Genomic DNA, 115,343 nt, shown 5'->3' with positions numbered 1-115,343 from the left:
AAACTGTCTTGAAGATTACAATTTTGTCATTTTCATCATTAAGTAGTGCGCCAGCGTATTGAAAAATAAGATAGTTTGAAGCTGACAAGCTTGTAATATGGATGACATGCTGATGACAGATTGGGGCATTAGTATTTGATGTGTATCTTCTAATCACATCAAGGTGAACAATATGAAAAAATTAATTCTAATGACCGCATTAACCCTTAGCTTGCAATCTTTCGCGGCCTCTGCCACACAAATATCGGCTAACACCGAAATATACACAGGTGTCACTGAAAGCCGAACCGAGGCTTACGAGACTGGGGTTAATATATTGCAACAACTGAAGTTGCTAACGGGGAATCAGGCTTATAAAAAGCTTAATATAGTGAATACGAGTACAGTCAGAAGTTCAATTCGAATTAATGATGGGCGTGTTTATGTAGATGAATTTGCGGATGCAAACGGCTCGTTAAAGTATCAAGCTAAGGTGAAGCTAAATTACAGTTATAAAGAGGCTGGTAGTAATCGCTAATTATTTACAGCTCCAGATCTGATCTGGAGCTAGTCTTTAATTCAATTATTGTTTATCTTGGGAGTTGTTAATTACATCACCATTATTGTCCCTTTCATGCCCGCTTCTCTGTGGCCTGGTAGTAAACAGGCAAAGTCAACATAGCCTGCTTGCGTGAACTGCCATATCAACCCGCCGCGCTGACCAGAACCTAAACTCAACATATTGCTTTCTGCATGTTGCATCTCTGGCATGTCTCGCATCATTTGGGCATGTTTCCCCAATGCCTCAGTCGAACCAATGACCAGTTCGTGAGATATTTTTCCTGCATTCTTAACAAAAAAACGGATGGTTTCTCCGGCATTAACGTGGATCTGACTCGGGGTAAATCGCATGTTGTCATTCATGGTGATATCGATAGTCCGAGTAATATCTGCCGCTTTACCGGGTTGGCCGGATGCTGAATTTGTCATGTCCATCATACCTGTCATGTTATGGCCTGCACCGTGACCAGTACTATTATCTGCACCGTGGCCTCCGCCAGCGAATACCAAGCTAGGGAGCAGGCTTAATAGTAAAATTGGTAGTGTTTTAGTTGCTTTCATGTCGTTACTCTCTGTTGTTCATTGTTAGTAAGATCGATACCCAAGCTATATCCGCAAGTTTCTGAACTAGCATCTTGCAGTGGCTTAGGTATATATTTGATGTACTTGTTATTATTAAATTTAGCTGGCGTTAAAACCAAAAACGGAGCCCTGCAAGCCAGCGGGTTTCTTTTGTTGCTGCTGCATTGTCTTCGCGGATAAAGTCGGCGGTATTACCAAATGACTTTGCCCAGTCAACACCGACGTAAGGTGCAAATTGCCGGGTTATTTCGTAACGTAATCGCATCCCGATGGCGAGATCAGACAGACCTTTACCATTGTTACGCTCGGCGTCATTTTTACCATAGAGGGTCATTTCCAAACGTGGTTGTAATACTAAACGCTGGGTGAGCAATAATTCGTATTCAGCTTCTAGCGATAAGGCTGTTTGTCCCTCGTCACTGACATAAGCTGTGGCATCAATTTCAAACCAGTAAGGGGTTAATCCTTGGATGCCGAAGGCTAACCAGCTCTGATCTGGACCTTCGCCAGTATCATATCTAGCCCCTAATTGAGTATTCCAAAACGTGGAGATGGCATGGTTCCATAATAATTCGGTACTAGATTCCTCGACTTTACTATCGGTAATATCACCTTCTAATTTGACAACTACACGATCATAATCCTGGCCATACCAAACTTGACCGTCATAGACCCATGAATCCTCATTATTGGTAAATACCCGCTCCAGACGATCGATTAACAGTCCGCCACGGCTATGCTCGTCTGCAAACCTTAATTGACGTGGACCAGGGAGTACATAAGGTCCTGATTCTAAAGTGATGCCATCTGCATAGGCATGGGGATCCCGCGCATCAGAGGGGGCTGAGCCACCTTGCATTGGCATGCTGTGCTCACTCATGTCGGGCATGCTATGCGACGGTTCAGCCTGGGAACTAAAGGAGAGTAGATTCAGTGTTGTTATGGCCATCAACGTGGTGACGGAATTAAGCGTGCGAGGAATTGTATTCATGAAACCACCACTTCACGGAACATACCCGCATCCATATGGAACATAAGATGACAATGCCAAGCCCAGCGCCCGCGTGCGTCAGCAGTAACCAGAAAACTGATACGTTGTGCCGGTTGCACCGGAATGGTGTGGCGACGTACCTGGAAACTGCCATCTGGATTTTCGACTTCGCTCCACATGCCGTGCAGATGCATAGGGTGCGTCATCATGGTATCGTTGTGTAAAATAATTCGCACTCGCTCCCCGTAGTTGAAATGAATAGGGGTCGAACTACCGAATTCGAGTCCGTCCAGAGACCAGGTATAGCGTTCCATATTGCCGGTCAGGTGCAGTTCTATTTCACGCTCGGCAGTGCGAGGATCCATTGGTCCGCCTAAGGTTTTAAGGTCGGCTAGGGTTAATACCCGTCGTCCGTTATTACGTAAACCGACCCCAGGATCGTCAAGGTTAGTGCGTGGCATATCGACCCGCATATCGACGCTGGGACCGTACTCTGTGTTAGCATGCCGCACCTGCTTACTGGCTGTCGCTAACTTAGATTTCATACTAGACATGGCCGAGTGGTCCATCTTACTCATCATACTAGGCATCGAACTATGATCCATACCGATCATCTTCCCCATATCGGCCATGCCAGAATGCTGCATTCCAGACATAGAACCATGATCCATGCCGTTCATTTTATCCATGTTACCCATTGCCCCCATACTGCCCATCATGTCGGTCATGGTCAGTGATTCGGGTTTATCTAATGCTGGTACATCAGTGCTGAGGCCTGCTTGAGTCGTTAAGGTACCGCGAGCATAACCGGTTCTATCCATCGATTGAGCAAACAGGGTATAGGTATCAGCGCTGGGCTCAACGATTATATCGTAGGTTTCGCCTGGCCCAAAGCGAAATTCATCTACGGTGACGGGTTCTACATTGATGCCATCTGCCTGCACTACCGTTAATGCTAGCCCTGGGATCCGCACGTCATAAAAGCTGTTACTGGCACCATTGATGAATCGCAATCTGACCCGCTCACCGGGTTTAAATAATCCCGTCCAGTTACCTGCAGGGGTAGTGCCATTCATCAGGTAGGTAAGCGTTTGTGCGGAGAGGTCGGCGAGATCGGAGGGACTCATGCGCATTCGATTCCACATCTGGCGTGACTGCACCGCTGCCTGCAGTCCATTTTTGGAAGCGTCTTGGAAAAAGTCGAATACTGTGGGTTGATTGAAGTTGTAATAATCACCCTGCGTTTTTAGCTTAGCGAAAACCTGTGCGGGGTTTTCATCAGTCCAGTCTGAAAGTAGGATCACGTGTTCACGATCTGCTTGGATACTCTCTTCTGCTGCGGGTTCGATCACGATAGCACCATACATGCCGGTCATTTCTTGCATGCCAGAATGGGAGTGATACCAATAGGTACCGCTTTGTTCTACTTTGAACTGATAAGTGAAGGTTTCACCCGGGGCTATGCCAGCAAAGCTGATCCCGGGTACACCATCCATTTGGTAAGGCAGGATAATGCCATGCCAGTGAATGGATGTATGCTCTTTCAAATGGTTGGTGACTCGTATTGTCACGGTATCGCCTTCACGCATGTGCAGAGTCGGAGCCGGAATAGAACCATTGATGGTGGTTGCCATGCGTATTTTTCCGGTGAAATTAACCTGTGATTCAGCGACGACCAGATCAAACTCAGTACCGCTCAGCACTGGCGCCTTGCTCGGTGGGGTATTCAGACTACTGGCCCTGGCAGGTTGTAGCAGGGGATACAACCCCACAATCACCCCTCCGGCGGCGAGGCCTTTAACGAATTTACGTCGTGGTAAATTGGCTGAATGTAAAGAATGCTTCATATTTGCTGTGCTCCTTGATTCAAATAATCCTTGTTATTAATGGTCTATTCTACAAATAGGCGGCTTTCCAGAAGGTGACACGAAAATGACAAATTTGTCATATTGGAGATAAATAGAGATAAGATTGGTTTATGTACTGGCTAGCGTTTAACTAACACCTTGAAGAATAGTAGTATAGTTAGGAGATGTTTGAGGGCAAAAACAGGTATGCGATGTTATAAAAATATTGTTAAGTTTAAAGGGCTCTTTAGCGTAAGACGATTTCGTCTAGTCGGGTGGTTAGCCAGACTCTAATTTATTGAACGTATTTGGTTGCGAAATATTCGCAGCATAAACTCGTTCCTCCTTTAGGCCGCGAACATATCGCTGTCTCTAGTAAAGAGTTAAAGGCCAAGAGCATTGCTTTTGGCCTTTTTTATGGAATTTTATGAGTGTTATTGAACTGTTAGCTAAAAAATTAAATAAAAGTGAATCGGAAGTGATGAGCTTTCTTTCTGATGCACCTAAAAAGTATAGAGTTTACAAAATTACGAAGCGCTCACACGGCTATCGCGTTATTGCACAGCCGACGAAGGAGCTCAAAGATTATCAACGTGCCTTTCTAACGCTTTATACATTTCCATTACACGAATCTGCGATAGCTTATCGAGAAGGTCTGAGTATTAAAGATAATGCACTTGTGCATGTTGAAAACCAATACTTGTTAAAGACCGATTTAGAAAATTTCTTTAACTCAATTCCACCTTCAGTGTTTTGGGATAGTTTAGGATCCTGTTCGGGTGTGACGCCCCACTTTTCAGTTCAAGACCAGCAATGGGTTGAAAAGTTACTGTTTTGGAGCCCGAGTAAAAAAAGTAACGGTAAATTAGTGTTAAGTGTTGGTGCGCCAAGTTCCCCTATGATTTCAAATTTTTGTCTTTTTGAGTTTGATCTATCTCTTTCTTCACTTTGTAAAAAACAAGCGATAAGCTACACAAGATATGCTGACGACTTAACGTTTTCTACAGATGAAAAAGATGTTCTTTATACAATGATCCCATCGGTTAAAAATGTATTATTTAATAATTTTAAAGATCACCTTAAAGTAAATAATAGTAAAACTGTGTTTTCATCTCGCGCACATAACCGTCATATCACAGGCGTTACTCTGAATAATGAAGGGCAACTTTCAATTGGACGTGAACGAAAACGATATATAAAACATTTAGTCCATCAATTTAAATACAATGAATTAGATAGCTCAGATATTAGCTATCTGCAAGGGTTACTGTCATTTGCAAAACACATTGAACCTGTATTTATCGAAAGGTTGAAAATTAAATATTCTAACGCATTAATTCAATGTATTTATGAGGCTAATCATGAATAAAAATATCAGAGAATTGAAAAACAAAGCAATAAAAAACGAATTATTACCTACTTATCAACTATTTGAAAATTATGAAAATGGTAATGATGATGTAGAAATTGATAAAGATATTGCGAGAAAATATCTTGAACAATGTGTTAGATATTTAGAAGATGGGACAGCTTGTGATACCGGTGACTTTAAGCTTAATAACAAATTTACTTTAGATTCGTTAACATTGTTTGACTTTCGTCGTTTTCAGCACTTACAAGTTAACTTTGAAGCAGACTTAACAGTGTTAATCGGTGGTAATGGGCAGGGAAAAACGACAATAGCTAACGGCATAACCAAAACATTGAGTTGGCTTACTGCGAATATTCTCAAAGAAGATGGACAGGGGCAAAAAATAAGTAAATTGACAGATATAAGGAATGATTCTGATCAATATTTTGCTGATGTGCTCACTGATTTTTCATTAGGTAAAGGGCTTAAAAATATTCCAGCTCGTTTATCTAGAGTTAAGCTAGGATCTGAAAATAAAAGAGATAGCTATGTAAAAGAGCTTAAAGATATTGCGAATGTTTGGCGAGTCATCAATGCTAAGAATATAATAAATCTACCGCTATTTGCATTTTATTCCGTTGAACGTTCTCATCCCATCAAGAAGACAGCAAAGAACACAAATAAAGAGTCTGTGTCACAACGAGAAAATAGATTTGACGCTTATAACGACGCGCTAGAAGGTGCGGGTAAGTTCGAACACTTTGTTGAATGGTTTATTGGTTTACATAAAAAAACAGTGAATGATCAATCTGATAATATAGAACAACTGCAACAACAAATTAATGGTCTTAGACTATCTGTCGAGAATGGCGTAGAGTCTCTGGCACCATTATTAGAGCAAACTATAGTTCAGCTTAATAATGCCAAATCAAAGCTGGCACTTGCTAAAGAACAGCAGACTATCACAGATGTACAACGTAAGCGCATTGTTGTTGACGCCATATGTAGCGTTATTCCAAGTATCAGTGATATCTGGGTTGAGACTGCTTCTGGTACCGATATTATCATGGTTAAAAATGATGGTATAGCGGTAAAACTAGGTCAGATTTCAGATGGCCAGCGTGTTTTTCTTGCATTAATATCTGACTTAGCTCGTCGATTAGTATTATTAAATCCTAAGTTAGAAAACCCGCTTAATGGTCAAGGTATTGTTTTAATTGATGAGATTGAACTTCATCTTCATCCAAAATGGCAGCAAAATATTTTATTAGACCTTCTGAAAACATTTCCTAATATTCAGTTTATTGTAACGACTCATAGCCCGCAGGTGCTTTCAACTGTTCATAAGCGCTGTATCAGACAGTTTATGGGTACTCGTCCTGAAGGACAAACGATGATTAACGCTCCTGAATTTCAAACTAAGGGTGTTGTTAGTTCTGATATTTTAGAGCAATTAATGGATGTGTTTGCAACACCTCAACGAATAGTTGAATCTCATTGGGTTGATGAGTTTGAAAGTCTTATTTTACAAGAACAATATGAAAATAATGTTAAAGCTCAAAAAATGTATAAAAAAATAAAAAATCATTTTGGTCAAGATAGTGTTGAATTGAAACGATGTGACAGTCAAATTCGATTACAAAAAATGAAAACTAAGGCACAAGAAAGAATGTTGCAACGAGCACAAAAAAAATGAAGAGGCTAATCAGAACTGACTCTCCGACATGTTTAAATTCATTTAAGCATGGCCGCGATAAATGGGACGAGCTTTTACAAGATGGTTTGGATAGTTGCATCGCTAAAGAGTTTCAAACGGCCTTAGAGCATATTTGGCACTATAATCAACAACACTAATTTAATTATAAAAGAAGTAATCGTAACCAGAGCCATAAAAAATCCATTTATTCACGCTTATTGATGAAGCATGGAATAAATGGACTTATGTCTAACGCTATAACTCACACGCAATCGATGTGTTTGAAAAGTCTGTTGTTACTCTACAGTTACAGCCTTCGCGAGGTTACGTGGTTGATCCACATCAGTGCCTTTAATCAGGGCCACATGGTATGACAGTAACTGCATTGGTAGCGTGTAGAAGATCGGCGCTGTAATTTCACTTACATGCGGCATAGTGATGATCTTCATACCTTCTGATTCAACAAAACCAGCTTCTGCATCTGCGAATACATAAAGCAGGCCGCCACGTGCACGTACTTCTTCAATATTCGATTTAAGCTTTTCGAGTAATTCATTGGTTGGCGCGATAACCACAACCGGCATATCGGCATCAACTAGCGCTAACGGACCGTGTTTCAATTCACCCGCAGCATATGCTTCTGCGTGAATGTACGAGATCTCTTTTAACTTAAGCGCTGCTTCCATGGCGATAGGGTAGAATTCACCACGACCGAGGAATAAGGTATGGTGTTTGTCAGCAAAATCTTGGGCTAGTGCTTCAATGTCTTTATCAAATGACAATGCATTTTCGATTTGTGCTGGCAGTGCATGTAATGCCGTTACGATCTCAGCTTCTTTGGTGGCATCGATAACGTGTTTTTGTTTACCTAATGCCGTTACCAGCATTAATAATGCGGCTAATTGTGTCGTGAATGCTTTAGTCGAAGCAACACCAATCTCGGTACCCGCACGGGTCATGAATGCAAAGTCAGATTCACGTACTAATGAAGAACCGGCTACGTTACAAATGGTCATTACAGCCATGTAACCTTTTTCTTTCGCCAGACGCATTGCTGCTAACGTATCTGCAGTTTCACCTGACTGTGACAAAGTGATAAGTAGGCTATTAGGGCGCGTTACAAACTTACGGTAACGGAATTCAGACGCGATTTCGACATCACAACTGACACCTGCTAACGATTCAAACCAATAACGGGCTGTCATACCTGCGTTGTACGACGTACCACAAGCGATGATCTGAATGTGTTCAACTTTCGCTAAGATCTCTGCCGCATTAACGCCGATACTTTCTGTAATAACGCTGTTAGCTGTAAGGCGACCTTCCATTGTATTGGTTAATGCTACAGGTTGTTCGAAGATCTCTTTCTGCATAAAGTGACGGAATTTGCCTTTATCTGCTGCATCATGCTCTGCATTTGACTCCGTTACTTCACGTGTTACTGGCTTACCATTAATATCAAATACGGATACATCACGACGGGTAATTTCAGCCACATCACCTTCTTCAAGGTACATGAAACGACGAGTAACATTAAGCAGTGCAAGTTGATCGGATGCAAGGAAGTTTTCGCCGACACCTAAACCAATCACAATTGGGCTACCTGAACGTGCCACAATTAATTTACCTGGTTCGAGACGATTTAGTACCACAGTACCGTATGCGCCTTCTAGCTGTGCAACGGTTTTTTGTACGGCATCCAGTAAGCTATCGGCAGAGCGTAGTTCCCATTCAACAAGGTGGGCAATGACTTCAGTGTCTGTTTGCGATTGGAAAATATAACCACGTTGTTGTAATAGTTCACGTAACATTTCATGGTTTTCAATAATACCGTTATGAACAACGGCAATATCACCTGATACGTGTGGATGGGCATTGGCTTGTGAAGGCTCACCGTGTGTTGCCCAGCGAGTATGGGCAATACCAGTACCACCAACCGGTTGTTCAGTCTCAACGGCATTCGCTAATTCTTTTACTTTACCCAAGCTACGAATACGCTGCAGGTGATTGTCTTGATCAACAATGGCCACACCGGCAGAATCATAACCGCGGTATTCTAAACGACGTAAACCTTCAACTAAAATTTCAGCGATATCTCTTTGCGCTACTGCACCAACAATGCCACACATGGTCTTCTCCTAGCTTTATAAATGGTATAAATTTTTTAAACAAGTAATAACCACGTGATAATACTGCCTATCGGCCCGTAACGACGTTCGTCCTGATATAACTTGTTTTAATGATTTTGAGCTCGAAACTGTCATCATTAAACGATTATTTTGTATTTAAAAGTTTGAAACGTAACTTAAATGAAATGCATGGGTTACATTTTATTAAATATAGCGTGTGATTGAAATTTATCTACTTTCACTCGTTATATCGATGCCTTGATTCTGTAAATATCACAGATTAAGTTTCGAAGTTGCTGTATATTAGTTTCGTTTGTTTCGTTTGTCTATTTAAACTTGCACTTTATGTGTGGTTACAGCGTAATTAATGAAACTTGTATTAATTAATGTTGCGGAACTCAATGATGCAGGCCTTAACTAAAACATGGTTTTTATTACATTCAGGCTTCATTTAAAAAATGAAGTCAATATCTTTGAGATAAAATTAATAATGCCTGCTGCGGTGTTATTTTCACTACCGACCTTTGCTATATCTTCAATTGCGGTTGATATATTTAATTTAACCGGCTTTGCGATAACCGTATTAGTAACCGCAAGTTCTTTTCTCACATATTTCACGCTGGCTTATGTGTACAAAACAGCGCTAAAAGATATGGAGAAGACGGAAGAAAAGGAAGGGGCCGTAAGTCCAAATAATTTAGCATCAAAAAAAAGGCTTCCCTAGGGAAGCCTTAAACACGTTTATCAGAAATTCGGACTAAGAGCTTAACTGCTTAGCTTGAATCGCTGTAAGTGCGATTGTGTAAACGATATCGTCTACCAATGCGCCACGTGATAAATCATTTACTGGTTTACGCATGCCTTGCAGCATTGGACCAATCGAGATTAGATTTGCAGAACGCTGTACCGCTTTGTAAGTTGTGTTACCAGTATTAAGATCTGGGAATACAAATACAGTCGCTTTACCAGCAACAGGGCTGTTTGGCGCTTTGCTTTTCGCAACATTTTCCATGATAGCAGCATCGTACTGTAATGGACCGTCGATGATTAAATCAGGGCGACGTTCTTGTGCGATCTTAGTTGCTTCACGTACTTTATCTACATCACTACCTTGGCCAGATGAACCAGTTGAGTAAGAGATCATTGCAACGCGAGGCTCAATACCGAATGCTTTCGCTGAATCAGCAGATTGAATCGCGATGTCAGCAAGTTGAGATGCATTTGGATCTGGGTTAATTGCACAATCACCGTACACTAACACTTGATCAGGTAGCAACATGAAGAAGATTGAAGACACTAGGTTTGAACCCGGTGCTGTTTTGATCAACTGCAGTGCTGGACGGATTGTGTTTGCTGTCGTGTGCACGGCACCAGATACAAGCCCATCAACTTCAGACTGTTCTAACATCATAGTCGCAAGCACAACGTTATCTTCTAGTTGTTCACGTGCTACTACTTCAGTCAGGCCTTTGGCTTTACGCAGTTCAACCATAGGGGCAACATATTTTTCACGACATGTTATTGGATCTATGATTTCAACGCCGGCAGACAAGGTGATACCTTGGCTTTCTGCTACACGTTTAATCTCTGTTGGGTTACCAAGCAGTACTGGTGTCGCGATACCACGTTCAGCACAGATGTTAGCCGCTTCAATTGTACGTGGTTCTTCACCTTCAGGTAGTACAACACGTTTTTTCGCTTTACGTGCTAATTCAGTTAACTGGTAACGGAATGCAGGCGGAGATAGACGACGAGTACGTTTAGTACCAATAGTTAGCGTTTCAATCCATTGCTTGTCGATGTGACTTGCGATGTATTCTTGAACTGCTTCGATGCGCGGTTTGTCATCTGCAGGGATATCAAGATTGAAGTTCTGAAGCGTTAACGCTGTTTGCCAAGTGTTAGTTGTAATCAACATGATTGGTAAACCAGTTGCCATTGCTTGACTACAAAGTTTTAATACATTTACGTCAGGACGAACGTCACCAGTTAGTAGCAATGCGCCAATTTTAACGCCGTTCATTGCTGCAAGACATGCCGCTACGATAACGTCAGCACGATCGCCAGAAGTAACTAATAAGGCACCCGGACGGAAATGCTCAAGCATGTTTGGAATAGAACGTGCACAGAAAGTGATACCGTGTAAACGACGCTCATGTAACTCGCCTTCGTTTAGGATTTCAGCATTTAAGTGCTTAGCCAGATCTTTTGCACGAGGTGCAATCAGTTCTGCATTCCAAGGAATACAACCAAGGATCGGCATTGGGCTTTTGCCAAATACTTGTAGCACTTCTAGGTTATGGCTAGCATTAGCTGCGTTTGCTTCAAACATTTCAGCCAGATCTGGACGGTTACGACCAGCTTCATCAAGTGGTGCGCCAACTTTGTTGATCACACAGCCAATGATACGTTTGTTTTTGCGGCCACCGAAGTTTGAGCAAGCGATCTCTAAACGATCTTTTAGCTGTTCGGATGAATCTGTGCCTGGGTTAGTCACAAAGATCATTTCAGCATCAAGTGCTTTAGCGATGTTGTAGTTTAGGCTGTTAGCAAAAGGTTGTTTTGCTGTTGGTACCAGACCTTCAACAACAACAATTTCAGCATCAACCATGTGCGATTCAAAACGCTCAACGATATCTTCAAGCAGTACGTCAGTTTTACCAGCACCGATTAATTTTTCAGCGTGTGATAAAGTGAACGGTGTTGCAGGTGATGCATTCGTTCCTTGACGGATAATTTCAGTTGATAACTCAGGACCTTTTTCGCCTTGGCGAGGTTGAGCAACAGGTTTGAAAAAGTTAACGTTTAAGCCGTTGCGTTCAAACGCACGAACCATACCTAGACTAACAGAAGTTACGCCTACGCCGGCGCCAACTGGGATGAGCATTATAGTGCGAGCCACTAGCGTCCCCTTATATTGGGATTGAGAAGAGAGAAAGGTGCGATAACACCTTCCTTGATTTAAAAATTAAACTGATTTAGCTACCAGCTGAATTAGATTAGGCTTACTGCGTCTTGTGCAATAACAAGTTCTTCATTGGTAGAAATAACCATTGCTTTAATTTTACTGTTTGCTGTAGTGATGGTACCTTCAGAACCAAAACGTGCTGCCGTATTCGCTGCTTCGTCAACTTCGATACCGAAGATAGAAAGTTGGTTTAATACGATTGAACGGATAACATCAGAGTTTTCACCGATACCACCAGTAAATACGATAGCGTCGATACGGCCTAAAGCGGCTGCGTATGAAGCGATGTATTTAGCTAGACGGTAGCAAGAAAGTTCCATTGCGCGAACTGCGCCAGCTTTACCTTCTGCATAACCATCTTCAATAGCACGGCAATCGCTAGAAATCTCAGAAATACCTAATAAACCACTTTCGTTGTTAAGCATGCTGTTAACTTCTGCAAGCGTGTAGTTACACTGTGTAACTAGGTGGTTGATGATGCTTGGATCAATATCACCACTACGCGTACCCATTACTAGACCTTCAAGCGGAGTCATACCCATGCTTGTGTCTACTGATTTACCGTTTTTAATTGCACAAACCGATGCGCCGTTACCTAGGTGACAGTTGATGATGTTAGTGTCTTCAACTTTTTTACCTAGAAGCGAAGCTGCTTCACGAGTAATGAATAGGTGACTAGTACCGTGCATGCCGTAACGACGGATGCCATTTTCACGGTATAGTTTGTACGGAAGTGCGTATAAGTATGCTTTTTCAGGCATAGTTTGGTGGAACGCAGTATCGAATACAGCTATTTGAGGAAGCGCTGGAAATGCAACTTGTGCAGCACGGATACCGATAAGGTGAGCTGGATTATGAAGCGGTGCTAATGTCGCACAGTCTTCAATACCTTTGATCACGTCATCTGTGATGATTACTGACGACGTGAACTTTTCACCGCCGTGTACAACACGATGACCGATCGCAACAATAGCGTCGCTCATTGCTTGCTGTTCTTTTAGAATGTTATTTACGATGTATGCTACAGCTTCTTTGTGAGAAGCGAATGCGCCTAGATCGGCTGTGCCTTTATTGCCGTCAAGTTTCCACTTGATGCGTGCGTTTTCTAAATTAAAGCATTCTGCAAGACCGGATAATTTTTCATCACCAGATACTGAGTCAAGAACTGCGAATTTAAGAGAAGAACTACCACAGTTTAGAACTAGAACGAGTTTATTCATGCGTAAAAACCTATTATGAAATAATCAATAAAATAACTGATAACAATCCTAGCGATATTGGCTTAGGTATCGTATCTTTATTAAAGCAGAGATATTGTCTGTGCTTAGTAAATTGGCTGACACTGTCATTTTCACGTACGATGTCGTAGTTGCTACGACGAATGTTCGTTACTAAGTATCCATCTTAAAGAAATGACAACTTTCTAAAACTGTGAGTCATGTCACTCACATTTTACCTAAAAGTGTTAACTGGTGCATAGTTTACTTGCTATGGGGCGATATCTCAAAGTATATTTGTAATAAAGTTGATCTAAACCATCAACGTAACATGGATATACTATTTTACCTGCACCATGACATAGTGTATGGTTTGAACTATAGTAAATTTGTCTTTTGACAGGAGGATGCTGATGAGTGTATTTAAAAATACCTTATATAAAGGTCAACATTATATGCAGCGCTGGCCGATGAAAAAAGAACTGGCTGCGCGTTTTCCTGAAAATAGAGTTATTGCGGCTACGAAGCTTGGCTTTAAGACGATGCCGCCATTAGCCATTTTAACCGTGATGATGCAGTATTTATATGGTGACATGCAGCAATTACCCGCCAGTATTGCCATTGCATTATTATTTATTACACTACCAATACAAGGTTTGTTCTGGTTAGGTAAACGTTCTGGCGAGTTATTACCTGTGTCATTAGCAAGTTGGTATCATGAGCTTTATCAAGGGTTAGTTACGCAAGGTTGTGAACTTGAACCAGCCAAAAAAAATCCGCATTACAGTGAATTGGCTGATATTTTAGGAAGTGCATTTAAGCGTATGGATAAGGCATTCACGGTTAAGTAATCGACGCTTTATGACTGAGACGTTGGCTTACATAGGCACAAAAAATACCGATATTATGGTTAATATCGGTATTTTTTTGTCTTTTAAATGAGGCTGTTATGTGGCGGACTGTGTATGCGTTGCGTTGCGAAAGCGTTATGCGGTACGCTTATAAAGGGTGATGTTAAAGTCCAGCGTTAACGTTAAATCGGTGGCGTATAATTGCGCTTTTTGCTCGTCACTCATCTTCCACGCCAGTGGCGTCATTTCCAGTAGGTTTTTACTGTCTTTGGCTTGTGTCAGTGTGATCTCTTGTGTCAAACGTTGTTGTTCAACTACCTCAAACCCTGCAATTGGTTCGATGCTCATGTCATGCTTTTCAGGGGTTTGATAAATTTTCTGTTTCAATTCAAACAAATGCTCGGCAGCAGGCGTCACGGTAAGCAAGTAACCGCCGACTTTAATAATACGAGCTAATTCAGCATCTTGTGATGGCGCATAAATACGGATCACTAAATCTTGGCTGGCATCGGCGAATGGGGCGTTGTAAGCACTGGCCACACAAAAACTGATCGTTTTATAACGCTTTGCTGCGAAACGAATTGCCGACTTAGAAATATCTAAACCCGCTATGTTGGGTGCTGTATTAGCATCCGACATAGCCGCCATGACTTGCGCTAAACGATGCGTATAGTAACCTTCGCCACAGCCTAGGTCGAGAATGTTAGGAGCGTTGACCGTGATTAACGCTTGCTGAGCAATGCTATTAACCTTGTCGGATAGTGATTGATAAAAGCCTTGGTCCAGAAATTCACGCCGCGCTTGCATCATCTCTTTGTTGTCACCCGGATTCTTTGATTTTTTGTTTTGCACTGGCAGCAGGTTTACGTAACCTTCTTTTGCTAAATCAAATTGGTGGCGTTGCTCGCAAACTAGACTTTGGTCTTGTGCAGATAAAGGGCGAGCGCAGATAGGGCAGAGGTAGTTCATGTGATCTCATTATTCTGATGGCGATTAGCTAAAAGGCTAAAACAAAAAACCGATCATAGCATAGCGCTAGGATCGGTTTGCAATAGAATGCGCTTTGGACGATTAATAAATTACATTATCTTTGTATTCTAATAAGATGTTTTGAATGCGGTCCATGGTGTCTTTACTCGGTGGTGGCACACCATCAAGCGGGTAATCATAGCCCATGGTTTTCCATTTATGCAGACCAAGTTCGTGGTAAGGCAGCAATTCCACTTTCTCAATATTACTCATGTGTTGAATAAATTTACCCAACTGATGTGCAGATGCATCATCATCGGTATAACCGGGTACCACCACATAACGTATCCAGGTTTTTTGATTACGTTTTTCTAAATACTCGGCAAATTCTAACGTACGCTTGTTACTCACCCCCGTTAATTGTTGGTGAATGTTGTCGTTCATTTGCTTTAAATCCAACATCACTAAGTCAGTAACATCGAGTACTTCGTCAATCACGTCGCTGTATTTACGAATATAGCCGTTAGTATCCAAGCAAGTGTTAACCCCTTCGGCTTGCGCTGCAGTGAAAAAATCACGGACAAATTCAGGCTGTAGCATTGCTTCGCCGCCTGATGCTGTTACACCCCCACCTGTTGCTAGCATAAATGCCTTGTATGAAATAAGTTCACGCATTAATTCATCAACGGTTGTTTCTTTACCTGAATGCAAATCCCATGAATCACGGTTGTGACAATACAGGCAACGCATTAAGCAGCCTTGCATGAAAACGATGTAACGAATACCTGGTCCATCTACGGAGCCAAAAGATTCAGTAGAATGAATGCGTCCGATTGTGCTACATAACTCGGTAGAATCAATAGACTTAATAAGCGACATAATATTTCCAAAAGATAGGGCTATACAGTTATTATAAATAAAAAAGCCTTACAGGTGTAAGGCTTTTTTCTTGTCGCTATAAAAACAACCGATGGTTATATTCTATAGCGTAATTCTTGCCAGTCTTAGAATGACTGTTGGAATGTTCGTGTGACCACGTCTTGTTGCTGTTCAGGTGTTAGCGAGTTGAAACGCACCGCGTAACCAGACACCCGAATGGTTAGTTGTGGGTATTTTTCAGGGTGCTTAATCGCATCAAGTAACATTTCACGATCCATCACATTGACGTTTAAATGCTGACCACCTTCAATCGCACTGCTGTGCTTGAAATAACCGTCCATCAAACCAGCAAGGTTAGTACGACGGGTATCGTCAGTTTTACCGAGTGCGTTTGGTACGATAGAGAAAGTATAAGAGATACCATCTTTGGCGTATTCAAACGGTAGTTTTGCAACGGATGTTAGGGCTGCGATGGCGCCTTTTTCATCACGACCATGCATTGGGTTTGCACCCGGTGCGAATGGTGCGCCGGCACGACGGCCATCGGGTGTTGAACCCGTTTTCTTACCGTATACTACGTTTGATGTAATTGTTAGTACTGACTGTGTTGGTTTCGCATCACGGTACATTTTGTGACTAGACACTTTCTTCATGAAGGTCTCAACAAGGTCACAAGCGATATCATCTACACGTGAATCGTTGTTACCAAATTTAGGGTAATCACCTTCGATTTCAAAGTCGATAGCAATACCGTTTTCATCACGAATCGGTTTTACTTTCGCATATTTAATTGCAGAAAGTGAATCAGCAGTAACAGATAGACCAGCGATACCACATGCCATCGTACGTTCTACGTCACGATCATGTAATGCCATGAGTGATGCTTCATACGAGTATTTGTCGTGTGAATAGTGAATTGAATTTAGCGCAGTAACATAAGTTGTTGCTAACCAATCCATCATCTTGTCTAAACGTGCGGTGACATCTTCGTAGTTAAGTACTTCATCAGTGATCTTGTCGACCACAGGACCAACTTGGATTTTAAGTTTTTCATCTACGCCACCATTGATTGTATATAACAATGCTTTCGCAAGGTTAGTACGTGCGCCGAAGAACTGCATTTGTTTACCCACGATCATTGGTGATACACAACAAGCAATTGCATAGTCATCATTGTCGAAGTCGGTACGCATTAAATCATCATTTTCGTACTGGATTGACGAGGTATCAATGGATACTTTCGCACAGTAGCGTTTGAAGTGTAATGGTAAGTGTTCAGCCCAAAGGATAGTGATGTTTGGCTCTGGTGAAGGACCCATTGTATATTGCGTATGTAGGAAACGGAATGATGATTTTGTTACCAGTGAACGGCCATCAGTACCCATACCAGCGATAGTTTCTGTTGCCCAGATTGGGTCACCAGAGAATAGCTCATCGTATTCTGGCGTACGTAAGAAACGTACCATACGTAGTTTCATTACTAGGTGATCGATCATTTCCTGTGCATCAGATTCCGTGATGATACCCGCGGCTAGATCACGTTCGATATAGATATCTAAGAAGGTAGATACTCGGCCGAAGCTCATGGCTGCGCCATTTTGAGATTTAACTGCTGCTAGGTAGCCGAAGTAAGTCCACTGCACTGCTTCTTTGGCTGATGTTGCAGGGCCTGCAATATCGAAACCGTAAGTTGCTGCCATTTCTTTGATTTGGCCAAGTGCACGGTATTGTTCAGAGATCTCTTCGCGTAAACGCATTGTTGCTTCTAGGTCTTCACCGGAGTAGAACTTCGCTTCTAATGATTTTTGCTGAGCAAATTTATCTTTCATTAGGAAGTCGATGCCGTATACAGCCACCCGACGGTAATCACCAATGATACGACCACGACCGTATGCATCTGGTAAACCAGTGAGAATACCTGACTTACGACATTTCATGATGTCGCTTGTGTAAACGTCAAATACACCTTGGTTGTGTGTTTTACGGTATTCAGAGAAGATTTTCTTGGTTACTGGATCGAGTTCTTTGCCATATGCTTTACAAGAACCTTCAACCATACGAATACCGCCGTTAGCGATAATGGCACGTTTTAGCGGTTTTTCAGTTTGTAGGCCAACAATGGTTTCTAGACCTTGGTCAATGTAACCCGCGGCATGTGAGGTAATTGTTGATGGAATAGAAGTATCAAAATCAAGTGGCGCATGGGTGCTGTTTTCGATTTTAATGCCTTCCATGACATTATTCCAAAGCGTATCTGTTGCTGGAGTCGCATCCGCTAGGAAAGACTCATCACCGGTAAATTCTGTGTAGTTTTTCTGGATGAAATCACGTAAGTTAACTTCGTTTGTCCATTTGCCAGTGGTGAAACCTTTCCATGCTTGAGAAAAAATTGTTTGTTCGGTCATGTATAAACCTACCTTTTAGTAGCAAAATTCACTGTTAACTCGTCATCGAATTAGTTATATCATTTTGGAGTAAACAGTACTGTATTATGAAAATAATTATATAAATAAGTATTTTAGTTATTTATATTAAACCAATATTTATATAGATATTTAGTCTTTGTGAGGATGGGCCAGATGCCCATCCTTACTTACCTTAAGGTATTATAGTAGTGCTGGGATGCCGTATTTACCTTCAAGCATACCTACAGCAAGCATAGCTACAAAGCACACAATTAATACACCCAATGGGATAACAATACGGTCAGCGAATGACAGTTTGGCCGCACGCTCTTTATCACCAATCAGGCCGTTATTATCGAGTAACATAGTCATCGCCCAAGCTAAAACTGGGTTAACTACGGCAGCAGCAAAGATACAAATACCCGCAGATTGTGATGCTTTTGCATCTTTAATCATTTGCATACCGGCTTCAAGTAGCGGTAAGAAAACACCTACAAGTAGTGCAACACGCATTACTGGAGGCCATACCGCAACGTCCATTGGGAAACCAAGTATCGCGATAATGATACAGAGTGAACCAAGTAGGATGGAACCTGCTGGAATTGGGCGCTTTGCAATGGCTGCTGGGATCATGTAAGTACCCCAAGATGAAGTGATGTTACCACCACCAACAGCGGTACCGACTATTTGACGAATAGAACATGTTGTCATTGTATCATCAATATCCATTAGTACGCGTTCTGAACCTTTTGGATAGTTCAGTTCTTGGAAGATACGGTGACCTAGGAAATCTGGAGACCACATCGCCACAGCTAGAATTGCAAACGGTAGTGATGCAATAAAGTGTTGCAGGTTTGGTAAACCAAGCATCCAACCTTCAGTCGTAGAGCCCCACCAGTAAACAGGGTTTAGATTTGGTAAACCCATTTTAGTTTCAAATGTTAAATCGAAGCCTGCGCCTAGTACAAGTGCCACTATTAACCCAGTAACTGCACAAGCAGGGATTGCTAACCAACGTTTGTTGATTCGTGCAAGTAGTGCATAAAGTACAACTGTGATTGCTAGAACTACAAGGCCAACATAACCCATACTGCCTTTTGCAACGTCTGCTGACTCAATACTTGTTGCCCAAGATTGGATACTGTCAATTTGGCTCATAGCACCGGTAAAACCGAGGAAAACAAGTAAACCGCCTGCTACACCTTCACTGGTTAGGTTGACGAGTTTAGAGCCACCTTTAAAGTAACTGAGTAATAGACCGAATACGCCAAGTAAGATAGCTAATGCAAGAGGGTGAGCACCAGCAAGGGCAATGGCACCAATTAAGGGGATCATTGGACCGTGGTTACCAGCAAGGTTAGCGCGAGGATTAATAAAACCTGATGCGATAATACAGAAAAGAAATGCTGGGATAAGCATTTCAACACGTGCTACTTCAATCGCAAATTCTTTACCTAAGTTAACATGATCCCATGCTTCAGTTAGACCTTCAGCCCAAGACATCATTACCGCGGAGTACATTGCAATAATGCCGATAGTGCCAGCAATTGCAGGAACTAAATCTTCCCATTCAAAGCGGAAATCACGGCCTGGAAGGTTTAACTTCCAACGGCGTGGATTCATGATCTTTAGTTCATTATCAAGATATTCTGAACGACTTGAAAAATCAGAAGCTGGGCGGTGTAACTGTTTATAGCTTTGTTGATCTTGATCTTGATCTTTATTTTGATCTTTGTCTTTAGACATAGATGCCTCATTTTTGCTTAAAGTTGAAATTTTATGTTGCCGCCGTGATTAATCGTATCCTTGACGCTATCGACGCAATATCTATGTGTGCATTATTACCTATATAGGAGCATATAGTAATTGATTTAAATCAATTATCGCCACGGTTGCGTTTTTTTATTACAGAATGTGGTGCTTTTTAGGGATTGAGGTAGGTATATTGTGTAATTTAGTTACGTTATAAGTTAAATTATCAACTTTATTGTTAAACTATCAACTTGATTGTTAATAAATACACGAATGTTTAATCAGAAAGCTGGATAATTTAAATCATATTTTTAAGCATATAGCATATAGGTATTTATTTCTGTCCTTTGACTTTGGTCGATATTTAACTCTTTGCATGAATGTTAAATTAGTTGTTACATCTTAATTTATCCATCCTCGTGTCATATATTCTTTGAGTTTGTTATGTTGAATGTTGTATTTATATTACAAATTAAATAATTGGTTTGATTTATCATTCAGAGCATTAATTTTTTGTGGTCAATTATATTCTAGGATGAGTTAAATGAGCGGTAGCCCCACATTAGAAATTAGAAACCTGCATAAATCGTTTGGTGACAATGAAGTCTTGAAAGGTATTGACCTGACAGCGAATAAAGGTGATGTGATCTCGATTATCGGTTCATCAGGTTCTGGTAAAAGTACCTTTTTACGTTGTATTAATTTATTAGAAATGCCAACCGCAGGTGATATCTCGGTGAATGGTGAATTAATCGAAATGATTGATGGACGCGACGGTAATAGAACTATCGCGAATAAAAAACAAGTTCAACGTATTCGTTCACGTTTAGCCATGGTATTTCAAGGCTTTAATTTATGGTCGCACATGACGGTCATTGAAAATGTGATTGAAGCACCAATTCAGGTTTTGGGTCTCTCGCGCAGCGACGCATTGATAAGTGCTGAACAATATTTGAAGAAAGTTGATTTATGGGAAAAAAAAGATGTTTACCCAAGTCAGCTCTCTGGTGGTCAAAAACAACGTGTGGCGATTGCCCGTGCACTGGCAGTTGAACCAGAAGTGTTGTTATTTGATGAGCCCACTTCCGCATTGGATCCTGAATTAGTTGGTGAAGTATTACGGGTAATGCGAAGCCTAGCTGAAGAAGGTAGAACGATGCTAGTCGTGACCCATGAAATGGCATTTGCACGTGATGTATCCACTCAGGTTATCTTTTTACACCAAGGTAAAATTGAAGAGCAGGGCGATCCGAAAGAATTATTTGATAACCCAAAATCAGAACGTGTTAAACAATTTCTGGCTCCAAAATATTAAGAGCTGGCACCAAAATACTAAGCGTTAGCACCAAAACATTCAGCGCTAACACCAAAATATTAGCCAAATATAACTATAATAAAACGACTACAAACACAGGATCATTGATTGATCTTATTATAATAATAGGGAAATACTTATGAAAAAATTAGCCTGCGTCATTGCAACAAGCTTATTGCTTTCTTCAGCTGTAATAGCAAAAGAATGGACGGATGTTCGTTTAGGGGTTGATTCACCTTACAAGCCATTTGAATATAAAACGCCAGATGGCGAGCTGACCGGTTTTGAAATCGACTTAGGTAATGAAGTTTGTAAACGCGCTAATTGGAATTGTACTTGGGTTGTACAATCTTGGGACGGTATTATTCCTGGTTTATTATCACGTAAATACGATGCTATTTTCTCTTCTATGTCGATCACTGACGCGCGTAAGAAGAAGGTACTTTTCTCTGAACCTTATTACAATACACCAAGCGCTTGGTTTGCAGCAGCAGACTTTAAACTTGATGTAGCAGATAAAGCCGCATTCAAAAAATTACGTATTGGTGTACAGCGCGGTACAGTACAAGATACACATGTCACTGAGAATTATGCTAGCAATAACAAAATTAAGCGTTATAACACCAGTGGTGACTTATTGCTTGATCTTGAAGGCGGTCGTTTAGACATGGTATTACTGGATTTTCCAGTCGGTGATACCACGTTACTTATCCCTGAGAAAAAAGGCGCTTATGCAGCCGTTGGCGATACATTCCAACTGGGTGAAGGCATGGGTGTAGCAATGCGTAAACGTGATAAATCACTTGCCGCGACATTCAATAAAGTATTAGCAGAAATTAAAACAGATGGTACATACGAAACTATCCAAGCTAAATACTTTAGCTACAGTATTAAAATGTAGTTTCTTTATCGTTGCGCAGCGTGCATGACGATAATAACAATGGGCGTTTAGTGAAAACGATTAGTTAAGGCTATTAGTGACCGCCAAGCGTCCACTGCTTTGTCTGGGAATATTATGTTAGATCTTCAAGGTTATGGGCCAGGTATTTTTTATGGCGCTATATTGACCGTTAAACTCGCCATCTTTTCATTAGTCATTGCTGTGTTGCTCGGACTGATTACCGCCGTGGCACGTTATTCCGGTGGTAAAATTGCTTCTGTGTTAGCTGTGTCTTATACCAGTTTAGTCCGTGGTGTGCCGGATCTGGTGTTAATGATGCTGATTTATTTTGGCTTGCAAGTCGGACTCAATAATTTTTCGGAATGGCTATACGAATTACATGAAACCTATGCCATCAATGCGTTTTATATCGAACAAGGCTGGTTAACATTATCGGCGTTTTATGAAGATGGTATGTATTTTAATATCGATGAATTTAGTGCCGGTGTGCTGACGATTGGTTTCATTTTTGGTGCCTATATGGGCGAGACGTTCCGTGGTGCTTTATTGTCTGTAGATAAAGGCCAATTAGAAGCCGCAACCGCTTATGGTATGTCTGACTGGCAGGTATTCCGTCGTGTGATGTTTCCACAGATGATGCGTTTTGCCCTGCCGGGTATTGGTAACAACTGGTTAGTGTTGGTTAAAACCACCGCGCTGGTATCGATTATCGGCTTATCTGATATGGTTAAGTTGGCGAAAGAAGCGGCGATGACAACCTTTGAACCGTTTCTGTTTTTCATTCCCGTTGCGTTTGTGTATCTAGCGATTACCACGGTGAGTGAAATTGTACTGAAATATTTAGAACGTCACTTTAGCAAAGGTGTAGAAGGTCATTAATATGTTAGATCAACTGATTGCTTTGCTTGAGCAAAATGAAATGTTTACCCCAAGTACCTTAAATGAGTATTGGGATGGTACGGTATTGACGGTACAACTGGCCTTTTTATCGGTTGTCATTGGTTTCTTTCTGGCAGTGCCGTTAGCGATCATGCGTGCCAGTCAGTATGTGTGGTTATCACGTAGTATTTGGCTATTTACTTATGTGTTCCGTGGTACGCCGTTATTGATCCAGCTGTATCTGATTTATTATGGTGTGACCATGATTGATGGTATTCAAGACAGCGCAATATGGTTTTTACTCGAAGATGCATTTTACCCGTGTTTGTTAGCGTTTGTATTAAATACTGCCGCATACAGTACCGAGATCATTCGTGGTTCATTGCTGACAACCGATAAAGGTGAAATTGAAGCGGCACAAGCCTATGGCATGAGCGATTGGCAGGTCCTGCGTCGTATTATTTTACCGTCGGCCTACCGTCGAGCGTTGCCTGCTTACAGTAATGAAGTGATATTTATGCTGCATGCAACGTCAATCGCCAGTGTGGTGACCTTGGTTGACATCACTGGTGCTGGTTATAATGTGTATTCACGTTTTTATGCCCCGTTTGAAGCATTTCTCTTTGCGGGTGCTATCTATCTGTGTTTATGTTTTGCTATCTTTGCAGTATTCAAAAGGTTAGAAAAGCACGCGTTTAGACATCTTGCTTAACTATTAAAATTTAATCTACAGCGAGCGCTATGCGGCAAATTGTATGCAAATAGATTGACAATACTCCTTTATGATTTTACTGTGTAAAAGTAAATTGCGCACAAGTTAATTGCGCACTTCTTACTGTATCAGCTAACAGTAAGCTATCTTTTGTATTGGATAAGGAAGTATGGATATGAATTTAAAAAATCAGATGATTAGGGGAATAGGCATTCTGTTGGTTGTGTGGACTGGTATCGTCGCAGCAGAACAGGATGGCGTGGATGGTTTGGGTAAGGGCGAAATTGCAATATCTGATAGCACCTTTAGCTGTATTCGGGATATGACTAAGGTTCGCGGTTTTTATGTTGACAATTTGAATGGGAATATCGATGCTACTTTGGCGGTAGCAAATTCTGCCACCGGCGGAAAATATCCCGAAGGGTCTGTCGTACAACTGGTACCGGGAGAGGTAATGGTTAAGCATGGCCGTGGATTTAGTCCGGCGACAATGGATTGGGAATTTTTTGAATTGGATGTGTCTGATACGGGTAGTAAAATCATAAAACGTGGCTTTGTGAACGTGATTAACCGTTTTGGCAATAACTGTTTTGGTTGCCATATACAGGCAAAACCTGAATGGGATTTGGTTTGTGAGACAGGCCATGGCTGTGAAACAATTCCTATAACAGCGGAAGTGATTGATTTAATTCAAAGAACAGACCCTCGCTGTGATGATAATGAGGACTTGAGCACCAGCGAGTCTTTTGAATTATTAAAATTAAAAATTAAGGTAAGCATTGGCACGTCTATCGGCACTGTCAAAAGCTGGTTATAGTTGTTCATTTGATTGTTCGTAGGGCATTGTTAGCAACTCGCTGTTGGGCTATCTGGGTGTTATTGATCTTGTAACGTGACGCGAGTAAATAGGTGATATAAAATTTATAAATATTGTTCACATAATCGACTGTTTCTCTGCCGATGACTTTAGCGGCAATCTTCTCGACATGATTAAACCAAATATTCGGGTTTAAGCCTTCCTTCAACGCCCGTTTTCTTAAGCGAATCAACTTAGCTGGGCCTGCGTTATAAGCGGCAAAACTGAGTAATAGCGAGTCGAGTTTAGTGATCTTGTCGTGACTAAAATAACGCTGCTGCATAAAGTGTAAATATTTCACGCCCGCATGGATATTCGCATCCACCTGGTTGATGTTTTTAATATTGATATAAGGTTCGTTGGCAGTTGAGGGCATTACTTGCATCACCCCGACAGCGCCACGATGGCTAATGGCTTTTTGGTTGAGCCGAGACTCTTGATAGGCTTGCGCAAGAATAAACTGCCAGTCGAACTTGTACTGCTTGGCGTACTTTTTAATGATTTGTTCGGTTTCTAAATAACGGTTTTCAAACTGTTGGTAAATGACTTTTTTTAACCACGGGTGTCTCACCAGATAGCGGCGGTGCAGGATGTTGCCGATCTTGGTGCCTTTTTTATGTTTGGCAATAAATTGATTTAAGCTGCGGGTTAATTGTGGCGTGTGGTTTCGTACCGCCCAGGTACTGGGGATACGACTGCCAACCGCTAATTTGGGGTGGGTTTTTATATTTTTATATAACCTTTTCCACAAGCGTAAGCTGTGATTAGAGGTCATGGTCATGAATATTTGCTTGTTGTCGACCATGTCTAAAATTTCGAAGTCTTCAAGTTCGTCGCTGACAATATTGATGTAAATGGGTGGTTTGTTGAGATGGAATAACTGCTTGTTGATGTGTTGTAACTGCTGGTGGTAAATACTATTGCGGCGTATCCATATTTCCTTGCCTGAGAGCTGTTGTATATCCTGGTATTCTTTTGTCGATTTATGGCTGACGAGTAATAATTGATGGTCGGTATAGATGGGCTCGGTATGGGTAACTTGGTTCTGTTGGCGTTGGGGCGTCATTAAAGGACCAATGGCGATATCACCATAACCCTGCGCGAGTAAGCTGATTATCTGACTACTCGGCACCGGAATAAACAGGATGTTAAGTTTTAACTTGGTGTCTTTGAAGTGCTTCTGATTAAGGTGTTTTTCGTATTCCCGCATCATGTCATATGCCAGTCCACGCGGACGACTTTGGTAAATAAAATAATACGCGGGATGATTAACGACCAGTACTTTGATGGTGCGTTTTTTTAATAGCTGGGGGAGGTCTTCAAAGCTCGGTTGGCTATGAAAACTAAGCTGCTGCTGGGCAACCGAACGCTGTGTCATTGAAGGCTGAACACGAGGCGTTGTTGACGTTGCGTTGTTATCGGTAGATTTTAAAACAATTCCCTTTGGATTTAAAACCATTGCCTTTGGCGTCATAACATGTGGCACGAGGGTATTGCTGATTGTATCGTCTGCGCTCTGTGTTAGCAGTGAGATCCGGGAGGATCTAATCGCAGCGGTTATCACTGAATCGTGGTTCGCGGAATACTGCCCATGACTTGGAGATATGCTGACAATAACACAGAGAAGTAAGCTGTTTGTTGTGGTAGTGCATATCTTGCTCCATTGTATGACCATCATCGCATCTGATATATGAGTGTTTAGGTAACATTAATGTTAGACACATATTTCTGAAATGCGTTTTTGAGATATGAAATAGCTCAGGCATATAAGCCTAAGCTATTGTACTGTTTATAAGTTTAGCGATCTAAAAGTTTGTAAGTTTAGTTAACTAAAATTATAAGGGTTGTTAACCAAATGTTGTCCAGATTGGCGCGTGATCCGATGGTTTTTCGATGGCTCGTAGTTCGTAATCGACATCGCTTTCCACCACTTTAGCATTCAATGTCGCCGTCGCTAAGATCACGTCAATACGCAGTCCACGGTTGTCTGGGAAGCCTTTTGAGCGGTAATCAAACCAGCTATAGCGATCGCTTACTTCAGGTTTGATAGTACGGAATGTATCGTGTAGACCAAAACCTTGTAGTTTGGCTAACCATTCGCGTTCTTCTGGTTGGAAGCTACATTTACCGGTTTTTAACCAACGCTTGGCATTGGGTTCACCGATACCGATATCTTTATCTGCGGGTGAAATGTTGATATCACCCATTACGATCAGGTCATCTTCTGCGGTGTGATTGTCGTTAAGGTAGATGTTTAGATCTTGATAGAATTTACGCTTGTACGGGTATTTGGTTTCGTGGCTGATGTTCTCGCCTTGTGGGAAATAACCGTTTAGCACTGTGATTGGTTTGCCAGATATTTGCTCAAACGTCACCATGATCATACGTTTTTGTGCTTCTTCGTCATCGGTAGGGAAACCGTATTGCACTTTAATCGCTGCTACGTCTGCAACGGTGCTCTTCTTCACCATCATAGCAACACCGTAATGGGCTTTCTGACCATGGAAGAATACGTGGTAACCCATGTCCTCAACGGCTGCTATTGGGAACATGTCGTTGTGTACTTTGATTTCTTGTAGGCCAATTACGTCAGGCGAATGTTTGTCGATGATCGCTTGTAATTGATGTAATCGAGCGCGAAGGCCATTAATATTAAATGAGATAATTTTCATTGCTGAAATAGTCCTTGTTGGATCATTGATTCTAATACAGCTCAACTTAGCGTTAATATTAGGGGAATCTTTATAAAGAGGTTAGATATTCGCTCTTTTCTTCTCATGCATACGCTGAATATTGAACTCTTTTTTAAGTTCTGCTTTACGTTCCGATTGTTGTTCTGATAACGGGAAGTCTTTTAGCTCGATAAAAGTATCGGCGATCTTCTTGGTGATTTCTGGCAACGGGCGTTCGACTTTGACGAGTAGGGCGATACACACTTGTACCTTATTCAGCGCTGCACCAGTATTGAGCGGCGCGATAGACAGTGCGGTTTCAAAGTGTTGCAGTGCGATTTCAAGATCACCGTCAGTAAATGCTTCAATACCCAGTTTGTTGTGGTGCTGAAATTGAACTTCTTTACTGTCCTCTTCACCACGGATGCTGGCAAGTAATTTTTCACTGTGGACACTAGAATGCTGGATGAAAGGTGTTAATTTTTCTGCAAACCCAAACTCTTCTAAATCGATGAGTAAATTAACCAGTTGCGGCCCTAACCATTCCGGCGTGGCTTCGGGCTCAGTCAGATAAGCTTCATTACTTTTCAATAAGGTACTTCTGGCTTTAACCTGATTACCTTTTACGTTATGAATCGATGCCAAACTGTAACCTTCAAGCGCTAACAATGCGTCTTCTTCCACATAAGGGTGTTGCTGAGAAGGTCGGTGAAATAAGCCACTAATCTCTTGTAGTAACCGACCTTGCTTAAATTTATCCTCTTCGTTTTTAGCCACGAGAATGATGACTTGTACGTAATTAATTAAATGCTGAGGATCTTGATGAATGGTATTTTTGGTCTGCATTAAAATAGCGAAAAAAGCTTCTTTCGCTATTGCGTTCATATTGGTATCAAGCGCTAACTCGGCTAAAAGTTTTTGACGGTTTAATGACAAATGCGAATGTTTGATTGCACGTTGCACGATACTCAGTGCTTTTTCGCTGTCGCCACCATCTTTGAAACATTGTGCCAACCAATCGTAACCATCTAATATCATAGGGTTAAATTTTATTATATTGGATAGTAACGGAATGGCTTGTTGGTATTTTTTCTCTAAGCAGTACACCCGCCCTAACAGCAATTGCGCATGGGTATGCGGGTGCTCGTCTATAAATTCTTCTAAGATAATACGTGCTTCTGCGTACTTTTGTTTTTCAATTAACAGTTCGGCTTTAAACAAACGACAGAAATTACGATAGCGAGCAGAGTAGATAATGGCGTTGTCACACTCTTCCATGACTTGAGCGAAATTATTATCTTTAATCGCTTGATAGATAGGTAGCAAGGCTTCTTTCTTATTGAAGGCTCTTTGGATACGTAAATTTAGCTCGTTTTGTGAAAATGGCTTCATCAAATAATCATCAGGTGTCATTTGAATTGCACTTAAGACAATGGCTTTAGAGTTATCACCGGTGACTAAGAAAAATACGGTGTGGATAGGCAGTAGATTATGGACTTTGAGTGTTTCAAATAGCTGTCGACCATTAATGCCTGAGCCAAGGTTATAGTCAACGAGCAATAAGTCAAAGGTATTATGACGACATTGTCTTAATGCATCTTCGGCACTGCCCACATGGATTACATCCTTAGCACCAAAATTAATTAACATGGTTTTGAGCATGATCTGAAAAGCACGTTGGTCATCAACAATGAGCACGCGTTTATTTCGATAGTCAAAATTATTATTCATGTATATTTGATGCTCAAGAGTAATAGATTAATTCAGACGCTAATGATTAGCATTAACCACAATAGCAGGTATGGATAATAGTGTCTTGAGAGGAACACTGTTTTTGTTAATTAGAACTTATAGTTGGGTGTTTTTTGTGCGTAGGTGTAAGCAGAAATTACTGGAAGTGTATAGAGAGAGTGGTGGAGGGAGAAGGATTCGAACCTTCGAAGGCTGAGCCGTCAGATTTACAGTCTGATCCCTTTGGCCACTCGGGAACCCCTCCACATTTTCTCTATGTTGTTATCTATTGCTAGATGGTATTTTACGATGATGACTGCGATTACATTGGCCTATTTTATGGCTGAAAATGTAAGTCAACAAAGTAGAATGATGGTGGAGAGAGAAGGATTCGAACCTTCGAAGGCTGAGCCGTCAGATTTACAGTCTGATCCCTTTGGCCACTCGGGAACCTCTCCACAAGTAATACTTTTTTTCATCTACCAATGGCAGATGTTGTCTTCATCTCTGTCGATTACTTTAAAGCCTATTTTAGGTATAGTACATTGGCCACAATGTATTTCTTATTTCAAGACCCTTTATTACTTCAAGTCATCGGCAAAACTAAATGATGGTGGAGGGAGAAGGATTCGAACCTTCGAAGGCTGAGCCGTCAGATTTACAGTCTGATCCCTTTGGCCACTCGGGAACCCCTCCACAAGTACGGAACGGATAGTATCAGAAAATGTCTTTATGTGAATAAAAATATTGAATAAACAGCTAAATATTTTGAAAATCAGGCCGATAACTTACTAGTTGATTATTTCGCGGCAAAATCTGGTTATTCTGCGCGCAATCTTGTTAAGAGGTACCTTATTTACGTTCAATCGATACGACAACATGCCTTAATTGATGAGCTACAACTTGGCCAACAATTAAATAAATGTGCTTTAAATGGTGATAGAGCTAAATTTTCTTTGCTATTAAGTATGTTGTCATCTGACATTTCTGATCAGAAACAAATCGAAATTAAACAATCTGCCGTCGATACGTCAGCGTATGATGCTGCCCGTATGTTACGACTGAATGAATATGCCGCTAAAAACAATATGGCGGCAATGCGCTTGGAGATCTGTTTTTCTCCGGAAATTGGTGTGACTGTCGGGGATATTAACTATATACCCGAATCTGTTGTACAAAATAGTTCTCATTTATTACAGCAAAAATTAGCCCTCGGTGCGCTAATTAAACCCACTGCCAGTGAGCTGGCTCAAGCTGCATTATCCTCTGAATCCTCAGCAGCGCCCACATTACCTGTCGATACTCAGTCGAGTACGCCAAGCCTATTAGATGTACTAAACAGTTATGATGCAGACAAACCGTTGAAGATCAGGGAATATGCCTAAAGATTGTTACACAGTGTTAATATATTATTAATTTATATTAATAGATGTCAGGCTCAAAGCGATGCAGCAGCATAATGAAGGGGTTTTTTAAATGAGTACAATTCGAACAGCATACCGATCAGCAATATTACACAGCCTTGGTGATCCCGATAAAGTCGGGATGGACAATTCGTACGAATATTTTGCTGACGGTGCCATGATTATTGAAAATGGTATTGTTCAAGCGCTAGGTAATGCCCAAGATATTCTTGCTAATGAAAGCAGCGATATCGATGTTAAAGTATTTGAAAATAAGATCATCACATCGGGTTTTATTGATACCCATGTGCATTACCCTCAGACGGGTATGATCGCGTCGTATGGTGAGCAATTACTTGATTGGTTAAATAACTATACTTTTCCAGCGGAAGGTAAGTTTGATGATCCAGAGTACGCAACGAAAGTGGCTGAGATCTTCTTGCAAGAGTTGATGAGTAACGGTACCACGACTGCGTTAGTATTTGGTACTGTGCATAAGCAATCGGTTGATAGCTTCTTTACCCAAGCACAATTACGTAATATGCGTATCATCTGCGGTAAAGTGATGATGGATCGTAATGCGCCTGATTTCTTAACCGATACCCTTGAAAGTTGCTATGAAGACAGTAAAGAGCTGATCGAACGCTGGCACCACAAAGGCCGTTTACACTATGCTGTTACGCCTCGTTTTGCCCCGACCAGCACCCCTGAACAGCTTGATGTTGCGGCGCGTTTGTTAAGTGAATACCCTGATCTGTATCTGCACACGCATTTATCAGAAAACTTAAAAGAGATTGAGTGGGTTAAAGAGTTATTCCCAGAACGTGCTAATTATTTAGACGTTTACGACCATCATGGTCTGTTAACCGAACGCTCGGTATTTGCTCACAGTATTCACCTGTGTGATAGCGAATGCCAGCGTTTGGCTGATACCGGTTCCGCTGTCGCTTTCTGCCCTACGTCAAACTTGTTCTTAGGTTCGGGTCTATTAGATCTGCCACGTCTTGAAAAGTTTGGTATTAATGTGGGTATGGGTACGGATGTAGGTGCGGGTACGTGTTTCTCATTATTATCAACAATGAATGAAGCGTATAAAGTATTGCAACTGCAGGGCAAGGCGTTAAGCCCGTTCAAATCATTATTTTTAGCGACATTAGGCGGTGCGAAAGCATTACGCTTAGAAGACAAAATTGGTAACTTGGCCGTCGGTAAAGAAGCTGATTTCGTGGTACTAGATTTGGCGGCTACACCGTTACTTAAGTTCCGTATGGAAAACTCAACGTCGTTAGAAGAAACCTTGTTTGCATTGATGCTCATGGGTGACGATCGTGTTGTATGCGAAACGTATGTGTTTGGTGAAAACCGTTATAGCAGTCTGTAACTGTTCTGTTCGCGGCTTAACTGGCGCAATTCTCAATCCAATGAGATAGACTTTTTGCCTGATGCAAAGCATCAAAGTTATTTTCTATATTTAAGCGTGCTAAACGTCGCATTTCTTGCCGTTTTTGGTACGGGTAATGGATAAATTCAGTGATGGCGTGGCTCAGCGATTGGCTATCTTTTTGTTTTACAATCAATCCCGTACCTGGCGCGACAATCTCTTTGCAACCCATTAGGTCTGTGGTTATCACGGGAACACCGGAAGCCATGGCTTCTTTTAGCACGAGCGGGCCGGTGTCAACGCAGCCTGATTGTGACACACAAAATGGTGCGACGAGGCAATCAAAGTTGACGAGATTATGGCTAACCCAACGAGATGATTTAGCCCCAAGGAAGCGCACGATTTTTGATAAACCCAATGTATGCACTTGCTGCTGCAAGCTTGAACGCAGTGCCCCATCACCAATAATATCGAGCGTAACCGAGTGCTGCGGCGCTAGCTCATGCAGACTTTGAAGCAGGTAATTTAGTCCTTTTTGTTCGACTAAGCGCCCTAAAAAGACCAGTCTAATCGGGGTTGAGCCCTGGCGCTGGGCGGATGATAGCTGGGAGGGAGGAAATTCATTAATGTTAACACCACAATGCAATAGCTTTATTTTATCGTGATTAATTTTCTTTAAATTGTGTTCCATATCTTTGCACACCGCAACCACAAAATCGCTGTTATTCACCTTCAAGTGAACATCGTAAGGTGTTTCATAAAGATCATGGCCATGGGCGACAAAGGAACTCGTTATCCCCATCATTTTAGCAGCGGTGATAGCATGTGCGCAGGTATGCTGTGCAAAATGTGCATGGACATGGTTAACGCCCTCTTTACGCATTTGTAGCGCCAGATTAAGGCTATATCGAAATAAAGATAATTTAGGCATCGAGTGCTGTTTGGCAATAAAAGACAGTGCTCTTACCATGCCCACGGGACTAAGGGTTGTTAGCAAAGACAGGTGAAGGTTGGCACTGATCTCATGAGTATCATAGCTAAATTCGCTACAGTTATGATATTTGATAAATGTCATGACACAGACTTGGTGACCGCAGGATTTTATTGAGTCCACTTCTGTGCGAATAAATGTCTCGCTCAGTACCGGGTATGAGGGAGCTAAAAATGCCACTTTTTTCATCTCAGATCCTTCTTTCTGTATTCGATTGTCCATAATTTTATTAATCTGACATCCAAGAATAAATTTCTTAACTAGGCTTATCAACATGAATTGATAAAAATTAAATCTTTGATAAATAAATACGCCTTTGATAAATAATAGTATATAAATGTAATTTTTGTTCTGGGCACTCAACGTCGGTGTCGGCAGATACATAAGGGTGGTGTTATGGGGTATACAGTGTCTGTGATTATTCCGAGTTATAACTGTGTGACATATTTGCCAAAAGCGATAAATAGTATTTTTGACCAAGACCGAAGCGATGTCGAAATCATTATTGTCAATGATAATAGCAGTGATGAGACCGCTCAATACCTGGAATCTTTAACTCAGCAGGAAGCTTGCGTTAAGGTTATTACCACTTCGGGGCTGGGTGCGTCGGGTGCGCGTAATACCGCGATAGAGCAAGCCGAGGGTGCGTATATTGCATTTTTAGATGCTGATGATTATTGGTATCCCGGCAAACTCTCGGCGCAGTTAGCATTGCATGAGGCGAATCCGACTGTGGCGATGTCATTTACTAATTATGACCATATGAACGAACAGTACCAGTACATTGTCGATTGTTTCGGTTATTGGAATCAATTTACCGATGTGACGTCGCCTAGCCATTATATCAAACAACCCTTAGCTCAGGTGTTGGCTCATAATGTGGTAGGTACATCAACCGTGATGGTCAAAGCATCTGTGTTTGAGACTGTGGGCTTGTTTGATGTGAATATGAGTTATTGCGAAGATTGGCAGTTGTGGCTGAAAATTTGTGAGCACTTTGAAGTGGCAGTCTTAACCAAAAGTTATACTGGTTATCTTATGCGTAACGGTTCTATTACCCAGACTAATAGTAAGCGTTTACAACACTTGGAGTGTATTGAACAGATAATTAGCGATTATAAGCAGCGTGAGATTGGATTAAGCAAGCATACGTTTACGTTGGCTGAAGCCAAATTAAAAGAAGGGTATGCCGACTATTATCGTACGCAGAAGAAATTTATGCGTGCGCTGCGTTATGAGGGTTATGCTTTTTTACTTAACCCTCAAATTCGTCGTATTAAAAATGGCTTAGGCGATATAAAAAAAATAATTTTAAGCCCGAGTGCCTAACCGGAAGTCGATACCGCGGTATCATCACCAGTGCGTACATTACAGCCTTTTAGAACCAGTTGGCTGATGAGACGCGCCGCATCATCATAATCACTGGCTGCCAGTGATGATTTCCCCATCACGGCATTAATCTGCCAGCTAAAGTCGGCATAAGTTTGGGTCGAAGACCAGATCATGAATAACAAATGGTGTGGTGATACGTCATCCATCTGACCCGCGTCAATCCACTGCGTAAACTTATCCAGTAAAAAGGTACTTTGATTCATTAAACGCTGACGTATTTCAGGTGATAATAATGGCGAACCACGCATGATCTCATTGGCAAATACTTTCGATGCATAAGGATAATCTCGAGAAATGATTAACTTGGTTTTGATGTATTCGGTTAAGGCGATAGCGGGGTTATCGATGGTTTCAATCGGATGGGTTGCGCTGAGTAATGGTTCAATGATCGTTTCCAATACAGCGGAGTATAGCGTCTCTTTATTACCAAAATAATAATAGACATTGGCCTTAGGTACACCGGCAAGTTTCGCGATATCAATGGTTTTTGTTGCTGCGTAACCTTCACTGGCAAACACTTGACTGGCAGCCTTTAAAATCTTTGCTTCGTTTTTCTTCCGTATGGTAGACATACTTATATTCATCCCTTCGCAGTTACTTCTATAAAGTTATAGACATTAATGAAAGCCACATGAAAACTTGACCCTAGAGTTAGTTATTTGTTTAATGGTCTTAGCACGGAAACTCAAGCTTCGCACGAGTTTGAGTTTTATGTGTACTTATTTGGCAAGGGTACTTTTATTCCTTTCAACCGTTTGCCTAGCAACCGCTATTTGAATATTTGATATCAAAGAAGTAAGTATACTTTATCCTGAAATTCCCAGCTAGGTTGGTGATGTGTTCAGGCGTAATAATGTCATTAATGATTACGACTGGAATCGCGTTTACTACTCCTTTTTGTACCTAAAATTTAGGATTAAAAGTATAGTTGTTAATGATATGATCGTATTTTACATGTAAATCTTGAAGTTGTAGTAGTAAATTATGATTTTTTAAGCTGAGTTGCTGTTGTTCGTGATTGAGCTTGGCCACGGCTGATTGACAATAATAGCTTGTGAGGGCATTTATGGCATCGCGTGTACAGGCGCATCATGGGCATTCGCTTGGCTAACGACTATCCCTATTCCTAATTTAAGCCATAGCCCGAACCGAAACTGGGTAGATAACATGCGTCCATTCAACATTTAATTGCCTTAAATCATCAGCCTATATGGTATTAATACTAGCGTATTTTTTGCTGGTCGCTGGTGGTAATCACTGATTTTATAATGCGTTATGTGGTGATTAAGGCTGTCGCATCCCACTGTTGGCTAAAGTTGATAAACGCGGATATTAATTCACTTTTGTATTTCTGTTTATGCATAATTATTTTGTATTGTCGTTCTAATTTGTTATCTAGTTGCAATATTCGCACACGATCATTGGCCAAGGCATGTGTTGCACTGAATTTAGAGACGCAGGCCAGACCTAATCCAGCGGCGACAAAGTTAAGTTGTGCTTCGATCGAGTTTAGCTCGTAGGCCAGCTGCCATTGTGAAACCGAGGGGGCAATGTGGCTTTCAAAGAAAGCCCGACTTCCTGAACCTGGCTCGCGTAATACCCAAGTATTGTCGCTTAAGTCAGGCAGCGTTAAGCTGGTATTTTTCAGCAATGGGTGATGTGAGGCGACAATAATGCACATTTCATCTTTTAGCCAAGGGATTGTTTCAATGTCACTGTGCTTCGCATCACCTTCGATAAGCCCGATATCCAGTCGGTAACTTAATATCATATCAGCAATATTTGCGCTGTTGCTGATATGCAGTGTTTGTTGGGTATGTGCTGTCATTTGAATGAATTGAGCAAGCAGCCAAGGACATAACTGGTTACCTATGGTTTCACTGGCACCAATGGCAAGCTCACCAATGAGTTGACCTGATTGTTGGAATAAGGTGTCAATGCTGGCTGCGCGTTGCAGTAATTCATCAGCGATAGGTAATAAACGTTGACCGTAAGGGTTTAGATGTAAGCGGTTATTGGTACGATCAAATAATTGTTGCCCCAACTGATTCTCAAGTTCGCCTAGCGCCATGCTTATCGCGGCTTTGGTTAGAAATAATGTTTTTGCTGCGTGGGTAATACTTTGTTGCTGGCTGACGGCAACAAAAACACGTAATTGCTTTAAAGATAGATTCATACTTGTTCAACTTTTCTTAACTTAATGTTGAAAATATACAGATTATTTAACTAAAAGCTAGGCATATAATAGCGGCATCAACAAGCTATGTACCTTGAGCATAAAATGCAGATTGTAGTATTAGCATAAAGAACGGGTCGGTTATTGGGTTTATTTGCAGGTTATATAGTGATAAAATACTATTATTGAAACGGTCACCTTTCTTGAGTTCGTTATAATGCTTATAGAGCAAGATATTACTGATATTGTTGTTGGTACTTACATTGAAAAAATAACTGTTCAAACCGGCAGTTTCAGGCTTACACACGCAGAATCGGTGAAAAATGAGATTGTACTTAATAAACTGATTGAATTAGGCATTAAACGGGTATTAGTTGATACCGAAAAATTTGATGCGAAAATGGCGGCGGATGCTTTACGTGTTGATACACTTGAACGTAAACGTAATTTCAGTGTGAAGATGACGCAAGCTAAAGCGCTTATCTCAACGTCTAAAGAAATCCAGAAGAGAATGTTTCAGCACATTGAAGCAGGAATGGAAATAGACCTTCTGTCAGTTAAAACGCTCACTAGTGAATTAATTGAGACCATATTTACCAATTCTGACGCGTTAATGTGCGCGGTTAATATCCGTAATAAAGATGAGTATTTGTTAGAGCATTCATTTGCGGTATCTATGTTAATGGCGTTATTTTGTCGTTATTTAAGGATTAACAAAGCGGATACCGAAGAGCTCGCTATTGGTGCTTTTTTGCATGATATCGGCAAGATACGCACACCGGACCATATCCTGCATAAGCCGGGTAAATTGACCGCTGATGAGTTTGATATTATGAAACTACATGTCAATCACTCTATCGATATTATTAAATCAATTCCGGGTATTTCGAAAGCCAGCTTAGATGTTGCCGCTTTTCATCATGAAAAATTAAATGGTGAAGGTTATCCGTTCGGTTTAACAGGGCAGAAAATATCTCGCTATGGCAGAATGCTGTCTATCTGTGATATCTATGATGCACTAACGGCCAACCGCTGTTATAAGGAAGGTTTGACCCAGTTAAAATCCTTCTCTATTCTGCTAAGTCTTGCTCACGACGGACAATTAGATTTGGACTTAGTCCATGCCTTTATTAAATGCATGGGCGTGTATCCGGTTGGTTCACTGGTTAAATTAAATTCTAATCGTTTAGCGATTGTTGAAAGTTATAATAAAACTGATCCTACTCGTCCTAAAGTGCACTCGTTTTATAGTTTAGACAAGCTAGATTTTGAAAATTTGAATCAGATTGATCTGTCGATGGTAGATGATGGTATTGCTGAGTCGGTCAGAGCGGATGATTTTAACTTAGACATGGCAGAGATCATGCGTTTCTTAGTCAGTGAAGCGTAACGATTAGTAAAGCGTAATAACCAGCAATACTCAAGCATTGCTGGTTACCCTCTCATTTTATCATCTAATTTATAACATCCGTATTGTTAAGACTTCCCCTGTAGCAATAATCATGTTGTAGCATGCCCGCAGTTTATAACGCGCGGCATGTACTACCATTGCTGCAAAACCACTGACAACCGCTGCGGCGGCTATGTCGAATGGAAAGTGCACGCCTATATATACCCGAGATAAGCCCCCGATAACGGCTAATATCGTCAATCCTAATGCGACTGTTCTTGTTGCTTGATGGCACAGTAAACTAAAGGCGATACAAAACATAAATGTAGTGTGATCAGAGGGAAAAGATGTACTTGGTGTATGAGTGACAAGCGTCGTGCCTAAATCGTTCATAAATGGGCGCGGGTGAAAATAAACTTGTGCAATCAGCGAATTGATTGTGATACCAACAAGGGATGTTAATGTCGCGCCAATCAGGTAACGTTTTGTTTGTTGCTTACTGCGAAACCATGCGGCGATAACCAATACGATAAAGAGGTAAGGCATTGCTTCAGCAAAAAACATGAACATGTAGTCGAAGTATTGATTTTGTCCAGCAAACTGATTGATGGTCGAAAAGAGGTGATTGTTTAATTGTTCCATTAACGCAACTTATTATGATTTTATCTAGCGTTAGGACAAGTTTGGAGGGTTTTTGTTCCATTGATCTTGTTAAAACGCTACCCCGCAATGTTGTGGGTAGCGTTTATCGTTTTATACGGACCGTTAAGCGTTTAAATTTTCGCGCCTTGGTTGATCTAATTGACGACGGTTGTTCGTTCATCATCGGTCATTTTGGTGATATCACGTTATCACTATTTTGCGTTATAAATCGTGATATCTAATTCGTTTTCTGATTTCGCAATGATCACAGATGCGGCGATGTCACCAGAGATATTCACTGTGGTACGTGCCATATCAAGAATACGGTCGATACCGGCAATCAGTGCTACACCTTCAACAGGCAGACCAACCGTAGTAAGCACTAACGTTAGCATAATCAACCCCGCCCCTGGAACGCCTGCAGTACCAATTGACGCCAATGTCGCTGTCAAGATGATTGTGATGTATTCAGGCATGCCTAAATCAATCCCAAATGCTTGCGCGACGAATAATGTCGTTACACCCTGGTAAAGCGCGGTGCCGTCCATATTAATGGTTGTGCCTAGTGGCAATACAAAGCTTGATACACCTTTCGATACACCAAGGTTCTCACGTGCACATTTCATTGATACTGGTAACGTACCTGCACTTGATGTGGTGGTGAAAGCAACAACTTGTGCATCAACAATGCCGCGGAAATATTGTATTGGACTTAGTTTTGCAATAAATAGAATTAATGCGCTATAAACACCTAACACATGCAAGATGCTACCAAGGTAAACCGCACCTATTACTTTAACGAGTGGTAATAGCAGTGCTAAACCAAATTTACCTGCCACCCATGCCATTAACGCAAATACACCGTACGGTGCGAGTTTCATCACGAGATCGGTTAGCTTGTACATTGCTTCTGCCAGGCTTTCGAACAGTGCTATAGCTGGTTTTCCTTTTTCACCAATCAGTGTGAGTGAGACGCCAAGGGCAACAGCAAAGACAATAATTTGGAGGATATGACCCTGAGCAAGCGCACTTACTGGGTTAGTGGGTACTAACGCAACGATTGTATCTACGAGTGATGATGTTTCTTTTACTACTTCAACTTGTTGAGCAACAAGTCCTAAACCCGCGCCAGGCTGTAGCACATGACCTAATACTAAGCCGATGGTGATCGCCACCGCGGTTGAAATAAGATAAAACATAACGGCTTTAAAACCAATGCGGCCCATTTTATTGGTGTCTTGCATTGACGTAATACCAACAATAATGGAACAGAAAACCAGCGGTACAATTAACATTTTAATGGTGTTAACAAAGAATGAACCGATTGGTTTTAGGACAACAGCATCTTCACCAAAAATGAGACCAACGGTAATACCAAGGATCATACCGATAACAATTTTTTGCCAAAGCGGTAAATTAAACCATAATTTTTGGCCTAAAGTGGGTGTATCTACTGATTCAGTATTACTCAAAATTGACGTCCTCTGCTTTCTGTGTCGTATTGTGTAGCATAACAGGGTGCTAATTTAGCATCCGTTAGCCTCGCTAAAAGAGGTCAGTCTATCGGTCAAACATGAAATGTAAAGCCATACATACTTTATATTGATAAATCCTTAGTTATATTGACTATGATATGTTTTTTAATCGGTTATTCTGTCGATTAAATGAACTTTGTGTAACTAAAGAGAGATACTGTTGATGATTCTGTTATTACTGTGCAATTATGTCATTACTTTTTTAACGTCATCGATAAGTGCTTTATAACCATCAGCAATTAACATTATTATCGTATCTTTTGAATTTGGTTTCAGTGCTTTTTGTTTAATGTAAACAACTAAGGTAACGCCAACAAAGAAAGAAATAAGCATAATAGAGAGAGCCTTATAGAGAGTGTGGATTAAAGATATCGATAATAACATAATCTGACAGCCGTAAAATACTCGAGTTGTCCTGTAAACATTATAAAGGAATATATAAATTCTTAATCACCAAGACAGCCAAAAAGTGTACTTTGTGCTGCTTACTCTCTTTATACTAGCTATGTTCATCGTATATTTACAGTTAAGTGCAGTGGTAAGCTCAAATCGGGCAACTCATACTGTGCCTTCAGGCCAGACTATTGTGTTAGGTCATTCCCGTTGGAATGACCTTGTTAATCAAACAATAACAGTAGACATTACTAAATAGGTATTTTATGCTGATTTTATCTATTTTTCGCATGTCTAAATGTTATGACTACATTATCTTCTTGGTTTCTTGTTACACGTCCGAAAACACTGTTGGTGGCATTAGCAGTTATTTTTCTTGGACAAACACTGGCTTGGGTCGACTCGCCAGTTAAGTTCAGTTTTTATATCGCCGTATTGTGCATGGTTTGTTGTATGGCTCTACAAATTGCGGTGAATCTTTCTAATGATTATTTTGATGGTAAAAGTGGTGTCGATGGTGAAGATCGATTAGGCCCCGATCGTGCATTACAGAAAGGGCTGATATCTGCAGCGCATTTACGCTTTGGCATTATAGCAATGTGTTTACTTGCTATTGTCAGTGGCAGTTATCTTATCTACGTCGGTGGTTGGCCTTACGTCGTGTTAGGCATATTATCGCTGGTTGGCGTGTATATTTATAGTGGTGGTCCACGGCCATTAGCGTCACATGGGCTTGGCGAAGTGGCTGTTTTTCTTTATTTCGGTTGGTTGGCTGTGGTCGGCAGTTATTATTTACAAACCCAAGTGCTGACGTTTGATGTCTTTATTCCGGCTAGTCAGGTCGGTTTTGTCGTTGTGGCGATCATGTTGGTGAATAACATTCGTGATGTAGTGTCTGATTGTCGAGCTCAAAAATTTACGTTAGCGACGCGCTTGGGCGTGAAAGCAAGTAAGCACCTTTATTGTTTCACTGTGTTATTGCCATCGGTGTTGCTTGTTATTGATCGCTATCAAGGGTTGCTAATGCTGTTGTTATTGCCCGTTCAGTTGGCTTTGTGTATTGCGATATACCAACGTGATGGTAAACAATTAAACGCACAGCTAGCACAAACTTCGATGCTGGTATTACTGTGGAGCGCATTATATTCAGTAGCTTTAATAGTGCGTTGATCTTGAATTGAAGAGCTTGGCAGTACGGTTCATTACTGCACTGCAGCGTGAATTTAGTGAAAAATACCGAGTAGTTTTCATTTCAACTTATCGTATATCTGATGGTGCTTAATAACGGGTTTTTTGTACGCGAGTCGGCATTGCTGAGGTATTTTCATATAACTCAAAAACACGTTTAAAATCGAGTTCTAACTCAGTTGCGTAGACATCGTCATTAACTGGGTAGGTTTGTACTACACGTGCACCACGGATAGTACCGGATACCGATGCCTCCATTGTTTCGCCTTGCAGTGTTCGCGATCTGTAACTGGTATCACTGTAAATTTTTTGGCCACTTACTTGCTCTGCTAATTCTCGATAAGCATCTAATTTAGATGCGCGCATGGCATTAAGCATACGTTCACTGTCACTATTGCCTGGCTGAGAACTTAAAGCCGCATAGCCAATCGCTTTAAGTACCGGGAATGTTTTTGGTTGTTTAATATCATAAACCGTGTTTTTTTCTAATAATTCACAGCCCGTTAAGTTAACCAAGGTTGCAAGCATAAGTAAACGCAGATATTTCATTGATAAACCTTAATTAGTAATACGAACTGAAGGTGCTGAACCCGTTCGGTAGATATAACGACCACGGCCTTCGAGTGGCCCCATACTATTTGCACCACCAATAACGAGATGGTTAGGAATAATGCCTTGCGCGGTTGACTCAACAAAACCTGATTCCATATTAATCACCCGTATATTTACTATTACGCCTTCACTGTTACGTGACATGGTGCCAGTAAGGATACGTGATATCGGTAATTGACCGCGTAATTTTTTCCAATCACGGGTGAATACAAAGTCCCCTTGGCCAGTAACACTGATCGTGCCTGTGGTTTTATAATCAATAACCGGAATACGACGAATGGTTAATTCGTGAATAAAAGATTCAGATAAGGTCTGACCGAGCCAATTGGTTGTCGATAGATCGTCAAGATTGACGAAAGACGTGATGGCAATCGGTTCATTATTAGGAATAATAGACAAATCATTGACGATCAGTTGATCCGCTAAACCACGCACGATAAAACTTAATTCTTGAGTATAGTTTATCGGTTGGTTTGGTAATAAACTTCTAGGGTATTTTGGTTCATAAGAATTACCATCCCAAGATGAATGAGGCGGTGTTTCCTTCTCCACATTCGTCGAGCTTGGTGGTTGCTTTAATGCGCAACCTGTGAGTAAGGTAATTAAGCTGATAGCTATGACTGCCTTTTTCATATTACTTCCTTGAGTGCTTTAATTATTGTCGTTAAACCGTTATTTACTGTTGGTTGAAATGTCACGGCGGTAAGGGTAGGTGTAAGGACTTCTAAATATATTATTATACTGTTCTTTAGTAAGCATACTTTGTGCCATACCTGTATTACGGCCATTTGGCTGATAGATAGGTTGAACAATAATTTGTTTAATAACGATAGGTTGCACGGTGGTATTTGCACCAGTCAATAAAACGTGATTAGGCTCTTTAATCACAGTACAGGCTGAAGTCAACACAACCGCTAATAACGGTAGTAAAAAACGCTTCATATTTGTTCCTAAATTTGCGCTATGCGTGATGATAGAGATACATAATTAAATGCGTGATTAATAGATAAACATAAGCAAGTTGCTTGCCAGAATATCATTGTTGCATAAGTTTTATGATGATAACGCTTTTATACATTAAATTAATCTAGATACGGTTTTATATTCATAAAAATTTGATCTGGTACAAATGTTGCTTTTAAAATAGACATATTCAAAATTCATATGCGATTAAAAATGAAAAATCTGCTACTACTATTGCTAATTTGTTGTTCGTTCACCCTACATGCTGAATGGTATGAGGTTGAGGGTGAGGCGATTATTATTGACGGTGACGTTGATATTGCTCGAGAGTTAGCGGTACGCAATGCATTGAAACAAGCACTATTATATGCAGGCGCATCGGTTTCTAGCTTACAATCTTTTAACGGCGGTAGGATATTGTCTGATAGTTTTCAGATTCGTATGGATGGTGAGGTGAGGGATATCCGATTAAAAAGTGAATCGATTAAATTAGATAAAATCAGGGTGCAAATTGTAACGGATATCGTTGCAGACCGTAATAAATGCTTAAGTGCGGGTTATCAAAAATCAGTGTCGTTATTACGTTTTGGTATCAGGCACCGTGAACAAGCCAGTTATGGGGGTATCTACAATATTAACGAATCTTTTAGTCGTTTGCTGTACCAAAGTCTGCGTAAAAATAGTCAAACTTTTGATGCTCGTGAATTTATTAATCAAAACATCGGTTTTAGCGGCAGTTCTTTGCCGCTGCGAGGCAGTTTAACTGGACAAGAAGTTAAGCAAATCAGCAAGTCAGCAGATAGTCAGTATATTATTTTGGGCACAATTACAGACTTATCGACATTTAAACCTGTTATTCATGGTGTCGCGAAAATATTCTCGGATGATTTGCCTGAGCGTAATTTCCGCTTGAATATACAAGTTTTTGATGGTTTTAATGGTGGGTTATTATTTGATCGTAACTACAGCAAAGTCAGTAAGTGGGAATTTGCGAAGCACCGCATTGTGGATACGGATACGTTAAAATTTTGGCGCTCTGAGTTTGGTCAATCTCTGCAGTTAATTATTGACGATGTATTATTTGATTTAGATGCCAGTTTGCAATGTAAATTGGTCGAAGCGCGTGTTATTGCTGTGGATGGTAATGAAGTGGACATTAATATAGGCCGTAATAATGGTCTAAAACTAGGTGATAAATTTATGATCAAGCATACAGGCAGTTATGTTGATCAGTTTGGTATTAGCCGTAAAAAAGAGACTTATAGTAGTAGCGAAGTTGAAGTAACGAAACTTTACGATCAGCAAGCGAGTTTGAAGACCACGGATAGGCAACCAACGGCCAATGTGCAAATAGATGATTTAGTCATTTTAAACTAACAAATGTCGCGATCCAGTGGTTTCCCTGAACTAGCTTGCGTATTGTTGATGTTTTGGTTGATGGTCGATGTTGTGAGCTAGCTTCATATTGAAATGAATGTTTTGCGGTCAAGCTAGTGTTTTCAGGATGTTTTCGACGCTACTGGATTGTTTTTTTGAATAATACTATTATCGTTTTAGATTCGGTTAATTGCTTGGTATAGGTTGTTGTTTAAACACAGGGAGTTGTGAATATGTGGCTGTTGATTACTGCTATTGTCGTTTTAGTTATTTTGTTGTTGATACGAAATCTATATGGTGAAGATCTTCGCCAATATGATAGTGCTGATTTAAGTGCTACCTTTTACCGTCCGACCCCTTCGTATAAATACCCTCAAGCACTGGAACTTATTGAAAGTATAAAGGAACCAATTAGTTTTATTAAACCGAGTAAGTATCTCTATGCATTGCGTAAAAATATTGATCGTTTAGGTGATGTTGAATTAGATTGCGAGATCATCCCAGTCGCAACAAGCTTTTTGGATCATCGCATTATGGGCGAGTGGGTGATAAGTAAAAATAGTGATGTAAATAAGCGTTTACTTTATATTCATGGTGGTGGTTTTGCGGTTGGCAGTCCCAAGAGCCACCGCGTAGTGACAGAGCGTCTGGCCCGTGAACTCGGTGTCGCTGTCTTTGCGGTGAGTTATGACATGATCCCAGATGGTAAACGAGTGAAGGGCATTCAAGATTGCCGCTATGCGTATCAATGGTTACTGGCTAATAACCTATATAACCAGCAAGTAAGTCATCGAATTTATGTTGCCGGTGATTCTGCTGGTGGCAACTTAACCCTTGCGCTGATTGGTTGGCTCAAGCTGCAAGATATTCGTCAAGTCGACGCTGCAATTGCGATATGCCCTTGTATTGATAGTACCTTTAGTTATGGCAGTTTGAGTTATAACGCTAAAACTGATTTCTTGTTGCATCCGTTTCTGGGTAAATTTCACCATTTCCCTCAGTTTGTTATACTTATTTGGATCGCTATACTTTTCCGTATGAATCCCCGTGACCCACAAGTATCACCGATTTTCGCCAATTTATCTGGTTTACCTCCCATTTTGATCCAGGCCAGTGATACCGAAATGATGGTTGATGATTCTCGTCGTTATACCAATAAAGCTCGCTCGCAAGGTTCTAATGTACGCTTGCAAATATGGTCGAACATGTTGCATGTTTGGCATTTATTTGATTTAGAAGAGGCTGATGAGGCATACATTGAAATTGGTAAGTTTGTAGCGCAATGTGAATATGAACGAGAAAAAGTGGCTAGTTAGCAGCCTATCTGTGCCTGTGATGTTATGGTTTTATAACGACTGGTATGTTATTTTATGCATACTTTCACTGAGTTATAAGGGAGTGGCGTAATGTCAACTCAAGGCTTCGTTAGCCCTATTCAATCGTTTTCTGTTTTTGTGCCATGGCTTATGCAAATTACACTCTTGTGCTGTCTATTGCTTGGTATACAAACCCATGCCAACGAAATGGCTAACATCGACGCTCACATTGCTTCGAATACGGTCTCAGATGAGGCTACCGTATCAGAGATCAAAGTATTCCCCGTTATTGCTGATACTATTTATTTTGGCGGTGATATTCTGACAATGGCAGGTGTGGAGCCTAGTTATACTGAATCGGTCGCGACCAAAGATAAAAAAATCATCTTTATTGGCGCTAAAATAGATGCGATGAAGCTCAGTGGTGATCATACTAAACTCATTAATATCAGTGGTAAAACTATGTTACCGGGTTTTATCGACCCGCATGTACATCCTTCTATTGCGGCTATTATGCTGCCAAATGAAATTATTGCACCATATGATTGGGTGTTACCTAATGAAGTTAAAAAAGGTGTTTCTGGTCATTTCGCTTATCTTGAACGTTTAAAGCAATCGATTGATGCTAATGCTGACAAAGATAAGGTATTTTTTGTTTGGGGTTATCACCAACTTTGGCATGGTGAGTTAACCCGTGAAATATTAAATGAACTGGCGCCAGATAAACCAGTAGCGATCATCCATCGTTCTTTCCATGAAATATTCTTGAACGATGCCGCGATTAACAAGTTTGGTATTAAGCAAGCCGATTTTGCTGACAACCCACAAGTTGATTGGGAAAAAGGTCACTTTTATGAAGGTGGTTGGCTAGCATTATTACCTAAAATTGCATCCGATTTAATTAACCCTGAAAGTTATAAGTTAGGGTTAAACATTATGTCTAAATTAGTGCTTAAAAATGGCATCACCACCATCGCGGAACCGGGTTTCCCTAGCACTAACTTTGATTTGGAATACCAGTTATTAAAATCAGAAATGGATCAACAACCACCTTATGATGTCTTTCTTATTCCGAATGGTACGTATTTATATAATGCCAATGGCCAGAGTAATCAGAAAGCATTAGCGTTCATGGAAACGCTAGAAGCTGAATACAATACCGACAACATCAAGTTCTTACCTAAGCAAGTGAAGCTATTCTCTGATGGGGCGATCTATTCTCAGTTAATGCAGATGCAAGACGGTTATCTTGATGGTCATAAAGGTGAGTGGATGACACCGTTGGATATATTCCAGCAGCAACTCAGTTTTTATTGGCAAAATGGCTATCAGATCCATGTGCATGCTAATGGTGACTTAGGGATCCAACAAGTGCTGGATTTTAACCAAGCGGATCAAGCTAAATTAGCGCGTGAAGATCATCGATTTACTTTACATCACATGGGCTACTTTACTAAAGAGCAAGTGACTCAGTTGGTAACATTAGACATCGAAGCATCGGTTAACCCGTATTATTTATGGGCATTAGCGGATAAATATTCGGAGGTTGGATTAGGCCGCGAGCGTGCCGAAAATTTAGTGCGGGTTAATAGTTTAATGCAGAGCAATGTGCCGGTTTCATTTCATTCCGATTTTTCAATGGCTCCAATGGAGCCGTTAACGTTAGCGTGGACGGCGGTTAACCGTGTCACATCGGGTCTCAATAAGGTTTCACAGCAAGAGCGTATTACTGCGTATCAAGCGATGCAAGCAATTACCATTAACGCGGCGCATACGTTAAGGCTGGAAGATAAAATTGGCTCTATTGTTGTAGGTAAAACAGCTAATTTTACCTTACTTGAACAAAATCCATTAAAAGTCACGCCGATGCAGATTAAAGATATACCGGTATGGGGCGTGGTGTTTGAAGATCAGGTGAATACGGTTGCCGTTGCGCCTAAAAAACAACATTTAGAAGTTCGGGTTATTTATTTAGAACGCACGGCTTTACCCGCATCGTCTACGATCACCGTGACCCTTGAAGATATTTCTAAAACCGATATTAGCAGTTCAATGTTGGGACAGATAACAGTCGCGGCTACCACACCACCACCTTATAATATTTCGTTACAGTACGATCCGGCATTGTTCGATAACAATGGTGAGTATGTTGTGCGGGCTAGAATCGAAAATAATGGTAAACCGTTATACTCAGCGACGTTAAATTTACCCGAATTGAATAAGCTGTCAGGGCAGTTATTTGAGTTAATTGTTAAGGCTATCCCACAGCCGCCTACAACAGTCGAGAATAGTCCAGGACAAGTCCCCGAACTGGAGTTATCTCAGCCACAGTAAACCCCTCTCTAAGTGTTTTATCATTTGCTAATTAATGCGGTTAGCTCTAGTCTCGAGACTGTGATGCTGGATTTAAGCAATAAGTGCAAAATATTCTTTAAAGGTAGTTATTTACATGCAAAAAAATAGACGTCTACTAAATCGTAAAATGGCATTATCTGCTGCAATTATTACTGGGTTATTAATCAGTTTAGGTGGCTGTGCAAGCACAGACCAACAAGCTACTAAGGTCGAGCAAGCGGCTACTATCCAACAACAGACTATCACTGCGAATGTGTTCTATTTACAGCGCATTGCCCTGCCACCGGGTGCGGAAGTGAGTTTGATATTAGAAGATGTTTCAATAATGGATATGCCAGCAGAAGTGATTGCCGAGCAAACCTTTACAGCTGTCGGGGCGCCACCATATCAAGTGAATTTAAGTTATAACAAGGCACAAATTAAGCCGCAGCATCGTTATGCTTTGCGCGCGCAGATCACCCTTGATGGCCAGTTATTATTTACCAATACACAGCAGATAGATGCATTTGCTAATCAAGGGCTAAAACCAAGTGAAATTTTAGTGTCACAAGTTCGCGCTGAAGTTCAAAATGACGGGCAAGCGAGTTTGGTTGATACGCAGTGGCAGCTGTCGATGTTAGGGTCGCAAGCGATCACTGCAGAAGTGACTCAGCAGCAGCCTTACCTTACGTTTACCCAAGATGATAATAAGGTTGTTGGTTTTGCTGGCTGCAATCGTTTTAGCGGCCGTTATGATGTACTCGCGAGTAACGTAAATCTGACACAATTGTTAGCAACAAAGAAACTGTGTTTTCAACAAATGAACTTGGAAACCCAATTCTTAACCGCATTATCAGCAACTGATCATTATAAAGTGATTGATAATACATTAACTTTATACAGTAATGTCGGTATTGCTTTAGGGAAATTTACGGCACAGGCAAATAAATAACCGATAACCTAATTTATCAACTACGTTTTTATTTTGATTATATAAGCCCCGTCATGGTTCTCATGATGGGGCTTTTTACTAGCTAGAGTTTCAATTATAAATATAAGTTGCGCGCAATGTAGTTGTAATTGTGTTTCATCAGGACTATAGTGAACGCCATTGAATTGTGCACAATCTAACTCAAGCTTATTTTATAGGAATTTATGATGACAACACTTTATACAACAACTGCAACCGCATCTGCGGGTCGTAACGGTCAAGTCGCAACAGATGACGGTATGTTATCGTTAGCACTTAGCTATCCAAAAGAAATGGGTGGCACGGGCACAGCGACAAATCCAGAACAGTTATTCGCTGCGGGTTACGCAGCTTGTTTTTCGAATGCTATCCTGCATGTAGCAGGTGAAATGAAAATTAAAATTACTGCTGCGCCGGTATCTGCAGAAGTGGGTATTGGTCCTAATGCGACAGGTGGTTTTGCGTTAACAGTCAGCCTTGCTATTGAGTTAGCATTACCCCAAGCAGATGCTGAAAAATTAGTGGCAACAGCACATCAGGTTTGCCCTTATTCAAACGCAGTTCGCGGTAATATTGATGTGCAACTTAGTGTAAAGGGTCAAGCATAAGATGAATAAGGTGTTATTAACCGTTGGCCGCATCATGTTGGCGTTGTACTTCTTAATTCCAGGCATTATGAAGTTTGTATCTTGGGACATGCATATCGGTTTAATGGAAAAGCATAACATGCCGTTTGTACCTGTGCTGCTCGCGGCGGCAGGTGTATTCCAGATTGTTGCAGCTATCTTGCTTATTGCCAATCGTTATACTGCCATTGTCGCATTGTTGTTAGCTGGGCTCGTTATTGTTATTAATATTAATCTACATGACTTCTGGAATTTAACGGGTATAGAAGGTGGGCATGAAATGCAAAACTTTATCAAAAATCTAGGTATTTTTGCTGGCCTGTTAGTTTTATCTGGACACCATTGGTCGTCGCTTAATTGGGGACAAAATAGCATAATAAATAATAAATAATATTTAATGTATTTAAAGAACTAAAATCTCAATTTTGGTTCTTTTTATAATTGCCCTTTCCCCCTCAATTGTTATCATGCGAAGCCACGTTACTCCGTATTAAGTCTCATTATCCATATTGTATCGCGTTATTTTCAATTAAAAATTAATATATTATCAACAATTGATCGACCTCACTGTTTGTACTCCTTACTCGAACGACAATACCTATATCGAGGTAATTAAGGGCGGAGATATGAAATTTAAGAATATAAATTGGAGTGGTAGACTGGATGTAATGCAAAGTGGGACAGGCGTTTTACTTACTCTGTTTCTATGGACACACGTGATCTTAGTATCCTCTATTTTACTCGGCGGTAAAGCCATGAGTTGGGTTGCTGGGGTGATGGAATTAAAATTTATGACCGATGACGGTCATGGTTACCCCTGGGTCGTAACGTTAATTGCTATTGTCATTGGGGTCTTGGCTCTAATGCATATGCTGGCTGTTATGCATAAGATGCCGCTGAATTTAAAACAACAATTAGCTCTGCGCAATCAGCTTAATGTTATCAATCATGCTGATACGCGGTTATGGGTATGGCAAGCTATTACTGGGGTGATTATTATGGTCGCTTTACCAGTACATTTATGGCTAATCGGCTCAGCGCCAGAAACGATAGGACCGGTTGGTTCGGCAATACGGATCTGGCGGGACCATGCTTGGTTATTATATTTCCCTCTCTTGTTTGCTGCTGAAATGCACGCTGCGATCGGTATTTATCGAGTGGCTCTTAAATGGGGTGCAGTGCGTGATTTAAATACTCGTGTTCGTATTAAAAAAATTAAAAATATCATCAGTGTGGTGTTTGTGGCTATCGGCACAGCTTCAATTTTAGCTTTCTTACCGCACGTCAGCGCATAAAGGGGTCAATGTGAAAATAATTTATACAGATTGTTTAGTAGTAGGTGCTGGATTAGCTGGTTTGCGCGTAGCGATTGCTGCAAAGGAGCAGGGCTTAGATACCGTCGTATTATCCCTTATTCCGGCCAAACGTTCGCATTCAGCTGCGGCGCAGGGCGGCATGCAGGCGAGTTTGGCTAATACCGTAAAGGGTTTGGGCGATGATGAAGACATTCATTTTTCAGATACCGTAAAAGGCTCTGACTGGGGTTGTGATCAAGTAGTCGCAAGGATGTTTACCCATTGTGCACCGAAAGCAGTGCGTGAGATGAATAACTGGGGAGTACCTTGGAGTCGAATTACTAAAGGTCCCAGACAGGTGATCATGAATGCGGAAAAAGTAACGATTGAAGAAGCGGAAGAAGCCCATGGTTTGATCAACGCCCGTGACTTTGGTGGTACTAAAAAATGGCGTACCTGTTATACCGCGGACGGTACTGGTCATTCATTATTGTATGCGATGGACAACAAAGCCATCGAAATGAATATTCCGGTGCATGAACGTATTGAAGCACTGGCCTTGATCCATGATGGCAAGCGTTGTCATGGTGTAGTGGCTCGTTGTTTAGTGACGGGTGAATTGCGCGCTTATATCGGGAAAGCGACAACAGTAGCAACCGGTGGTTACGGGCGCATATATGCGGTTTCGACTAATGCTATTATTTGTGAAGGTATCGGTCAGGCATTAGCACTCGATACCGGTGTGGCCACCTTAGGTAATATGGAAGCGGTGCAGTTCCATCCCACTGCTATTGTGCCGGTTGGTATTCTGACCACGGAAGGTTGCCGCGGTGACGGTGGATTATTACGGGATAAAGACGGTCATCGTTTTATGCCGGATTATGAGCCGGAGAAAAAAGAACTTGCTTCCCGGGATGTAGTATCTCGTCGGATGACCGAGCATATGCGCAAAGGCAAAGGCGTTGACAGTCAGTATGGCCCGCATCTGTGGTTAGATATTACCTTACTCGGTCGTAAACATATTGAAACTAACTTACGGGAAGTCAAAGAGATCTGTGAAAACTTCCTGGGGATTGATCCGGTAACAGATTGGATCCCGGTACGGCCGACCCAGCACTATTCTATGGGCGGGATCCGTACGAATGAACGAGGCGAAAGTCCGCAATTAAAAGGCTTATTTAGTGTTGGTGAAGCAGCTTGCTGGGATATGCATGGTTTTAACCGATTAGGCGGTAATTCCATCGCAGAAACTGTTGTTGCCGGCATGATAGTCGGTAAATACGTTGCCGATTTCTGCCATCAAAATAGCTTGTATCTGGATACGGCATTGATCGAGAAAAGCGTGAACGCATTGCAAACTGAAATTGATGGTTTGTTATATGGTGAAAAAGAAAATGCAGAAAATGTTTTCAAACTCACTAGTGAAATGCAGCGGATCATGATGAGCTATGTGGGTATCTTCCGTAATGGAAAGGAACTTGATAAAGCGGTAAATGAACTGAAGGCTTTGTTAGTACGTAGTAAAAATATTGTGGTTAAATGTAAAAAACGTCATTCTAACCCTGAATTAGTGGCAGCATTAAGAGTAACCCGTATGCTAAGAGTTGCCTTGACGGTGGCGTGTGGTGCTGCTGCCCGTACCGAAAGCCGAGGAGCCCATGCCCGTGAAGATTTCCCGCAACGTAATGATAAAGATTGGCTAAACAGAACCTTAGCCACTTGGCCTGATGCCGATTCATTAGAGCCTGAATTGCATTATGAAGATTTAGATGTGATGACGATGGAACTTCCACCGGGTTATCGAGGTTATGGTAATGATAATGCGATTTCTCATCCTGATACTGAAAAACGTGAGCAACAGATCGCCAGTATTCTAGCTGACTTAGACGATGATGCCGATCGTTTTAGCAGGCAAGAGGCGTTAATGCCATTTACTTTACCGGAAGCGTTAATGCCAAGGAATGAACGTCTAAATGAAACTTTTGTGCCGACGTCTAAACGTGGAAATACGACCGATGATACCATTCATTCATTAAAGAAATCGACTAATCTGGTTGGAGAAAAACAGCTATGAGCCTAGGACGTAACCTTACTTTTAATATTTTTCGTCATGATCCACAAGTACCTGGAGACAAACCGAAAATGGAGCGTTATCAGTTACAAGAAGCGCCAGGTATGACGGTTTTTATTGCGTTAAATATGATCAGAGAGCAGCAAGATAGCTCGTTGCAGTTTGACTTTGTCTGCCGTGCCGGGATCTGTGGTAGTTGTGCAATGGTAGTGAATGGATTGCCCACTTTAGCCTGCCGTACTTTAACGAGTACTTATCCGAAAGGTGAGATCACTTTAATGCCGTTACCGGGTTTTAAATTGATCGGCGATTTGTCGGTTGATACCGGTAAATTTATGCGTGAATTGGCCGAGCGTTTAAAACTCTGGTTACATCCGTTACCAACAGATAAAGACATGCATCATATCGAAGCACCAATGGAGCCAGAACAAGCGGCTAAATTGTACGAGTTAGACCGTTGTGTGGAATGTGGTGTTTGTGTATCTGCTTGTGCGACCAAACAGATGCGCGATACTTTTGTGGGCGCAGTGGGATTAATGAAGTTAGCGCGTTTTGAATTAGATCCGCGCGATGATCGTCAAGATATTGATTTCTATCACGTTATTGGCAGTCAGGACGGGGTCTTTGGTTGTATGACGTTATTGGGTTGTGAGGACAATTGTCCGAAAAATCTACCTCATATGCAACAGATCGCATATTTACGTCGTAAGATGGCGTTAGTGACAGATGTTAGCTAAATTTCGCTTATTTTAGTTACTTTGATATCGGGCATTAACGGAGTGCTCGGTGTTTAAATTACACTGTTAGTTTCTATATTAACCAGTTGGGCTGTATTTTAACCCGTTGTTTTTCAGTTCTGCTTTATTTGGCTATATTTTATTTACAAATACGGATGCTTACTCTATTATGCACATCTTGCTGCGGAGGGGTGGCAGAGTGGCCGAATGCACTGGTCTTGAAAACCAGCAGGGGTTAATAGCTCCTCGAGAGTTCAAATCTCTCCTCCTCCGCCATCTATTTAGAAAAGCCGGAACTTATTCATTTAAGTTCCGGCTTTTTGCTTTTTACGACTTTTATTCTTTTATTCTTTTCTAATTTTAATTTCATAAAAATAATCAACGCCTAGTATTTGATCATGATGATTGCACTATTTAGTTCATATGCAGTCCGTGAAATTCAATGCTGTGTTGTGTTTTTATACAATTGGTTGGTTATTTAACTGACTGAAATGAAATTATAATTTATTCTGTGACGTGTGTTTACAAACAACTGAGTTTGACCTATTATTCAAACCTGCTGCGGAGGGGTGGCAGAGTGGCCGAATGCACTGGTCTTGAAAACCAGCAGGGGTTAATAGCTCCTCGAGAGTTCAAATCTCTCCTCCTCCGCCATCTAATTAGAGAAGCCGGAACTTATTCATTTAAGTTCCGGCTTTTTGCTATCTAGCGTTCTATTCCTGTTCCTGTCTTGAAAGTAACTGCACTAGAAGAAGGTTGATACAGGTAGGCAGAATTGTAATTCGAACTGCTCATCCTCGTCTAAAAAATGATTCTTCTGGTAATGCACATAGGCTGGCGTTGACTGCATTTTAAAACCTGATGACGGCAACCATTGCTCAATGATCTTACTTAAATACGGCAGTAACTCTCCATATTTCCCGGTTAGCTTAAACACAGCGTGTAAACCGCCAGGGATCACCATGCTGTTTACTGTGCCGCGGCGTAATAATGGTTTATCTATGGCTAAACAAGCGACATAACGGCACTGCTCTAAAGCGACGAATGCCGGGTTAGAGTGATGTAAGCCAAATTGTTGCTGATAACTTCGACCTTCCACGTTTGCCCACGCCAGCAGAGTTTGCCAAGCAAGGCGAATTGAACGTCCATAACCTTGATGGCGAACATAAGCCACATGCCTTTCTGGTAATTGAATAAGCTGTACACGAGGTAATATATGATTTTGAATGCGTGAATAAGCTGCCGCAATTTCTGGATCGCGTAAATAGGGTGGCGTGCTGGTGGCTAAGTCTTTACGGCGCCATTCACCTGGTGACATGGCAAAGGTGGCTTTAAATGCACGGCTAAAAGAAGATACCGAAGCAAAGCCTGATTTAGTCGCAACCGTGACCACCGAACTGCGGGTATCAAACATTAACTGGTTAGCAGCAAACTCCAAACGGCTACGGCGAATGTATTGATGGACGGATTCGCCGACAACACTTTTGAACACACGGTGAAAGTGTTGTTCAGAATAAGCTGCTACTTTTGCTAGTTGTCGCGCAGGTAATTCAGCACTGATATCACGATGAATAAAATTGAGTACATCGTTGATGCGTGATGTCTGCTGATTTGAAGACGGGCTCAAAAGCGGTGTTATAGGCATAGTGATCTTATAAAAGCATAAATGGACATCTATAAGCGCATAAATGGACATGCCATGTCAAATTTATCTCCGTAGTATGAATGTGAATTACGTCGTTATTTATCATCAGAGAGATACACTATGCAGTTAGCGAAATCATTACAAGCCATTAAACCGTCTTACATTCGAGAAATTTTGAGTGTCGCTAACTCAGCAGATGTCATCTCATTAGCGGGGGGGTTACCTGATGGTGAGCATTTCCCATTAGCGCTTATGGAACAGAGTATTCAACAATTGACTACGCGTTCAGAACTGTTCCAATACGGTAGTACCGCAGGATATGGACCTTTATTAGCTTATTTCCGTGAATGTTACCAATTATCTGACCAGCAAGATGCGTTGGTATGTACTGGTTCGCAACAAGGTTTAGATTTGATTGCCCGTGCATTTTTAGACGCGGGTGACAAAGTGGTGATGGAAGCACCTAGCTACTTAGGCGCTTTACAGGTATTTGGATTAGCACAAGCTAGCATTGAAAGTATTCAGCAGCGCGAAGACGGCCCTGATTTACAAGAATTAGAGCAATGCTTCGCCAATAATACGATCAAAATGTTTTATGCAGTACCTGATTTCCATAATCCAACCGGGGTATGTTGGTCGCTTGAAGTACGTAAAAAAGTCGCGCTATTGTGTCAGCAATATAACGTGGCACTGATTGAAGATGCCCCTTACCGTGAATTACGTTTTGCGGGTACTGAGCTACCTTTGGTATCTAGCTTCTGCCCAGAACAGGCGATTGTACTGCGTTCATATTCTAAGATAGCTACGCCAGGGATCCGTTTAGGTTTAGTGAGCGGTCCTAAGAATTGGATCTCTGCACTCGAACGTGTAAAACAAGGTGCTGATTTACATTCAAGTCAACCAATGCAAGCTGTGCTGCTGGATCTATTACAACATGAAGACTTTCCAAAACATTTAGATGGACTTCGACAGTTATATCGTCAACGTTATCAATATCTAGCGGATTTATTAACCGCGAAATTGCCAGACAATTGTCAGTTTGAACCAGTAGAAGGCGGTATGTTTATTTGGCTACGTCTGCCGGAATGTAATGTAGACAATCTTGCTAAAGACATGCTTGCAGTGGGTGTTGCTGTCGTCCCTAGCTCGGTATTCTATCAATCAGAAGTCGGGAAGGGTGCTGCATTTAGGTTGAATTTTACCAATGCCTGTCATGCAGATCTATTGTTGGCAGTTAATCGATTAGCACAAGTACTAAAAAGTATTAAAGGGTGATCCTAGTACTATAGTATTAATTATTTTATGATCTTTTCATCATAATTTGAACTAAAGCATTAATGCTGGTGTCACAGCATTCATTATCAGACTACAATCGAGTTACTTAAAATTATAAGGACTACGGTTGATACTATGTCAAAAAATGGAATTTCACTTGGCCTCGCACTGGCATTCACCTCTTTAGCTTCAACAGCCGCAAGTTATGCACCCGATGGTCGCTCAAATGCAATGGGTAATATCGGTGTTGCAACCGCAGATTATCTAGTCGCGCCTCTTTATAATCCGGCATTACTTGCCGTATTTCATAAGTCGGATGATATCGGTATTTTATTGCCAGCCATCGGGGTTAATGCAAAAGACGCGGATAGCTCGTTAGAAACCATCACTGATTTACAAGATACAATCGAAGAGTTTGAGAATTCAGGCTATAACAATCCAGGCTTTGAAGCTGATATCAATAATTACCTCAATGAACTTGATGGTAATGCCCCTGTAAATATAACCGCGGGTGTTGCGTTCGCAATTGCTATTCCAAGTAATAATGTTTCAGTTAGTATATATGGTCGTGGTTATGTTGAGGTCATTTCTAGAATTCATGTAGATAACGCTTCGGGTACTGCACAAGGGCGTTATGAAGCTTCAACCGTAGAGGTAACTGGTTTTGGTTATTCTGAATTGGGTGTTGCTTTAGCAAAAAAATATACCATCTACGGGGAGTCATTTTCATTCGGTGTCACACCTAAATATCAAATATTACAAACCTATTCAGATATTACAACTGTTAGCGACTTTGACGTTGAGTTAGATGAATCAGATGCAGAAGTGACAGCATTCAACTTCGATTTAGGTGCGGTGTGGATGAAAAACAATTACCGTGTTGCGTTAGCGATAAAAGATGTATTAGCCCAAGAAATACAGTCAACAACGAATAAAACTTATGAAATGACCCCACAAGCGACGTTAGGTTTAGCGTATGCTGCAGAATATTTCACTTTTGGTGTTGACGTGGATTTAACTGAGCAAACTCGTTATGTGGATGTAGACGATAATACCCAGTTCGCACGTGTGGGTGTGGAAGTTAATGCATGGCACTGGGCGCAATTACGCGCAGGCTTTGAGCATGATATGCAAGATACGATGGAAGACTCGTTAACTGCCGGTATTGGTATTAGCCCATTCGGCACGTTAAACCTGGATGTTGCGGGTTCTTACGGTAGTGATAATCAAGTTGGCGCATCAGCGAGCTTAAGCTTCACTTTCTAAGCTAGGTTTATAAACCAGTTTCGTTTAATGCGCATAAAAAAAGGACTGTATCACACAGCCCTTTTTTATTGTCTATCGAAAACTTATCTAACATTTGGTTTCATGTCGCTATTAAGTCTTTATTAAGCACCATTGATTAAGAAAAAAGCTTCTCTGCCCAACGGGTTAAACCTTTAGTGACACTACCAAAGTGATCACCAATAATGATTTCACAGTGAGGATAGTGTTGTTGAATATATTGGAAGATAATTGGCGACTTCGCCGTACCACCAGTCACAAAGATAACATCTGGCGTTGTTTGAGCTTGTGTGATCGCTTCATCCATTAATGCTTTTATTTTGGTTAGTTGTGGCGCCGTGGCTGTTTCCAGTGCTTGACGGGATAACGGCAAGGTTAAGCCATTTTCGACAAAACTTAAATCTGCGATGGTGCTAGTATCTTGTGACAATTGCTTTTTCATCTGCTCTGCAAGGTTGACCACCTGATAAGTTTGCTTTTGTTGCTGCATATTGAGTAATCTAGAAATTAACTGTTTTTGTTCCGCGTTTTGATATAAATCTTTTAAACCAATAAGACTGCGCTGGCTATAAAAATCAGTCTGACAACCGATGTCATTAATCGCGACCGCATCCCAGAATGGCTTTACTGGCATAGGCAGGCCACTGGTTAAATTTGAGCCTAGGCCGAAGAGCGGCATTAATGATTTTTGTGCAAAATGAATATCAAAATCATTACCGCCAATACGTTCACCTGAGTAACCTAACACATGTTGGAAGCGATCACTCAGACCGTAATTTTCAGGTCCCATCTTGAGTAATGAACAATCTGTTGTACCACCACCGATATCGACCACAAGCACGGTTTTCTCTGTGGTGAGGCTTTGTTCATATTCAAAACCGGCCGCCAGTGGTTCATACAGAAATTCAATATCTTTAAAGCCAGCACGTTGTGCTGCGGTGGTTAATAGTGATAACGCTTGTTGGTTACTTTCTTCGCCTTTCAGGCCTTGGAAGTTCACCGGTTTACCCATCACAACTTGGGTTATTTGTTTATCTAATTGTGCTTCTGCTTTATGTTTGATATTGCAGATCATTGCCGTCACTACATCTTCCATCAGCGCTAGTTGCATTGGGCTTAAGCTGGTGGCCCCTAAGAATGATTTTGGTGACTTGATGTAGTAACCTTCTTTGGGATCTTCTAGATACGTATCAAGGGCTTCTTGGCCAAAGAATAATTGGTCTTCATAACCATCATTAATTAAGTTACGGCCAGCTTGAATTGGACCACGGCGTAATTGCAGATAATTGGGTTTTGCTACTGAATCAGGTAAGTGACGCGCGACCCAGTGAGGGATCATATTACGGTGCGAAGCATATAATGTTGATGCGAGGTAAGAACTGTTCTGGCCAAGAGAAACAAGTTCCGGGTTAGCATTGTTAACATACCCAACGGCACAGTTAGAAGTACCGTAGTCAAAACCGACAAACATAATTTATTCCAATAAAATCGCACAAGCCGGGCATTGTACACTGCCGTGATAAGCGAAACCAGATTGAAATTACGACCGATTTATGCTTTACATTAATCTAATCCAATAATATGACCTGCCTCGTCAATATCGATATCAATATTACGATAATTAGGCTTAATGTTAAGTCCCGGCATGGTCATTACTTTACCCACAAGCGCGGTAATAAAACTGGCGCCCGCATTTAATCTTAACTCGGCAATTGGCAGTTCAAAGTTAGTTGGTACACCTTTAATGCTTGGATCATGACTAATAGACATGGGGGTTTTAGCAATACACAGTGGTAAATGAGAGAAACCCAGCGTGTCGAATTTATGCATCTGCTCAGTTGCTAGTGTTGTTAGCTTGATACTATTTGCTCTGATTGACGAGTAAACTCTGCTTCACCTAATCGAATTTCATGATATAGACGTGCATCTAAAGCAGCTGCAGCGAGGTGATGTGCACTGCTAACAGCATGCATATCACCTGTTAAGTGTAAGTTCATCTCTTGCATTGGGATGACTTGAGCATAACAGCCTTGTTATTACAACGACAAGCGAACGTAAACAAAACCTAGATTGCGCATTCAAGTATTTAGCGTTACAACAGAGTCATGATTTTAACTCGTTGCTAACGCTAAATACAAAAGGTGCTGTATGTTTAACACCCGCAGAAAATCAAAAAGCCTAGAAATAAAACGCTCTCACTCCGATCGTGCCAATGATATCCGTGGTGTTAATCAGCTTGCGGTAGATGCAGTGACTGGTTTAACAGATATTGTTGAAGCACTGCATTATACCATTTTGAGCTTAGGTCAAAATGATAAAGACCAACCGACAACAACACGTGGTGTGACTGGTTTTGTATACCGTAATATTCGCAATGTTACCGCATTTGTTGGTGATAAAATTGATCTTTCTTTATTGCAATTTGGCTCAGTATTTGGCCAGCATGAATTATCTTTCCAACGTGAAGTTGCCATTTCGATGCTTAATGGTGTATTAGGTGACTATTTACTGGAACGTGAAAACCCACTTGCTGTGATCATGCAATTACGCCGTGACGGTAAAGCTTTATCGGATGTCGCATTGCGTAAATTGATCGAAACATCCGATGGCAAGATATTGCTAATGGTGCACGGGTTATGTATGAATGATTTACAGTGGCAAGTTGACGAACATAATCACGGTATAGAATTAGCACGTGATCTTGGTTATGAACCGATTTACTTACACTATAATACCGGTCGACATATTTCAGAAAATGGCCGTGACTTAGCCGCACTATTACAGTATTTAGTGACGATATCACCGCAACCTTTGTCATTGTCTATTCTGGCTCACAGTATGGGGGGACTCGTCTCTCGTAGTGCGTTTCATTATGGTAAAGAAGCACAGCATACTTGGTTAGAACAAGTCAATAAGATGGTGTTTTTAGGTACGCCGCATCATGGCTCGGCACTTGAAAAAGGCGGTAACTTGATTGATCTCTTACTTGGTTCCAATCCATATAGTTTACCTTTTGCTAAGTTAGGTCAAATTCGTAGCGCAGGTATTACTGACTTACGTTATGGTTCGATTATCGATGAAGACTGGCAGGGTAAAGATCGTTTTACTTATGCGGTGGACGATCGTAGATCATTAGCATTACCTAATGGTGTACATTGTTATACGGTTGCTGCAGTGAAAGGTAAGCAATCAACAGTAGTCGGCGATGGTTTAATTGGTGATGGTTTTGTAAATGTAGATAGTGCCTTAGGTCGTCATAATGATGATTTACGGCACCTTACCTTTCCTGAACACCATCAGTGGATTGGTCGAGATATGAATCATATGGACTTACTTTATCATCCTGATGTATATAATAAAATAAGACATTGGTTGCAGGATGATTGCCCTCATAGCTCGAATTAATTTTTCTAAATGAAGAGACGTGAGTCTAGGTGGGTGATCTTATTTGCTTAGGGTGTTTAGATCGTAAGTATTGCCTGTTATCAACTCTGGGTTATCTGCTATACTGTGCGCCATAACTTAAATTGTGAGTCATAACGACATCACGCTAGCCTTATTAGGACTAATTAATGACCAATAATGATATTTTACGCCGTATTCGCTACACTTTTAATTTCAGTGACGACCAAATGATAGCCTTGTTTAAACAAGCTGAAGCTGATGTTACACGTGGCGAAATCAGCAATTGGTTAAAAAAAGATGATGATCCAGCCTATGTGAGTTGTAGTGATACGCAGATGGCAACTTTTTTGAATGGTCTAATTAATGCGAAACGCGGTAAAAAAGACGGTCCACAACCTGCGCCTGAAAACGCGATCAATAACAACATTATTTTACGTAAGTTAAAAATTGCTTTAGATCTTAAGAATGAAGACGTTCTTGAATTATTAGCACTTGCTGAATTCCGTTTAGGTAAACACGAACTAAGTGCATTTTTCCGTAAACCTGATCACAAACATTACCGTGAATGTAAAGATCAAATATTACGTAACTTCCTTGCAGGCATGCAAGTAAAATACCGACCTGAAGACAAGTAGTAAGATTAAATAATGAATAGAAAGAAAAAAGTTGTTTCGACATTAAAGAAAAGAGCTAAAAAAGCCAATGCTAAATTAGCCCCACATTCTAATAAGCCACGTTACATTGCTAAAGCAGAACGTGAAAAAATGGCGTTAGAAACTGAAGCGCCTCAGCAAGAAGAGATTATTCAGCAGCCAGAAAGTGTTCAGGAAGAACCAACTGCTGAAAACAGTTAGCTTAAATGAAAAATGATAAATATAAAAAAGGTATAGCATCTGCTATACCTTTTTCGTTTATATAGATTAGCTTAAGCTGTACTTAACGACGCGGCTTAAATATCGAGTATTGGTTACGGCCATTTTCTTTGCTCTTATATAATGCACAATCGGCATTTTTAGTCCAAGTATCGACTGTATCGGTATTCGCAGTGAATTCGGCCATGCCAATTGATATTGTTACTTTTATGTTGTTATCATCATCTGTGATTACAGTATTCTCAATTACTTGACGAAGACGGTCTGCTAAGATTATCGCGTTATTTGCTGTGGTATTAGTTAAACAAATGGCAAATTCGTCACCACCGTATCGTGCCGAAAAATCAGTTTCGCGCATATTCTCACGGATCATTCTCGATACTTCAGCTATGACCTTGTCGCCAGCGACGTGGCCATACGTATCATTCACATTTTTGAAGTGATCGATATCTAGCATCATGAATGTTGATATCTGCTCATAGCGTTTAACTCGTTTAAATTCACTATCAATGAGGTTATTCCAGCGATGGCGATTATTTAGCTGTGTAAGCGTATCTGTTTGACTTAAATGAGCGAGTTTGGCATTGGCTTTATCAAGTTGCATACGGTTAATCGCAATATCGGTTACATCATAAATAATCAAACTAACGTGCGTTACTTCGCCTGTGAGCGAGGCTAGCGGTATGATCGTCATATTTTGATACATAAATTCAGAAATGCCGGTGACTGGGCGGTAGTTATTAAAACGGAAAATATACGGACGTTGTTCCCAACTGGTAAAGGCGTTGTTTTTTAGTAAAAACACCGATTCAATTTTACTGCGCAGCCATGTTTCTGGCAACTCTGGAAAGTGTGAAAACAACGGTGCGCTTTGGACCGTCCTTGGGCTCAATCCACTGTGGTTACTCATAAAGCCATTCCAAAGCTGGACATTGAAATCTTTATCTAAAACCACAAGACCAGCATCAATGGTTTGCACCATATCCATGATCCAATGAAACTCATTCAATGAATGTTGATTATCCATGTTAACAATTCCTTGTAACTGTATTGTTATTTGATTGGTCTGTAGTTAAATAAGTCAACCAGTTAATCGATGAGGTAAGAAAGACTATTCAGTAAACCTGGCAGCGACTTCTCAGTAAAGAGTAATAACAGATCGCATTGCACATTATGGTGTTCAATTTGATAGTTAATTTCAATGGCAATGGTTTTTTGTTTACGGAAGTTATTCGCGTTAATCATTTCTTGCACGGTACTGTGCTGGCCAAGAACAGAAGGGTGCCCTTGACTAAAGCTCACATTCAGTTGTTGGCTAAAGCCTTGTAGAAATGCACCAATGAGGATATTGGCTGTATCCATGAGAATTTCTTTCTCTTGGAAGTTGGAGTCTTGTTCTGAAATTCCCATTAGCTTTGCCATATCATCAAAACTTGAATCGTGGAATAACAATAGGGCTTCACCAGCAATACCCGAGCAAATAAAGCCTTGGCATACGGTTGAAATAGTTGCTTGTTCTGATGCAGCCGACAATGCCATTGTTAATTCACTGGCTTCAAAGACATTTACATTTGGTACCGGTAATAGTACAAACACGTCTAACAGGCGGCCTAATAAATCGGCGGCTTGACCCATAGCGACATTGGCAACTTCTTGCAATGCATCACGAAATTCAGGCGATAATGTAAGCTCGTTGCCTAACGTAGGTAATGTTTCTGGAATGGATTGAATTAAATCTGTCTTCCTTTTTTCTGCTGCTTGTAGGGACATTAATCGCGTTTCTGCTTGCGCTAATTCGTCTTTTTCGATAATACCGTAATTAATTAGGATGGTTTCGATTTGCTGACTTGTGACCGGTTTTTTGATAAATGCAAGTGCGCCTAATGCGGTTACTCGTTGGAGTGCTTCTGCTTGGATATCACCAGAAACCACAATCACAAGTGCATTCAATTGCTCTTTTTGAATTATGTCTAAAACTTGATAACCATCCATCACTGGCATATTTAGATCGAGAAATACGATGCTACCTTTACCTGCTCTGATAACATCAATACCTTCAACGCCGTTTGCTGCAAAACTAACATCCACATCCCAGTAAGGGGGAAGTGTTTTAGCCATTTGTTTACGAGCTAGGTTTGAATCATCACAGATTAATACAGAAACTGACATGAATATCCTTTTTCATTTTCAGTGAAATAGCAAAGAATTGACGGGCAATAATAACTAAAAAAGGCAGGAAGTAAAAGGAATAGAATGAATTAAATGAAAAATAATGACAGTTTAATACAGTACGTTTAAAATAATGAGCAGTTTATAACACTGCTCATTAGCAGATTTATTGTGGTTTGACAACCATTACACTAATAGATGCTGAACTAACAACTCTTGCTGCTACTGAACCAATAAATGCAAGTTCCAACTTAGCGCGTTTATGACTCGGCATTACAATTAAATCCGCCTTGTATTTATCTGCAGCTTTGATAATTTCTTTTGACGGCTTGCCTTCCATTAGATGTAATTGCACGGGAATGTCATCTGTAATGTGTTTTTTGGCAAATTGTTGCAGGGCTGTTTGAGTTGAAGTTCGAATTTCTTGTAAGACCGACGTTGGGAAGTGCGCTGATACCATAGGCATTTGCGTGGTCGGCAGCACATTAAGCAAATGAATTGTTGCGCCAGACATTTTTGCGAGTGCGCAAGCGTGTTCGGCTGCCACGTGGCTAAAACCTTCTTCGTTAAGGTCGACGGGTAGTAAGATTGTTTTATACATAATGAGTTACTTATTTAAAGTGGTTTGGGTATATGCAGTGTGGATAAGCACACTGCATATACGATTGTTACCGAGGATGATTACTTATTACGAGCTATACGACGGCGTTGACCAGCGGCGATACCAGCAAGTAACAGTAACGCGGGAATAAACAGGAACTCTTTAGCTGGACGGTCTAGTGGCCGTTCTACCATTAGGATATTCCAATCAAAATCAATGCCTGATTTTTCGGCTGGAGAACCAAAACCAATCATATCAACAATAGTTTTGCCATCCTCAAAGCGTAATTCTAAACCAGTACTCGATAATCGATCGGCACCTGTGATCGCATCGTCAGAAAAAGGTAGCTGTACAATCTTGGTCTGGAATGCACCGTCTAGCGTTTCACCTTCAACACGTAAACGTACTTGGCTTCCGTTCGGTAATTCAGCAAGTACTTGCTCGATATGTTGTGGACTTACCTCTTCAATTGGCGGATAAACCATATCCCACCAGAAACCGGGACGGAATAGTGTGAAAGTGATCAGTAATAACCCGATCGTTTCATACCATTTTGATTTAGTGAACCAGTATCCTTGCGTTGCCGCTGCGAAGACTAACATCGCTGTTGTCGCAGAGAAGATAGTGAGTAATAAGTGCCACCAAGAATCAACACCAATTAATAATAGCTGAGTATTAAAGATAAACATGAACGGTAAGATCGCCGTACGAATATCGTAAGCAAAACCTTGGATACCCGTCTTAATTGGATCTGCTTTAGCAATTGCAGCAGCAGCAAAGGCGGCAAGACCTACGGGAGGGGTATCATCGGCGAGAATACCAAAGTAGAACACAAATAAATGCACTGCAATTAAGGGTACGATCAAGCCATTTTGAGCACCGATTTCAACAATAACAGGCGCCATTAAGGTTGATACCACGATGTAGTTAGCCGTTGTCGGTAATCCCATGCCCAAGATCAAGCTGATCAACGCAGTGAATACTAACATTAGCATGATGTTACCGCCGGAGATAAACTCAACAAACTCGGTCATCACTAAACCGATACCCGTTAAGGTTACAGTACCTACAACAATACCTGCAGCAGCTGTCGCCACGCCGATACCGATCATATTGCGTGAACCCGTGATCATACCGTCAAACAGTTCGATAAAACCTGTTTTAACCGCGCCGGATACTGATTTATTTTGTTTGAAGTATGCTTGTAATGGACGTTGTGTTACCACAATGAAAATCATAAACATGGTTGCCCAAAACGCGGAAAGACCAGGTGAGAAACGTTCAACGGTTAAGCACCATACGAGTACCACGATCGGTAAGAGGAAGTATAAACCTGCTTTCGCTGTTGGACCCGGTTCCGGTAATACTAGCAATGGACTATCTGGATCATCAATTTCCAGTTCAGGGAAATTAGTGGAGTATTTTACTAAGCCAATATAAATAGCAATGGTAATAATTCCAAGCACCCAAGTTGCATTACTGCCAAATACATCTTTCGTCCAGCCGATACCGTAGTAAACAACAAGACTTAAGACGAGGATTATCATCGCAACAGTCATAAACGAGAATAAGCTTTCTGCCATCGTCGGATTATGACGGCGTGGTAAACCTTCCATACCGGCTTTACATGCTTCTAAATGCACGATGTAGAGCAGGGCAATATAAGAAATAAGCGCAGGTAAAATAGCGGCTTTAATTACGTCGATGTATGGGATACCAACGTATTCAACCATCAAGAATGCAGCTGCACCCATAATTGGTGGTGTTAACTGACCATTCGTTGATGCTGCTACTTCGATTGCGCCCGCTTTCGTTGCGGAGAAGCCAACCCGTTTCATTAGTGGGATCGTGAATGTACCTGTTGTCACCACGTTCGCAATGGATGAACCAGACACTAAGCCACTTAAACCTGATGCAACCACCGCTGCTTTTGCAGGACCGCCACGCATGTGACCAAGTAGCGAGAATGCAACTTTAATGAAGTAGTTACCAGCACCTGCTTTATCTAATAGTGAACCGAATAGTACAAATAAGAATACAAATGATGTTGATACACCAACCGCAACACCAAATACACCTTCGGTTGTTAACCACTGGTGAGACATTGTTTTCGTTAAACTTGCCCCTTTGTGGGCAATAATGTCTGGCATGTGAGGACCTGCAAAGGTATAAGTCAAAAATACCAGTGCCACGATCATCAGTGGTGCACCTAATGAACGACGTGTTGCTTCAAGTAGCATCAACATACCCGTTACTGCAACCGCAGTATCAAAGGTAGTTGGTGCGCCTGAACGACCAGCCAATTCATTATAAAATAGGAATAGATAACCAGCACTGAATGCACCTGCGAATGCAAAAATCCAATCGGTCAACGGTACATGGTCACGCGGTGACGATTTCATTGCAGGGTAAGCAGTAAATGCTAAAAATATAGCAAATGCTAAATGAATAGAACGAGCTTCAGTATCGTTAATAATACCAAAATTTAAAACGAACGGCAGAGGAGAGGCATACCATAATTGAAATAGCGCCCAAATAAATGGCACAATTAACAATATCTTTTTAGTAACACCTTGGGGATCGCGCGCACCAGTATCTGATTGTGCAAGCATTTCCTGCAGTTCAGCATCCATGCTAGTGGTTTTATTTTCTGTTTTAGACATTTGTCCTCCATCATTCTGCGACATTTGTATCACCAGAAGTGGCTCGGTTATTCGTTAGTAGAGAAATTAATAATTACTGAACGCTTAATTTCAGAAAAAGTACTGCTTATTGTTCCACTAATCCGTAGTGTAAGAATTGTCAGTAACTTGAGTAAGAGTAGTAAAAATTAAATAATGATAGGTAATGTAATTTTATTGAAAAATTAAGGGGACAATGTCCCCTTAATTTTTTTAATGAAAAGTCGACTTATCTTAGGCCAACTTCTTTGTAGTATTTTAGTGCGCCAGGGTGAACAGGTGCACTAAGTGCTGCATTCGCCATATCTTCTTTTGTTAGCGATGCAAATGATGGATGTAGACGCTTAAATGTATGGAAGTTTTCGAATACAGCTTTCGTTACTTCATACACGATTTTATTAGATAATGATTTTGGTGTAACGATTGTTGCACGTGCACCAAATGTTACTGTGTCTTTTGGTGTACCAGTGTAAGTGCCTCCAGGGATCACAACTTGGCTGTAGTAAGGGTTATCAGCAACCAGTTTTTGTATTGTTGCGTCGTTCACCGTTACAATAACCGCGTCACACGTTGTTGTTGCTTCTTTGATCGAACCGTTAGGGAAACCAGAGAAGAATACAAATGCGTCGATTTTGTTATCACAAAGTGCTTGAGATTGTTCGTTCGCTTTTAATTCTGATGTAAGTGAGAACGCACTGTTATCCCAGTTGTAAGCTTTCATTACAACGTCCATTGTGCTGCGTTGACCTGAACCTGGGTTACCCACGTTTACACGCATACCTTTAAGATCTTTAAAGACTTTAATGCCTGAATCTTTACGAGCCACAATTGTTAGTGCTTCTGCGTGTAGTGAGAACACTGCGCGCAGGTCAGTGTAAGGACCTTGATTTTTGTATTGGTTTAAACCGTTGTAAGCATAATACTGTTGATCAGATTGTGCTACACCGAAATCAAGTTCACCAGAACGCATTGTGTTGATGTTATAAGCTGAACCACCAGTACTTTCTACTGTACAACGAATGTTGTGCTCTTTACGGTTGCGGTTTACAAATTTACAAATTGCACCACCGGCAGGGTAGTAAACACCGGTAACACCACCAGTACCGATTGTAATAAAGTCACTTGTTTTCGCTGTTGCGATACTTGGCGCCGCAGCTGCTAGTGTTAAACTTGCTACAGCAAGTGATTTCGCAATTGTTTTTGTAATAGACATGTTGTGTTCCTTTTAATAAGTCATTAGTCGCTTGTTTACTTCAGGGCATTCTATGGCCATGAAATTGAATCCGTAAATTCAGGTGGGTTTATTAAATCAGCAAAAATAAATAATGCAATACTTACGATACAGCAAAATAACCCATCATTATCTCTTTGGTCCATACTTTATGACAATAAGTTAACAATAAGTAAACATGATCTAGTTTTATGAGAAATTAAGCTAAATTCTAGTACACACTGGGGTCTTAGATGGATTTTTTTTTATAAACATGCGTATTTGTAAATTTGAAATACGTATTTTTTGTGAGATATTATATTTTGTTAAATGTCATAACATAACGCAATTATTTATATTTAAAGTTAAATGCGTGATCTACGTCACTGAATTGGTCGGCTGCTTTGTGTTCGTTTTTCAGAATATTAGAGTGATCAGATAGTAATTACTCTTATTAAAAATCGAAAAAACGCTTAAAAGCATGCATTTTGTAATATGACATAAGCGGGTTATTGAGTCTAAACGTAATATTTGCACCTTGTTGGCGTTGTGATAATTTACCGCAATCTAACGCTGAAATAACCCCTGCTTTCGGATAGCCGCCGATGGTTTGCCGGTCTTGAAGTAAGATAATGGGCAGTCCATTTGTTGGTAACTGCACACTGCCTAATGCAATACCTTCTGAGGCAAGTTTTGTTGGTAAGTCGGTAATCACCTTACCTGTTAATTGATAGCCCATGCGGTCGGCTTGTGCACTAACTTGATATTTAGTCGTTAACAGTTGTTGCTGCTGCTGCAAGGTTAATTGTTGCCATTGGTAGCAAGGCAACAAGCCTAATATTAATGGTGTTGAATAATTTGGAATATAATGTCGGGGAACACGAACACATGTGGGAGATCCTGCTGTTAGCGGTTTTAAACGTTGGCGGATTATCGGTAATATTTGCCTCGGGTATAATGGTGACCTTGTTGATTCGCTGAGTTCATCACGTATTACGGTACTGCGGCTCTGGTAGATCTGCTCGGTCTGTAAACCACCTAAAATAGCGAGATATCCACATTTTCCTGTTTTAGCGCCGTGATACTGAATAATGTCACCCGCCCTAACGTTATGCGTTTGCCAATTAAAAGCGGGCTCACCATTAATCGTAACACTAAATTCAGCACCACAAATTGCAATGCTAGTCTCTGCTAAGACTTTCAAACTCATTAAGCCATAATTAATTTCAATACTTGCCATATTACTGCTATTGCTGAGTATTTTATTTGCCCAGAGATAGGCGTGAAGATCTGCAGGGCCTCCTGGTGTGATCCCTAAATGTTGATAACCAAAGCGACCAAGATCTTGAATTAAGCTATGAATACCTGGCTTGACAATTTCTAATGCTGGAATTGTTGTCATTATGCGTCAGCCTGTTGGTGGTAGTGATTAAACTCATCAAGTGAAATCTGGCTAAATTTAACTTGGCAGCCAACGGCAAAGCGAGCAAGTGAAGCTGGGCTTTGACCTATTATTTGCCAGCCTCCAGGACTCGCCTTAGGATAAATAGCTGTTTGGTTATCAGCAATCCCGACGCTACCAGCTGCAACTTGTGTTTGTGGTTTTGCGTGTCTCGGAATTTGAATGCGGTCATCAACATCACCTAAGTAGGCAAAATTAGGCATAAAGCCAATGGCATAACAACTATATATAGTAGAAGAATGAATGTTGATGATCTTATCAATAGGTAATGATGCATGTAATGACAAGGACTCGAGATCAGGTGCGAGGCTGTTGTGGTAACAAACGGGCAGTGTGAGCAACTTAGCACTCACCGGTAACGTATAACGAGACGCTTGGGATTGGGGCATTAAAATTTGCTTAATGTGAGCGTGAATTTTTGTGACTAATTGATAGGGTTCAATGGTGAGTATGTTGAAGCTGACGAGTAACGTTTGGTATGAGGGAATGACATCAATAATAACAGCGTCTAAATCAGCGGAATTTGTTAGCTGCCGATTTAAAGTGTAGATCACAGGTAATAGTTGGGCGTTATCGGCATCGGTAAAGCGAATCAGAATGGCATCATAACCGATCATATCGAGATGGTACTGCATATCTCATTCCTTGTTTGTTGGCAGTGCTAACTTTATCTGTGCGATGGCTTCGATGGATTGGGCGTTATCACCATGGACACAAAGCGTATCAGCTTTTAACTTAATCAGATTGCCGTTATTACTGGTCACATTACCGTGTTGTGCGAGCTGTATTGCTTGGTTAATTATTTGGCTGTGTTCGGTAAATACTGCCCCGGGTAGATTTCTAGGCTGTAATAATCCGTCATCGGTATAACGACGGTCTGCAAATACTTCGAATAGTAGTGGCACACTAAATTGTGCTGCAAGGGTTTCACTGCGACTGTTGTCTGCTTGTGCCATTAGCATTAGGGGTAAACTGGGGCTAAAAGCAGCCACGCCTTTTAAAATAGCAATGAGAACGGCTTCATCTTGCACCATGTCGTTATAAAGTGCACCGTGAGGTTTAACATAACTTAAGGGAATATGTTGCTGCTTGCAGAACGCGGCGAGGGCACCCACTTGATACAGGATAAATGCTTGGATTTCATCCGCTGTACAGCGGATATGGCGACGACCAAAGCCAGCCAGGTCGGGATAACCAGGATGCGCGCCGACGGCTACATTATAGTGTTTAGCCAGTGCCACTGTTTGCTGCATGATGAGGGGATCGGAAGCATGGAAACCGCAAGCGATGTTCGCCATATCAATATGTGGCATGACCGCTTCATCTGAACCAAGCTGCCAAATACCAAAGCTTTCACCCATATCACAATTCAATTTCACTGGTTAATATCCTTATTAACAAAGTCTTTCTATATATAGAGAAGTATATACCCAAGCATCTTGAAGTAACTTGGGTATAGGCATTAGTTAGTGCAGTAATTATTTATGATAGCAAATTTTTTATAGGGTAGGACGCGAATCAAAGATATAAATAAGGGAGTAGGTCGAGCCTAGTAGAGTATAAAAAGCAGGACAGAATTGAAAATATAGGATAACAATTCCTAAATAATGTAAACATCATCATTTAGGAATTTGGGCAGTTATTAGATTATCTGTTTGGCTGAGCTTTAAATGTTTTACCTGTTTCAGCAACGCTGTCATTACCCATCAAATAAAGGTAAAGCGGCATGATATCTTCTGCTGTCACTAGGGTGTTAGCATTTTCGCCTGGGAAGGCTTTTGCACGCATACCAGTACGCGTTGCACCAGGGTTAATACAGTTAGCGCGGATACTGGTATTTTCAAATTCGTCTGCAAGGGTTTGCATCATGCCTTCGGTGGCAAATTTTGAAATGGCATATTCAGCCCAGTAAGCACGACCTTTAACACCCACACTTGATGAGGTGAAAATGATAGATGCTTTGTCTGCTTTTTTCAGTACCGGTAATAACGCACTGGTCATGAATAATTGCGCTTTAACATTTACCTGCATCACTTCGTCATAGCTCTTTTCATCGATTTGATGGAATGGACCTAACACGCCTAATTGACCCGCATTGTTCAATAAACCGTCTAGTTTACCAAATTGGGTATCGATGGTGTCTGCCATGTCTTTATAGTTTGCAACCGTAGCACCTTTCATATCAAGCGGAATAATAGCAGGCGTTGGTGCGCCAAGTGCTTCAATTTCGTCATAAACAGCTTCAAGTTTAGCCACTGTTTTTCCGAGTAATATCACTGTCGCGCCATGTGCCGCATAGGTTAAAGCCGCTTGACGACCAATACCGTCACCTGCACCGGTTACTAAAATTGTTTTATGTTCTAATAAAGTTTTTTCTGCTTGATAATCCATTTTTAGGTTCCATATCGACATATCTCGCAATATTGTAACCTGCAAAGCTTGTAGATGCGATGTTGTAAATGATATAAAGAGCAAAATCGATATAACCGACCGAGGATTAGGATTTGGAACTTTTAAGTGAATACGGTATTTTTTTGGCAAAAACGATAACATTCGTTTTAGCATTATTATTTGTAGTGGTCACTATTATTAACCTTACGTCTAAGCAAAAGAAGAGCAATGGACGTTTAGAGATCACCAATTTATCGGCGCAATTTAAAGACGTTGAAGATGAACTGCAGTTACATCTTGTGTCTGAAGATGAAGCTAAAATATTAGAAAAAGAACAGCAAAAAGCAGAAAAGAAAAAACACAAAGCAGAATTAAAAGCTTTTAAAAAGGCGCATAAAGACAAAGCTAATGATAACGATGCTTCTACAGAAGAAGACATTGAGCCACGTCTGTTTGTGATCGATTTCACCGCTGGTATTGATGCTAAAGAAGTGGCGTCACTGCGTGAAGAAATCACCGCTATTTTATTCGTTGCAACCGAGCATGATGAAGTACTGGTACGCCTAGAAAGTGGCGGAGGTGTGGTACATGGTTATGGACTTGCAAGCTCACAGTTGGAACGGTTAAAACAAGCTAATATTAAGCTAACTATCGCGGTCGATAAAGTGGCGGCAAGTGGTGGTTATATGATGGCCTGTATTGCCGACCATATTATTGCGGCCCCATTTGCTATCGTTGGTTCTATCGGTGTTGTTGCGCAAATTCCTAACTTTAATCGACTGTTGAAAAAGAACAGCATCGATGTCGAACACCTGACCGCTGGTAAGTTCAAACGCACATTAACCATGTTTGGTGAAAATGACGACGCTGGACGTGCAAAGTTCCAACAAGAGCTTGAAGAAACGCACGTGTTATTTAAAGATTTTGTGAGTTCTCATCGACCTGCTCTGGATATTGAAAAAATCGCCACCGGTGAGCACTGGTTTGGTACTCATGCCTACGAACGTGGGTTAGTGGATACCTTGCAAACCAGTGATGATTACTTATTAAAAGCGAATAAATCGAAAACAATTTACATCGTTAAATATGTGGTACGTAAAAAATTGGCTGAAAAATTAGCCCAGGCTGCGTCGATGGCTATTTCGATAAGCCTAAATAAGTTTCTACAACAGTCTAAGTACCCACATTTATAGAATTGTAGGTTCATAACTGTAAAATATGCATTGAAACATAAACTACATATTTCAAATGTATGTAGTTTATTGGTATGATTTTTATGTTTTTTGTGGATTATTGTTTTATACAATGATTGCTATGCTTATGTAATATTTTTGTATGAAATGTAGCCATTAAAAAATAATTAAAAAATTATTGACTACTATAAGTATATTCAATGTATATATATAAATAGAATACAAACTATAAGATGATGCTTTTTGACTATCGCTTAAGCGATAAATTATCAATTGTATTCATCAATTTCATATCATTCATAAATTAAAAGAATCCGTCTGTATGGGAAGATCTCTGGTAATTGTGGAATCGCCAGCAAAAGCGAAGACCATTAATAAATATCTCGGTAAAGACTACATTGTTAAATCAAGTGTGGGTCACGTACGTGATTTACCGACAAGTGGTGGCGCCGCCAAAAAACGAGCTGGTGCCCCGACGCTTGCGCAACAAACTAAAGGCATGACGCCAGAAGCGAAAGCTGCATTTAAAGAAAAACGTGATAAAAAATCGCTATATTCGCGTATGGGAATAGACCCAGAAAATGACTGGGCAGCAACGTATCAGATTTTACCTGGTAAAGAAAAAGTTGTTGCCGAACTACAACAACTTGCTGAAAAAGCAGATGTTATCTATCTCGCAACCGATTTGGACCGCGAGGGGGAAGCTATTGCATGGCACCTGCGGGAAATTATTGGTGGTGATGATTCACGTTTCCAGCGTGTAACGTTTAACGAAATTACCAAAACAGCGATCCAAGAAGCATTTGAAAAACCGTCAGAATTGAACATTGATTGTGTTAACGCACAACAAGCGCGTCGTTTCTTAGATCGTGTTGTTGGTTATATGGTGTCGCCGTTGCTTTGGCAAAAGATCGCCCGTGGTTTATCTGCTGGACGTGTTCAGTCAGTAGCCGTGCGTTTGATCGTAGACAAAGAAAAAGATATCAAAGCCTTCATTCCAGAAGAGTTTTGGGATGTACATACCGACTTAGTGACTTCACTGGGTGAGCCATTACGTGTTGAAGCAGTTAAATATGCTGGTGTAACATTTAAACCCGTGAATGAAGCGCAAGCGACTAAAGCGGTTACTGACTTACAAAATGCCAGTTATTCGTTATTAAAGCGTGATGACAGAGCGACAAGCAGTAAACCAAAAGCCCCATTTATTACCTCGACATTACAGCAGGCGGCAAGTACACGTCATAGCTATGGCGTTAAGCGTACTATGGGCTTAGCACAACGTTTATATGAAGGCGGTTACATTACCTATATGCGTACTGACTCAACTAACTTGAGTAAAGACGCGGTAGAAAGTGCACGCGGTTTGATTGAAACAAAATACGGTAAAGACTATTTACCTGCAGAACCGAATCTATACGGTTCTAAAAAAGGCGCGCAAGAAGCCCATGAAGCGATCCGACCTTCTGATGTAAATGTTATGTCAGGCGATTTGAAAGGCATGGATGATGATGCGAAGAAATTATATGAATTAATTTGGCGTCAGTTTGTTGCTTGCCAAATGATGCCTGCACAATACGATTCAACCAAGTTGACGATTGCTGCTGGCGAGTATCAGCTTACCGCGAAGGGACGTACTATGCGTTTTCCTGGTTGGACTAAAGCGCTGCCGCCAATGGGCAAGAAGTCTGAAGATGAAAGTAATTTACCTGTGCTTGAAGTGGGTGAGGCGCTTGATCTGATCACTGTTGATCCACTACAACACTTCACTAAGCCGCCTGCGCGTTTTAATGAAGCGTCATTGGTTAAAGAATTAGAGAAACGTGGAATTGGTCGTCCATCGACGTATGCTTCGATTATCTCGACAATTCAAGATCGTGGTTATGTAAAAGTAGAAAACCGTCGTTTCTTTGCTGAAAAAATGGGTGAGATTGTTACTGAGCGTCTGACCGAAAGTTTTGAAGAATTGATGAATTTTGATTTTACGGCAAGCATGGAGTCTCAACTTGATGGCATTGCTGAAGGCAAGCTGAATTGGATTGATGTACTTAATGATTTCTTCGGAGACTTCAAGAAACAGCTAATTACGGCTGGGGCTGATGTTGCTGACGGCGGTATGCGTGCGAATGAAATGGTATTGACGGATATCGAATGTCCGACATGCCAACGTGAGATGGGTATCCGTACAGCAACGACCGGTGTTTTCCTCGGTTGTGCTGGTTATAACTTGCCACCAAAAGAACGCTGTAAGAAAACCATCAATCTAGTATCAGGTGAAGAAGCGATTGATTTGCTCAATGAAGACGCTGAAACTGAAGCGCTGATGGCAAAACGTCGTTGTCCTAAATGCAGTACTGCAATGGACAGCTACTTGATAGATGAAACACGTAAACTGCACGTTTGTGGTAATAACCCTGAATGTACTGGCTACGAAGTAGAAAAAGGTGAATTCAAGCTAAAAGGCTATGATGGCCCAGTAGTTGAGTGTGACCGTTGTATGTCTGATATGCAGCTTAAAAATGGCCGTTTCGGTAAATACATGGGCTGTACTAACGAAGAATGTAAAAACACCCGTAAGATCCTGAAAAGTGGTGAAGTTGCGCCGCCAAAAGAAGATCCTGTTTTTCTGCCTGAACTGGAATGTGAAAAGTCGGATGCTTACTTTGTGCTACGCGACGGTGCTGCGGGTATCTTCTTGGCGGCGAATACTTTCCCTAAATCTCGTGAGACGCGTGCTCCCTTGATTGAAGAGTTAGTACGCTTCAGAGATCGTATCTCATCGAAATTCTATTACTTAGCAGATGCGCCAGCGCAAGACCCTGCTGGTAATAAAGCCATTGTACGCTTTAGTCGTAAGACCAAAGAGCAATATGTAATGACCGAGGTGGAGAAGAAAGCCACGGGTTGGACTGCGCATTATATCGATGGAAAATGGGTTGAAGAAGAAAAGAAAAAAACTGTGAAGAAGAAAAAGCCTGTCACTGAAAAATAGTTAATGGGTTTCTTTCGCGTTCATGTAACGTTTTAATAAGTTACAATGTGTTTATAAAATACCTCAGCATTGCTGGGGTATTTTTTATCTTGGGTTTTTAAGAACCCTAGATACTGTCTATTTTGGTGAACAACAAATTGTTATGATTATATTTTCGATCTTCTGCGTTTTGTTATTATTGAGCTACAATCTAAAATTATTGAACTGTTAATTGAACTTTTTATTCGTTTTAAGTTCTGATGCTATGTAAATGAAAACTTAGAGTTAAGCTTCTATAATATAGGTTACGTACTAGATTGTTTTTTAATCGTTTAGCATGTAACACCGCCTCTAAATGTTGAATAATTATCATTTATGTCAAGGTGTTTTATTTTGGCATGTCTTTTTTTGTGTCCGTGATCTTGTTTTTGACCTCTTATTGATTTTCTCTATAGTTTTAACAAAATGATTGTGACTATAATCTATACCAAGTTTTAAGCGTAGTTGTTAAATCTTATCTCAAATGGTTTATCCAGATGAATTATTGGTTTAACACGCTATTTGTTAGAATACATTAACTCTTGGTTTAACTAATCATTACCAAATGGGATCATCTCAGCGAGAGATTCAAGTAATGAGTGAGTTAACTTACAAATCATAAAGGATTTTTAAAATGAAAAAGACTATTCTTGCTACTGCAATTCTATTAGTAGCTGGCGCTGCAAACGCTGCTGAAATTTATAACAACGAAGGTACTACCGTTTCTCTAGGTGGTTCTTTCCGTGGTAACGTGGTTATTGCTGACTCTGATAACGTTAAATTCCAAGATTCTGGTACACGTTTTAATATTAAAGCTGCGAAAGAACTAGATAATGGTCTTAAAGCTTTCGGTCGTGCTGAAATTAAAAATTCAGACCATAAAGATTCTAAAGACAAAACCAACGGTTTATACTTAAACCAATCATATGTAGGTCTAGCACATGACGTGTACGGTACTGTTATTTTAGGTAAACAGTATGGTCTGAATGATGACTTAGTGATGAATGATTTCTCTTATGAAAATGGTGTTTATAACGAAGATAACGATGCGTTCGGTTCTGATTCTGAAGACCAACTTAAATATTCTAAAGCTTTCGGTGGCGCTACAGTTGTTGTTTCTTTAATGGACCAAGATACATACGCTATCGGTGGTACATATGACGTTGCTGGTCTAGAGCTTGGTGTTTCTTATAATATCGCAAACGACCGTAAAGATGCGGGCGTTATAACAGATAATTCTACATACATCATGGGCGCTCGTTATACTCTTGATGCATTAGTATTAGCAGTTCAATATCAAGCTTCTGAAGTTGGCAGCTATGATACATCAGCATACGGTATTGGTGCTCACTACACACTAGGTCAAGTAGGCGTATATGCTATGTATGACATTCTAGACGGTGATTCAAAATCAAATGAAGGTTCTGAGCTAGTTATAGGCGCTGATTATGAACTTGCTAAAGGCGTAATTGCATACGCTGAATACAATCTAAGTGACCGTGATGCTGCTACTACAGACCGTGCAGAAGGTACAGATAGCACTCTATGGTTAGGTGGTCGTGTATACTTCTAATCAACTCGGTTGATTCGTTGCTATAAACAACACTGACTAACAAAACCGTTCACTGTTAAAGTGAGCGGTTTTTTTATAAGGAGTCGATTACTTAATGCTTAAAGCCCATCATTTTTCATGTTTAGTTCGAAACCCAGCTTACTTCCTTTTACTTTTATAGTATCTCATTTTTATCTGTCTATTCACCCAACTTGTATTTTAACTCATTAATAATATGTGCTATTTACCATATCATTCGTTTATAAAGTTTTGATACTATAGTTATTCTTATCAATCAATAATTGGTTATTACTATGCCCCCGCGTATTATCTCAAACGTCTTTAGTCGCACTGTTGCCGCGACAATATTTATGTATATGCTGTTGATGCTAAGTAGTGCAAACGTTGCGCAAGCGCATGGTAGCGATATTTTCAAGCAGCCAAACCCTGTCACACAAATTGAAGCTAATACTAGTCAAACCGGTGTTTTAGATGATGCTGATAATGAATACATGTATAAAAACTCGGATATGGCTCGATTTATTTTTTTGAAAGATGCACAAAGTCGAAAAAGTGAGTTATTAAACAGTCTAGAACGTTGGCCTGAACACCAAGAAAAATTGATAAATGAGTTAACCAATGGGCAAGGTATAGGGCGTTTCTCTTCGCTGTTTAGTATTTTTGTATTGATGCTTGTTTGTGGGCTTATCGTCGAGCACGTAACTAGCATTAAAATGAATGCTTTTTCCGAGCGGGTTGCCGCGGAAAAAGGCAGTACTTTCAGAGATAACCTCGACTATTTATTAATGCGTGGCTTTTTTAAGTATGTTGGGATTGGTATTTTTGCCGTTACTGCAGCGCTTATTTCTATTTATAATTACAGTGAAACCGATCCCTTTCGTTTACTGAGTCTACACGGTCTAGGTTTAGTTGTAAAAATACGTGCATTAAAGATTTTACTTAGACTTATTTTTGCGCCTTACGCCAAAGGTCATCGATTGTTTAAAATAAACTGTGAATCTGCCAATCGTCTGTATTGGTCGATTCTTAGTTTTATGGCGATTTACCTTATCATAACAACGTTTTGGCGTATTCTGGTGCTGTTCTCGCTAGACACTATATTATTTGCATTAATTATTCCTGCGACAGGCATGATCTTGAATATTTTATCTATTGCCTTTATTTGGTTTAACCGTAAAACCATTGAAGCCATGTTTACCGATGTCAAAGAAACGAGCTCGGCGTTTACGCGCTTTCTACGTCAAACCTGGACAACAATTTTCACCATTTGGTTATTTATCGCTTGGGTCTTTTGGGCTATGTACGAGTTTTTAGGCTACTATGAGCAAGCGCGAAATTTTACGCCTATCTGGTGGTTAACCTTTACTTTTCCTATCGCAGATCGGCTTATTTTTGTTTTACTGACTCAGTTAAAACGTATCACTTGGCTACAAAGTCATTCTTATAATAAACGTTGTGATAAATTTATTAACCGGGTGATTATCGCACTTAGAGTCATATTTGTTGCTTTTATTCTTCATCATCTCGATGCCAGCTTTAATTATAACGCTTGGGAAACAATCACCAATAGCCTTGGCGGGTTTATTGAAATGTTGGTTGATATTATTGTCGTTATCATTGCCGCTTATGCAGTTTGGGAAATTATCCAGTCTGCTATTGAACGTCATTTACCTTATGATATGGTTTGTGAAAATAACAATGGTACGTCAACATTAGAAGGTGAGGGGGGCGGGACCGGATCTTCTCGTTCTGAAACTTTGTTGCCTTTAGTGCGTTCATTTTTATTAGTGTTTTTGTCTTCGTGTGTACTGTTAATGATTTTAAGTATTATCGGCGTCGAAATCGCCCCGTTACTTGCGGGGGCGGGTATTGTGGGTATTGCTGTTGGTTTTGGCGCGCAGAAATTAGTCCAAGATGTTATTTCTGGAATATTCTTTTTACTCGATGATGCCTTTCGTCGAGGTGAGTATATTGAAGCGGCAAGTTTACGCGGTACTGTAGAGCGTATATCTATTCGCTCTATCACATTACGTCATCACTTGGGCGCTGTGCAAACTATTCCCTTCAGTGAAATTGCGACTGTGCGGAATTTATCACGTGACTGGATCACTAAGAAATTGGAATTCAGATTGGATTACCGAACTGACGTTGAAAAGGTGCGTAAACTAATTAAAAAAGTGGGACAGAAAATGTTATTACATCCTGAATACGGACAACATTTTCTATTACCACTGAAGTCTCAAGGGGTGATCCGAATTGAAGAGTCAGCACTTATCTTCCGCATGAAGTTTACTTGTATACCAGGTGAACAATGGGTTATTCGACGTGAAGCATTTAGACTTGTTCAAGAATCATTAAAGGACAATGGGATTGAGTTTGCGCATCGTTCAGTTCATGTATTAACGCAACGTGATGAAAAAAATAGAGAAAAAAGTAAAGGTAAGATTGAAAAACATGAAGTTCGAGCAGAAGAATTGGGCGCTGCTGCGGCATTGGTCGTGTCTGCAGAGATCAAAAAGAATGATAGAATAGACTCTGATTATAACTAAAAAAGTGCTTGTATCTTTAATGAAAATGAATAGGTTATTAAATAAGATACGCGCTATCTTAGCGTGATCTTTTTTGGTAATCTTATCCGTTATTGTCATATTTAGTAAAAGAGAATTCGAGTGCGCAGTAAATTAAATAATAGCCGTTTGCTTATTTATAGTCACGACTCTTTCGGTCTTGGGCATTTGCGTCGTTGTCGAACCATCGCGCATGCGCTCGTTGACCGATACAAGGGATTGTCAGTTTTAATTATTACCGGATCGCCTATTATTGGCCGTTTTGATTTTAAAGCGCGGGTTGATTTTATTCGAATACCGGGTGTGATTAAACTTCATAACGGTGAATACACGTCATTGGGTTTGCATATCGATTTGGCTGATACATTAGCATTACGTGAATCCATTATTCTCAATACTTCCAAAGTCTTCAAACCAGATATTTTTCTTGTTGATAAAGAACCGGGCGGATTGAAAGATGAAGTGATTAGTACGTTAGCCTATTTCAAAGATACTGATACCAAATGCATTCTCGGTTTACGCGATGTGATGGACTCTCCTGAGTTATTAAAAAAGGAATGGCAGAAGAAAAATGTGATGCCATTACTTGAAAATCTTTATGATGAACTTTGGGTTTATGGCCCCGCAGAGGTATCTAATCCATTACAAGGATTGGATGTTAAGCAAATTGTGACAGATAAAACGTTGTTTATGGGGTACCTACCAAGACAGTTACCGAAAAAAGTGGATATTGAATCCATTAACATCCCCGACAGACCTTATATTTTGGTTACCCCCGGTGGTGGCGGTGATGGCGTTGAGATGATTGATTGGGTTCTCCGTGCTTATGAGAGTAGCCCAACACTGATGCCTGCATTATTTGTGCTTGGTCCATTTATGCCCGCAGTTGAGCGCAATGAGTTTCTGAATCGAGCGGAATTGCTACCTCATGTTGATGCGATCACATTCAGTAACCACCTTGAGCATTTAATGTTTGAGGCTGAGGCTGTGATTGCTATGGGTGGCTACAATACTTTTTGTGAAATACTGTCGTTTGATAAACCAGCGTTGATCCTACCACGTACTCAACCACGTCAAGAGCAGCTTATTCGAGCTCGTAATGCCGCAGAAGTAGGCTTGCTATCTATGCTCGATTTAGATTCAGAACGTTTAGCAGAGACCATGGTTGACGGTATTATAAAACTACTACAGCAAGATAAGCCGAGTAAACATAAACTTGATAAACTATTGAACGGATTAGATTTTCTTACGCGTCGATTTGGTGAATTGGTAGCAAAATAACTGCATTCAGTTTTATTTTTTAATTTGGTTTTATCGCAAGGATCATATATGTCAGCACCGCGTATTATGTATTATGTGCAATATTTATTAGGTATTGGTCACGTTCGTCGCTCTTCTCTTATTGTTCAAGAATTATGTGAACAAGGTGCGCATGTTGATGTTATTTTTGGTGGAATGCCAGTTCCGAGCATGTCTTTTGGCGATGCGACTATGCACCAGTTGACGGCGGTTAAAAGTGTAGATGCGGGCTTTAGTAGTTTGGTTAAAGCGGATAATAGTCCGTTTAGTGACGAAGATAAACAGCAAAGAAAACAAGCGTTATTAGCGCTTTGTGATAGCTTGCAACCAGACTTAATTGTGACTGAAACTTACCCGTTTGGTCGCAGACAAATGCGCTTTGAACTGTTACCTCTGCTTGACTGGGTCAAATCACAGCGTAACCCTCCTATTCTTATAGCTTCTATTCGTGACATTTTACAGCGACGTGCTGTTAAGCGTGAACAAGAATGTGTAGAGCTTGTGCAAGCAAATTACCAGCACGTATTAGTGCACGGCGATGAAGACTTTTATCCATTAGAAAAAAGTTTTCCATTGACAGATGTGATTGCGGATAAAATCAATTATTCGGGTTATGTTTGCCCACAACTTGCCGCAGATATTGATGAGAACACGCGAGATACCATTGTGGTGTCTATCGGTGGTGGCAGCGTTGGTAAAGAAATTTTGAGTACTGCGATTGCGTTATTCAATACTGGTTTTGCCGCTGATAAACAGTGGTTGTTGGTCACTGGACCGAATATGAAAAGTGCAGATAAAGCATATTTTAAAGCACTACAACAAGAAAAATTGCAAGTTGTGGAGCTGGCTGATGACTTTTTGAAGGCATTAAAAAATGCGTATGTCTCAATCTCGATGGCGGGTTATAACACGGTTATGGACCTGTTATTAACCAAAGTACCGGCTGTGGTTGTACCGTTTGAAGGTGAAGGTGAAACTGAACAGTTAGCACGCAGTGAAGTGCTAACACAGGGCAAGGTATTACAATTAGTTAAGTATCATGATTTGAGTGTTGAAACTTTAAAATATGCCATTGAAAATGCGCTATCACGTGCTGCCGAAACGATTAATATCAATAACCAAGGCGCGACACAAAGCGCTAAATTACTGATTGAATGGGCAACACAAAGAAATGATAAAATAGAACAAGGAATTGCGGATGTCTAATTGGCAAATACTTGCAGACGAAATACAGCAATGGTCGTCCCCTGTGCAGTTTTGGTGGCGTGATGATGATGCAGTGGCTAATTCAGGCGCACTGCAGCGACTTTTAATGCTGGCAGACCAGTTTTCCATTCCTGTGCATCTTGCGGTTATCCCTGATTCGCTGCAAACAAGCTTAAGTGTGATTAATAAAGCGCAACATCGCGCGAACTGTTATGTGTTACAACATGGTTATGACCATCAAAATTATGCTCTTGAAGGGCAGCGTAAAATTGAATTAGGTGGCTCGCAACCCCTACCTGAGTTGCTACATAAGTTAGCGCAAGGGCAGAAAATACTAAAATCTCAATTTGGTGAGCAATATTTGAATATCTTAGTGCCACCTTGGAATCGTATTGCAGATGAGGTTGCTCGTGAGTTACCAGATATGGGCTATACCCAACTGTCAGTATTAGGGACAAAAGAGCAAGTTGAAACTGATTTTAATGTGAATGTGCATATCGACATTATTGATTGGAAACGGCGCTGTTTCGCGGGTGAAGAGCTTATTCTCACCAATATGATTTCTCATTTACGCAATAAACGATTGGCAAGTTTGAGTGGTAATATAAAGCCCTGTGGTTTGATGACACATCATCTCAAGCATGATTTAAATTGTTGGTTGTTTATCAGTAAGTTTTTTCAATTTTGCCAGCGGCATGAAAATATTGAATGGCTAGGCGGTCAGCAACTTCATCAATTTGTAAATGCGTCTTAACGTAAACGTATTAAATTTAAAATACTAAAAAGTTTAAGGTCTGTAGTGAAGAAAATAGCATTAGTACTTAAAGGCTATCCACGCCTCTCTGAAACATTTATCGCCCAAGAAATACGTGCATTAGAGTTACGTGGGTTTGATATTACATTAGTCTCCTTACGTCATCCGACAGATACCAGCACGCATCCAATACATCAGCAGATTGAAGCGGATGTATTATATTTACCTGAATACTTACACGTTGAGCCTTTAAGAGTATTAAAAGCGTGTTTTCATGTCGTTAAACGTTACTCATTAACTAAAGTGGTCAAACAGTTTATTCAAGACTTGAAGCGTGATACTAGCCGTGGACGGGTGCGTCGTTTTGGCCAAAGTCTGGTGTTAGCAGCAGAAATGCCTGAGGGTATCGAGCAAATGTATGCCCATTTTTTACATACGCCAGCGTCGGTGACTCGCTATGCGGCTTTAATTAATGATTTACCTTGGTCGTGTTCCGCGCATGCTAAAGATATTTGGACATCAGAAAAGTGGGACCTTGCTGAGAAACTGACTGAGTTACAATGGCTATCCACTTGTACTGCTGCGAACCATGAGTATTTGCAATCCCTTGCTGAAGATCCAAGCAAGGTACACTTGGTTTATCACGGTTTAGACTTTACCCGCTTTCAACATGTAAACCGAGTCTCGCGGGTGGATGTTAATGGCCGTTCTGCAGATAACCCAGTTAAAATTATCAGTGTTGGTCGAGCAGTGCCTAAAAAAGGCTACGACGACTTACTTAATGCGTTGGCTCAATTACCAAAAGATTTACATTGGCACCTTACTCACATTGGCGGTGGTGAAATCTTGAAACGCTTGCAGAAACAGGCCGCAGATTTAGGCATTGATAAATACATTGACTGGCAAGGTGCGCAACCACAATTAACTGTACTTGAAGCTTACCGTGAAAGTGACCTATTTGTACTGGCAAGTAAGATTGTTGCCGATGGTGACAGAGATGGGTTACCGAATGTATTGATGGAAGCACAAAGCCAGTCTGTATGTTGTCTGGCAACGGATATTTCGGGTATTCCAGAGCTGATTGATAGCGGGAAAAATGGCATACTCGTTGAGTCGAATAATGTTGAGCAATTAGCATCGGCATTAGCGGATTTATTACGCGATGGTGAGAAGCGCGAACGTCTCGGCGTTGAAGGCCAAAAGCAGCTTCACCGACGTTTCGATGTGAAAATTGGTATCGACCAATTAGAAAAACTGTTTAATAATATTGACTAATACTCGTATAAAAACAGGCATCGCATTTTATGCGCCGCTTAAATCGCCTTTACATCCAACGCCATCGGGCGATCGTAAAATCGCGCGTTTATTTATACAAGCGTTGGAGCAGGGCGGTTATCATGTGGAACTGGCTAGTCAGTTGCGTTCTTTTGACAAAAATGGTGATAGTCAGCGCCAGCAGCGTTTCATCGCTCTTGCCAAAAAAGAAGCCACAAGGATCATGCGACGTTGGCAAAAACAAGATTTTAGTCCGCAAGTTTGGTTTAGTTATCATTTGTATTACAAAGCACCCGATTTAATTGGTCCCATCATTTGTCGGACGCTTAATATTCCTTACATCATAGCGGAAGCATCATGGGCCGAGAAACGTGCCCAGGGTAGTTGGGCGCTGTATCACCAGCAAGTGGCTATTGGATTAAAACTGGCGAGTAACGTTATTTGTATTAACCCAAAGGATAAAATTGCGCTGACCGATTTTTATTCTCAGTGGCGGCAAGGATCCCATTCGCCACTCGTCTCTCTCAATCTCTTTATTGATGATCGCTGTGTAAATGATAATAACTTTCCAGTTATCAATGAATACTCCCAGGTTACAGATAGCCTAAATAGAAATAGAAATAGACAGAGTCTCGCGGACCAATATGGCTTAGATAGCAATTTACCTTGGCTTATCACCATTGCGATGATGCGCAGTGGCGATAAATATCACTCCTATCAGCAGTTAAGCGCTGTGGTTGAGTCATTACAACGGCCTTATCAGTTACTGATTATTGGTGATGGGGTTATGCAAGCAGAAGTCCGTTCGATTTTTGCTTCGCACCAGCAAGTAAAGTTTGCCGGTGCGCTTGAAAACAGCCAAATACGCCAGTTGTTACCGCATTTCGAATTACTTGTTTGGCCAGCGATAAATGAAGCCCTGGGCATGATTTTCTTAGAAGCACAGCAAGCAGGCGTGGCGATCGTAGCCGGTGATCAGGGCGGTGTCAGCTCAATTGTGAAACATAACGTCACGGGTGTATTAGTTGATGCGCATAATGCTCAGTTAATGTCAGTAACGATTGATGAATTACTAAGTGATCCTGCACGGTTAACCGTCATGCAGCAAGCAGCAAAGCATTACGTTACTCAGCATCATTCAATTGCGGCGAGTGCAGAGCAGCTTAATCTGGTGATTCAAGATGCCATAGCAAATAAACTGGAGTCGTTATGATCCATGTATATTTTATTCGCCATGGGCAAACGCAGTGGAACTGTGAGAAGCGTTTACAAGGTCGAACTGATATTCCATTGAATGACGTTGGCAAGACGCAAATTAGCGCTTATCAATTACCGTTAAGTTTAATATCTCTGCAGTGGTTTCACAGTCCATTGTTAAGAACACAGCAAACGGCTGAGTTACTTGGCGTCAATTCACAGGTTGAAACTGCGTTGATTGAAATGAACTGGGGGGACTGGGAAGGTAACACGTTACAACAATTAAGTTCCCAAGATCCTATTTATTTTGCTAAACAAGAAGCGCTAGGGTTAGATTTACAGCCAGCAGGTGGTGAGTCGCCACGCTTGGTTGCTGAGCGGGTCAGTGATTGGGTTGAAGCCTTGGATATTACCAAGGTAGAACAGCGAATTGGTTGTGTTAGTCATAAAGGTGTTATCCGTGCAATTTATGCCTGTGCGACGAATTGGAACATGTTAGGCAAAGCACAGCATAAACTGGATTATCACTGTGCTCAGCACTTTTGCTTTGAAGGTGGACGTTGGTCTATTGTTGAGCTTAATATACCGTTATAGGCGGATATCAGTATCCTCTAGTGCAAAGACATATTTAACGTCGTACACAATATGGTTGCTTTTACCAAGCGCGCGCACTTTTTTAATACCCATATTTTTAAATTCACTGTGATCAACAGCAACGATGATACCGTCGTAATGTGCTTGTTTTAATTCATCCACGAGTTTTACCGAATATTCATTTTCGACTTCTTGTGGGTTTGCCCACGGGTCATAAATATCCACATCAATATTAAAGCTGTTTAATTCACTGACAATGTCGATAATCTTAGTATTACGCACATCCGGGCAATCCGCTTTAAACGTAAAGCCCATGACGAGTATCTTTGCATTATCAATATGGATTTTGTGGCTAGCAAGTTTTTTCACCATTTCCGTCGCGACATAAGATCCCATCCCATCGTTAATACGGCGGCCAGCAAGAATAACTTCAGGAAAGTAACCGACTTCTTTGGCTTTATGGGTTAAGTAGTAAGGGTCGATACTAATACAGTGCCCGCCAACAAGCCCGGGTTTAAATTGCATAAAATTCCACTTAGTTCCTGCGGCATTCAGTACTTCTTCAGTATCAATATCGAGTTTATTAAATATTTTTGCGAATTCATTAATGATCGCAATGTTTAAGTCTCGTTGCGTATTCTCAATGACTTTGGCTGCTTCAGCCACTTTAATTGAAGATGCTTTATGCGTGCCTGCGTCGATAATTGTGTTGTAAACAGAGTCGATATAATCGGCGATCTCAGGAGTTGAACCAGATGTTATCTTAATAATTGTGGTGAGTTTATTTATTTTATCACCGGGATTAATACGTTCTGGACTATAACCCGCAAAAAAATCTATGTTGAATTTAAGCCCCGACATTCTTTCAATAATCGGAATGCACACTTCTTCTGTTGCACCGGGGTAAACCGTCGACTCGAAGACAACGATATCACCTTTTGAGATGACCTTACTGAGTGCTGCAGAGGCTGTCTTGAGGGGAGTTAGATCTGGCACATTATCAAAATTAACGGGTGTCGGTACGGTGACCACATAAAAATTACAATCTTGTATATCTTCAAGCTGACTTGTGTAAGTTAGCTTACAGGCTTGCGATAGTTCTTCTGGCGTACACTCTAAGGTAGAGTCTTGACCTTTTTGTAATTCTGAAACTCTTGATGTGTTAATATCGAAGCCTAGTGTTGGGTATTTTTTCCCAAACTCAACGGCAAGCGGCAAACCAACGTAACCAAGACCAATGACGCTAATATTTAAATTTTTCAAATTGAGATCCATTTATTATGTGCTAATTCATTGTGTCATATATGATCGTATTTACCAATTGACGAATGGGTTTTGTGATTAAAGTTTACATTAATTGAAGTATGTTGGTGTGATGTTGTCCATCTACAGTATTTATTGGGAATAAGACTATGGGCTAACGCCATGCAGTGAAAGCCCATTATTGATAGTTTTAGATAGATAACGTTATATAAATCGTTTTATATTTCTAGCCTTAGAAAACTAAGTTAACCTGCGCTGAACCAACAACAGCTTCCGCTTTATTAGTAAACTCGTAAGTTAAGCCGTTAGTAACACTATTCAAATATGAATGAGCGTTTGAAGTTGGTATTCACTCTGGCTAAGAGGCTTTATTTTAAATGGTTTTTAAGTACCAATGTAATCTAGTGTGTTTTAGTGATAATAGTATTAACCGTATGTAAGGCATAATTAATCAGAGTTAATACTCTATGTTATGTTTGGTTAATCAATCAATCAATCAATTGATAATTTAGCTGTAATCCAAGCATGGTGCTATTGCCTTCTGTGCTTACATCGAAGTCATCAAGGCCGATAGTATCTTTAATTCGCGTTGTGTCGTATCTCGCATAAGTAAGGCCTATATCGAAACTTAATGTGCGACTCGCATAATAAGTTAATCCAAAACTGAAGTTTGTTTTCTTATCAAATGGTATTGCGAAGGTTGCGCTTTCAGTGGCTTTTTCTGTTGACGCACCACTGCGCAGCAAGATCACATCGCTTAATTTGTAGCTGACTGCAAATGCAATTTTCCAGCTATCTTCTGCAGTAACAGATTCAATTAAACATTGCCCTTGCGATAAATTAAAGTCGAGATTAGCAGGGCAGTCTGGATGTGATACTGAAATGTAATCTAGATTATCCCAACCATACCAAGCGAGAGAATACTGTATTGCTAATCGCGGATCCAGTTGATGGAAGCCTGATAGCGTTAGCTCACTTGGTACTGCCATCGACAGTGTTGTGGTATCTTGGAATTCGAGATCATTATTCTTCGCCAGTGTGGTGAAGTCGCCTTCTGTTTCAATCTCCGTTGCTGTGCGATAAGATAAACCGAATTGATGGTGTTTATTTATTTTATATAGCCCGCCAATACCATATCGAAAGCCCAGTCCTGAACCGTTAAAGTCTTGATATATTTGACTTGGATTGTTTGGGTTTTGAGCACCATAATTAGTCGCCAGTTGATAGTTACCATAAATAGCACTGACTCCTATGCCAAAATAAAGCTTGTCTGTTAATTTAACCGCGATGTTGGGGTTTATTTCATAAGTGAACAAGGAACGTTGTCCAGTGAGTATCCCGGCAGGGTATTCGCTAGCATAATTGTTACGTACGTTATAATTAGAAAATGTAGCAAGCCCAAAAGACCATTTATGATTAATGGGAAATGCGAAATAACCTGAGGGGACAACGTAGTTAACTCCGATACCAGAATTATCTAAAGTATCTGGATCACCACCAGAATAATATTCACCGTGAATGTCTTTTTCTGATTTTACGAAAATACCTGCAATGGCTATAGCGGGATATGAAAATGCCGCTGTTATCGCTGGGTTTACGGCTATATTGGCTAGGTTAGTTGTATCAGCTGCGTTGCCTGCGCCAGCAGTACCGAGTTCGATGGCTGAGGTTGTAGATGATTGGTAGGATGCTGCGTAAGTTGACGGACTGGAATAGGCGATTAGGCTAAGAAGAGCACTTAGGTAGACGATAGGCGAATCACGACTACAGGTTGTTCTCATATTTATTCCCTTAAAACGATGCCTTATTTTAAGGTTAGTCGAAAATAAAAATAGCGCCGTAAGGCGCTATTTGATTACTGTATTTAACTACTATGTTTAGATAGTTCGTTTAGCTAAATAAGCTTAGAAACGGTAGTTTACTTGAGCTGAAGCAATGATTGCATCACCTTGACCTGCGAATTCGTAAGTAAATGGACCTGTGCTCTCTTCGAATTTAATTTCTTTTGTAAAGACATAAGCGAGTGCGAAGTCAAAACTTAAGGTTTGATCTAGTTCGTAAGTTGCACCCATAGTGTACCAGTAACGATCTGTATCTGGGATACTCAGCGTCGTTTCACCTGCTTGTTCATCAAAGGCGAAACCTGCACGTAATGTCGTGTTACCAACATAGAACTCAGCACCGACAGAGTAACGTATGTTGTCATCGTAATGTTCTTCTTTTTTGAAACATTCTGTTGGGGTTGTTGTGAAAGTACATTGGTCACTGTAAGCTTCTAATTCAGTGAATTTACTCCATTGCGTCCAAAGTGCGCTATAAGTTAGTGCAATTTTCGGTGTGACCTTATGATAACCTGAGATCTCAGCGGTAGCGGGAAGTGGAATGGCTAAAGTAGTTGAGATTTTTTTACCTCTGCTAGTTACACCAGTGAAGTCACCTTCAAACTCGACGTCCACTTGTGAACGGTACGCTAAACCAATGCGGTTATTGTCGCTAAATTCATACAATGCACCAACGTTCCAGCCGTAATCCCAAGCGTCACCTTCCAATAAGAACAATTGATCGCTAGCTGAACGACCATATACTGAAGTTAAATCACCTAAGTTTCTTTCCAGTGTTGCTTTTGCATAGACAGCGCTAACCCCTAAACCTAAGCTCAACTCATCTGTAGCCTTAAAAGAGACACTTGGGTTGATATTGAACGTGAGAAGATCGGTTGTACCAGCACCAGCGCCGACCGCGTAATCACCTTCATGCTCGGAAACCATGCCGTAACCTGAAAACATAGCCAGACCTACAGCCCATGTTTCATTGATTGGCTGAATATAGTACATTGCTGGAACAAAAGCATCGTTAATGATGTCGTTTGAATCTAGGCGTGAAGGAGTGCTTTTAATAGGGTCATTTACCCCTGTGATATCCGCGTTTGCTGCGATGTAAGAGCCCACGAATGATAATTCAGCTTGTTTAAAGCGTGACATTGCAGCTGGGTTACGTGCAATTACAGAGGCGTTATCAGCAACGGCTGCTTCACCAGCAAAAGCTCGTCCAAGACCAGATGCTGAATGTTCGCTTACTTGGAAACCAGCAGCAGAAGATTGTGCAGTTACCAGCAGTAGGGCGGTAGCAAGCGTTGTTTTTTTTAATTTAGACATAGTTAATGGCTCATTTGTATAAGTTTTATTTGGTTAACTCGCTACTGGTGTCGATCTCTGAATAGAAAAACAAGGTTCCTTTTGTTTATCGTACAAGAGCTAAGGTCAGACCAGTTGTCGATACTATGAGTAAATAATAACTGCTTGTTCGTGCTTTGTAATTAACAATAATCACAAGGTGTAATGTTTGATTATTAAGGCTTGACGTTTAATGGGAAAAATAGTTGATGGGTTTATTTATATTAATATATTGATAAATAACGTTTTATTTCAGCGTACACGTGTTGTTATTAAATTGTTATCGCTCCCATTTTTATTAGAGTACTTATTCTGATAGTTAACAAGTCAAAGTTAATGTTTATTTTTGTGATCAACGTCAAATAATGGTGTCAATCTTTTTTGATACAAATTTTAATAAAGTGTCACGTCTGTCACGGTTAACTATATAATTGTTTATAATACATACAAATCCTTATAACAAAAAAGCCACGAAACCTTTCCGAAGAGAAGATGACGTGGCTTAAAAACAAGGTGTGAAAGAGGCTTAAATTACGCTTCTTCTTTCTCTTTTCTCTTTACTCTTTATATTCTTTCATAAACTGGTGTACTGTATCCATCATATCCACAGAACCTGTGAAGAAAGGAACACGCTGATGCAATGCTGTTGGTTTTAGATCTAAGATTGGCGTGTAACCATCAGTCGCTAATGCACCTGCTTGTTCTGCCAGGAAAGCCATTGGGTTGCATTCGTATAATAAGCGCAGTTTACCCTTTGGTGCTTGTGCTGTTTGTGGGTAAATGTAGATACCACCTTTAAGCAGGTTACGGTGGAAGTCAGAGACTAAAGAACCGATATAACGTGATGTATAAGGGCGGTTAGTTGCGTCATCTTCTTCTTGGCAATACTTAATGTATTTTTTCACACCAAGTGGGAACTTGCTGTAGTTACCTTCATTGATCGAATATATTTTACCAGATTTAGGGAAAGTCATTGCTTCATGTGATAAGCAGAATACGCCAATTGATGGATCGTAAGTGAAACCATGAACACCGTTACCTGTCGTATATACCAACATGGTTGATGAGCCATAGACTACATAACCAGCTGCAACTTGTTTACGACCAACTTGTAAGAAGTCTTCCATTGATACAGGACCGCCAACAGGTGATATACGACGGTAGATAGAGAAAATTGTACCAACAGACACATTAACATCGATGTTTGATGAACCATCTAGCGGATCCATTAACACTACATAGTTAGCATTACGGCTATTTTGATTGTCAAAAAATACATAATGATCTTCTTCTTCAGAAGCAATACCACAAACTTCACCGCGTGCAATCAACGCATTTTTAAATACTTCGTTCGCATACTTATCGAGTTTTTGCTGTTCTTCGCCTTGGATGTTTTCAATGCCACTTGCACCTCTAATATCAACTAAGCCAGCTTTATTGATTTCACGGTTGACAATTTTAGCAGCAAGTTTGATTGAACTTAATAATGCGGTTAAATCACCTTTTGCATGTGGAAAATCAGATTGATTTTCAACGATGAACTCACCAAGTGTTTTATGTATTAACATTCAAATTCCCTAATAAAGCAATAATTAAATCCGATAACTGACCCTATTTTGCGCTTTTTCAAGGTGGATATCTAGTGCGGGTAATAGATAAATGTATGTAATTTGTAGATTAAGTTGTTAACTTTCAGTTAACGCAAATGGACTTTCAGTTGAAAGGTGTAAATGCTCATCTGAATCTTTCATGTTCATATACTAGCGATGTTGTTTAATGTTAGAGCACTGATTTTTGGCTTTGTAGCGCTCGAACTCGAGCTTTATTATGCTCTGGTATTTTCTAAAACGAAACTTACATCATGTGAATTACGTCAATTTCGCATTTAATCGGTGTAATATTATGGATTAAGTTGAGTTTTAATACTTAGTTGTTGCGATGTTGTTATTATTGGCTTTGAGTTTCTCAATGTGATTAATTGCGCTAATAATGCCTGCCCTTGCCAATTCGTAACGTCGGTATTTTTACCGTAAGTACAGCTCAATAGTTGTTGGCAAGTTTGCAGACATTCTTGACTCATCGGTAATGAGGCTAGGTGCGGATCTTTGATTTCCGGCCATTGCAGTTTTAACCAAACGTGTAATAGTCGACTACTTTGCTTAGCATCATTATTTTTAAGTGCAGTTTCTAACTGTGGCCAGATATTGTCAGGTGTAGCCGTATTAGCTACTTTCTGGTTATAGATTTGTTGATTGCCTCTGCGTAAGACAAACCAAGTTACACAGGTTAATAACCACAACCCAGCAAAAATAAAAGTTAACCAACGCCATATTGAAGATTCAGTTGTTGCTATCGATGACGTTGAGTTTGTTTCACTATTCGGTTTGTTAATATTATTTTCAACTGGAACACTGTTTTCACTTGCTACGATAGTCACTGTTTTAGCCGGTAGTGTTGCCCATTCTTGTTGTTGGGTTTTGTTATTAAACCAAGGAATGGATAACGCTGGTAATGTTAATTTCCCGATTTTATTGGGAATGATGGCAAAACTTAATACTTGTTGCGAGAAGTGCGTTCCTTGTTGTGAAAAGTTGGTGAATTGTGGTTTATCTGGATATATTTTGGCTGTTTTAGGCCAGCTGATGGCTAAATCGGGTAGCGCTGATTTATCTACGTTCGCAACGGTTAGTGTGATAGTGCGTGTTATTGACTCACCTTGTTGATAGCTGTTTTGTAATGGTTGGAACTCTTCAACGAGTTGCACAAAGTCACTGACTAACCATTCGCCTTGGTAATCTGTGGGTTGTGTTTGAATGTTTAGGTGTAAAGTGTCAGCTTGGATGATCACTGGCGTAACAGACCCAAAACGATAACCGCGTTTTGCGGTACTTACCTGGCCTTCAAACCGAGTCGGTGAAATGGTGGTTTCTCCTGCTGTATTAATGGTGATGGCATATTGACGTGTGATTGTTTCAAAGCGTCTACCGTTAATTATTTGACTGGCGTTTTCATCTTTACCAATTTGTTTTACTACTCCGTCTGTCACTGTCGGTTCGGTAAGATTGCCAGATTGCATCTTAGTGTTTTGGGCAATATACAAGGTGGTTGTATAGATAAACTGCTGACCAACATAGATAGTTTCAGTCGATACATTTACTTTCAATTCAATGTTACGGTCATTTAGACCGCGGCTATTGGCTGTTGTCGATGAGATGACATTTACTTTAATCGGTTGTGTTGTCGCACCGTCAATCGTAAAGGCGGGAATGGTATAAGCACCTATATTTCGAGCCATTAATACGGTTGTCAGGGTTGTTATATGTGTTGTCTTGCCATTGAAATAACGGCTTTGACTATTGCTCGATGTTCTGCCTACGACAAAATTAGCCAGCAGTGCTGAGCTATCCCAGTCACTGGCGCTAATACCCTCATTGGCGCGAATTTCAAGGATAAAACTGCTCCCTTGCACTACGGGGTTTTGATTCACGGATGCTGTTATCTTTAGCGCTGCATTTGCCTGAGAACTGAGCGTACATAGTAAGCCTGCAAGGATGAAAATATTCGCCATTAGTGAGAATTTATAACCACGGCGATGTGTCTGTACTGCCTTTACCATATTTGCTCCGAACTATTTTGCTGATTTGATTCAGCATTACGTTGCTGACTTTCTATATACATTTTATTTCTTAATAATAAAGAGGGATCATCAGGGATATTCCGCAGCCATTTTTGTAAGCGCTTTTGTTGTTCTTTTTCTAATGGCGTTTGTTGCGCTGCTGATACTTCTTGATCACTGCCATCTTCAGGTTTTTCATCGGCTTGATCTTGTTGTCCAGCGACACCCGCGTTATCTTGACTGTCTTGCTGGCTTTGACTGTCTTGCTGGCTTTGACTGTCTTGCTGGCTTTGACTGTCTTGCTGGCTTTGACTGTCTTGTTGGCTCTGACTGTCTTGCTGGCTTTGACTGTCTTGTTGGCTTTGACTGTCTTGCTGGCTTTGACTGTCTTGTTGGCTTTGACTGTCTTGCTGGTTCTGACTGTCTTGCTGGTTCTGACTGTCTTGTTGGCTTTGACTGTCTTGCTGGTTTTGACTGTCTTGTTGGTTTTGACTGTCTTGTTGGTTTTGACTGTCTTCGCCTTTGTCACCTTGCTGTTGTTTCTGTTGCTGCTTCATTTTCTTAGCCAGTTTAAGGTTACCTTTCGCATCGTTATTTTCAGGATCCAATTTTAATGCTTGTTCGTAGGCTTTTGTCGCTTCATCAATATAACCAAGCTGCATTAAAGCATTCCCTTGGTTATACGAGGAGTTACTACTTGGTTCATTGGCCCACAGATCGATAGCCTGTTGGTATTCACCTGCTTTATACAACGAACTCGCTTGCCAACTGGCGTTAGAGAAGGTATCCGCTGCTTGTTGATATTCTGCCTGTTGAAACAGCAATGATCCGTTTTCGTTACTGTTATTCCAAATCGAAGTATCCGCCGCATAGCTTGATTCTGGTTGCAGTAAAAACACCAATAAAAAGCTGAAAAACAGTTGTTTGCGAAAACTAAATGCCGCTAATAACGCAATCAAAGGCAGTAGCCAAATACCGTCATCATTACGTTGCTGTGTGGTTAACTCCGTCTTTTGGTTATTCTGGAAGCTTAACGGATGATTAAACAAGTCTGTTAGCTGTTGGCTACCGTGGCTTATCACTTGAACTTTTCCTGAATTCGCTTGTGCCGTGTCTTTCAATAAACGGGCATCCAGCTGAGGCACGACGATTGTGCCTTGGTTGTCTTTAAGTAATTGACCATTAAGCATTTTAATCGGCGCACCTTGTGCGGTGCCGAATCCCAAAATCGATAAGCTGTATTCTGTGCCAGCTAATAACGTGTTGATGTTGTCTGCTTGAGCTGGGTTAATGCCATCGGTCACCAGCAGTATTTGTCCTTGCTGATAACCTGCGTTGGTTAATAGTACGATGGCTTGACGAATACCTGCCGTTGGATTTGATCCTTTCACTGGCATGATTTCTGGCGACAGGTTTGGTAACAAGTTTAATAAAGTGCTTGTATCTGTGGTTAATGGCGAGATAATAAATGCATCACCTGCATAAGCGACCAAGCCTATTTCACCTTCCTTAATTGCGCTGAGAATATCTATGCTTTTAAAGCGTAAATGTGTTAAACGGTTGGGTTTAAGATCGGTTGCCCGCATCGATAGCGACATATCTAATACCATAACTTTTGCTTGCGAAATACTGGCAACTGGACGCTCTGTATAACTAAAACTAGGGCCTGATAATGCCATTGTGGTGAGTACCCAAATACCGGCTAAAGGCATAAAGAAATGCTTATATTTTGTGGTTGGTTGATGCTGGGCTAATAAGAATTGAGCGATTTCAGGTGAAAGCACCATATGCCAGCCTTTGGCTTGAGCATCTTTACGAAAATACCAGGCAAGGGCGATGAGTGGTAATAATGCCAGTAACCATAATGGTCGTAATAATATAAAATCAGTCATGGCGTTTCCCTGACGTAAATAATTGACCTAAAGAAAGCCCTTGACGTAGATAACAGGCGAAAATAGACAATAATAATGCGATTGCCAGTGGCCAATGGAATAGATCCGTTTGTGGTCTAAATTGTTGTTGATCTTGCTCGACAGGCTCAAGTTTATCGAGTTCGGCATAGATAGCTGCCAAGCTACTGGCGTCACGCGCCCGGAAGTATTGGCCACCAGTTTGGGCTGCGATTGTCTTTAAGGTCGCTTCATCCAGATCTCGTGATGGGTCCACTTTCTGATTACCGAATAACGTGCGTTTATAATAAGCATCTGCACCGACGCCGATAGTATAAATTTTAACGCCTTGTTGTTTAGCAAACTTTGCGGCGTCAAGGGGTGTTACTTCGCCCGCATTATTTTGACCATCGGTGAGTAATATCAATACTTTTTGTGGGTTGTCAGCGGCATCAAAACGTTTTAACGCTAAGCCGATACCTTCGCCAATCGCGGTTTGTTCGCCAACGAGTCCAAGTACAGCTTGCTCCATGTAGCCACTGACGGTTTTCAAATCGAAGGTGAGCGGCGCTTGTAAATAAGCGTTATCAGCGAAAAAGATAAGCCCGACACGATCGCCTTTACGTTGTTGAATAAAATCAGCAACAACCGTTTTCACCAGCGAAAGTCGATCGACCATACGGTTATTTATTTGCATATCTTCAATCTGCATCGAGCCAGATAGATCCACCGCGAGCATCATTTCACGACCTTGTTGGGGAATGGATTGTGGTTCACCGATCCACATCGGGCGTGCAGCCGCTATGACTAGGCATAACCACATGAGTGTTAATGGCCAGATTGCGCGGGATGTTATACTTGCGGTGCCTGTTGCTGTTTCAATATAAGGTAAGTTAGGAAGCACTAATGGTGTTTGTGCTTGGCCCGCACTGCTAAAAAAGCGAATAAGCAGCGGTAAAGGTAATAAGGCTAACAGCCATGGCCAATTAAATTCAAACATTACTGTTCTCCACACTTTTTTCAACTTTGTTCTTCAGTCTGTTCTTTACATTGCAATCTACAGGCATAAGCGGAGTTTTCTTGATCCAGTCTTGGCAAGTCTTAAAGTGCGCGGAATCGGCGAGCATGTTTGGTTTAGCACTGTATAAGTCCAACGTCCATGCTGCGGTATTATTTGAGAACGCATTGAAGACTCGTTTTTTAGCACTGGCTTGTTGATCGAGGAATTTTAACCATGTTTCACCATGTAAAGATGCCGCTGTTTGACGTGGAAAACTGGCTAAAACGATACGTTTAAGCAGGTGGTGTAAATCGTTTACCTCACAGCCTTGTTGCTGTAACTGTGTTAATTCAGCTAAGGCTAGGCGGGTTAATTGGGTTTTTTTTAGGTAATGCAATATACCATAAATAGCCAATCCGACGATCAATACGATGATGATGATAACCAGCCACCAGTACAGTGATAGTGGCCAGGCCGAAACGGGTGCTGGTAAATGAATATCTTTTAATTGTGCTAACGGATCCATGCGTTTTATTTACCTTTACCTTTAATTTGACTTAATAATGATTCGCCACTGCTGATCCTATGATGACGAATACCGAATCGGTTCATTATTTGTCTTAATGCTTGCTGTTTAACATTGGCATGTTGTTGATATTTTTGACGACTGTCAGCGTTACTCGGACTAATAAACCCTTGTTGTTGACCATTTGATACCGCGAGGCGTACATTGCCTGATATGTTCGGTAGCGAGAGTTCTAAAGGATCGTAAATCTGCCAAGCTTCAATTTCATTATGGCGTTTTAATAACGCGAGTTGCTTTTGCGCTTTATCATCAAGATTAAGAAAGTCACTGATGATCATAATGTGGCTGCCAGTTTTACACAGTATACGCAAACGGGTGAGGGCGCTGGCAAGGGACTCTTTTGGAACTGTATTTTCTGTATTTACATGCGTTGCATCAGCCGCATTAATACGCTCGGCTTGAGACATGGTCAGTTGCGCATTATGTAAGGTGACGGTTTCACTGAGTAATTGCATAATACCGCGTTGTTGGCGCTGGGGTTTTAATTCTTTATGCCCGAATGCACCAATGATAATGCCGCCGACACGATCACTTTTATGTTTTGTTGCCCACGCCAGTAAGGCCGTTAAGTGACAGGCTTGTACTGACTTTAGCCGATATTGACTGCCAAAATACATGCTTGATGACAGATCCAGTAATACATACACTGGCCGTTCTTTTTCTTCACTAAATAACTTGCTGTAAGTTTTACCCGTACGTGCAGTAATGCGCCAATCAATACTCCGGATGTCATCACCAGGTTGATATTGACGACATTCGCTAAATTCCATCCCTCGGCCTTTGATTGGCGAAAGGTGACCACCGGCCAGCCGTGCTCTTGCTAACGTTTTGCTCGCTAAAACACGTTTGGTTTGGTAGCTGTATTGCTGTAACTCTTTTATAGTCACTTCGATTGCAGACATAGACTAACTCAGTTTACTAAAATGCAATTAATGACAAAATGCGGTCAATAATTTGGTTTGCGGTGATACCGTCAGCTTCTGCTTCAAAGCTCAGTAATAAGCGGTGACGTAGAATAGGGTAAAGGCAGGTTTGAATATCTTCGGGTAGTACATGGTCACGACCGTGTAACCAAGCGCGAGCGCGTACACAACGGGCAAGCGAAATAGTCGCACGTGGACTTGCGCCAAAAGTGATCCAACTAGCGAGTTGCGGATCTAAGGTCGCAGGGTTTCGTGTAGCCATAATTAAATCGACAAGATAATGCTCGAGAGCAGGGGCAAGGTGGATGTTAAGTACTTGTTCGCGCGCTTGCATGATCGTTTGCTGACTGATTTTAGCAATCGGTGCGCTTGCGCTTTGTTGTGCTTCTTGTGTTGTTAACCGTAAAATTTGTAATTCAGTGTCTTTATCTGGGTAATCAATTTCCAGGTGTAACATGAAGCGATCTAGCTGCGCTTCCGGTAATGGATACGTACCTTCTTGCTCAATTGGGTTCTGTGTCGCCATTACCATAAACAGCTTTGGTAATAACATGGTTTTGTTGCCAACGGTTATCTGCTGTTCGGCCATAGCTTCTAATAGCGCAGACTGTACCTTAGCAGGTGCACGATTAATCTCGTCTGCAAGTACAATATTGTGGAACAGAGGACCGGGTTGAAATTCAAAGGTGCCGGTTTCGGCGCGATAGATATCAGTACCGGTTAAATCGGCGGGCAGTAAATCGGGTGTGAATTGAATACGATGGAAGTTGGCTTCTAAGCTATTGGCCAACGCTTTGACTGCTCGTGTTTTGGCCAATCCGGGTGGACCTTCTACTAAGATATGACCATCTGCGAGTAGCGCGATTAATAAATTGTCGACAAGTTTTTCTTGCCCAAGAATTTGGCTGTTAAGATAGCCTCTTAATTGATTGAAATTTGATTTTGGCATAATTATCTATCGTATAAAGTTAATATAAACACTAGTTTACCGACAATAAGTTCATTGTAAAAGTTCAAACTTATTTTATAGAGAGTTTTTAAAGCGATTTACAATACTTTACTGGAAATGACTACCTAATAGAGTGAGTGGTCAGTAATATCCTAACTATAAAAATTGTCTAGGTAGATATGACTACTATTTAATATTATTTTTCACCCAATATTTCTTTTGGATCATATATCTATGATGAAAGACTCAATTTTCAAACTAATGTTTGAATATTGAGACCAAAAGGTTAATATTGACTTAATTTTATGAGGTCTGACCTCTTTTACTTAACGGAATGAGGATAAGTGATGGCTAAAGCACAAAGCCTAACCACCCGCAACGGCGATCGTATCGCGGTGGTCACTGGATTACGTACCCCGTTTGCTAAACAAGCAACAGCGTTTCATGGGGTTCCAGCATTAGATTTAGGCAAAATGGTTGTTAATGAGATGCTTGCTCGTAACGACATTGATCCTAAGATTATTCAGCAAGTTGTATTTGGACAAGTTGTTCAAATGCCTGAAGCGCCAAACATTGCGCGTGAAATCGTATTAGGCACTGGCATGGACATCGGCACCGATGCATACAGTGTATCGCGTGCATGTGCGACAAGCTTCCAAGCTATTTCAAATGTTACCGAGTCTATTATGGCCGGAACGATTGATTGTGGTATTGCTGGTGGTGCGGATTCATCTTCAGTTGTGCCAATTGGTGTATCTAAAAAACTTGCTCATCAGTTAGTTAACTTAAGCAAAGCAAAAACGACTAGCGATAAATTAAAAATTGCCCGTCAGCTAAGCTTAAAAGATTTACTGCCTGTCGCACCCGCTGTTTCAGAATACAGTACTGGTATAACGATGGGACAGACGGCAGAACAAATGGCTAAGTCTTATAACATCTCGCGTCAAGCGCAGGATGAACTTGCTCATCGTTCTCACACTCTTGCCGCTAAAGCATGGGCAGAAGGTAAGTTAAAAGATGAAGTAATGACGGCTTATCCAGAGCCAATGAAGTTATTTATTGCTGAAGATAACAACATTCGTAAAAATTCAACCCTTGAAGATTACGCGAAACTGCGTCCTGCATTTGACCGTAAACACGGTACTGTAACTGCTGCAACAAGTACGCCACTCACTGATGGTGCTGGTGCAGTATTATTGATGAGCGAAAGTCGTGCAAAAGAACTTGGCTTAGAAATTCTGGGTTATATCCGTAGTCATGCATACTCAGCGGTTCCTGCTGATGTTGACGGCCTTATTGGTCCTTCATACGCAGTGCCTATCGCGTTAGACCGTGCTGGTATTACCTTCAATGATTTAACATTATTTGATATGCATGAAGCATTTGCTGCACAAACATTAGCAAACCTACAATGTATTGAATCAGATATCTTTGCCCAGCAGAAACTGGGTCGTGGCGAACGTATCGGTAATATTGATGACAGTAAATTCAATGTACTTGGTGGTTCACTTGCATATGGTCACCCATTTGCAGCAACTGGCGCACGTATGATTACGCAAACATTACGTGAATTGAAACGTCGTGGTGGTGGTCTAGCATTATCAACAGCGTGTGCTGCTGGTGGTCTAGGTGTAGCAATGATTGTGGAGAGTGCGTAATGAGTCAACAAGAAAAAACATTTTCACTTGAGATCCGTGAAGATAACATTGGCGTTCTAACAATGGACGTCCCCGGCGAAACGATGAACACTTTACGTGCAGAGTTCGCGGATGAAATCTCAGCATTAATAAAAGATATTAAAGCCAATGCCGATTTGCAAGGCTTGGTTATTATCAGTGGCAAGAAAGACAGCTTTGTGGCTGGTGCTGACATCACTATGATTGATGCGTGTGAAACGGCTGCTGATGCAGAGAAGTTATCACTTGAAGGTCACCGTGTTATGGGTGAACTGGAAGCATTAAATATCCCTGTTGTTGCTGCTATTCACGGTCCTTGTTTGGGCGGTGGTTTAGAACTTGCGCTTGCTTGCCATATCCGAGTCTGTACAGAAAGCACTAAAACAGTATTAGGTGTACCAGAAGTGATGCTAGGTTTGTTACCTGGTAGTGGTGGTACACAACGTTTACCTCGTCTTATTGGTGTGGCTAAATCACTTGATTTGATGCTAACAGGTAAACAAATACGTGGTAAACAAGCACTTAAAATGGGCCTTGTTGATGATGTTGTGCCTGAAACGGTATTACTTGAAGTGGCTGTTAAGCTAGCGAAAAAAGGTAAGATCCAGCGTAAACTGAAATTAGATCTGGTTGGTAAGCTATTAGAAACAAATAAACTTGGTCGTAACATCATGTTTGACCAAGCTAAAAAGCAAACGCTTTCTAAAACTCGCGGTAACTACCCAGCACCTGAGGCAATTCTAGAAGTGGTTAAACTTGGCCAAGAAAAAGGGTTTGAAGCCGGTTTAAAACTTGAAGCAAAACGTTTTTCAGAACTTGCAATGACGTCTGAATCTGCTGCACTGCGTGGTATTTTCTTTGCTACAACAGCGATGAAGAAAGAAGATGGCGTTAAAGGCGTTAAGCCGAAGAAAGTGAAAAAAGCAGTCGTGCTTGGTGGTGGTTTAATGGGTGGCGGTATCGCTAACGTTACTGCAACGAAAGCGAAAGTACCTGTGCGTATTAAAGATATAGCCCCACAAGGCCTGCTTAACGCACAAAAATACACGTATGACATTCTAAACAAGAAAGTTAAACGTCGCTTTATGTCTAAATCTGAAATGCAAAGTCAACTTGCTATGATCACTGGTACGACTGAGTACACAGGTGTGAAAAATGCTGACATTGTTATTGAAGCGGTATTTGAAGACCTTAAATTGAAGCACCAAATGGTGGCTGATATTGAAGCTAACTGTAACGAAAATACTATTTTCGCATCAAACACGTCTTCTTTACCTATTACTCAGATTGCTTCTGAAGCGAAGCGTCCTGAAAATGTAATTGGTCTGCATTACTTCAGCCCAGTGGACAAAATGCCCCTTGCTGAAGTGATTGTACACCCAGGCACATCGGATCAAACGATCTCAACAACGGTTGAATTTGCCCGTAAACAAGGCAAAACACCAATCGTCGTGAAAGATGGTGCGGGTTTCTATGTAAACCGTATTCTTGCGCCTTACATGAATGAAGCTGCACGTTTGGTACTAGAGCAAGAACCAATTGATGTGGTTGATAAAGCCCTGGTTGATTTTGGTTTCCCTGTGGGTCCTGTCACACTTCTTGATGAAGTTGGTATCGATGTTGGTGCTAAGATCGGTCCAATCTTAACGAAAGAGCTAGGTAGCCGTTTTGAAGCACCTGCAGTGTTCGATAAGCTACTGGCGGATGATCGTAAAGGTCGTAAGAACGAGAAAGGTTTCTACCTCTACGGTAAGAAAGCCAAGAAAGGTAAGAAGCAAGTGGATGAATCAATCTACAAGTTACTTAACCTAAAACCTGAAGCAAAAATGGCGCCTAAAGCAATTGCAGAGCGTGCGGTATTATTAATGCTGAACGAAGCGGCGCGTTGTCTTGATGAAGGTATTCTACGTAGTGCGCGTGATGGTGACATCGGTGCCATCTTCGGTATTGGTTTCCCGCCGTTCTTAGGTGGTCCATTCCATTACATGGATTCAATCGGTATTGCTGAACTTGTTGACAAGCTAGAACGTCACCAAGAGAAATACGGTGAGCGTTTTGCGCCGTGTGAATCGCTTAAAGCAATGGCGAAAGAAGGTAAAAAATTCTATAACTAATCGCGTGATGCATTAGCTTATACAATTTAAAAGCGGCGTTAGATGCAAATCTAACGTCGCTTTTTTGTTTTGAATTGCGCTATTTAAACAATAAAATTAATGACCTGTATTTCCCACATATGTAATTGTCGTACTACCGTTAATTCCTACTACCATATCAATACCTGTATCACCGGGAGTGTAACGAATCGTGTTACCTGTAGCGATAGTACCATTAGCCCGGAAGATTATTATCGGTACGCCTGGATCAGTAAATGATAAGTTCGAATTACTGTCAGTATCTATGGTTGTTTTATTGATGATTTCAGCTGCAGCAGTCGTGCCCGTCGCTAAAATTAGGGTGTTATTCGAAACGGTCATATACAAAGTGCGGTTATGCGCCATTGCGGTGTTTTTGGCATAGCTAAGCGCACTATTAATCAATGTGGTCGCATCGTCTATGCGGCTTTGTTGTACGGTGTTTTGGTAACTGGGCACCCCGATACCAATGAGTATGGCGACGATCGCGATAGTGATCATTAATTCGATGAGTGTGAACCCTAATGATTTTTTCATTCTTATACATCCTTGTTAAAGAAAACAATAGATTAACATGATAAGAACGATCAAAAAAGGGACCACTTTTTAGTATATAGAGTGGTCCCTTAACATTATCTTATTAGGGTCTATTTATGACCGCTTAGATTACCAATGCACACCGCGCATGATAGCTGCAAATGCAATCTGTTCGGTACTTGCTTGTGTTGGCGCATCTTTATCTTCTTCTTTGCCCTTCGCAGCGGCAGAATCATTAAACATACGGTAACCGGTGTTCATGATTATTTCACTTATTTTAGGAAACAGTGAGTAAAGTACTTCAGACATGATGCCAATTTTGGTTGCGATACGCTTAGGCTTACGGATAATCGCTTGTACAATTAAGTCTGCGGCTTCTGATGGCGCTAGAGTGGGCACATTGTCATATACTTTTGTCGGACCAATCATTGGCGTACGTACTAACGGCATGTTAATTGTCGTCATGTTTACGTTACGGTCAGAAAACTCGGATGCGGCACAACGCGTAAATGCATCTAGTGCTGCTTTAGACGCAACGTATGCAGAGAAACGTGGTGAGTTTGTTAGTACACCAATGGATGAAATGTTAATAACATGCCCTTTTTTACGTTCTAACATACTTGGTGTGAAGCCCATGATTAAACGAATTGAGCCAAAGTAGTTTAACTGCATTGTTCTTTCGTAATCGTGGAAACGGTCAAACGATAAATCAATTGAACGACGGATTGAACGACCCGCATTATTGATTAATATATCCACAAAGTCATGTTCTTCAAGTACATTCTTAACTAACTCGTCGCATGATTCCATGTTGGAAATGTCACATGAATAGATATGTGCATCGCCACCAAGTTCTTGGAGTTGTGCCTGTGTTGCTTCTAGTTTTGTGACATCACGTGCTACAAGGATTAATTTAGCGCCTGTTGGTGCGAGTTTTAATGCCGTTGCTTCACCAATACCCGAAGTTGCACCTGTAATGATAATTGTTTTACCACTCACATTACCTTTCAGAGTCATGTCATTGATTAGGTCATCATTTAGGTTACGTTCCCAATAATCCCATACCGCAGGTGCGTATTCGTCTAAGCGAGGCACTTTGATATTAGAACCTTCTAGCGCACGTGCTGTTTCACGGTCATCGAAGCTCGTTGGGTAGTTAAGGAAATTCAATACGTCTTTTGGAATACCAAGGTCATTTAATACCCCTTCAGTAAGCTGTTTCACTGCTGGTAAATGGGTGATTGCTTGACGAACTGAAGCCGGTAAAAAATTAACGATTCGAGAATCAATTCGGAATGCCGTTCTTGGCGCGTTACCCGCTGTTGCGAAGATATTAAGTACTTCACCCACTTTAAATGGTTTTGGATCAACAAGGTGGAAGCAGTTACTGTGCACTTCTTCTTTGTGACTAATGTAGTCAATGGCATCTGCAACATAGTCGACAGGGACAATATTCAGACGACGGCCTTCAACACCAATCATTGGCATCCATGTTGGAATTGTCTCACGGATTTTTTTCAATAGTTTGAAGAAATAGTATGGACCATCTACTTTATCGATTTCACCGGTTTTAGAATGACCAACAACCATACCTGGACGATAAATGCGGAAAGGAATAGAGCATTCATCACGGACTACTTTTTCAGAAACATGTTTGGTACGAAGATATGCGTTATCCATATTTTCAGCTTCTTCGAACATATCTTCGTAGAAAGTACCCTCAAACAGACCCGCTGCAGCGATAGAACTGACATGGTGGAAGTTTTTCGCTTTTAGCTTTATGGCAGTTTGAACTGCATTACGAGTGCCGACAACATTTGCTGTTTCTTGAGATTCAGCATCTGCTTTCATATCATAAATGGCAGCGAGATGATGGACATGGTCGATTTGATTTGTGTGTTCAGATAACCACTGTTCGTCAATGCCTAAATTGGCTTTAGTGATATCACCTTTAACCATTTTGATGCGGTTCTTAACGCTCTTATGCACACGATCCTTCAGTGCATTGAATTTATGTTCTGAGCCTTGGCGAGTTAATACATAAACTTGCGCATCTTCTCTCTCGACTAGACGTTCAATTAAGAATCGACCAATAAACCCTGTACCACCGGTAACTAAGTATTTCATTCCATTATCCTCAACTAAACTATGTATGCTTATTGTTAAATTTTTAAATGATCGTATATCACTTATGTAGTAGTAATATCATTGATATCAAAAAAAATGTCAATGATGTGCCGTTAACGTAACTGGTAAACGGCAAGTTTTGCAACAGCTTGTCAGACTTATGTGACGTGTTGTTAGTTTTATTTGCGGGTTAATCCTGTTAACAAATAATTAACGTTTAGTGTAAATTCGTCACTTTTGTGAATCATAATTACGTTGAGTGTTTACAAGGTTAGAGTTGCTTAGTTACATTAAATTAACAAGTGTTGAAGCGTGCAGTCCAAAGTAATGCGTAATTTTGGTAGTTAATTCTAAATATTATTGATAACAGTTTTTGGTGGGGGAGGTGTTAAGTTTTACTCAAATAGATTAAATTAAAACCCATAATTATCAGTTGTTTAAATAACTAAATTTTTTCGTGCTTATTTGGTAGGCGGATGTTTATAATAAAGTCTCATACTTTTGTGTTAAATATGATAAAACGCAACTGTTTATGCATGGTATAAATGATGAATTTTATGTGATTTAAGTCAAATAACTTTATTTTTAAATGACCTGAATACGGACGGTATTTTAGTCCTTAAACATATATATTTAATGAAGTAATAGTGCGAGTAGGACTTTAAGATTAGGCTATTTATTCCATAATAAATTAGTATTCCTAAAGTATTAAATTCTGAATTTGGCCTTTTTACAATTTATAATTTTTTATTTATGATCATGCCTATGATAGCGCTATCATCAGGTGATCGCATTCATCAAATTATGTTTAATCAGCATTGATTTTTGATATAGCATATTTAAATCCATCAAACTCATCATTTTTTGTAATGGCAAGAATACGTTGATTGCTACTGCCTCGAAATTTTAATGCTGGGTCAACCAGCTGTTGTTCAAACTTACCATCAACCAAATAATCTATGTATTGAACGACGGCTTTTTGTTGTGGGGTTAATTGCTCTATTGTGTAGCCTGTCCATAACCAAATACTCTTTCCAATACACTCGTTTTTAACTCTTTTTACTAGTTTTAAGATGCAATCTAAATTTTTTGGATAGAGAGGGTCGCCTCCGCTTAAACTTAGCCCACGACGACGTATTCGGGGATCGTTTAAATCATTAATTATCTTGTCTTCTATCGTTTGATTAAAGTGTGAACCATTGCGTGGAGACCAGGTCGATTGGTTATAACAGCCCTTGCATTGATGCTCGCAGCCACTGACAAACAGGGTTACACGAGTACCCGGGCCATTGATGACATCAAGATCGAAATATTGAGAATAGTGCATTTTCACTTCTTAAATGCTAGCCAATCAAATATTGGCTAGCTAGTTAATTAAACTGAGGTCGGATCAGTTGTGATTATTTATAAATAGTATAAACGTTTATAAGTGTTTAACGCGGCGTTTTACTTCTTCTTGCTTGCCTTCATTGAAAGGGCGCGCATCTGGGCTGCCTAAATAACCACAGACTCGACGGGTGACTGAGACTTTCGCGGCATCGTGATTACCGCACTTAGGACAAGTGAAGCCTTTACTCGTACACTCAAACTCGCCTGTGTAACTACACTCATAACATTCATCAATCGGTGTATTGGTACCGTAATAAGGAACACGCGAATAACTGTAATCCCAAACGTCTTCTAATGCTTCAATGTTGTGTTGCATATTCGGGAATTCGCCGTAGCAAATAAAACCACCGCTACTAATCGCAGGGTAGGGCATTTCAAAATCAATTTTGTCGTATGGATTAACTTGCTTCTCAACATCCAAATGGAAACTATTGGTGTAATAGCCTTTATCGGTGACATCAGCGATATCACCAAAGGCTATTTTATCCAATTTAGCAAATCGACTACACAGATTTTCACTGGGTGTTGCATACAAACTAAATGCATAATCGGTTTCTATGCTCCACTGCTCCGTTATCGCTTTCATGTGAGTAAGTATGGCAATGGCTTTTTGCTGTAATTCTTTGCTGTCGTAAGGATGGGTTTGATTACCAAATAGTGCATTGATTGCTTCGTGTAAGCCAATGTAGCCTAAAGAAATAGATGCGCGACCATGTTTGAAAATATCTAATACGTCATCATCTGCTTGCAAGCGAACACCACAGGCACCTTCCATGTACAAAATTGGTGCGACACGTGCTTTTACACCTTTAAGGCGTGAAATACGCGTTTCTAACGCACGTTTACACAGAATCAAACGCTCATCGAGTAATTGATAGAAACGCGATTCATCGCCTTTTGCTTGAATCGCGATTCGCGGTAAATTAAGACTAACGACACCTAGGTTATTGCGGCCTTCATGCACTAGTTCACCTTGCTCTTCGTAGGTGTTTAAGAAACTGCGGCAACCCATAGGTGTTTTAAATGAGCCGGTGATTTTAACCACTTGGTCATAATTTAAGATATCCGGATACATGCGTTTGCTTGCGCACTCAAGCGCCAGCTGTTTGATATCGTAATTTGCATCGGTTGATTTATAGTTTAAGCCATCTTTGATTGCAAACACCAGTTTTGGGAACACCGCGGTTTTATGATTTTTCCCTAAGCCTGCAATACGGTTTTTGAGAATAGCCTGTTGAATTAAACGTGCTTCCCAACTTGTTCCTAGGCCAAAACCAAAGGTAACAAAAGGGGTTTGGCCATTAGCCGTGTGCAAGGTATTTACTTCATACTCTAACGATTGGAATGCATCGAAACATTCTTTTTCGGTACGTGAGCGAGCAAATCCTTCTTTATTCGGTATGTCCCATTCTTCTGCTAATAAGGTGTTTTTCTTAAAGCTTGCGGTGACATAAGGCGCTAAGATCTCATCAATACGGTTAATCGTTGTGCCACCATAAATATGACTGGCTACTTGGGCAATGATCTGTGCAGTCACAGCCGTTGCTGTAGTGATGGATTTTGGTGTTTCAATTTCAGCGTTACCCATTTTAAAGCCAAGGGTTAACATGCCATCAAGATCGATCAGCATACAGTTAAACATCGGGAAGAAGGGCGCATAATCAAGATCATGATAATGAATGTCACCCGCTTCATGCGCATGGACAATGTCGCGTGGCAAGATGTGCTGCTTGGCATAATGCTTCGCTACAATACCAGCCAGTAAATCGCGTTGGGTAGGGATCACTTTACTGTCTTTATTGGCATTTTCGTTGAGCAGTGATTCATTACTCTGTTCAATAAGCCCTTTGATCTCATGAGTAAGAATACTTTGCGTTTCACGGGCAATATCACGTTGATGGCGATATTCGATATAAGCACGGGCAACAAGCTTATTACTTGCTTGCATCAATACATCTTCAACCGTGTTTTGGATGGTATGGATCTCAATCGCATGTTCGATGGATATATCTTGTTGAATGAGTATTTGATGAACCTTGTTCGCCACTTCTACTGCATAACTGCTACTTTCTTGCTGTACTGATTTAGCAGCGGCGAATATGGCGTCCTGTATGCATTTTATGTTAAATGGCACACGACAACCATCACGCTTGATGACAAATAAATCCACGAAACACTCCTTAAAATTAACAATAATATTACACGGTGATACTATATATAGATGAACTTTGAATATAGAACACAATATGTAGTGTATTAGGCGTTAAGTTTACTTTTGAAGTATTGATTTCGATCAAGGTTCGTTACGGCTGAATAAGGAATTATTTTAACTGTGTTTTTTGTCAAAAAAGGGATGAATTTTACTTGCAAGTTGGTTTTTGAACGATATTCAAACGTAAAATACACAGCGATATATTATCGGATAATAAAGCTTTACAAGTTTAATCGGTTACACTAATATTCGCTCCATTGCTGCGGAGGGGTGGCAGAGTGGCCGAATGCACTGGTCTTGAAAACCAGCAGGGGTTAATAGCTCCTCGAGAGTTCAAATCTCTCCTCCTCCGCCATCCATTCAAGAACACGCTAATCGATTACTAGATAAATAGTCGCGTAGCGTTTTTTTATGTCTACTTTTCACATATTCTATATTTTTTTCACTAATCCTCTGTTAACTTTATTATTATACCCGCACGTTTATACTCATAGTGTTAGCATTGATTGTGCATCTTGAAATCGCTTGGGTATATATGATCGGTATTCTTCATTTTTGTTGAGAAATTAGCTTATGAACTCATTTATTCTTAATCGTATGCGTCCTTTTCTAATCACTATCTCTGTGATTATCAGTTTGCTTTTATCTACCGTCACGTTTGCCGAAAGCACTGTGAGTGTTATTGAAAATAAAGTGAGCCAAGCGCCAACATTTAACTTACCAGGTGTTGATAATACGCGAGTGAATCTTGCTGACTATCGTGGCAAGGTGGTGTTAGTGGATTTTTGGGCATCTTGGTGTACACCCTGTATTCGTTCATTTCCGTGGATGGATAAGATGGTAGCGAAATATGGCGAACAAGGATTTGAAATTATTGCCATTAATATGGATCAAGAGTCTATTTTAGCGACTAAATTCTTACAGCGTTACCCGAATAAATTGACCATTGCGTTTGACCCACAAGGTATTGTCGCTGAGCAATATGAAATCATGGGATTGCCTAATTCATTTATACTTAATAAGAAGGGCGAGATTGTTTATAAGCATGTCGGTTTTAGATTAGCAGAGTTAGATACATACGAAGCCGAGATCTTGTCGTTATTACCTCAGGACTAGCTGTTACTTGAGAGTTATACCTGATTGAGTTAATTTTGATGACGTTAGTTAATTAATTAGTGGTGGAGGCGCTTTATGAGACGGATTTTATTATTAGTCAGCATCCTAAGCCTGACCGCGTGTACGTCACTCGGGGTAAAACCTTGGGAACGTGACTTGCTGGCGAAACCTGAAATGCAGCTTGTGGAAAACCCGATGGAAATGGGTTTTGAGGACCACACTTATTTCAGTAAAGAAGGCTCTAGCGGCGGCGGTAGTTTTGCTGGGGGAGGTTGCGGATGCAACTAAAAAGAAAAAGTAAGACCTTTACTAACATTTCAATGACACTTGCGGCAGCGACATGTGCACTTGCAGCACCTGCGACAGCTCAGCCGCCAGACCTCGATAGCTGGGATGTTGATGTTGGTCTGTTGATTTATGCTGAGAGTGATAATCAAGTACAAGTCTATGAAGGTGCACTTTCTCTCACTAAGCAAATCGATGACGAGCGCAGTATTAATGTTAAAGGTGTTATCGATGTACTGACCGGTGCTTCACCCAATGGTGCAGTGCCTCAAAATAGGGCGCAGACATTTACCCGACCATCAGGCAATGGTACTTACACTACCGCTGCTGGTGAAACGCCACTTGATGATACTTTCCACGATACCCGCGTTGCACTCAGCACTCAATACCAACAGCAGTTAAGCCGTTTTTGGTTATATTCTGGTGGCGCAAACGTGTCTAAAGAATATGATTACCTTTCTTTATCGATCAACAGTGCGCTGGCGCGTGATTTTAATAATCGTAATACCACGGCATCTGTCGGCTTTGCTTATGCCTACGATACTATTGAACCAGAAGGCGGTATCCCAGATCCAGGTGTTTCGGTTGATGATGCCAACAACCGTTTAACGGATTCTGATACTAAGCAAACCCTTGATCTCCTCTTAGGTGTTACACAAGTCATTGATCGTCAAACACTGATGCAATTAAATTATTCGATTAGTGATGTCAGTGGTTATCAAACAGACCCCTTTAAAATCTTATCGGTGGTTGACAGTAATGGTTGGGCGAATGATTATGTGTATGAGAATCGACCTGACCAGCGCACCAAACAAAGCCTATTTTGGCGTACTAAATACAATATACAGCCATCGGGTCAAGTGCTGGATGTTAGCTATCGCTATTTTTGGGATGACTGGGGCATAACGTCACATACCATTGATAGTAAATGGCGAGTACAACTTTCAAATCAGCATTTCATTGAACCGCATCTCCGTTATTATAGCCAGCAAGCGGCTGACTTCTATCGAGTCTATCTTGATGAAAACCAGCCAATACCGGAATACATGACCGCAGATTATCGCTTGGGTGAATTACACACTTATACTATTGGCTTGAAATACGGTTTACCGATTGCGGGTAATGAGTTCAGTGTGCGGCTTGAATATTATCTTACTCAGGTGACGGGTGACGATTCGTTGGCAAAAGGTGCTGGGATGGCAGGGGTTGATCTGTATCCTGATAAAAGTGCCGTTATGTTGCAGAGCTTCTATCGTTTCTAATCTCGTTTTTAATCGTGTTTCTAATACCGTTTTTTAATGTCGATGTGAATACAAGCAGGGATCAGGTTTGAAAAAAGCTTATTCATTAAATAAAGGTAGTACTTTACAGCTAGGCGGAACTGCAAAAACAGCCTTTACCTTAAAACAACAAGCGGGCTATTGGCTCGGTGAGTTCACCGTCATGGCTAGCCCTTGCCAGATCTTATTAGATAACGTTGATGAAGCACTCGCGGATAGTCTTACCGCGCTCGCATATGCAGAAGCAAAACGCATTGAACTAAAATACAGTCGTTTTCGTGATGACAATATTGTTGCTCGTCTTAATCGTTCAGCTAATGAAGCTATCACGGTAGATGAAGAAACGACACGGCTGATTAATTTAGCTGATTTATGTTTCCAACTCAGTGATGGGTTATTTGATATCAGCTCTGGTGTATTAGGTAAGCTCTGGCACTTTAAACAACAAACTCAGCTACCGAGTGATGCTGATATTAAAGCGCTGTTACCCAATATCGGCTGGCAAAAAGCGAACTGGAATGCGCCGTTATTAAGTGTACCTAAAGGCATGGAAATTGACTTAGGTGGCATTGGCAAAGAATACGCAGTAGATAAAGTGGCGCAGTTGTTAGAGCAACAAATACAGCTGCAACAAACCGATTGTGCCTTTTTAGTGAATTTTGGTGGTGATATTTACGCCAATAAATTACGCAGTAATGGACATTGTTGGCAAGTAGCGATAGAAGACCCGCAGCATCTTGGGAAAAGTAAATTCATGGTTAGTTTAGCCCAAGGTGGTCTTGCAAGTAGTGGTGACAGTCAGCGCTATATTGAAGTTGATGGTCAACGTTATGGCCATATCCTCAACCCCAAGACTGGTTATCCCATTGCTGGTGGACCTGCTCAGGTCACTGTCTATGCTCAAAACTGTGTGCAAGCCGGCATGTTGGCAACCATTGCGCTATTACAAGGTGAGTCTGCTGAAGATTTTTTAAAAGCACAAAATTGTCGATATTGGCTGTAGCTTCATTATAACGAGCAAATTAAACTTGGTTTTGTGGTTTTCCGGCAATAAACTGCTCAATATTATTAATCAGTTGATTGGCCAAAGTCTGAATCGCAGAGTCTGAGCCCCATGCAACATGTGGTGTTAAAATCAGGTTTGGTAAATGTGCATTTGCGATTAACGGATTACTGTCATCGGCGGGTTCTTGGGTAAATACATCAACACCTGCGCCAGCAATTTGTTGGTTATGTAATGCATCAACCAAGGCTACTTCATCAACCAAACCACCACGTCCGGCGTTAATTAACACGCTGGTATTTTTCATTAGCTTAAACTCGTCACGACCAATAAGATGATGGGTTTGCTCTGCAAGTGGACAATGTAAAGTCAGTACATCCGCTTGTTTTAAGACGAATTCAAATGGACTGTAACCTTCACGACATTGACTAACCCCTTTACGCTCAGCAAACATAACGGTCATGCCAAGTGCTTTGGCTAATGTAGCCACGG

At 40.8% G+C, this 115,343-nt stretch carries 93 protein-coding genes, 6 tRNA genes and 2 pseudogenes (1 of these 101 cut by a window edge); 48 read left to right on the top strand and 53 right to left on the bottom strand.

Features of this window, described 5'->3' with window-relative positions:
* Positions 1–172 precede the first annotated feature (172 nt).
* The gene (locus MORIYA_RS08145) at positions 173–517 is read left to right on the top strand and encodes a DUF3316 domain-containing protein (RefSeq protein ID WP_112714255.1); all 345 of its coding nucleotides are present in this window, start codon (positions 173–175) and stop codon (positions 515–517) included.
* 71 nt (positions 518–588) lie between these two features.
* On the opposite strand, the gene MORIYA_RS08140 is transcribed toward MORIYA_RS08145, so the two are convergent.
* The 3 genes from MORIYA_RS08140 to MORIYA_RS08130 all read right to left on the bottom strand — a co-directional run bounded on the left by MORIYA_RS08140 (position 589) and on the right by MORIYA_RS08130 (position 3,960).
* The gene (locus tag MORIYA_RS08140) at positions 589–1,101 is read right to left on the bottom strand and encodes a cupredoxin domain-containing protein (protein WP_112714253.1); all 513 of its coding nucleotides are present in this window, start codon (positions 1,099–1,101) and stop codon (positions 589–591) included.
* Positions 1,102–1,231: 130 nt separating this feature from the next.
* The gene (locus MORIYA_RS08135; protein WP_112714251.1) at positions 1,232–2,113 is read right to left on the bottom strand and encodes a copper resistance protein B; all 882 of its coding nucleotides are present in this window, start codon (positions 2,111–2,113) and stop codon (positions 1,232–1,234) included.
* Positions 2,110–3,960 carry a copper resistance system multicopper oxidase gene (locus MORIYA_RS08130; RefSeq protein WP_112714249.1) on the bottom strand — a complete coding sequence of 617 codons (1,851 nt, stop codon included), beginning with the start codon at positions 3,958–3,960 and terminating at the stop codon, positions 2,110–2,112. The genes MORIYA_RS08135 and MORIYA_RS08130 overlap by 4 nt, the downstream gene beginning before the upstream one ends.
* Before the next feature lie 427 nt (positions 3,961–4,387).
* Here MORIYA_RS08130 and MORIYA_RS08125 point away from each other — a divergent pair, with 427 nt between their 5' ends.
* Positions 4,388–5,329, top strand: coding sequence for a retron St85 family RNA-directed DNA polymerase (locus MORIYA_RS08125; RefSeq protein ID WP_112714247.1), 942 nt, complete (start codon positions 4,388–4,390; stop codon positions 5,327–5,329).
* Positions 5,322–7,007 carry a retron Ec78 anti-phage system effector ATPase PtuA gene (gene ptuA / locus MORIYA_RS08120; protein WP_162629250.1) on the top strand — a complete coding sequence of 562 codons (1,686 nt, stop codon included), beginning with the start codon at positions 5,322–5,324 and terminating at the stop codon, positions 7,005–7,007. Before MORIYA_RS08125 ends, ptuA begins: the two co-directional genes overlap by 8 nt.
* 296 nt (positions 7,008–7,303) lie before the next feature.
* On the opposite strand, the gene glmS is transcribed toward ptuA, so the two are convergent.
* Positions 7,304–9,136: a glutamine--fructose-6-phosphate transaminase (isomerizing) gene (gene glmS / locus MORIYA_RS08115; protein ID WP_112714243.1), complete on the bottom strand. Its 1,833-nt coding sequence runs from the start codon at positions 9,134–9,136 to the stop codon at positions 7,304–7,306.
* Positions 9,137–9,560: 424 nt separating this feature from the next.
* Here glmS and MORIYA_RS08110 point away from each other — a divergent pair, with 424 nt between their 5' ends.
* Entirely contained in the window at positions 9,561–9,860 is a 300-nt protein-coding gene (locus MORIYA_RS08110) for a hypothetical protein (protein WP_112714241.1), read from the top strand.
* A gap of 33 nt (positions 9,861–9,893) precedes the next feature.
* Here the strand turns inward: MORIYA_RS08110 and pta are convergent, their stop codons facing one another.
* On the bottom strand, positions 9,894–12,023 hold the full coding sequence (pta, locus tag MORIYA_RS08105; protein ID WP_112714239.1) for a phosphate acetyltransferase: 2,130 nt from the start codon (positions 12,021–12,023) through the stop codon (positions 9,894–9,896).
* Between the two features lie 107 nt (positions 12,024–12,130).
* The gene (locus MORIYA_RS08100) at positions 12,131–13,324 is read right to left on the bottom strand and encodes an acetate kinase (protein ID WP_112714237.1); all 1,194 of its coding nucleotides are present in this window, start codon (positions 13,322–13,324) and stop codon (positions 12,131–12,133) included.
* A 410-nt stretch (positions 13,325–13,734) separates the two neighbouring features.
* Between MORIYA_RS08100 and yfbV the strand changes: the two genes are divergently transcribed.
* Positions 13,735–14,172, top strand: coding sequence for a terminus macrodomain insulation protein YfbV (yfbV, locus tag MORIYA_RS08095; protein ID WP_112714235.1), 438 nt, complete (start codon positions 13,735–13,737; stop codon positions 14,170–14,172).
* A gap of 135 nt (positions 14,173–14,307) precedes the next feature.
* Here the strand turns inward: yfbV and rlmA are convergent, their stop codons facing one another.
* The 4 genes from rlmA to MORIYA_RS08075 form a co-directional block, all read right to left on the bottom strand.
* A complete protein-coding gene (gene rlmA, locus MORIYA_RS08090; protein ID WP_112714233.1) occupies positions 14,308–15,141 on the bottom strand; it encodes a 23S rRNA (guanine(745)-N(1))-methyltransferase in 834 nt (277 codons plus the stop codon).
* Positions 15,142–15,243: 102 nt separating this feature from the next.
* Positions 15,244–16,020, bottom strand: a complete 777-nt coding sequence (gene pflA, locus MORIYA_RS08085; protein WP_112714231.1) for a pyruvate formate lyase 1-activating protein — start codon at positions 16,018–16,020, stop codon at positions 15,244–15,246.
* A gap of 125 nt (positions 16,021–16,145) precedes the next feature.
* The gene (pflB, locus tag MORIYA_RS08080) at positions 16,146–18,425 is read right to left on the bottom strand and encodes a formate C-acetyltransferase (protein ID WP_112714229.1); all 2,280 of its coding nucleotides are present in this window, start codon (positions 18,423–18,425) and stop codon (positions 16,146–16,148) included.
* A gap of 201 nt (positions 18,426–18,626) precedes the next feature.
* Positions 18,627–20,171, bottom strand: coding sequence for a DUF3360 family protein (locus tag MORIYA_RS08075; RefSeq protein WP_112714227.1), 1,545 nt, complete (start codon positions 20,169–20,171; stop codon positions 18,627–18,629).
* Between the two features lie 550 nt (positions 20,172–20,721).
* On the opposite strand from MORIYA_RS08075, the gene MORIYA_RS08070 reads away from it, so the two are divergent.
* The 5 genes from MORIYA_RS08070 to MORIYA_RS08050 all read left to right on the top strand — a co-directional run bounded on the left by MORIYA_RS08070 (position 20,722) and on the right by MORIYA_RS08050 (position 24,801).
* Complete coding sequence (locus tag MORIYA_RS08070) at positions 20,722–21,492, top strand: ABC transporter ATP-binding protein (RefSeq protein ID WP_112714225.1); 771 nt, start codon at positions 20,722–20,724, stop codon at positions 21,490–21,492.
* 139 nt (positions 21,493–21,631) lie between these two features.
* Positions 21,632–22,393 carry a transporter substrate-binding domain-containing protein gene (locus MORIYA_RS08065; RefSeq protein ID WP_112714223.1) on the top strand — a complete coding sequence of 254 codons (762 nt, stop codon included), beginning with the start codon at positions 21,632–21,634 and terminating at the stop codon, positions 22,391–22,393.
* 114 nt (positions 22,394–22,507) lie between these two features.
* A complete protein-coding gene (locus MORIYA_RS08060; RefSeq protein ID WP_112714221.1) occupies positions 22,508–23,272 on the top strand; it encodes an ABC transporter permease in 765 nt (254 codons plus the stop codon).
* A gap of 1 nt (position 23,273) precedes the next feature.
* Positions 23,274–23,984: an ABC transporter permease gene (locus MORIYA_RS08055; RefSeq protein WP_112714219.1), complete on the top strand. Its 711-nt coding sequence runs from the start codon at positions 23,274–23,276 to the stop codon at positions 23,982–23,984.
* A gap of 175 nt (positions 23,985–24,159) precedes the next feature.
* Positions 24,160–24,801 carry a hypothetical protein gene (locus MORIYA_RS08050; protein ID WP_197713363.1) on the top strand — a complete coding sequence of 214 codons (642 nt, stop codon included), beginning with the start codon at positions 24,160–24,162 and terminating at the stop codon, positions 24,799–24,801.
* A 4-nt stretch (positions 24,802–24,805) separates the two neighbouring features.
* Here the strand turns inward: MORIYA_RS08050 and MORIYA_RS08045 are convergent, their stop codons facing one another.
* From MORIYA_RS08045 to MORIYA_RS08020, 6 genes are all read right to left on the bottom strand, one after another.
* On the bottom strand, positions 24,806–26,326 hold the full coding sequence (locus tag MORIYA_RS08045; protein ID WP_232011555.1) for an MltF family protein: 1,521 nt from the start codon (positions 26,324–26,326) through the stop codon (positions 24,806–24,808).
* Between the two features lie 361 nt (positions 26,327–26,687).
* Positions 26,688–27,512: an exodeoxyribonuclease III gene (xthA, locus tag MORIYA_RS08040; protein WP_112714215.1), complete on the bottom strand. Its 825-nt coding sequence runs from the start codon at positions 27,510–27,512 to the stop codon at positions 26,688–26,690.
* Positions 27,513–27,593: 81 nt separating this feature from the next.
* On the bottom strand, positions 27,594–29,243 hold the full coding sequence (locus MORIYA_RS08035) for a response regulator (RefSeq protein WP_112714213.1): 1,650 nt from the start codon (positions 29,241–29,243) through the stop codon (positions 27,594–27,596).
* Positions 29,244–29,423: 180 nt separating this feature from the next.
* Positions 29,424–29,508: transfer RNA gene (locus MORIYA_RS08030), tRNA-Tyr, on the bottom strand.
* A 108-nt stretch (positions 29,509–29,616) separates the two neighbouring features.
* A tRNA-Tyr gene (locus MORIYA_RS08025) sits at positions 29,617–29,701 on the bottom strand.
* Between the two features lie 153 nt (positions 29,702–29,854).
* Positions 29,855–29,939, bottom strand: a tRNA-Tyr gene (locus tag MORIYA_RS08020).
* A 158-nt stretch (positions 29,940–30,097) separates the two neighbouring features.
* Here MORIYA_RS08020 and MORIYA_RS08015 point away from each other — a divergent pair.
* Together MORIYA_RS08015 and guaD are read left to right on the top strand one after the other, a co-directional pair.
* Positions 30,098–30,628: a VC2046/SO_2500 family protein gene (locus MORIYA_RS08015; RefSeq protein WP_331838551.1), complete on the top strand. Its 531-nt coding sequence runs from the start codon at positions 30,098–30,100 to the stop codon at positions 30,626–30,628.
* 91 nt (positions 30,629–30,719) lie between these two features.
* Positions 30,720–32,027, top strand: a complete 1,308-nt coding sequence (guaD, locus tag MORIYA_RS08010; protein ID WP_112714209.1) for a guanine deaminase — start codon at positions 30,720–30,722, stop codon at positions 32,025–32,027.
* Between the two features lie 16 nt (positions 32,028–32,043).
* Here guaD and MORIYA_RS08005 read toward each other — a convergent pair whose 3' ends face one another.
* A complete protein-coding gene (locus MORIYA_RS08005) occupies positions 32,044–33,207 on the bottom strand; it encodes a glycosyltransferase (RefSeq protein ID WP_112714207.1) in 1,164 nt (387 codons plus the stop codon).
* Between the two features lie 207 nt (positions 33,208–33,414).
* Between MORIYA_RS08005 and MORIYA_RS08000 the strand changes: the two genes are divergently transcribed.
* Complete coding sequence (locus tag MORIYA_RS08000) at positions 33,415–34,347, top strand: glycosyltransferase family 2 protein (protein ID WP_112714205.1); 933 nt, start codon at positions 33,415–33,417, stop codon at positions 34,345–34,347.
* Here the strand turns inward: MORIYA_RS08000 and MORIYA_RS07995 are convergent.
* Both MORIYA_RS07995 and MORIYA_RS07990 read right to left on the bottom strand, forming a co-directional pair.
* Positions 34,344–34,982: a TetR/AcrR family transcriptional regulator gene (locus MORIYA_RS07995; RefSeq protein ID WP_112714203.1), complete on the bottom strand. Its 639-nt coding sequence runs from the start codon at positions 34,980–34,982 to the stop codon at positions 34,344–34,346. The genes MORIYA_RS08000 and MORIYA_RS07995 overlap by 4 nt on opposite strands.
* Before the next feature lie 701 nt (positions 34,983–35,683).
* Positions 35,684–36,586: a LysR substrate-binding domain-containing protein gene (locus MORIYA_RS07990; RefSeq protein WP_112714201.1), complete on the bottom strand. Its 903-nt coding sequence runs from the start codon at positions 36,584–36,586 to the stop codon at positions 35,684–35,686.
* A 217-nt stretch (positions 36,587–36,803) separates the two neighbouring features.
* On the opposite strand from MORIYA_RS07990, the gene MORIYA_RS07985 reads away from it, so the two are divergent.
* Positions 36,804–37,976 (top strand): HD-GYP domain-containing protein, encoded by a 1,173-nt coding sequence (locus tag MORIYA_RS07985; protein ID WP_112714199.1) that lies wholly within the window; start codon positions 36,804–36,806, stop codon positions 37,974–37,976.
* A gap of 69 nt (positions 37,977–38,045) precedes the next feature.
* Here MORIYA_RS07985 and MORIYA_RS07980 read toward each other — a convergent pair whose 3' ends face one another.
* The 3 genes from MORIYA_RS07980 to MORIYA_RS20905 all read right to left on the bottom strand — a co-directional run bounded on the left by MORIYA_RS07980 (position 38,046) and on the right by MORIYA_RS20905 (position 40,486).
* Complete coding sequence (locus MORIYA_RS07980; RefSeq protein ID WP_112714197.1) at positions 38,046–38,618, bottom strand: undecaprenyl-diphosphatase; 573 nt, start codon at positions 38,616–38,618, stop codon at positions 38,046–38,048.
* Positions 38,619–38,830: 212 nt separating this feature from the next.
* Complete coding sequence (locus tag MORIYA_RS07975) at positions 38,831–40,090, bottom strand: dicarboxylate/amino acid:cation symporter (protein ID WP_112714195.1); 1,260 nt, start codon at positions 40,088–40,090, stop codon at positions 38,831–38,833.
* A 249-nt stretch (positions 40,091–40,339) separates the two neighbouring features.
* Positions 40,340–40,486: a hypothetical protein gene (locus MORIYA_RS20905; protein WP_174216910.1), complete on the bottom strand. Its 147-nt coding sequence runs from the start codon at positions 40,484–40,486 to the stop codon at positions 40,340–40,342.
* Between the two features lie 363 nt (positions 40,487–40,849).
* On the opposite strand from MORIYA_RS20905, the gene menA reads away from it, so the two are divergent.
* Complete coding sequence (gene menA / locus MORIYA_RS07970; protein ID WP_112714193.1) at positions 40,850–41,716, top strand: 1,4-dihydroxy-2-naphthoate octaprenyltransferase; 867 nt, start codon at positions 40,850–40,852, stop codon at positions 41,714–41,716.
* Positions 41,717–41,824: 108 nt separating this feature from the next.
* On the opposite strand, the gene MORIYA_RS07965 is transcribed toward menA, so the two are convergent.
* Genes MORIYA_RS07965 through MORIYA_RS07955 form a run of 3 tightly spaced genes read right to left on the bottom strand, consistent with a single transcriptional unit; the run spans position 41,825 to position 43,288 of the window.
* Positions 41,825–42,283, bottom strand: a complete 459-nt coding sequence (locus tag MORIYA_RS07965) for an LPP20 family lipoprotein (protein WP_112714191.1) — start codon at positions 42,281–42,283, stop codon at positions 41,825–41,827.
* A gap of 9 nt (positions 42,284–42,292) precedes the next feature.
* Positions 42,293–42,979, bottom strand: coding sequence for a FlgO family outer membrane protein (locus MORIYA_RS07960; RefSeq protein WP_112714189.1), 687 nt, complete (start codon positions 42,977–42,979; stop codon positions 42,293–42,295).
* A gap of 39 nt (positions 42,980–43,018) precedes the next feature.
* Positions 43,019–43,288, bottom strand: coding sequence for a hypothetical protein (locus MORIYA_RS07955; RefSeq protein WP_112714187.1), 270 nt, complete (start codon positions 43,286–43,288; stop codon positions 43,019–43,021).
* Positions 43,289–43,522: 234 nt separating this feature from the next.
* Between MORIYA_RS07955 and MORIYA_RS07950 the strand changes: the two genes are divergently transcribed.
* From MORIYA_RS07950 to MORIYA_RS07900, 11 genes are all read left to right on the top strand, one after another.
* Entirely contained in the window at positions 43,523–44,686 is a 1,164-nt protein-coding gene (locus tag MORIYA_RS07950) for a flagella assembly protein FlgT (RefSeq protein ID WP_112714185.1), read from the top strand.
* Between the two features lie 233 nt (positions 44,687–44,919).
* The gene (locus MORIYA_RS07945; protein ID WP_112714183.1) at positions 44,920–46,002 is read left to right on the top strand and encodes an alpha/beta hydrolase; all 1,083 of its coding nucleotides are present in this window, start codon (positions 44,920–44,922) and stop codon (positions 46,000–46,002) included.
* Positions 46,003–46,092: 90 nt separating this feature from the next.
* On the top strand, positions 46,093–48,336 hold the full coding sequence (locus MORIYA_RS07940) for an amidohydrolase family protein (protein WP_112714181.1): 2,244 nt from the start codon (positions 46,093–46,095) through the stop codon (positions 48,334–48,336).
* A 115-nt stretch (positions 48,337–48,451) separates the two neighbouring features.
* On the top strand, positions 48,452–49,288 hold the full coding sequence (locus MORIYA_RS07935; RefSeq protein ID WP_112714179.1) for a YbaY family lipoprotein: 837 nt from the start codon (positions 48,452–48,454) through the stop codon (positions 49,286–49,288).
* A gap of 206 nt (positions 49,289–49,494) precedes the next feature.
* Positions 49,495–49,914 carry an organic hydroperoxide resistance protein gene (locus MORIYA_RS07930; protein WP_112714177.1) on the top strand — a complete coding sequence of 140 codons (420 nt, stop codon included), beginning with the start codon at positions 49,495–49,497 and terminating at the stop codon, positions 49,912–49,914.
* Between the two features lies 1 nt (position 49,915).
* Positions 49,916–50,323 carry a DoxX family protein gene (locus tag MORIYA_RS07925; RefSeq protein WP_112714175.1) on the top strand — a complete coding sequence of 136 codons (408 nt, stop codon included), beginning with the start codon at positions 49,916–49,918 and terminating at the stop codon, positions 50,321–50,323.
* A gap of 220 nt (positions 50,324–50,543) precedes the next feature.
* Positions 50,544–51,227, top strand: coding sequence for a fumarate reductase cytochrome b subunit (locus MORIYA_RS07920; protein ID WP_269461256.1), 684 nt, complete (start codon positions 50,544–50,546; stop codon positions 51,225–51,227).
* Positions 51,228–51,237: 10 nt separating this feature from the next.
* Positions 51,238–53,301, top strand: a complete 2,064-nt coding sequence (locus MORIYA_RS07915; protein WP_112714171.1) for a fumarate reductase flavoprotein subunit — start codon at positions 51,238–51,240, stop codon at positions 53,299–53,301.
* A complete protein-coding gene (locus tag MORIYA_RS07910) occupies positions 53,298–54,035 on the top strand; it encodes a fumarate reductase iron-sulfur subunit (protein WP_112714169.1) in 738 nt (245 codons plus the stop codon). The genes MORIYA_RS07915 and MORIYA_RS07910 overlap by 4 nt, the downstream gene beginning before the upstream one ends.
* Positions 54,036–54,220: 185 nt before the next feature.
* Positions 54,221–54,311 (top strand) — tRNA-Ser (locus tag MORIYA_RS07905).
* 287 nt (positions 54,312–54,598) lie between these two features.
* A tRNA-Ser gene (locus tag MORIYA_RS07900) sits at positions 54,599–54,689 on the top strand.
* A gap of 91 nt (positions 54,690–54,780) precedes the next feature.
* Here MORIYA_RS07900 and MORIYA_RS07895 read toward each other — a convergent pair.
* Positions 54,781–55,680 carry an AraC family transcriptional regulator gene (locus MORIYA_RS07895; protein WP_174216909.1) on the bottom strand — a complete coding sequence of 300 codons (900 nt, stop codon included), beginning with the start codon at positions 55,678–55,680 and terminating at the stop codon, positions 54,781–54,783.
* 120 nt (positions 55,681–55,800) lie between these two features.
* Between MORIYA_RS07895 and MORIYA_RS07890 the strand changes: the two genes are divergently transcribed.
* Positions 55,801–56,955, top strand: a complete 1,155-nt coding sequence (locus MORIYA_RS07890; protein WP_112714167.1) for an aminotransferase-like domain-containing protein — start codon at positions 55,801–55,803, stop codon at positions 56,953–56,955.
* Between the two features lie 135 nt (positions 56,956–57,090).
* On the top strand, positions 57,091–58,221 hold the full coding sequence (locus MORIYA_RS07885) for a conjugal transfer protein TraF (RefSeq protein ID WP_112714165.1): 1,131 nt from the start codon (positions 57,091–57,093) through the stop codon (positions 58,219–58,221).
* Between the two features lie 136 nt (positions 58,222–58,357).
* Here MORIYA_RS07885 and yegD read toward each other — a convergent pair whose 3' ends face one another.
* From yegD to MORIYA_RS07870, 3 genes and pseudogenes are all read right to left on the bottom strand, one after another.
* Positions 58,358–59,710, bottom strand: coding sequence for a molecular chaperone (gene yegD, locus MORIYA_RS07880; protein ID WP_112714163.1), 1,353 nt, complete (start codon positions 59,708–59,710; stop codon positions 58,358–58,360).
* Positions 59,711–59,802: 92 nt separating this feature from the next.
* Positions 59,803–60,051: pseudogene (locus MORIYA_RS07875) on the bottom strand (formate--tetrahydrofolate ligase); the annotation flags it as partial.
* Between the two features lie 38 nt (positions 60,052–60,089).
* A pseudogene (locus MORIYA_RS07870) lies at positions 60,090–60,257 on the bottom strand (formate--tetrahydrofolate ligase); the annotation flags it as partial.
* Between the two features lie 130 nt (positions 60,258–60,387).
* On the opposite strand from MORIYA_RS07870, the gene MORIYA_RS07865 reads away from it, so the two are divergent.
* The 3 genes from MORIYA_RS07865 (at position 60,388) to MORIYA_RS07855 (ending at position 62,498) form a co-directional block, all read left to right on the top strand.
* On the top strand, positions 60,388–61,644 hold the full coding sequence (locus MORIYA_RS07865) for a PGAP1-like alpha/beta domain-containing protein (RefSeq protein WP_112714159.1): 1,257 nt from the start codon (positions 60,388–60,390) through the stop codon (positions 61,642–61,644).
* Positions 61,645–61,811: 167 nt separating this feature from the next.
* Complete coding sequence (locus MORIYA_RS07860; RefSeq protein WP_112714157.1) at positions 61,812–62,279, top strand: YehS family protein; 468 nt, start codon at positions 61,812–61,814, stop codon at positions 62,277–62,279.
* 12 nt (positions 62,280–62,291) lie between these two features.
* Positions 62,292–62,498 (top strand): DUF2986 domain-containing protein, encoded by a 207-nt coding sequence (locus MORIYA_RS07855; RefSeq protein WP_112714155.1) that lies wholly within the window; start codon positions 62,292–62,294, stop codon positions 62,496–62,498.
* A gap of 82 nt (positions 62,499–62,580) precedes the next feature.
* Here MORIYA_RS07855 and MORIYA_RS07850 read toward each other — a convergent pair whose 3' ends face one another.
* The 9 genes from MORIYA_RS07850 to MORIYA_RS07810 all read right to left on the bottom strand — a co-directional run bounded on the left by MORIYA_RS07850 (position 62,581) and on the right by MORIYA_RS07810 (position 73,030).
* The gene (locus tag MORIYA_RS07850) at positions 62,581–63,543 is read right to left on the bottom strand and encodes a GGDEF domain-containing protein (protein ID WP_112714153.1); all 963 of its coding nucleotides are present in this window, start codon (positions 63,541–63,543) and stop codon (positions 62,581–62,583) included.
* A gap of 62 nt (positions 63,544–63,605) precedes the next feature.
* The gene (locus tag MORIYA_RS07845) at positions 63,606–64,685 is read right to left on the bottom strand and encodes a response regulator (protein WP_112714151.1); all 1,080 of its coding nucleotides are present in this window, start codon (positions 64,683–64,685) and stop codon (positions 63,606–63,608) included.
* Positions 64,686–64,851: 166 nt separating this feature from the next.
* Positions 64,852–65,286: a universal stress protein gene (locus MORIYA_RS07840; protein WP_112714149.1), complete on the bottom strand. Its 435-nt coding sequence runs from the start codon at positions 65,284–65,286 to the stop codon at positions 64,852–64,854.
* A gap of 80 nt (positions 65,287–65,366) precedes the next feature.
* On the bottom strand, positions 65,367–67,949 hold the full coding sequence (locus tag MORIYA_RS07835) for a TRAP transporter permease (protein WP_112714147.1): 2,583 nt from the start codon (positions 67,947–67,949) through the stop codon (positions 65,367–65,369).
* Between the two features lie 247 nt (positions 67,950–68,196).
* The gene (locus tag MORIYA_RS07830; RefSeq protein ID WP_112714145.1) at positions 68,197–69,180 is read right to left on the bottom strand and encodes a TAXI family TRAP transporter solute-binding subunit; all 984 of its coding nucleotides are present in this window, start codon (positions 69,178–69,180) and stop codon (positions 68,197–68,199) included.
* Between the two features lie 451 nt (positions 69,181–69,631).
* On the bottom strand, positions 69,632–70,579 hold the full coding sequence (locus tag MORIYA_RS07825; protein ID WP_112714143.1) for a 5-oxoprolinase subunit C family protein: 948 nt from the start codon (positions 70,577–70,579) through the stop codon (positions 69,632–69,634).
* A complete protein-coding gene (locus tag MORIYA_RS07820; protein WP_112714141.1) occupies positions 70,579–71,274 on the bottom strand; it encodes a 5-oxoprolinase subunit B family protein in 696 nt (231 codons plus the stop codon). The genes MORIYA_RS07825 and MORIYA_RS07820 overlap by 1 nt, the downstream gene beginning before the upstream one ends.
* 3 nt (positions 71,275–71,277) lie before the next feature.
* Positions 71,278–72,018 carry a 5-oxoprolinase subunit PxpA gene (locus MORIYA_RS07815; RefSeq protein WP_112714139.1) on the bottom strand — a complete coding sequence of 247 codons (741 nt, stop codon included), beginning with the start codon at positions 72,016–72,018 and terminating at the stop codon, positions 71,278–71,280.
* A 268-nt stretch (positions 72,019–72,286) separates the two neighbouring features.
* Complete coding sequence (locus MORIYA_RS07810; RefSeq protein WP_112714137.1) at positions 72,287–73,030, bottom strand: YciK family oxidoreductase; 744 nt, start codon at positions 73,028–73,030, stop codon at positions 72,287–72,289.
* Between the two features lie 113 nt (positions 73,031–73,143).
* Between MORIYA_RS07810 and sohB the strand changes: the two genes are divergently transcribed.
* The 10 genes from sohB (at position 73,144) to MORIYA_RS07760 (ending at position 87,695) form a co-directional block, all read left to right on the top strand.
* Positions 73,144–74,223 (top strand): protease SohB, encoded by a 1,080-nt coding sequence (gene sohB, locus MORIYA_RS07805; RefSeq protein ID WP_112714135.1) that lies wholly within the window; start codon positions 73,144–73,146, stop codon positions 74,221–74,223.
* A 322-nt stretch (positions 74,224–74,545) separates the two neighbouring features.
* The gene (gene topA, locus MORIYA_RS07800; RefSeq protein ID WP_174216908.1) at positions 74,546–77,212 is read left to right on the top strand and encodes a type I DNA topoisomerase; all 2,667 of its coding nucleotides are present in this window, start codon (positions 74,546–74,548) and stop codon (positions 77,210–77,212) included.
* Positions 77,213–77,864: 652 nt separating this feature from the next.
* Positions 77,865–78,803 carry a porin gene (locus MORIYA_RS07795; RefSeq protein ID WP_112714133.1) on the top strand — a complete coding sequence of 313 codons (939 nt, stop codon included), beginning with the start codon at positions 77,865–77,867 and terminating at the stop codon, positions 78,801–78,803.
* A gap of 293 nt (positions 78,804–79,096) precedes the next feature.
* Entirely contained in the window at positions 79,097–81,352 is a 2,256-nt protein-coding gene (locus MORIYA_RS07790; protein WP_112714131.1) for a mechanosensitive ion channel family protein, read from the top strand.
* A gap of 120 nt (positions 81,353–81,472) precedes the next feature.
* Entirely contained in the window at positions 81,473–82,651 is a 1,179-nt protein-coding gene (locus MORIYA_RS07785) for a glycosyltransferase family protein (RefSeq protein ID WP_112714129.1), read from the top strand.
* A gap of 48 nt (positions 82,652–82,699) precedes the next feature.
* The gene (locus MORIYA_RS07780) at positions 82,700–83,875 is read left to right on the top strand and encodes a glycosyltransferase family protein (RefSeq protein ID WP_112714127.1); all 1,176 of its coding nucleotides are present in this window, start codon (positions 82,700–82,702) and stop codon (positions 83,873–83,875) included.
* Positions 83,868–84,629 carry a polysaccharide deacetylase family protein gene (locus MORIYA_RS07775; protein WP_112714125.1) on the top strand — a complete coding sequence of 254 codons (762 nt, stop codon included), beginning with the start codon at positions 83,868–83,870 and terminating at the stop codon, positions 84,627–84,629. Before MORIYA_RS07780 ends, MORIYA_RS07775 begins: the two co-directional genes overlap by 8 nt.
* A gap of 45 nt (positions 84,630–84,674) precedes the next feature.
* Positions 84,675–85,904, top strand: a complete 1,230-nt coding sequence (locus tag MORIYA_RS07770; protein WP_112714123.1) for a glycosyltransferase family 4 protein — start codon at positions 84,675–84,677, stop codon at positions 85,902–85,904.
* Complete coding sequence (locus MORIYA_RS07765; protein ID WP_112714121.1) at positions 85,897–87,117, top strand: glycosyltransferase family 4 protein; 1,221 nt, start codon at positions 85,897–85,899, stop codon at positions 87,115–87,117. Before MORIYA_RS07770 ends, MORIYA_RS07765 begins: the two co-directional genes overlap by 8 nt.
* Positions 87,114–87,695 (top strand): histidine phosphatase family protein, encoded by a 582-nt coding sequence (locus MORIYA_RS07760; protein ID WP_112714119.1) that lies wholly within the window; start codon positions 87,114–87,116, stop codon positions 87,693–87,695. The genes MORIYA_RS07765 and MORIYA_RS07760 overlap by 4 nt, the downstream gene beginning before the upstream one ends.
* On the opposite strand, the gene tviB is transcribed toward MORIYA_RS07760, so the two are convergent.
* The 10 genes from tviB to MORIYA_RS07710 all read right to left on the bottom strand — a co-directional run bounded on the left by tviB (position 87,690) and on the right by MORIYA_RS07710 (position 101,094).
* Positions 87,690–88,970, bottom strand: coding sequence for a Vi polysaccharide biosynthesis UDP-N-acetylglucosamine C-6 dehydrogenase TviB (tviB, locus tag MORIYA_RS07755; protein WP_112714117.1), 1,281 nt, complete (start codon positions 88,968–88,970; stop codon positions 87,690–87,692). The two genes, MORIYA_RS07760 and tviB, sit on opposite strands and share 6 nt — an antisense overlap.
* 476 nt (positions 88,971–89,446) lie before the next feature.
* Complete coding sequence (locus MORIYA_RS07750) at positions 89,447–90,739, bottom strand: OmpP1/FadL family transporter (RefSeq protein WP_112714115.1); 1,293 nt, start codon at positions 90,737–90,739, stop codon at positions 89,447–89,449.
* 123 nt (positions 90,740–90,862) lie between these two features.
* Entirely contained in the window at positions 90,863–92,113 is a 1,251-nt protein-coding gene (locus MORIYA_RS07745) for an OmpP1/FadL family transporter (protein WP_112714113.1), read from the bottom strand.
* A gap of 575 nt (positions 92,114–92,688) precedes the next feature.
* On the bottom strand, positions 92,689–93,699 hold the full coding sequence (fbp, locus tag MORIYA_RS07740; protein ID WP_112714111.1) for a class 1 fructose-bisphosphatase: 1,011 nt from the start codon (positions 93,697–93,699) through the stop codon (positions 92,689–92,691).
* A 332-nt stretch (positions 93,700–94,031) separates the two neighbouring features.
* A complete protein-coding gene (locus MORIYA_RS07735) occupies positions 94,032–95,747 on the bottom strand; it encodes a BatD family protein (protein WP_112714109.1) in 1,716 nt (571 codons plus the stop codon).
* Entirely contained in the window at positions 95,741–97,639 is a 1,899-nt protein-coding gene (locus MORIYA_RS07730) for a vWA domain-containing protein (protein WP_112714107.1), read from the bottom strand. Before MORIYA_RS07730 ends, MORIYA_RS07735 begins: the two co-directional genes overlap by 7 nt.
* Complete coding sequence (locus MORIYA_RS07725) at positions 97,632–98,636, bottom strand: vWA domain-containing protein (RefSeq protein ID WP_112714105.1); 1,005 nt, start codon at positions 98,634–98,636, stop codon at positions 97,632–97,634. Before MORIYA_RS07725 ends, MORIYA_RS07730 begins: the two co-directional genes overlap by 8 nt.
* Positions 98,629–99,162: a DUF4381 domain-containing protein gene (locus MORIYA_RS07720; RefSeq protein WP_112714103.1), complete on the bottom strand. Its 534-nt coding sequence runs from the start codon at positions 99,160–99,162 to the stop codon at positions 98,629–98,631. Before MORIYA_RS07720 ends, MORIYA_RS07725 begins: the two co-directional genes overlap by 8 nt.
* Positions 99,163–99,167: 5 nt before the next feature.
* Positions 99,168–100,124: a DUF58 domain-containing protein gene (locus tag MORIYA_RS07715; RefSeq protein ID WP_112714101.1), complete on the bottom strand. Its 957-nt coding sequence runs from the start codon at positions 100,122–100,124 to the stop codon at positions 99,168–99,170.
* Positions 100,125–100,140: 16 nt separating this feature from the next.
* Positions 100,141–101,094 (bottom strand): AAA family ATPase, encoded by a 954-nt coding sequence (locus MORIYA_RS07710; protein ID WP_112714099.1) that lies wholly within the window; start codon positions 101,092–101,094, stop codon positions 100,141–100,143.
* A gap of 347 nt (positions 101,095–101,441) precedes the next feature.
* Between MORIYA_RS07710 and fadI the strand changes: the two genes are divergently transcribed.
* Together fadI and fadJ are read left to right on the top strand one after the other, a co-directional pair.
* A complete protein-coding gene (fadI, locus tag MORIYA_RS07705) occupies positions 101,442–102,752 on the top strand; it encodes an acetyl-CoA C-acyltransferase FadI (protein WP_112714097.1) in 1,311 nt (436 codons plus the stop codon).
* Positions 102,752–104,884 (top strand): fatty acid oxidation complex subunit alpha FadJ, encoded by a 2,133-nt coding sequence (gene fadJ / locus MORIYA_RS07700; protein ID WP_112714095.1) that lies wholly within the window; start codon positions 102,752–102,754, stop codon positions 104,882–104,884. Before fadI ends, fadJ begins: the two co-directional genes overlap by 1 nt.
* 96 nt (positions 104,885–104,980) lie before the next feature.
* On the opposite strand, the gene MORIYA_RS07695 is transcribed toward fadJ, so the two are convergent.
* From MORIYA_RS07695 to nrdD, 4 genes are all read right to left on the bottom strand, one after another.
* On the bottom strand, positions 104,981–105,439 hold the full coding sequence (locus MORIYA_RS07695; RefSeq protein WP_112714093.1) for a GspH/FimT family pseudopilin: 459 nt from the start codon (positions 105,437–105,439) through the stop codon (positions 104,981–104,983).
* A 129-nt stretch (positions 105,440–105,568) separates the two neighbouring features.
* Complete coding sequence (locus tag MORIYA_RS07690) at positions 105,569–107,566, bottom strand: SDR family oxidoreductase (RefSeq protein WP_112714091.1); 1,998 nt, start codon at positions 107,564–107,566, stop codon at positions 105,569–105,571.
* An 808-nt stretch (positions 107,567–108,374) separates the two neighbouring features.
* Positions 108,375–108,893 carry an anaerobic ribonucleoside-triphosphate reductase-activating protein gene (gene nrdG / locus MORIYA_RS07685; RefSeq protein WP_112714089.1) on the bottom strand — a complete coding sequence of 173 codons (519 nt, stop codon included), beginning with the start codon at positions 108,891–108,893 and terminating at the stop codon, positions 108,375–108,377.
* A 96-nt stretch (positions 108,894–108,989) separates the two neighbouring features.
* On the bottom strand, positions 108,990–111,125 hold the full coding sequence (gene nrdD, locus MORIYA_RS07680) for an anaerobic ribonucleoside-triphosphate reductase (protein ID WP_112714087.1): 2,136 nt from the start codon (positions 111,123–111,125) through the stop codon (positions 108,990–108,992).
* A gap of 306 nt (positions 111,126–111,431) precedes the next feature.
* Between nrdD and MORIYA_RS07675 the strand changes: the two genes are divergently transcribed.
* From MORIYA_RS07675 to MORIYA_RS07655, 5 genes are all read left to right on the top strand, one after another.
* Positions 111,432–111,522 (top strand) — tRNA-Ser (locus MORIYA_RS07675).
* A 218-nt stretch (positions 111,523–111,740) separates the two neighbouring features.
* On the top strand, positions 111,741–112,283 hold the full coding sequence (locus MORIYA_RS07670) for a TlpA family protein disulfide reductase (protein WP_112714085.1): 543 nt from the start codon (positions 111,741–111,743) through the stop codon (positions 112,281–112,283).
* Positions 112,284–112,358: 75 nt separating this feature from the next.
* Entirely contained in the window at positions 112,359–112,571 is a 213-nt protein-coding gene (locus tag MORIYA_RS07665) for a DUF4266 domain-containing protein (protein WP_112714083.1), read from the top strand.
* Entirely contained in the window at positions 112,562–113,830 is a 1,269-nt protein-coding gene (locus tag MORIYA_RS07660) for a DUF3570 domain-containing protein (RefSeq protein WP_174216907.1), read from the top strand. Before MORIYA_RS07665 ends, MORIYA_RS07660 begins: the two co-directional genes overlap by 10 nt.
* A 67-nt stretch (positions 113,831–113,897) precedes the next feature.
* On the top strand, positions 113,898–114,851 hold the full coding sequence (locus tag MORIYA_RS07655; RefSeq protein WP_174216906.1) for an FAD:protein FMN transferase: 954 nt from the start codon (positions 113,898–113,900) through the stop codon (positions 114,849–114,851).
* Positions 114,852–114,870: 19 nt separating this feature from the next.
* Here the strand turns inward: MORIYA_RS07655 and MORIYA_RS07650 are convergent, their stop codons facing one another.
* On the bottom strand, positions 114,871–115,343 hold the end of the coding sequence (locus tag MORIYA_RS07650) for a D-2-hydroxyacid dehydrogenase (protein WP_112714079.1). Its footprint extends 481 nt past the window's final position; the window shows 473 of its 954 coding nt (coding positions 482–954); its start codon lies off the right edge, out of view; its stop codon occupies positions 114,871–114,873.

The sequence above is a fragment of the Moritella yayanosii genome, from assembly GCF_900465055.1.
GTDB classification, from domain to species: Bacteria; Pseudomonadota; Gammaproteobacteria; order Enterobacterales; family Moritellaceae; genus Moritella; species Moritella yayanosii.
Note: the sequence above shows the minus strand (reverse complement) of the source record. Positions and strands in the feature narration are given on the sequence as shown.

Coding starts and splice junctions, on each gene's coding strand:
- MORIYA_RS08145 (WP_112714255.1), top strand. CDS start 173: ATGAAAAAATTAATTCTAATGACCGCATTAACCCTTAGCTTGCAATCT.
- MORIYA_RS08140 (WP_112714253.1), bottom strand. CDS start 1,101: ATGAAAGCAACTAAAACACTACCAATTTTACTATTAAGCCTGCTCCCT.
- MORIYA_RS08135 (WP_112714251.1), bottom strand. CDS start 2,113: ATGAATACAATTCCTCGCACGCTTAATTCCGTCACCACGTTGATGGCC.
- MORIYA_RS08130 (WP_112714249.1), bottom strand. CDS start 3,960: ATGAAGCATTCTTTACATTCAGCCAATTTACCACGACGTAAATTCGTT.
- MORIYA_RS08125 (WP_112714247.1), top strand. CDS start 4,388: ATGAGTGTTATTGAACTGTTAGCTAAAAAATTAAATAAAAGTGAATCG.
- ptuA (WP_162629250.1), top strand. CDS start 5,322: ATGAATAAAAATATCAGAGAATTGAAAAACAAAGCAATAAAAAACGAA.
- glmS (WP_112714243.1), bottom strand. CDS start 9,136: ATGTGTGGCATTGTTGGTGCAGTAGCGCAAAGAGATATCGCTGAAATT.
- MORIYA_RS08110 (WP_112714241.1), top strand. CDS start 9,561: ATGGTTTTTATTACATTCAGGCTTCATTTAAAAAATGAAGTCAATATC.
- pta (WP_112714239.1), bottom strand. CDS start 12,023: ATGCTCATCCCAGTTGGCGCCGGCGTAGGCGTAACTTCTGTTAGTCTA.
- MORIYA_RS08100 (WP_112714237.1), bottom strand. CDS start 13,324: ATGAATAAACTCGTTCTAGTTCTAAACTGTGGTAGTTCTTCTCTTAAA.
- yfbV (WP_112714235.1), top strand. CDS start 13,735: ATGAGTGTATTTAAAAATACCTTATATAAAGGTCAACATTATATGCAG.
- rlmA (WP_112714233.1), bottom strand. CDS start 15,141: ATGAACTACCTCTGCCCTATCTGCGCTCGCCCTTTATCTGCACAAGAC.
- pflA (WP_112714231.1), bottom strand. CDS start 16,020: ATGTCGCTTATTAAGTCTATTGATTCTACCGAGTTATGTAGCACAATC.
- pflB (WP_112714229.1), bottom strand. CDS start 18,425: ATGACCGAACAAACAATTTTTTCTCAAGCATGGAAAGGTTTCACCACT.
- MORIYA_RS08075 (WP_112714227.1), bottom strand. CDS start 20,171: ATGTCTAAAGACAAAGATCAAAATAAAGATCAAGATCAAGATCAACAA.
- MORIYA_RS08070 (WP_112714225.1), top strand. CDS start 20,722: ATGAGCGGTAGCCCCACATTAGAAATTAGAAACCTGCATAAATCGTTT.
- MORIYA_RS08065 (WP_112714223.1), top strand. CDS start 21,632: ATGAAAAAATTAGCCTGCGTCATTGCAACAAGCTTATTGCTTTCTTCA.
- MORIYA_RS08060 (WP_112714221.1), top strand. CDS start 22,508: ATGTTAGATCTTCAAGGTTATGGGCCAGGTATTTTTTATGGCGCTATA.
- MORIYA_RS08055 (WP_112714219.1), top strand. CDS start 23,274: ATGTTAGATCAACTGATTGCTTTGCTTGAGCAAAATGAAATGTTTACC.
- MORIYA_RS08050 (WP_197713363.1), top strand. CDS start 24,160: ATGAATTTAAAAAATCAGATGATTAGGGGAATAGGCATTCTGTTGGTT.
- xthA (WP_112714215.1), bottom strand. CDS start 27,512: ATGAAAATTATCTCATTTAATATTAATGGCCTTCGCGCTCGATTACAT.
- MORIYA_RS08035 (WP_112714213.1), bottom strand. CDS start 29,243: ATGAATAATAATTTTGACTATCGAAATAAACGCGTGCTCATTGTTGAT.
- guaD (WP_112714209.1), top strand. CDS start 30,720: ATGAGTACAATTCGAACAGCATACCGATCAGCAATATTACACAGCCTT.
- MORIYA_RS08005 (WP_112714207.1), bottom strand. CDS start 33,207: ATGAAAAAAGTGGCATTTTTAGCTCCCTCATACCCGGTACTGAGCGAG.
- MORIYA_RS08000 (WP_112714205.1), top strand. CDS start 33,415: ATGGGGTATACAGTGTCTGTGATTATTCCGAGTTATAACTGTGTGACA.
- MORIYA_RS07995 (WP_112714203.1), bottom strand. CDS start 34,982: ATGTCTACCATACGGAAGAAAAACGAAGCAAAGATTTTAAAGGCTGCC.
- MORIYA_RS07990 (WP_112714201.1), bottom strand. CDS start 36,586: ATGAATCTATCTTTAAAGCAATTACGTGTTTTTGTTGCCGTCAGCCAG.
- MORIYA_RS07985 (WP_112714199.1), top strand. CDS start 36,804: ATGCTTATAGAGCAAGATATTACTGATATTGTTGTTGGTACTTACATT.
- MORIYA_RS07980 (WP_112714197.1), bottom strand. CDS start 38,618: ATGGAACAATTAAACAATCACCTCTTTTCGACCATCAATCAGTTTGCT.
- MORIYA_RS20905 (WP_174216910.1), bottom strand. CDS start 40,486: ATGCTTATTTCTTTCTTTGTTGGCGTTACCTTAGTTGTTTACATTAAA.
- menA (WP_112714193.1), top strand. CDS start 40,850: ATGACTACATTATCTTCTTGGTTTCTTGTTACACGTCCGAAAACACTG.
- MORIYA_RS07965 (WP_112714191.1), bottom strand. CDS start 42,283: ATGAAATATCTGCGTTTACTTATGCTTGCAACCTTGGTTAACTTAACG.
- MORIYA_RS07960 (WP_112714189.1), bottom strand. CDS start 42,979: ATGAAAAAGGCAGTCATAGCTATCAGCTTAATTACCTTACTCACAGGT.
- MORIYA_RS07955 (WP_112714187.1), bottom strand. CDS start 43,288: ATGAAGCGTTTTTTACTACCGTTATTAGCGGTTGTGTTGACTTCAGCC.
- MORIYA_RS07950 (WP_112714185.1), top strand. CDS start 43,523: ATGAAAAATCTGCTACTACTATTGCTAATTTGTTGTTCGTTCACCCTA.
- MORIYA_RS07945 (WP_112714183.1), top strand. CDS start 44,920: ATGTGGCTGTTGATTACTGCTATTGTCGTTTTAGTTATTTTGTTGTTG.
- MORIYA_RS07940 (WP_112714181.1), top strand. CDS start 46,093: ATGTCAACTCAAGGCTTCGTTAGCCCTATTCAATCGTTTTCTGTTTTT.
- MORIYA_RS07935 (WP_112714179.1), top strand. CDS start 48,452: ATGCAAAAAAATAGACGTCTACTAAATCGTAAAATGGCATTATCTGCT.
- MORIYA_RS07930 (WP_112714177.1), top strand. CDS start 49,495: ATGACAACACTTTATACAACAACTGCAACCGCATCTGCGGGTCGTAAC.
- MORIYA_RS07925 (WP_112714175.1), top strand. CDS start 49,916: ATGAATAAGGTGTTATTAACCGTTGGCCGCATCATGTTGGCGTTGTAC.
- MORIYA_RS07910 (WP_112714169.1), top strand. CDS start 53,298: ATGAGCCTAGGACGTAACCTTACTTTTAATATTTTTCGTCATGATCCA.
- MORIYA_RS07895 (WP_174216909.1), bottom strand. CDS start 55,680: ATGCCTATAACACCGCTTTTGAGCCCGTCTTCAAATCAGCAGACATCA.
- MORIYA_RS07890 (WP_112714167.1), top strand. CDS start 55,801: ATGCAGTTAGCGAAATCATTACAAGCCATTAAACCGTCTTACATTCGA.
- MORIYA_RS07885 (WP_112714165.1), top strand. CDS start 57,091: ATGTCAAAAAATGGAATTTCACTTGGCCTCGCACTGGCATTCACCTCT.
- yegD (WP_112714163.1), bottom strand. CDS start 59,710: ATGTTTGTCGGTTTTGACTACGGTACTTCTAACTGTGCCGTTGGGTAT.
- MORIYA_RS07865 (WP_112714159.1), top strand. CDS start 60,388: ATGTTTAACACCCGCAGAAAATCAAAAAGCCTAGAAATAAAACGCTCT.
- MORIYA_RS07860 (WP_112714157.1), top strand. CDS start 61,812: ATGACCAATAATGATATTTTACGCCGTATTCGCTACACTTTTAATTTC.
- MORIYA_RS07855 (WP_112714155.1), top strand. CDS start 62,292: ATGAATAGAAAGAAAAAAGTTGTTTCGACATTAAAGAAAAGAGCTAAA.
- MORIYA_RS07850 (WP_112714153.1), bottom strand. CDS start 63,543: ATGGATAATCAACATTCATTGAATGAGTTTCATTGGATCATGGATATG.
- MORIYA_RS07845 (WP_112714151.1), bottom strand. CDS start 64,685: ATGTCAGTTTCTGTATTAATCTGTGATGATTCAAACCTAGCTCGTAAA.
- MORIYA_RS07840 (WP_112714149.1), bottom strand. CDS start 65,286: ATGTATAAAACAATCTTACTACCCGTCGACCTTAACGAAGAAGGTTTT.
- MORIYA_RS07835 (WP_112714147.1), bottom strand. CDS start 67,949: ATGTCTAAAACAGAAAATAAAACCACTAGCATGGATGCTGAACTGCAG.
- MORIYA_RS07830 (WP_112714145.1), bottom strand. CDS start 69,180: ATGTCTATTACAAAAACAATTGCGAAATCACTTGCTGTAGCAAGTTTA.
- MORIYA_RS07825 (WP_112714143.1), bottom strand. CDS start 70,579: ATGACAACAATTCCAGCATTAGAAATTGTCAAGCCAGGTATTCATAGC.
- MORIYA_RS07820 (WP_112714141.1), bottom strand. CDS start 71,274: ATGCAGTACCATCTCGATATGATCGGTTATGATGCCATTCTGATTCGC.
- MORIYA_RS07810 (WP_112714137.1), bottom strand. CDS start 73,030: ATGGATTATCAAGCAGAAAAAACTTTATTAGAACATAAAACAATTTTA.
- topA (WP_174216908.1), top strand. CDS start 74,546: ATGGGAAGATCTCTGGTAATTGTGGAATCGCCAGCAAAAGCGAAGACC.
- MORIYA_RS07795 (WP_112714133.1), top strand. CDS start 77,865: ATGAAAAAGACTATTCTTGCTACTGCAATTCTATTAGTAGCTGGCGCT.
- MORIYA_RS07790 (WP_112714131.1), top strand. CDS start 79,097: ATGCCCCCGCGTATTATCTCAAACGTCTTTAGTCGCACTGTTGCCGCG.
- MORIYA_RS07780 (WP_112714127.1), top strand. CDS start 82,700: ATGTCAGCACCGCGTATTATGTATTATGTGCAATATTTATTAGGTATT.
- MORIYA_RS07775 (WP_112714125.1), top strand. CDS start 83,868: ATGTCTAATTGGCAAATACTTGCAGACGAAATACAGCAATGGTCGTCC.
- MORIYA_RS07760 (WP_112714119.1), top strand. CDS start 87,114: ATGATCCATGTATATTTTATTCGCCATGGGCAAACGCAGTGGAACTGT.
- tviB (WP_112714117.1), bottom strand. CDS start 88,970: ATGGATCTCAATTTGAAAAATTTAAATATTAGCGTCATTGGTCTTGGT.
- MORIYA_RS07750 (WP_112714115.1), bottom strand. CDS start 90,739: ATGAGAACAACCTGTAGTCGTGATTCGCCTATCGTCTACCTAAGTGCT.
- MORIYA_RS07745 (WP_112714113.1), bottom strand. CDS start 92,113: ATGTCTAAATTAAAAAAAACAACGCTTGCTACCGCCCTACTGCTGGTA.
- fbp (WP_112714111.1), bottom strand. CDS start 93,699: ATGTTAATACATAAAACACTTGGTGAGTTCATCGTTGAAAATCAATCT.
- MORIYA_RS07735 (WP_112714109.1), bottom strand. CDS start 95,747: ATGGTAAAGGCAGTACAGACACATCGCCGTGGTTATAAATTCTCACTA.
- MORIYA_RS07730 (WP_112714107.1), bottom strand. CDS start 97,639: ATGACTGATTTTATATTATTACGACCATTATGGTTACTGGCATTATTA.
- MORIYA_RS07725 (WP_112714105.1), bottom strand. CDS start 98,636: ATGTTTGAATTTAATTGGCCATGGCTGTTAGCCTTATTACCTTTACCG.
- MORIYA_RS07720 (WP_112714103.1), bottom strand. CDS start 99,162: ATGGATCCGTTAGCACAATTAAAAGATATTCATTTACCAGCACCCGTT.
- MORIYA_RS07715 (WP_112714101.1), bottom strand. CDS start 100,124: ATGTCTGCAATCGAAGTGACTATAAAAGAGTTACAGCAATACAGCTAC.
- MORIYA_RS07710 (WP_112714099.1), bottom strand. CDS start 101,094: ATGCCAAAATCAAATTTCAATCAATTAAGAGGCTATCTTAACAGCCAA.
- fadI (WP_112714097.1), top strand. CDS start 101,442: ATGGCTAAAGCACAAAGCCTAACCACCCGCAACGGCGATCGTATCGCG.
- fadJ (WP_112714095.1), top strand. CDS start 102,752: ATGAGTCAACAAGAAAAAACATTTTCACTTGAGATCCGTGAAGATAAC.
- MORIYA_RS07695 (WP_112714093.1), bottom strand. CDS start 105,439: ATGAAAAAATCATTAGGGTTCACACTCATCGAATTAATGATCACTATC.
- MORIYA_RS07690 (WP_112714091.1), bottom strand. CDS start 107,566: ATGAAATACTTAGTTACCGGTGGTACAGGGTTTATTGGTCGATTCTTA.
- nrdG (WP_112714089.1), bottom strand. CDS start 108,893: ATGCACTATTCTCAATATTTCGATCTTGATGTCATCAATGGCCCGGGT.
- MORIYA_RS07670 (WP_112714085.1), top strand. CDS start 111,741: ATGAACTCATTTATTCTTAATCGTATGCGTCCTTTTCTAATCACTATC.
- MORIYA_RS07665 (WP_112714083.1), top strand. CDS start 112,359: ATGAGACGGATTTTATTATTAGTCAGCATCCTAAGCCTGACCGCGTGT.
- MORIYA_RS07660 (WP_174216907.1), top strand. CDS start 112,562: ATGCAACTAAAAAGAAAAAGTAAGACCTTTACTAACATTTCAATGACA.